This is a genomic window from Actinoallomurus sp. NPDC052274 (assembly GCF_040679475.1).
In the GTDB taxonomy this organism is placed as follows: Bacteria; Actinomycetota; Actinomycetes; order Streptosporangiales; family Streptosporangiaceae; genus Actinoallomurus; species Actinoallomurus liliacearum.
This window is the reverse complement of record NZ_JBFAUT010000012.1, coordinates 1-112,299: the sequence shown is the minus strand read 5'-3', so window position 1 is coordinate 112,299 and position 112,299 is coordinate 1. Positions and strand designations below refer to the sequence as shown.

At 71.2% G+C, this 112,299-nt stretch carries 104 protein-coding genes and 1 pseudogene (1 of these 105 only partly in view); 56 read left to right on the top strand and 49 right to left on the bottom strand.

All coding sequences use genetic code 11. The features are described from left to right. From AB0K82_RS13590 to AB0K82_RS13565, 6 genes are all read right to left on the bottom strand, one after another. On the bottom strand, positions 1 to 562 hold the 5' portion of the coding sequence (locus tag AB0K82_RS13590; RefSeq protein WP_364396222.1) for a cytochrome c oxidase assembly protein. It extends 437 nt beyond the left edge of the window; the window shows 562 of its 999 coding nt (coding positions 1-562); the start codon lies at positions 560 to 562; its stop codon lies beyond the left edge, outside the window. Between the two features lie 11 nt (positions 563 to 573). Continuing rightward, complete coding sequence (locus AB0K82_RS13585; RefSeq protein ID WP_364396220.1) at positions 574 to 726, bottom strand: hypothetical protein; 153 nt, start codon at positions 724 to 726, stop codon at positions 574 to 576. Next, positions 723 to 2,408 carry a copper resistance protein CopC gene (locus tag AB0K82_RS13580; RefSeq protein ID WP_364396216.1) on the bottom strand — a complete coding sequence of 562 codons (1,686 nt, stop codon included), beginning with the start codon at positions 2,406 to 2,408 and terminating at the stop codon, positions 723 to 725. The genes AB0K82_RS13585 and AB0K82_RS13580 overlap by 4 nt, the downstream gene beginning before the upstream one ends. Next, on the bottom strand, positions 2,405 to 3,079 hold the full coding sequence (locus AB0K82_RS13575; protein ID WP_364396214.1) for an SCO family protein: 675 nt from the start codon (positions 3,077 to 3,079) through the stop codon (positions 2,405 to 2,407). Before AB0K82_RS13575 ends, AB0K82_RS13580 begins: the two co-directional genes overlap by 4 nt. Beyond that, on the bottom strand, positions 3,076 to 3,465 hold the full coding sequence (locus AB0K82_RS13570) for a DUF1775 domain-containing protein (RefSeq protein ID WP_364396212.1): 390 nt from the start codon (positions 3,463 to 3,465) through the stop codon (positions 3,076 to 3,078). Before AB0K82_RS13570 ends, AB0K82_RS13575 begins: the two co-directional genes overlap by 4 nt. Before the next feature lie 163 nt (positions 3,466 to 3,628). Next, complete coding sequence (locus AB0K82_RS13565) at positions 3,629 to 4,291, bottom strand: hypothetical protein (protein WP_364396210.1); 663 nt, start codon at positions 4,289 to 4,291, stop codon at positions 3,629 to 3,631. 108 nt (positions 4,292 to 4,399) lie between these two features. Here AB0K82_RS13565 and AB0K82_RS13560 point away from each other — a divergent pair, with 108 nt between their 5' ends. Further along, complete coding sequence (locus AB0K82_RS13560; RefSeq protein WP_364396209.1) at positions 4,400 to 4,525, top strand: hypothetical protein; 126 nt, start codon at positions 4,400 to 4,402, stop codon at positions 4,523 to 4,525. Between the two features lie 56 nt (positions 4,526 to 4,581). On the opposite strand, the gene AB0K82_RS13555 is transcribed toward AB0K82_RS13560, so the two are convergent. Both AB0K82_RS13555 and AB0K82_RS13550 read right to left on the bottom strand, forming a co-directional pair. Next, positions 4,582 to 4,968 carry an SCO5389 family protein gene (locus AB0K82_RS13555; protein WP_364396207.1) on the bottom strand — a complete coding sequence of 129 codons (387 nt, stop codon included), beginning with the start codon at positions 4,966 to 4,968 and terminating at the stop codon, positions 4,582 to 4,584. 58 nt (positions 4,969 to 5,026) lie between these two features. After that, on the bottom strand, positions 5,027 to 5,368 hold the full coding sequence (locus AB0K82_RS13550; protein ID WP_364396206.1) for a hypothetical protein: 342 nt from the start codon (positions 5,366 to 5,368) through the stop codon (positions 5,027 to 5,029). Positions 5,369 to 5,547: 179 nt separating this feature from the next. On the opposite strand from AB0K82_RS13550, the gene AB0K82_RS13545 reads away from it, so the two are divergent. The 4 genes from AB0K82_RS13545 (at position 5,548) to AB0K82_RS13530 (ending at position 8,220) form a co-directional block, all read left to right on the top strand. Beyond that, complete coding sequence (locus AB0K82_RS13545; RefSeq protein WP_364396205.1) at positions 5,548 to 5,868, top strand: hypothetical protein; 321 nt, start codon at positions 5,548 to 5,550, stop codon at positions 5,866 to 5,868. A gap of 162 nt (positions 5,869 to 6,030) precedes the next feature. Continuing rightward, complete coding sequence (locus AB0K82_RS13540) at positions 6,031 to 6,264, top strand: threonine dehydratase (protein ID WP_364396203.1); 234 nt, start codon at positions 6,031 to 6,033, stop codon at positions 6,262 to 6,264. A 72-nt stretch (positions 6,265 to 6,336) separates the two neighbouring features. Continuing rightward, complete coding sequence (locus AB0K82_RS13535) at positions 6,337 to 7,347, top strand: LLM class flavin-dependent oxidoreductase (RefSeq protein ID WP_364396201.1); 1,011 nt, start codon at positions 6,337 to 6,339, stop codon at positions 7,345 to 7,347. A gap of 84 nt (positions 7,348 to 7,431) precedes the next feature. After that, positions 7,432 to 8,220 (top strand): polysaccharide deacetylase family protein, encoded by a 789-nt coding sequence (locus AB0K82_RS13530; RefSeq protein ID WP_364396199.1) that lies wholly within the window; start codon positions 7,432 to 7,434, stop codon positions 8,218 to 8,220. Positions 8,221 to 8,830: 610 nt separating this feature from the next. Here AB0K82_RS13530 and AB0K82_RS13525 read toward each other — a convergent pair. Beyond that, positions 8,831 to 9,994 carry an epoxide hydrolase family protein gene (locus AB0K82_RS13525; RefSeq protein ID WP_364396197.1) on the bottom strand — a complete coding sequence of 388 codons (1,164 nt, stop codon included), beginning with the start codon at positions 9,992 to 9,994 and terminating at the stop codon, positions 8,831 to 8,833. Between the two features lie 111 nt (positions 9,995 to 10,105). Here AB0K82_RS13525 and AB0K82_RS13520 point away from each other — a divergent pair, with 111 nt between their 5' ends. Beyond that, positions 10,106 to 10,711 (top strand): TetR/AcrR family transcriptional regulator, encoded by a 606-nt coding sequence (locus AB0K82_RS13520; RefSeq protein ID WP_364396195.1) that lies wholly within the window; start codon positions 10,106 to 10,108, stop codon positions 10,709 to 10,711. Here the strand turns inward: AB0K82_RS13520 and AB0K82_RS13515 are convergent. Continuing rightward, positions 10,644 to 11,726 (bottom strand): LysR family transcriptional regulator, encoded by a 1,083-nt coding sequence (locus AB0K82_RS13515; RefSeq protein WP_364396193.1) that lies wholly within the window; start codon positions 11,724 to 11,726, stop codon positions 10,644 to 10,646. The two genes, AB0K82_RS13520 and AB0K82_RS13515, sit on opposite strands and share 68 nt — an antisense overlap. A gap of 399 nt (positions 11,727 to 12,125) precedes the next feature. Continuing rightward, positions 12,126 to 13,355: an acyl-CoA dehydrogenase family protein gene (locus tag AB0K82_RS13510; RefSeq protein ID WP_364396191.1), complete on the bottom strand. Its 1,230-nt coding sequence runs from the start codon at positions 13,353 to 13,355 to the stop codon at positions 12,126 to 12,128. A gap of 252 nt (positions 13,356 to 13,607) precedes the next feature. On the opposite strand from AB0K82_RS13510, the gene AB0K82_RS13505 reads away from it, so the two are divergent. From AB0K82_RS13505 to AB0K82_RS13495, 3 genes are all read left to right on the top strand, one after another. Then, positions 13,608 to 14,888 carry an MCE family protein gene (locus tag AB0K82_RS13505; protein ID WP_364396189.1) on the top strand — a complete coding sequence of 427 codons (1,281 nt, stop codon included), beginning with the start codon at positions 13,608 to 13,610 and terminating at the stop codon, positions 14,886 to 14,888. Positions 14,889 to 15,170: 282 nt separating this feature from the next. Next, entirely contained in the window at positions 15,171 to 16,190 is a 1,020-nt protein-coding gene (locus tag AB0K82_RS13500; RefSeq protein WP_364396187.1) for a Gfo/Idh/MocA family oxidoreductase, read from the top strand. Positions 16,191 to 16,260: 70 nt separating this feature from the next. After that, on the top strand, positions 16,261 to 17,286 hold the full coding sequence (locus tag AB0K82_RS13495; RefSeq protein ID WP_364396185.1) for an NAD-dependent epimerase/dehydratase family protein: 1,026 nt from the start codon (positions 16,261 to 16,263) through the stop codon (positions 17,284 to 17,286). Positions 17,287 to 17,347: 61 nt separating this feature from the next. Here AB0K82_RS13495 and AB0K82_RS13490 read toward each other — a convergent pair whose 3' ends face one another. Both AB0K82_RS13490 and AB0K82_RS13485 read right to left on the bottom strand, forming a co-directional pair. Further along, positions 17,348 to 18,313 carry a glucosyl-3-phosphoglycerate synthase gene (locus AB0K82_RS13490; protein ID WP_364396183.1) on the bottom strand — a complete coding sequence of 322 codons (966 nt, stop codon included), beginning with the start codon at positions 18,311 to 18,313 and terminating at the stop codon, positions 17,348 to 17,350. Positions 18,314 to 18,420: 107 nt separating this feature from the next. Beyond that, entirely contained in the window at positions 18,421 to 19,857 is a 1,437-nt protein-coding gene (locus AB0K82_RS13485; protein ID WP_364396181.1) for a helix-turn-helix domain-containing protein, read from the bottom strand. 151 nt (positions 19,858 to 20,008) lie between these two features. On the opposite strand from AB0K82_RS13485, the gene aceA reads away from it, so the two are divergent. The 4 genes from aceA to AB0K82_RS13465 all read left to right on the top strand — a co-directional run bounded on the left by aceA (position 20,009) and on the right by AB0K82_RS13465 (position 25,337). Further along, positions 20,009 to 21,304 (top strand): isocitrate lyase, encoded by a 1,296-nt coding sequence (gene aceA / locus AB0K82_RS13480; protein WP_364396179.1) that lies wholly within the window; start codon positions 20,009 to 20,011, stop codon positions 21,302 to 21,304. 190 nt (positions 21,305 to 21,494) lie between these two features. Continuing rightward, positions 21,495 to 22,940: a M1 family metallopeptidase gene (locus AB0K82_RS13475; RefSeq protein WP_364396177.1), complete on the top strand. Its 1,446-nt coding sequence runs from the start codon at positions 21,495 to 21,497 to the stop codon at positions 22,938 to 22,940. Between the two features lie 243 nt (positions 22,941 to 23,183). Then, positions 23,184 to 24,155 (top strand): hypothetical protein, encoded by a 972-nt coding sequence (locus AB0K82_RS13470; RefSeq protein ID WP_364396176.1) that lies wholly within the window; start codon positions 23,184 to 23,186, stop codon positions 24,153 to 24,155. Between the two features lie 168 nt (positions 24,156 to 24,323). Beyond that, the gene (locus tag AB0K82_RS13465) at positions 24,324 to 25,337 is read left to right on the top strand and encodes an NAD-dependent epimerase/dehydratase family protein (protein ID WP_364396174.1); all 1,014 of its coding nucleotides are present in this window, start codon (positions 24,324 to 24,326) and stop codon (positions 25,335 to 25,337) included. A 115-nt stretch (positions 25,338 to 25,452) separates the two neighbouring features. Here the strand turns inward: AB0K82_RS13465 and AB0K82_RS13460 are convergent, their stop codons facing one another. Together AB0K82_RS13460 and asnB are read right to left on the bottom strand one after the other, a co-directional pair. Continuing rightward, complete coding sequence (locus tag AB0K82_RS13460) at positions 25,453 to 26,748, bottom strand: polysaccharide biosynthesis C-terminal domain-containing protein (protein WP_364396172.1); 1,296 nt, start codon at positions 26,746 to 26,748, stop codon at positions 25,453 to 25,455. A 70-nt stretch (positions 26,749 to 26,818) separates the two neighbouring features. Further along, the gene (asnB, locus tag AB0K82_RS13455; RefSeq protein ID WP_364396171.1) at positions 26,819 to 28,726 is read right to left on the bottom strand and encodes an asparagine synthase (glutamine-hydrolyzing); all 1,908 of its coding nucleotides are present in this window, start codon (positions 28,724 to 28,726) and stop codon (positions 26,819 to 26,821) included. A 283-nt stretch (positions 28,727 to 29,009) separates the two neighbouring features. On the opposite strand from asnB, the gene AB0K82_RS13450 reads away from it, so the two are divergent. From AB0K82_RS13450 to AB0K82_RS13420, 7 genes are all read left to right on the top strand, one after another. Then, the gene (locus AB0K82_RS13450; RefSeq protein WP_364396169.1) at positions 29,010 to 29,747 is read left to right on the top strand and encodes a sugar transferase; all 738 of its coding nucleotides are present in this window, start codon (positions 29,010 to 29,012) and stop codon (positions 29,745 to 29,747) included. A 4-nt stretch (positions 29,748 to 29,751) separates the two neighbouring features. After that, positions 29,752 to 30,960, top strand: coding sequence for a glycosyltransferase (locus AB0K82_RS13445; RefSeq protein WP_364396167.1), 1,209 nt, complete (start codon positions 29,752 to 29,754; stop codon positions 30,958 to 30,960). After that, complete coding sequence (locus tag AB0K82_RS13440) at positions 30,957 to 32,051, top strand: glycosyltransferase family 1 protein (RefSeq protein WP_364396166.1); 1,095 nt, start codon at positions 30,957 to 30,959, stop codon at positions 32,049 to 32,051. The genes AB0K82_RS13445 and AB0K82_RS13440 overlap by 4 nt, the downstream gene beginning before the upstream one ends. A gap of 88 nt (positions 32,052 to 32,139) precedes the next feature. Continuing rightward, positions 32,140 to 33,573, top strand: coding sequence for a polysaccharide biosynthesis tyrosine autokinase (locus AB0K82_RS13435; protein ID WP_364396164.1), 1,434 nt, complete (start codon positions 32,140 to 32,142; stop codon positions 33,571 to 33,573). Continuing rightward, the gene (locus tag AB0K82_RS13430) at positions 33,573 to 34,946 is read left to right on the top strand and encodes an O-antigen polymerase (protein WP_364396162.1); all 1,374 of its coding nucleotides are present in this window, start codon (positions 33,573 to 33,575) and stop codon (positions 34,944 to 34,946) included. Before AB0K82_RS13435 ends, AB0K82_RS13430 begins: the two co-directional genes overlap by 1 nt. A 13-nt stretch (positions 34,947 to 34,959) precedes the next feature. Next, entirely contained in the window at positions 34,960 to 36,120 is a 1,161-nt protein-coding gene (gene rffA, locus AB0K82_RS13425; RefSeq protein WP_364396160.1) for a dTDP-4-amino-4,6-dideoxygalactose transaminase, read from the top strand. Between the two features lie 9 nt (positions 36,121 to 36,129). After that, entirely contained in the window at positions 36,130 to 38,415 is a 2,286-nt protein-coding gene (locus AB0K82_RS13420; protein ID WP_364396158.1) for a hypothetical protein, read from the top strand. Here the strand turns inward: AB0K82_RS13420 and rfbB are convergent. Both rfbB and AB0K82_RS13410 read right to left on the bottom strand, forming a co-directional pair. Continuing rightward, a complete protein-coding gene (gene rfbB, locus AB0K82_RS13415) occupies positions 38,403 to 39,395 on the bottom strand; it encodes a dTDP-glucose 4,6-dehydratase (RefSeq protein WP_364396156.1) in 993 nt (330 codons plus the stop codon). The genes AB0K82_RS13420 and rfbB overlap by 13 nt on opposite strands. Next, on the bottom strand, positions 39,392 to 40,459 hold the full coding sequence (locus AB0K82_RS13410) for a glucose-1-phosphate thymidylyltransferase (protein WP_364396154.1): 1,068 nt from the start codon (positions 40,457 to 40,459) through the stop codon (positions 39,392 to 39,394). The genes rfbB and AB0K82_RS13410 overlap by 4 nt, the downstream gene beginning before the upstream one ends. 239 nt (positions 40,460 to 40,698) lie before the next feature. Between AB0K82_RS13410 and AB0K82_RS13405 the strand changes: the two genes are divergently transcribed. The 6 genes from AB0K82_RS13405 to AB0K82_RS13380 all read left to right on the top strand — a co-directional run bounded on the left by AB0K82_RS13405 (position 40,699) and on the right by AB0K82_RS13380 (position 45,529). Further along, a complete protein-coding gene (locus AB0K82_RS13405) occupies positions 40,699 to 41,316 on the top strand; it encodes a class I SAM-dependent methyltransferase (protein ID WP_364396152.1) in 618 nt (205 codons plus the stop codon). Positions 41,317 to 41,358: 42 nt separating this feature from the next. Beyond that, on the top strand, positions 41,359 to 42,351 hold the full coding sequence (locus AB0K82_RS13400; RefSeq protein ID WP_364396150.1) for a glycosyltransferase family 2 protein: 993 nt from the start codon (positions 41,359 to 41,361) through the stop codon (positions 42,349 to 42,351). Next, complete coding sequence (locus AB0K82_RS13395; RefSeq protein ID WP_364396148.1) at positions 42,348 to 43,055, top strand: WbqC family protein; 708 nt, start codon at positions 42,348 to 42,350, stop codon at positions 43,053 to 43,055. Before AB0K82_RS13400 ends, AB0K82_RS13395 begins: the two co-directional genes overlap by 4 nt. A gap of 23 nt (positions 43,056 to 43,078) precedes the next feature. Continuing rightward, positions 43,079 to 43,537, top strand: a complete 459-nt coding sequence (locus tag AB0K82_RS13390; protein WP_364396146.1) for a GtrA family protein — start codon at positions 43,079 to 43,081, stop codon at positions 43,535 to 43,537. 1 nt (position 43,538) lies between these two features. Beyond that, positions 43,539 to 44,501: a glycosyltransferase gene (locus tag AB0K82_RS13385; RefSeq protein WP_364396144.1), complete on the top strand. Its 963-nt coding sequence runs from the start codon at positions 43,539 to 43,541 to the stop codon at positions 44,499 to 44,501. Between the two features lie 74 nt (positions 44,502 to 44,575). Further along, positions 44,576 to 45,529: a glycosyltransferase family A protein gene (locus AB0K82_RS13380; RefSeq protein WP_364396142.1), complete on the top strand. Its 954-nt coding sequence runs from the start codon at positions 44,576 to 44,578 to the stop codon at positions 45,527 to 45,529. On the opposite strand, the gene AB0K82_RS13375 is transcribed toward AB0K82_RS13380, so the two are convergent. Next, positions 45,478 to 46,752: a hypothetical protein gene (locus AB0K82_RS13375; RefSeq protein ID WP_364396140.1), complete on the bottom strand. Its 1,275-nt coding sequence runs from the start codon at positions 46,750 to 46,752 to the stop codon at positions 45,478 to 45,480. The two genes, AB0K82_RS13380 and AB0K82_RS13375, sit on opposite strands and share 52 nt — an antisense overlap. Positions 46,753 to 46,947: 195 nt before the next feature. Here AB0K82_RS13375 and AB0K82_RS13370 point away from each other — a divergent pair, with 195 nt between their 5' ends. Next, a complete protein-coding gene (locus AB0K82_RS13370; protein WP_364396138.1) occupies positions 46,948 to 48,186 on the top strand; it encodes a glycosyltransferase in 1,239 nt (412 codons plus the stop codon). A gap of 38 nt (positions 48,187 to 48,224) precedes the next feature. Here AB0K82_RS13370 and AB0K82_RS13365 read toward each other — a convergent pair whose 3' ends face one another. Continuing rightward, positions 48,225 to 49,061 carry a class I SAM-dependent methyltransferase gene (locus tag AB0K82_RS13365; protein WP_364396136.1) on the bottom strand — a complete coding sequence of 279 codons (837 nt, stop codon included), beginning with the start codon at positions 49,059 to 49,061 and terminating at the stop codon, positions 48,225 to 48,227. After that, positions 49,048 to 50,448 carry an O-antigen ligase family protein gene (locus AB0K82_RS13360; protein WP_364396134.1) on the bottom strand — a complete coding sequence of 467 codons (1,401 nt, stop codon included), beginning with the start codon at positions 50,446 to 50,448 and terminating at the stop codon, positions 49,048 to 49,050. Before AB0K82_RS13360 ends, AB0K82_RS13365 begins: the two co-directional genes overlap by 14 nt. Positions 50,449 to 50,577: 129 nt before the next feature. On the opposite strand from AB0K82_RS13360, the gene AB0K82_RS13355 reads away from it, so the two are divergent. The 5 genes from AB0K82_RS13355 (at position 50,578) to AB0K82_RS13335 (ending at position 55,687) form a co-directional block, all read left to right on the top strand. After that, positions 50,578 to 51,663: an LCP family protein gene (locus AB0K82_RS13355; RefSeq protein WP_364396132.1), complete on the top strand. Its 1,086-nt coding sequence runs from the start codon at positions 50,578 to 50,580 to the stop codon at positions 51,661 to 51,663. A gap of 129 nt (positions 51,664 to 51,792) precedes the next feature. Next, positions 51,793 to 52,794: an endonuclease/exonuclease/phosphatase family protein gene (locus AB0K82_RS13350; RefSeq protein WP_364396130.1), complete on the top strand. Its 1,002-nt coding sequence runs from the start codon at positions 51,793 to 51,795 to the stop codon at positions 52,792 to 52,794. Beyond that, complete coding sequence (locus tag AB0K82_RS13345) at positions 52,791 to 53,402, top strand: hypothetical protein (protein ID WP_364396128.1); 612 nt, start codon at positions 52,791 to 52,793, stop codon at positions 53,400 to 53,402. The genes AB0K82_RS13350 and AB0K82_RS13345 overlap by 4 nt, the downstream gene beginning before the upstream one ends. 150 nt (positions 53,403 to 53,552) lie before the next feature. Next, complete coding sequence (locus AB0K82_RS13340; protein ID WP_364396126.1) at positions 53,553 to 54,734, top strand: glycosyltransferase; 1,182 nt, start codon at positions 53,553 to 53,555, stop codon at positions 54,732 to 54,734. Further along, the gene (locus AB0K82_RS13335; protein ID WP_364396124.1) at positions 54,731 to 55,687 is read left to right on the top strand and encodes an NAD-dependent epimerase/dehydratase family protein; all 957 of its coding nucleotides are present in this window, start codon (positions 54,731 to 54,733) and stop codon (positions 55,685 to 55,687) included. The genes AB0K82_RS13340 and AB0K82_RS13335 overlap by 4 nt, the downstream gene beginning before the upstream one ends. A gap of 116 nt (positions 55,688 to 55,803) precedes the next feature. On the opposite strand, the gene AB0K82_RS13330 is transcribed toward AB0K82_RS13335, so the two are convergent. Further along, on the bottom strand, positions 55,804 to 56,772 hold the full coding sequence (locus AB0K82_RS13330) for a ribonuclease Z (RefSeq protein WP_364396122.1): 969 nt from the start codon (positions 56,770 to 56,772) through the stop codon (positions 55,804 to 55,806). A 160-nt stretch (positions 56,773 to 56,932) separates the two neighbouring features. Here AB0K82_RS13330 and AB0K82_RS13325 point away from each other — a divergent pair, with 160 nt between their 5' ends. Next, positions 56,933 to 58,219, top strand: a complete 1,287-nt coding sequence (locus AB0K82_RS13325) for a nucleotide sugar dehydrogenase (protein ID WP_364396120.1) — start codon at positions 56,933 to 56,935, stop codon at positions 58,217 to 58,219. Between the two features lie 155 nt (positions 58,220 to 58,374). On the opposite strand, the gene AB0K82_RS13320 is transcribed toward AB0K82_RS13325, so the two are convergent. The 3 genes from AB0K82_RS13320 to AB0K82_RS13310 form a co-directional block, all read right to left on the bottom strand. Further along, positions 58,375 to 59,133 (bottom strand): hypothetical protein, encoded by a 759-nt coding sequence (locus AB0K82_RS13320; RefSeq protein ID WP_364396118.1) that lies wholly within the window; start codon positions 59,131 to 59,133, stop codon positions 58,375 to 58,377. A gap of 252 nt (positions 59,134 to 59,385) precedes the next feature. After that, positions 59,386 to 60,045 (bottom strand): response regulator, encoded by a 660-nt coding sequence (locus AB0K82_RS13315; protein ID WP_364396116.1) that lies wholly within the window; start codon positions 60,043 to 60,045, stop codon positions 59,386 to 59,388. Next, on the bottom strand, positions 60,042 to 61,637 hold the full coding sequence (locus tag AB0K82_RS13310; protein WP_364396114.1) for a sensor histidine kinase: 1,596 nt from the start codon (positions 61,635 to 61,637) through the stop codon (positions 60,042 to 60,044). The genes AB0K82_RS13315 and AB0K82_RS13310 overlap by 4 nt, the downstream gene beginning before the upstream one ends. A gap of 157 nt (positions 61,638 to 61,794) precedes the next feature. On the opposite strand from AB0K82_RS13310, the gene AB0K82_RS13305 reads away from it, so the two are divergent. From AB0K82_RS13305 to AB0K82_RS13295, 3 genes are all read left to right on the top strand, one after another. After that, a complete protein-coding gene (locus AB0K82_RS13305; RefSeq protein WP_364396112.1) occupies positions 61,795 to 62,640 on the top strand; it encodes an ABC transporter ATP-binding protein in 846 nt (281 codons plus the stop codon). Next, positions 62,630 to 63,478: an ABC transporter permease gene (locus AB0K82_RS13300; RefSeq protein ID WP_364396110.1), complete on the top strand. Its 849-nt coding sequence runs from the start codon at positions 62,630 to 62,632 to the stop codon at positions 63,476 to 63,478. Before AB0K82_RS13305 ends, AB0K82_RS13300 begins: the two co-directional genes overlap by 11 nt. Before the next feature lie 79 nt (positions 63,479 to 63,557). Further along, positions 63,558 to 64,613: an ABC transporter substrate-binding protein gene (locus AB0K82_RS13295; RefSeq protein ID WP_364396108.1), complete on the top strand. Its 1,056-nt coding sequence runs from the start codon at positions 63,558 to 63,560 to the stop codon at positions 64,611 to 64,613. Positions 64,614 to 64,662: 49 nt separating this feature from the next. Here AB0K82_RS13295 and AB0K82_RS13290 read toward each other — a convergent pair whose 3' ends face one another. Next, positions 64,663 to 66,084, bottom strand: a complete 1,422-nt coding sequence (locus AB0K82_RS13290; RefSeq protein WP_364396106.1) for an NAD-dependent succinate-semialdehyde dehydrogenase — start codon at positions 66,082 to 66,084, stop codon at positions 64,663 to 64,665. Between the two features lie 242 nt (positions 66,085 to 66,326). Here AB0K82_RS13290 and AB0K82_RS13285 point away from each other — a divergent pair, with 242 nt between their 5' ends. The 3 genes from AB0K82_RS13285 (at position 66,327) to AB0K82_RS13275 (ending at position 68,982) form a co-directional block, all read left to right on the top strand. Further along, positions 66,327 to 67,229, top strand: a complete 903-nt coding sequence (locus tag AB0K82_RS13285) for a CDP-alcohol phosphatidyltransferase family protein (protein ID WP_364396104.1) — start codon at positions 66,327 to 66,329, stop codon at positions 67,227 to 67,229. A gap of 143 nt (positions 67,230 to 67,372) precedes the next feature. Continuing rightward, a complete protein-coding gene (locus tag AB0K82_RS13280; RefSeq protein WP_364396103.1) occupies positions 67,373 to 68,146 on the top strand; it encodes a hypothetical protein in 774 nt (257 codons plus the stop codon). Continuing rightward, positions 68,143 to 68,982, top strand: coding sequence for a hypothetical protein (locus AB0K82_RS13275; protein WP_364396102.1), 840 nt, complete (start codon positions 68,143 to 68,145; stop codon positions 68,980 to 68,982). The genes AB0K82_RS13280 and AB0K82_RS13275 overlap by 4 nt, the downstream gene beginning before the upstream one ends. A 92-nt stretch (positions 68,983 to 69,074) precedes the next feature. On the opposite strand, the gene AB0K82_RS13270 is transcribed toward AB0K82_RS13275, so the two are convergent. Together AB0K82_RS13270 and AB0K82_RS13265 are read right to left on the bottom strand one after the other, a co-directional pair. Next, positions 69,075 to 70,145 carry an alpha/beta hydrolase-fold protein gene (locus tag AB0K82_RS13270; RefSeq protein WP_364396100.1) on the bottom strand — a complete coding sequence of 357 codons (1,071 nt, stop codon included), beginning with the start codon at positions 70,143 to 70,145 and terminating at the stop codon, positions 69,075 to 69,077. A 226-nt stretch (positions 70,146 to 70,371) separates the two neighbouring features. After that, positions 70,372 to 71,835, bottom strand: a complete 1,464-nt coding sequence (locus AB0K82_RS13265) for an alpha/beta fold hydrolase (RefSeq protein WP_364396098.1) — start codon at positions 71,833 to 71,835, stop codon at positions 70,372 to 70,374. Positions 71,836 to 72,105: 270 nt separating this feature from the next. On the opposite strand from AB0K82_RS13265, the gene AB0K82_RS13260 reads away from it, so the two are divergent. From AB0K82_RS13260 to AB0K82_RS13250, 3 genes are all read left to right on the top strand, one after another. Beyond that, positions 72,106 to 72,942 (top strand): NEW3 domain-containing protein, encoded by an 837-nt coding sequence (locus AB0K82_RS13260; RefSeq protein ID WP_364396096.1) that lies wholly within the window; start codon positions 72,106 to 72,108, stop codon positions 72,940 to 72,942. A 69-nt stretch (positions 72,943 to 73,011) separates the two neighbouring features. After that, a complete protein-coding gene (locus AB0K82_RS13255; RefSeq protein WP_364396094.1) occupies positions 73,012 to 74,421 on the top strand; it encodes an aldehyde dehydrogenase family protein in 1,410 nt (469 codons plus the stop codon). A gap of 189 nt (positions 74,422 to 74,610) precedes the next feature. Further along, positions 74,611 to 75,363: a LysE family translocator gene (locus AB0K82_RS13250; protein ID WP_364396092.1), complete on the top strand. Its 753-nt coding sequence runs from the start codon at positions 74,611 to 74,613 to the stop codon at positions 75,361 to 75,363. A gap of 88 nt (positions 75,364 to 75,451) precedes the next feature. On the opposite strand, the gene AB0K82_RS13245 is transcribed toward AB0K82_RS13250, so the two are convergent. Then, a complete protein-coding gene (locus tag AB0K82_RS13245; RefSeq protein WP_364396090.1) occupies positions 75,452 to 76,534 on the bottom strand; it encodes a helix-turn-helix domain-containing protein in 1,083 nt (360 codons plus the stop codon). Between the two features lie 108 nt (positions 76,535 to 76,642). Here AB0K82_RS13245 and AB0K82_RS13240 point away from each other — a divergent pair, with 108 nt between their 5' ends. Continuing rightward, the gene (locus AB0K82_RS13240) at positions 76,643 to 77,434 is read left to right on the top strand and encodes a class II aldolase/adducin family protein (RefSeq protein WP_345350609.1); all 792 of its coding nucleotides are present in this window, start codon (positions 76,643 to 76,645) and stop codon (positions 77,432 to 77,434) included. Positions 77,435 to 77,682: 248 nt separating this feature from the next. Here the strand turns inward: AB0K82_RS13240 and AB0K82_RS13235 are convergent, their stop codons facing one another. From AB0K82_RS13235 to AB0K82_RS13225, 3 genes are all read right to left on the bottom strand, one after another. Next, the gene (locus tag AB0K82_RS13235) at positions 77,683 to 78,120 is read right to left on the bottom strand and encodes an HNH endonuclease (RefSeq protein WP_364396088.1); all 438 of its coding nucleotides are present in this window, start codon (positions 78,118 to 78,120) and stop codon (positions 77,683 to 77,685) included. 69 nt (positions 78,121 to 78,189) lie between these two features. Beyond that, a complete protein-coding gene (locus tag AB0K82_RS13230) occupies positions 78,190 to 78,375 on the bottom strand; it encodes a hypothetical protein (RefSeq protein WP_364396086.1) in 186 nt (61 codons plus the stop codon). Positions 78,376 to 78,640: 265 nt separating this feature from the next. After that, complete coding sequence (locus AB0K82_RS13225; RefSeq protein ID WP_364396084.1) at positions 78,641 to 79,609, bottom strand: LLM class F420-dependent oxidoreductase; 969 nt, start codon at positions 79,607 to 79,609, stop codon at positions 78,641 to 78,643. A 138-nt stretch (positions 79,610 to 79,747) separates the two neighbouring features. Here AB0K82_RS13225 and murA point away from each other — a divergent pair, with 138 nt between their 5' ends. Further along, positions 79,748 to 81,055: a UDP-N-acetylglucosamine 1-carboxyvinyltransferase gene (murA, locus tag AB0K82_RS13220; protein ID WP_345357847.1), complete on the top strand. Its 1,308-nt coding sequence runs from the start codon at positions 79,748 to 79,750 to the stop codon at positions 81,053 to 81,055. 214 nt (positions 81,056 to 81,269) lie between these two features. Here the strand turns inward: murA and AB0K82_RS13215 are convergent, their stop codons facing one another. The 5 genes from AB0K82_RS13215 to AB0K82_RS13195 form a co-directional block, all read right to left on the bottom strand. Further along, positions 81,270 to 81,716: a hypothetical protein gene (locus AB0K82_RS13215; protein WP_364396082.1), complete on the bottom strand. Its 447-nt coding sequence runs from the start codon at positions 81,714 to 81,716 to the stop codon at positions 81,270 to 81,272. A gap of 62 nt (positions 81,717 to 81,778) precedes the next feature. Beyond that, the gene (locus AB0K82_RS13210) at positions 81,779 to 83,290 is read right to left on the bottom strand and encodes a glycosyltransferase family 2 protein (RefSeq protein WP_364396080.1); all 1,512 of its coding nucleotides are present in this window, start codon (positions 83,288 to 83,290) and stop codon (positions 81,779 to 81,781) included. Further along, complete coding sequence (locus AB0K82_RS13205) at positions 83,287 to 83,661, bottom strand: NUDIX domain-containing protein (protein ID WP_345357838.1); 375 nt, start codon at positions 83,659 to 83,661, stop codon at positions 83,287 to 83,289. The genes AB0K82_RS13210 and AB0K82_RS13205 overlap by 4 nt, the downstream gene beginning before the upstream one ends. A gap of 57 nt (positions 83,662 to 83,718) precedes the next feature. Then, the gene (locus tag AB0K82_RS13200) at positions 83,719 to 84,870 is read right to left on the bottom strand and encodes an Ig-like domain-containing protein (protein WP_364396078.1); all 1,152 of its coding nucleotides are present in this window, start codon (positions 84,868 to 84,870) and stop codon (positions 83,719 to 83,721) included. Positions 84,871 to 84,999: 129 nt separating this feature from the next. Beyond that, on the bottom strand, positions 85,000 to 85,632 hold the full coding sequence (locus AB0K82_RS13195; RefSeq protein ID WP_364396076.1) for a VC0807 family protein: 633 nt from the start codon (positions 85,630 to 85,632) through the stop codon (positions 85,000 to 85,002). Positions 85,633 to 85,864: 232 nt separating this feature from the next. On the opposite strand from AB0K82_RS13195, the gene AB0K82_RS13190 reads away from it, so the two are divergent. The 3 genes from AB0K82_RS13190 to AB0K82_RS13180 all read left to right on the top strand — a co-directional run bounded on the left by AB0K82_RS13190 (position 85,865) and on the right by AB0K82_RS13180 (position 89,675). Continuing rightward, positions 85,865 to 86,134, top strand: a complete 270-nt coding sequence (locus AB0K82_RS13190) for a DUF1876 domain-containing protein (RefSeq protein WP_364396074.1) — start codon at positions 85,865 to 85,867, stop codon at positions 86,132 to 86,134. An 86-nt stretch (positions 86,135 to 86,220) separates the two neighbouring features. Next, entirely contained in the window at positions 86,221 to 87,711 is a 1,491-nt protein-coding gene (locus AB0K82_RS13185; protein ID WP_364396072.1) for a M1 family metallopeptidase, read from the top strand. A 221-nt stretch (positions 87,712 to 87,932) separates the two neighbouring features. Continuing rightward, positions 87,933 to 89,675 (top strand): S53 family peptidase, encoded by a 1,743-nt coding sequence (locus AB0K82_RS13180; RefSeq protein ID WP_364396070.1) that lies wholly within the window; start codon positions 87,933 to 87,935, stop codon positions 89,673 to 89,675. 50 nt (positions 89,676 to 89,725) lie between these two features. On the opposite strand, the gene AB0K82_RS13175 is transcribed toward AB0K82_RS13180, so the two are convergent. Continuing rightward, positions 89,726 to 90,352, bottom strand: coding sequence for a PaaI family thioesterase (locus AB0K82_RS13175; protein ID WP_364396068.1), 627 nt, complete (start codon positions 90,350 to 90,352; stop codon positions 89,726 to 89,728). An 8-nt stretch (positions 90,353 to 90,360) separates the two neighbouring features. Beyond that, complete coding sequence (locus tag AB0K82_RS13170; protein ID WP_364396066.1) at positions 90,361 to 92,082, bottom strand: Na+/H+ antiporter; 1,722 nt, start codon at positions 92,080 to 92,082, stop codon at positions 90,361 to 90,363. Between the two features lie 159 nt (positions 92,083 to 92,241). Here AB0K82_RS13170 and AB0K82_RS13165 point away from each other — a divergent pair, with 159 nt between their 5' ends. Beyond that, complete coding sequence (locus tag AB0K82_RS13165; protein WP_364396062.1) at positions 92,242 to 92,805, top strand: CGNR zinc finger domain-containing protein; 564 nt, start codon at positions 92,242 to 92,244, stop codon at positions 92,803 to 92,805. On the opposite strand, the gene folP is transcribed toward AB0K82_RS13165, so the two are convergent. Then, positions 92,781 to 93,842 carry a dihydropteroate synthase gene (gene folP / locus AB0K82_RS13160; protein WP_364396061.1) on the bottom strand — a complete coding sequence of 354 codons (1,062 nt, stop codon included), beginning with the start codon at positions 93,840 to 93,842 and terminating at the stop codon, positions 92,781 to 92,783. The genes AB0K82_RS13165 and folP overlap by 25 nt on opposite strands. Positions 93,843 to 93,945: 103 nt before the next feature. Here folP and gmd point away from each other — a divergent pair, with 103 nt between their 5' ends. From gmd to AB0K82_RS13145, 3 genes are all read left to right on the top strand, one after another. Then, positions 93,946 to 94,980 carry a GDP-mannose 4,6-dehydratase gene (gene gmd / locus AB0K82_RS13155; RefSeq protein ID WP_364396334.1) on the top strand — a complete coding sequence of 345 codons (1,035 nt, stop codon included), beginning with the start codon at positions 93,946 to 93,948 and terminating at the stop codon, positions 94,978 to 94,980. A gap of 91 nt (positions 94,981 to 95,071) precedes the next feature. Then, entirely contained in the window at positions 95,072 to 95,341 is a 270-nt protein-coding gene (locus AB0K82_RS13150) for a UBP-type zinc finger domain-containing protein (protein ID WP_364396059.1), read from the top strand. After that, positions 95,338 to 96,876: an MFS transporter gene (locus tag AB0K82_RS13145; protein WP_364396057.1), complete on the top strand. Its 1,539-nt coding sequence runs from the start codon at positions 95,338 to 95,340 to the stop codon at positions 96,874 to 96,876. The genes AB0K82_RS13150 and AB0K82_RS13145 overlap by 4 nt, the downstream gene beginning before the upstream one ends. Positions 96,877 to 96,909: 33 nt before the next feature. On the opposite strand, the gene AB0K82_RS13140 is transcribed toward AB0K82_RS13145, so the two are convergent. The 3 genes from AB0K82_RS13140 to AB0K82_RS13130 form a co-directional block, all read right to left on the bottom strand. Next, positions 96,910 to 98,178 (bottom strand): lipase family protein, encoded by a 1,269-nt coding sequence (locus AB0K82_RS13140; protein ID WP_364396056.1) that lies wholly within the window; start codon positions 98,176 to 98,178, stop codon positions 96,910 to 96,912. 149 nt (positions 98,179 to 98,327) lie between these two features. Next, positions 98,328 to 99,200 (bottom strand): LysR family transcriptional regulator, encoded by an 873-nt coding sequence (locus AB0K82_RS13135; protein ID WP_364396054.1) that lies wholly within the window; start codon positions 99,198 to 99,200, stop codon positions 98,328 to 98,330. Positions 99,201 to 99,333: 133 nt separating this feature from the next. Then, complete coding sequence (locus AB0K82_RS13130) at positions 99,334 to 100,224, bottom strand: Lrp/AsnC family transcriptional regulator (RefSeq protein ID WP_364396052.1); 891 nt, start codon at positions 100,222 to 100,224, stop codon at positions 99,334 to 99,336. A gap of 565 nt (positions 100,225 to 100,789) precedes the next feature. Between AB0K82_RS13130 and AB0K82_RS13125 the strand changes: the two genes are divergently transcribed. From AB0K82_RS13125 to AB0K82_RS13115, 3 genes are all read left to right on the top strand, one after another. Further along, positions 100,790 to 101,059 (top strand): hypothetical protein, encoded by a 270-nt coding sequence (locus tag AB0K82_RS13125; RefSeq protein ID WP_364396050.1) that lies wholly within the window; start codon positions 100,790 to 100,792, stop codon positions 101,057 to 101,059. Between the two features lie 159 nt (positions 101,060 to 101,218). Further along, on the top strand, positions 101,219 to 102,655 hold the full coding sequence (locus AB0K82_RS13120; RefSeq protein ID WP_364396048.1) for a GuaB1 family IMP dehydrogenase-related protein: 1,437 nt from the start codon (positions 101,219 to 101,221) through the stop codon (positions 102,653 to 102,655). A gap of 101 nt (positions 102,656 to 102,756) precedes the next feature. Further along, positions 102,757 to 103,800, top strand: coding sequence for an enolase C-terminal domain-like protein (locus AB0K82_RS13115; RefSeq protein WP_364396047.1), 1,044 nt, complete (start codon positions 102,757 to 102,759; stop codon positions 103,798 to 103,800). Positions 103,801 to 103,913: 113 nt separating this feature from the next. On the opposite strand, the gene AB0K82_RS13110 is transcribed toward AB0K82_RS13115, so the two are convergent. From AB0K82_RS13110 to AB0K82_RS13095, 4 genes are all read right to left on the bottom strand, one after another. Beyond that, complete coding sequence (locus AB0K82_RS13110) at positions 103,914 to 104,666, bottom strand: amino acid ABC transporter ATP-binding protein (protein ID WP_364396045.1); 753 nt, start codon at positions 104,664 to 104,666, stop codon at positions 103,914 to 103,916. Further along, positions 104,663 to 105,454 carry an amino acid ABC transporter permease gene (locus AB0K82_RS13105; RefSeq protein WP_364396043.1) on the bottom strand — a complete coding sequence of 264 codons (792 nt, stop codon included), beginning with the start codon at positions 105,452 to 105,454 and terminating at the stop codon, positions 104,663 to 104,665. Before AB0K82_RS13105 ends, AB0K82_RS13110 begins: the two co-directional genes overlap by 4 nt. Positions 105,455 to 105,500: 46 nt before the next feature. Next, a complete protein-coding gene (locus AB0K82_RS13100) occupies positions 105,501 to 106,370 on the bottom strand; it encodes an ABC transporter substrate-binding protein (RefSeq protein WP_364396041.1) in 870 nt (289 codons plus the stop codon). Between the two features lie 139 nt (positions 106,371 to 106,509). Then, positions 106,510 to 106,605 carry a putative leader peptide gene (locus tag AB0K82_RS13095; protein WP_364396039.1) on the bottom strand — a complete coding sequence of 32 codons (96 nt, stop codon included), beginning with the start codon at positions 106,603 to 106,605 and terminating at the stop codon, positions 106,510 to 106,512. 154 nt (positions 106,606 to 106,759) lie between these two features. Here AB0K82_RS13095 and AB0K82_RS13090 point away from each other — a divergent pair, with 154 nt between their 5' ends. After that, positions 106,760 to 108,379: an AMP-binding protein gene (locus AB0K82_RS13090; protein ID WP_364396037.1), complete on the top strand. Its 1,620-nt coding sequence runs from the start codon at positions 106,760 to 106,762 to the stop codon at positions 108,377 to 108,379. Positions 108,380 to 108,545: 166 nt separating this feature from the next. Here AB0K82_RS13090 and AB0K82_RS13085 read toward each other — a convergent pair whose 3' ends face one another. The 3 genes and pseudogenes from AB0K82_RS13085 to clpX all read right to left on the bottom strand — a co-directional run bounded on the left by AB0K82_RS13085 (position 108,546) and on the right by clpX (position 111,200). Beyond that, positions 108,546 to 109,004 carry a dihydrofolate reductase gene (locus AB0K82_RS13085; RefSeq protein WP_364396035.1) on the bottom strand — a complete coding sequence of 153 codons (459 nt, stop codon included), beginning with the start codon at positions 109,002 to 109,004 and terminating at the stop codon, positions 108,546 to 108,548. Then, a complete protein-coding gene (locus AB0K82_RS13080; protein ID WP_364396033.1) occupies positions 109,001 to 109,798 on the bottom strand; it encodes a thymidylate synthase in 798 nt (265 codons plus the stop codon). The genes AB0K82_RS13085 and AB0K82_RS13080 overlap by 4 nt, the downstream gene beginning before the upstream one ends. 125 nt (positions 109,799 to 109,923) lie before the next feature. Beyond that, positions 109,924 to 111,200 (bottom strand): annotated as a pseudogene (clpX, locus tag AB0K82_RS13075) (ATP-dependent Clp protease ATP-binding subunit ClpX). A 117-nt stretch (positions 111,201 to 111,317) separates the two neighbouring features. On the opposite strand from clpX, the gene AB0K82_RS13070 reads away from it, so the two are divergent. After that, a partial coding sequence (locus tag AB0K82_RS13070) for a TetR/AcrR family transcriptional regulator (RefSeq protein ID WP_364396031.1) occupies positions 111,318 to 112,299 on the top strand: 982 nt, incomplete at its 3' end.

The following is a 112,299-nucleotide window of genomic DNA, read 5'->3' as shown; positions in this document are numbered from 1 at the left end:
GTGGCCGGGCAGGGGAGTCGACCGTGAGGATCGCGGAGAAGTACAGGTATCCCGCGCCGAGGTACAGCACGTGCTCCAGGACCATCAGCGCCGGTGAGCCCATCATCGCGTCCATGAATGAGGACAGGTGCACACCGAACAGCACCGCCATGTACAGGGCCAGGCCGGTGATCGGCGAGCACACCATGGCGGCCGCCGGCGACCGCAGGATCGCCTGTACGCGGTCATGCGCGATGCCGTCGGTGGCGCGCAGCAGCAGCGTGACGGGGTGGCCGTAGCACAGCAGCCAGGGCGCGATCATGATCAGCATGAGGTGCTGGATCATGTGCACCCAGAACAGGCCGCCGTCGCCGTACACGCCGGGGCTGCCCATGACGGCGGCGGCCACGATCCCCAGTCCGGCCGTGAAGGAGGCCGTACGGGCCACGGGCCACCTCCGGACGGCGAGGACGCCGGCCAGATACAGCAGCAGCGCCGCGATGAGCAGTGCGGTGGTGACCGGCGCGAACCGCCAGGTGGTGACCGCTCGCGTCCAGGTGAGCGGGGCCAACGCCCCGTGCATGGACATGTCCATCACAGGCCCCCAGCCAGGTCCTGGCCCAGGTGGCGACCGGGGCGGCAGCCGCCCGGGACGGCGAAGGGCGCGCTGGACTCGTGGCGGCTGAAGCGGCGGCGTCCCACCTCCGGGGGAGCGCCGTCACTCATCTGGTTCGTTCGTCTGTTCATCGGATCGCCTGGGTCAAGGTCACGGTGGTCTCGTCGATGTCGCCGGTGCGGACGGTGACCGCGACGGTCCACCGGCCGGGGACGGTGAGCGGGGCTGTCACGGCCACGTACCGGCCCACCCCGGCCGGGGTGACCTTTGCGGTGATCGGGCCGATGTCCCGCCGGGGCAGCGACCAGGCCACGCCGAGGGCGGCCACGCCGCGGGGGTGTCCGGCGGCGTCGCGGACCACGACGGTGGCGGTGGTGAGCCCTCGGACCCGGCTGGGCAGGCGGAGGGAGAGCGTCCCCGTTCCGCCGGCGCCGCCGGTGTCGTATCGGGTGATGAGCGTGACCGGCTTGGCGGCCAGCGCCTTACCGGCCGGTTCCATTGCGACCAGCACCGCGGTCACGACCAAGACCGCCACCACCCCGGCCGTCTCGATCGTGACCAGCCGCACCAGCCGGTCCGGTACCGGGCCGCCCAGGCGGGTCCGCAGCGTACGGCGGGAGAAGAACGCGACCGACAGCACCGCGCACACCAGCGCCGTCTTCAGCACCAGCGTGACGCCGTACGCGGTCTGCAGCAGCGCCTGGGGCGTTTGCACGCGGAGCCAGCCCTGGTACAGGCCCGTGCCGGCCAGAAGCGCCACACTCCCGGCGGCCACGGTGGAGAATCGCCGCACGCCGGTTCCGACCCGCGGATCGGTCCGCCGGGCCCGGGTGGTGACCGTCACGGCGGCGAGCCCGCCGACCCACAGCGCCATCGCGCACAGGTGCGCGGTGTCCGCCGCGACCGCCGTCAGCGGCTGGGCACCGGCCGCGGCGTGGCCGCCGAACGGCCAGGTCACCGCGATCGCCACGGCCGCCATCGCCACCGCCGCGCCGAAGACCACACGCCCGGTCCGGGAGTCGCCCTCCAGCCGGGTCCGGCAGCCGGCGATGAGGAACGGCAGGAGCCCCAGCATCAGCAGCCGCGCCGTCACCGCCGTGCCGTAGGTGGTCGCGAGCGTCTGATGGATCAGGTCCGGCCGCGCCATCGCCTCCGCTCCGGTGCCGGCCGCGTACGGGCCTTCCAGCACCAGCGCCCCGAGTGTTCCGGCCGCGAGCGCGGCCCAGCCGAAGGTGATCAGCTGCCGGACACCTCGAATCGCCACCGCGCCGCGCATTCCGTAGCAGCAGAACGCAAGCGCCCCGAACAGCACTGCGAAACCCGCGAACCCCACGAAACGCGCGCCGGTGAACAGCACAGCGACAACGGTGTCCGTCCGTGCGGGCCGCACGGACGCCGGTGTGCTGGGATGCCCGACGGAGAACGTGATCGCGCCGCCGACCGGATGTGAGTCCGCCGAAATGACCCGCCAGGTAAGCGCGTAGGTCCCTTGCGCGCCGTCCGGACGCAGCCTGATCCTCACCTGGGCTCCGTCCGCGGCGATCACACCGGTCACGCCGTGGCCGGCCGGGTCGACCACCTGAATGTCGGCGGCGACGGGGCGTACCGGCTCATCGAACCGCAAGGTCAGCGCCGGGGGGAGGGCGGGCAGGACGGCGCCGTCGGCGGGCGATGACCAGGCCAAGGTGGCGTGCGCCGACGCGGGCGTCGCCGCAACCACTTCGATCACCATTGCGGCGCCCACCACCACGCCGAGCCACGCCACCCTGCGCGGCGCCCGGAGGGCCTGGCTCATCCGCCGTCCTCCGCTCATCCGCCGTCCTCCGCGAGCAGCTTCGGCAGGTCGGCCGCGAACTCCTTCGCGGAGACCCCGGCGGTGTAGATCACGTGCGCCTGGTGGTCGCCACCGAAGGGCAGCACCTGCGCGCCGTGGGTCACCTCGTAGTCCCCCGACGTCGAGGAGGGGCGTTCCAGCGCGATGCCGAGCGACTTGGCCGCCGCCTGGATCTTGGTGTAGTCGCCGGTCAGGCCAATGAACGAGGGGTCGAACGAGGCGAGCCACGCCTTGATGACCTTCGTGGTATCGCGCCACGGGTCGCTGGTGATGAACACGACCGCGATCCGGTTCCGCTGCGCCGGCGTGAGCAGCCGCAGCGCCCCGGCCAGGTCGGCCATCGTCGTCGGGCACACATCCGGACAGTGGGTGTAGCCGAAGTAGACCAGGGCCAGCCTGCCCTGCGTGGCCTTGATCAGGTTGACGGGCCGTCCCGATGTTCCGGTCAGGGTCAGATCCGGTTCGCGCAGCGGCGTACCGATCCGGGTGCCGTGCAGATCGGAGGCGGGTGCCGAGATCTTCACCGGCGGCCGACCATCCCCGCCGCCGCCACAGGCGGCGAGCAGGAACGGCAGCAGAGACACGAGCACGAGCATGCGGGAACGCCGCCCGGCGGTCCTGGCGGCCGGGCGGAGGTGAACGGTCCTCATGCGCCGACGGACCTGCCGGATCGGCGCAACGCGGCGATCGCGATGCCCAGAGCGAGCAGCCCGGCCACCAGGCCGGCCACGCCCAACAGAGTTCCCGTGCCGTTCCTGCTCTTCTTCACCACTGGTGCCGCCTGCGGTGCGCTTGCCTTGGCCAGGGTGAGCGATGGCGCGGGGTGCTCCGGCTCGGCGCCACCGCTGGGCATGTCGATCCAGCGCACCACGCTGGTCTTGCCGCTGTGGTCGGTGTAGGTCTGCAGGGCCTTGAAGTACAGCTTGGCGGTGTCGATGGTGACATGCGCCGCAGCCGGCAGGGCCAGCGCCATCACGGTGGCGGTGACGATACCGGCGCCTGTCAGCAGGCGCTTGGCGGCATGCGGAAAAGACATGATGCTCCTCGGGAAAGGGCGTGCGAATGAAAGGGGACGGCGACTGCGGCCCACACCTCATCCCGGGGGAATCGCGAACGCCCGGCCGTGTAGCTATACGAAACCGGGTGAAGGCGCACCAAGGACCTACGAACGTCTTACGGCGCGCCGGAGGGGCCGTCAATCACATGCAGGCGCCGCAAACAGCGCCGGTGTGCCGAGGAGGGCCGCGCCGCACCACGACATGCCGCAACACGGTCACGGGCGGCAGGGCATCGTCCTCAACCGGCCAATGCCGGGTGTCGGCCGGACGCCGCGTCGCCGCCGACCTCGCGTACGCCAACAGAACGAAGACGCGCAGAGCGCGCCCGAGCACCGCCTCGCCGAGCACCTCCAGCACACGCCAGGCGGCCCGCTCCCCCACATGCAGCCACAGCGCGGCCAACGCTCCGGCCAGAGCATGCATCCCGAGCATGCCCAATCCGGACGCCCCGGAGCCATGGCCCATGGGCATGGCCATACCGGGACTCACGACGGGGTGCATGCCGTCATGCATCGTCATGGCCATGTGCTGAGCCGCCGGCCCGGAACCGGCCGGGGTGGTCCAGGCGAACCATTCGTGCAGGCATACCTGGGCGACCTCGACCGCCAGCGTGATCCACCACGCCGACCGCCGCCGGTCGGCCAGGCAGTACCCGACCGCGGTCACCCCCGCCAGAGCGGCCCAGCCCGCCCACACCGGTGCCGGATGAGAAGCCATCAGGTCATGTCCGGCCAGGGACAGCACGACGCACACCACGGCGAACACCGCGGCGCGTATCAAGCGGAACCACCCGGGCGGACGCATGACCTCACCAACAACTACAGCATGTAGTACACCGGAGACTACACCGCGCCTCTCCGACACCTTCCTCTGGCTCGTCGCTGATGCGCCGAGCACCGGCACGCACGCACCATGAGGATCAGGTGGCGGATGCCGGTGCGCTCCACCGTCGTGGCCATGGTCTGCACGCAGTCTTCGGCGGTGCCGACCGGGTGGATGCGGCACAGCAGTTCGAACGGCGGCTACGTCGTGCGTTGACCTGGGAGGGTGTGGGCCGTCCGCGGAACGGCGGGCCGACCCACACACCTTGGGCCTCAGCAGTCGACCAGTTCGGGTTCTTGGTTGAGGATCTGGGCGCGGGCGGTGATGAACTGCCGGTAGGCGCGGTCGGCGCCGGGGCGGAAGACGGCGACGCGGTGGCAGTTCTGGAACGCCAGTCGTACGCCGAAGTGGTTCTCCAGAGCGGCGCGCATGGCGTCGCTGGCCATCATGCGCAGGAGTTGGCCGCGGGCGGTCTCGTCCGGCGGCGGGGTCTTGTTGTCGGCGAACTCCCCGTCACTGTCCCGCAGTTCTTCGACGAGGCCGGTGACGACCTGCCAGCCGTAGGGCAGGGAGGTGCGGATGCAGTCGACGAACGCGGCGTCGTCGACGTCGCCGCGCTGGGCGTCCTGGAGGAGTTGCGGGGAAACGGTCAGCGACATTGGTTCTCCTATCGGATCGATGGGTCGCCTGGGACGGTAGATCGGTTGGGCGGGACGGTCAGGTAGCGGTGACGTCACAGCCCCGTTGCCGGGCCGGCGTGCTGCGAGTGGTGAGGGTGCTGATGGTGGCTGCCAGGGCGAACGGGGTGCCGCAGATGACGGCGGTGCCGGCGGCGGTCGCGATGCGGTAGTGCAGGGAAATGGCCAGGCCGGCGGCCCCGGCCGCTGCGGCGATGTCGCCGGTCCCGGCGGTGAGGGGGGAGCCGACGAGGGCGGCGGTGAGGTCCTTGCTGGAGCCGGGCCGGGCGGAGATGAGCACGACGCCGAGGGCGAGCGCGCCGCTGACCATGACGCCCGCATGCTGGTGGTGCCCCCGGGTCGCGAGGCCGCTTCGGGCCATCACCGCGGCCGCACCGGCTGCCGCCAGTCCCGCACCGACCTTGACGTCGGTGCCGCGATTACCTCAACTATGTCGGTCCCGGTTTCCGGATCCCGCTGATCGCCGCCGGAGTCGTAGGCCCCACCACCGGCCGGACACAACCTGGCCGCACTGCCGGCCAATGGTCCCGCCGGAGCTCGTTGACCGAATTCACCGCTCGCGCGTTCCAGGCCAAGGCCGGGCACGACGCCTTGACCGGACGCCAGGCCACCTTGACCGGCTTCGCCCGCCCGGCAGGCCCCAACCGATGGCAGTTGATCCGCCTGCGCATGACCTGCTGTGCGGCCGATGCCGTGCCGATGCGCATCGTGATCAAGAAAGTACCCGCGCCGCGCGCCGGCACCTGGGTGCAGGTGACCGGTACGTGGTCACCGGCCTGGGCGCACATCAACGGCATCGCCCTGCCCAGCCGATCGCGATCGATCAGCGGCGCATCACCGAACCCGCCGCCCCCTACGTAACGCGGCAGTTCCACGACGGGTGATGCCGCTGCCAGGTTGCCACTGTTCACGGGCGCGTTCGCCGGGCAGAAGGAGACCGAGGGGGGTTCACCGATGACAGCGATGACACAGCACCGCCAGCATGCCGCTCACGATCATGCTCACGGGCCGGGATGCGGCCACGTGGCCGTGCCGCACGGCGACCACGTCGATTACGCCCACGATGGGCACCTGCACCGGCCGCATGACGGACACGTCGACGAATGCGAGGCCACCGGCCACACGCGGCACAACGACCACCCGCACCGGCACGGCGCGGGCTGCGGCCACGTCAGCGTTCCGCATGGCGACCACGTCGACTACGTCCACGACGGATGCCGGCACGCCGCCCACGAGGATCACTGGGACGAGCACTGAACACCCCACGCCACCACATCGGCGACCGCTAAGTAATGCCCGTACTGTCCCGGTCTCAGGCAGAGTGGGCGCATGCGGGTGGGGGTGTTCTTGCTGGCGGCGCGGTTCCCCGGGCAGAGCGACGGTGAGGTGCTGTCCGCCACCGTCGAGACGGCCGTCACCGCCGAGCAGGCCGGGTTCGACGACGTGTGGTTCGCCGAGCACCACTTCATGTCGTACGGAATCTGCCCGTCGGCGGCCACGCTGGCCGCCTATGTCCTGGGCCGTACGCGGCGGATCGCGGTGGGCACCGCGGTGAGCGTGTTGTCCACCGCCCACCCGGTCGCGCTCGCCGAACAGGCGGCGCTGTTGGACCAGGTCTCCGGCGGTCGGTTCCGGCTCGGGGTCGGGCGGGGCGGCCCCTGGGTCGACCTGGAGGTGTTCGGCACGGGCCTCGCTCGATACGAGTGCGGTTTCGCCGAGAGCCTCGATCTGCTGCTGGCCGGGCTGAGTCGTTCCCGGCTGTCGGCGAGCGGGCCGACCTTCACCTTCCGTGAGGTGCCGATGGTGCCGCGCCCGCGCACCCGCCCGTACCCCCCGGTCGTGGTCGCCTGCACCTCGGCCGGCACCGCCGCGCTCGCCGCCGAACGCGGCCTGCCGATGCTGCTCGGCCTGCACATCGACGACGAGGGCAGGCGGCGGATGGTCGACGCGTACACCGCCACGGCCCCGAACACGCGTGCGCAGCACGTTGCCGCCGTCATGGCCTACGTCGCCGACACCCGGGCCGAGGCACAGGGACTGCTGCGCGCGGAACTGCCACGCTGGCTACGGCCTGGGCTCGCCGGATACATGCCGGTCGACGGTCGGCCCTACACCCCACGCGACCCGGACGCCTACGCGGAGCTGCTGTGCCGCCTCCACCCGATCGGCACCGCCGAAGACTGCCTGGACACCATGGCCACAACGGTCGAACGCACCGGCATCCGCCACCTGATCCTCATGGTCGAAGGCACCGGATCCCCGAACCGGACCCGAGAGAACATCACACGACTCGGCACCGAGGTCCTCCCTCACCTCCGCGCACGCTTTAGAGACCGATGACCGGGAACCAGGATCCGAACTTCTCGATGAACCCGAGAGTCCTAGCTGATAAATCGACGGTCGTATCGGCGGGTGGGGATCGATATGAGGAAGCTGGACCGGCGTCAGGCGCTGTGGACGATCGGCGCTGCCGGTGCCGGCCTCGCGGCCGGCGCGGCACCGGAATTCCTCCGTGGCACCGGTACGCCGAGGACCCGGCACCACCTACGTACGGTCGCCCACACCGCCCGAACCGATCCCGGCTATGCCCACGGCCGGCCGCTACAGGCGCTGCGCCGGCCGATCCACAGCCTGCACGATCTCCAACCGGCGGCGCCGCCCAACGCGGTGGCACTGACCATCGACGACGGCCCGCACCCGGTGTGGACACCGAAGATGCTCGAGCTGCTGGCGGAGCTGGGCGTCCCAGCGACGTTCTCGCTCATCGGCGTCCAGGTCACCGAATACCCGCAGCTCGTCCGGCGGATCGTGGACAGCGGGCACCAGGTCTCCGACCACACCGTGACGCACCCGCTGAACCTCCCCGCGCTCGCCGACGCCAAAATCCGTGAGGAGATCGGCGGTGCGCACGACCGCATCGCACAGATCTCCGGAGTCGCTCCGAAGTTCTTCCGCTCCCCGGGCGGCGCCTGGTCACAGCGGATCCTCGACATCGCCACCGAACACGACATGATCTGCATCGACTGGCAGGTCGACCCACGCGACTGGGCCCGCCCCGGCACCACCACCATCACCGACCGGCTCCTGCGCGCACAAGCGGGCGACATCCTGCTCTGCCACGACGGCGGCGGCGATCGTTCCGAGACCATACGGGCGCTGCGGACGGTAATCCCCGCGCTGAAGGGCCGCGGTCTCACCTTCGTCGCCCTCTGACCCGCAGCGACTCGATGGGGAGGACCACGCGCGGCCACCCTCCGCACCACGCAGATCCGGGCCGCGTCCCCGGCCGCGACCGACGATCAGGTGGACCCGTCTCTTCCCTGCTGACCGGTCTGGCCTTCGACCATCTGACCCTGGACGTACGTGCCGCGCGCGGACGGCAGTGCCCGATGCTGCGGCGGGGACATGGAAGCTGGTACTATGCCCTGGACATCCCCGCCGGGCTGAGCACCGACCGTCGCCGCATCCGGCGAGGCGGCTTCCCCACCCGCGCAGCGGCCACTCAGGCGCTGCAGCAGCTGACCGCGCCGGGATCAGGTGATCCGCGTGGACGGTTGCTGACGACCGGGCAGTGGTTGCACATTTGGTTGATCAGCCGGATCTCACTGCGGCCGTCGACGCTGCGCGGGTACGCCAGCCACATCAACGACTACCTGTATCCCCACCTCGGGGTCATCCCGCTCCAAGACTTGGACGAAACTCGGCCCCCCGGAAACGTGATGGACCTCATGCCTTTGGTAAGGCATGCGGCACCCGCAGCGCCTTCGGCCGATTCAGTGAAGCCCGAGTAATACGTGTGCGCTCCTGAGCTCGCGCGTTGGCGTCAGGAACGAAGGGTGCGCAGGCCGGTGCGGATTTCGCTGACCAGGATCTCGGGCTGTTCCAAGGCCGCGAAGTGCCCGCCCTTGTCGGCCTCGCCGTAGTGGATCAGATTGCTGTAGGTGTCTTCGATCCAGCTTCGTGGCAGGCGTGGGATGTCCCTCGGGAAGACGGTCACCGCGACCGGAAGCGTCAGCTTCGGGCCGGCGAGAGTGGCCGATTTATTCTCCCAGTAGATGCGGCCGGACGACGCTGCGCTGTTGGTGAACCAGTAGAGGGATATCGCGTCGAGCATGTCGTCGATGCTGAGGGCGTCCTCGGCGAGCCCGTGGTTGTCGGTCTTGGACTGGAACTTCTCGTAGATCCAGGCTGCCTGACCAGCGGGAGAGTCCGCCAGGGCGAATCCGACAGTCTCCGGCTTCGTGCCCTGAAGGTGGTTCGACCCACCGAGATCGCCGGTGTAGAGGGCGAGGGTCTCCACGGCGTAGTGCTGTTCGGGCGACAAGGTGTCGGGTATCTGTGTGGGAAAGGCGTACTGGGTGTTCAGATGAATTCCGAGAAGCCCCTCAGGTTGCATGGCCCCGAGGGCGGTGGTGACGACGGCACCCCAATCGCCGCCTTGCGCGGCCCATCTCGTGTAGCCGAGACGCTTCATCAGCTCCACCCACGCGCTTGCGATGCGCGATACGGTCCACCCGGTCTCCGTGGGCTTCTGGGAGAACCCGAACCCGGGCAGTGACGGGACGACGACGTCGAATGAATCGGCGGCGTCTCCTCCGAACGAAACCGGATCGGTCAGCGGGCCGATCAGCTTCAGGAACTCGAGGATCGAGCCCGGCCATCCGTGCGTGAGTATCAGCGGCATCGCGTTGGGATTCTTGGACCTGACGTGGATGAAGTGGATGTCCAGCCCATCAATCTCGGTCAGGAATTGGGGGAAGCGATTGAGCTCGGACTCGAAGCGCCGCCAGTCGTAGCCGTGCTCCCAGTAGTCGACCAGAGATCTGGCGTTCTCTACGCGAACCCCTTGCGACCAGTCGCCCACCGTCTCCGGATCCGGCCATCGCGTTCCGGCCAGTCGCCGCTTCAGGTCATCGATCTCTGAATCCGGGATCGAGACGGTGAACGGGCGCACGAGGGTCGAGGTCGGCGGCGTCGGTGCGGTCATGGCCTTCTCCTGAGCTTCGAAACGCGGCGCAACTCTCCGTTGCACACAGGTGTGCACTGCACACTGATGTGCAGTCTAATTAGCTGCACACTGGTGTGCAACAATGGTGTCGTGCCCACCGAGTCCACCCGTGTGCGCTCGATGAACGAGACACGTGATCGCATCCTCGATGTCGCCCTCGATGTGCTGGGAGACAACCCCGACGCCGGGATGGGCGAGATCGCCGCCGCCGCCGGCGTCGTCCGTCGCACCGTCTACGGCCATTTCCCCTCGCGCGCCGACCTGGTTCGGACACTGACGGAACGGGCCGTGGCCGAGATGGCAGCCGTGCTCACCGAGGTCAACGCCGCCGGCGCGGAAGCGGACGCGGCGTGGGTCGAATTCATCGCCCGCCTCTGGCCGGTGACACACCGATACCGAGTGCTGTTGGCGCTGCGCCGTGGCGAGTACGGCGAGGCGATCCACGGCCTGCTCGGGCCGGTCGACGAACTCCTCGCCGACCTCGTGAAACGGGGCCAGGACAGCGCCGTGTTCGCACAGCACCTGCCGGCGGGCATCCTGAGCCAGGTTGCCTACGGCGCAGTGTTCGCCATCGCGGACAGCGACCGGTCAAACGGGACCGGCGCCCTCGGCGCCCGCGCGGCGACGATCACGAGCCTGCTGATGCTGGGAGTCCCCGAGACGCGCGCCATCGCTCTCCTGGGCGACCAGCTCTGACCCGCAGCACTCGTCGAGCGTCGCTGCGGATCGTCCAGTTCTGGGCACGACATCGTCGCCGCACCCTGCCATGAATCCGGTGAGAACAGGGTGATCGCGACGATGTCGGCGGGTCTCTAGTCGAGGGTGCTGAGGGTGCGGCGGATGGTCTCGCGGAGCCAGGTTGCGCGGGGTCGGCGTCGAGGCGGGCGTGCCAGCACAGGCGCACGTCTGGTTCCGGCAGCGGCGCGGGGATGGGGAACCACTGCAGCGCCATGGTCGCGCCGCTCTGGTCGGCCAGTCGCTGCGGGATGAGTCCTACATAATCGCTTGAGGCGACTACGAGCGCGGCGTCGGCGAAGGTGGGCACGACTGCGGCGACGTGACGCTGAAGACCTGCCGTCTCGAGCGCTTCGTCGAGCGGGCCACGGGCGTGTCCGCGCCGGGAGGCGGAGATGTGCGGATGCTCGCACAGCTGGGCGAGTGTGGGCCCGGGCTGGTGGCGCGCGAGGGGGTGTCCGCTGCGCGCCACGCCGACGAGCCGCTCGTGGTAGAGCACGGACGTGTGGATGTCGGGAGCGTTGACCTCGCCGGCGCCGATGTCGAGGTCGACCGAGCCGTCGCGCAGGGCCGCGACGCTCTCGTTGCCCTCCGCGACGAAGCGCAGCGTCATCCGAGGAGCGGCCGCGGCGACGCCGTTGATCAAGGCCGTCGCGAGCGTCGCGACGATGCCGTCGTTGATGCGGATCGTGAAGGTGCGGGCGATTTCGGCGGGCACGATCTCGCGGTCGGCGCTGATCAGGGCGGCCGCCTCGTCCAGCAGTGAGCGCACGCGCGGGGCGGTGCGCAGTGCGAACGGCGTGGGGACCATGCCGCGGCCGGCGCGCACGAGGATCGGATCGCCCATGGCCCGGCGCAGCCGTCCCAAGGCGCGGCTGGTCGCGGGGATGGACAGGTGCAGGCGCTCCGCCGCTGCGGTGACGCTTCCCTCGTGCAGCAGCGCGTCGAACGCGCGCAGCAGGTTGAGATTGCTCAACAGACAGCCGCCGATGACCGGCAGGTGATCGATTCCAGAAGCGGCCGTCGGCGGAGGGGGTGGACCGCGGTCTCCACCCCCGCCCGCGTATCTCAACCCGGTGACCGTTCCGGGGGGCCGATGGCAGGGCGTCGCGGCGAGGCTGGATGCATGACAGCGAACATCGGGTCGTGAAGTGAGGACGGCCATCGCGTAGATCCCTTCGAAGTCGACCAGGACACGAAGGAGAGTGGTTACGCGATGGCGTCTGGATGGACGCCCTGACCCAGAAGGTCCGTGAAGGCGGCCGCACCGTCAACGTTTCCCAAATTATGCAGGTCAGCCGCCTCTACGCCAGGTGGACAGGCTCCCCTAGCAGTCATTACACCGCTCATGACGCCCCCCTGACCTGCGGAAATGCTAGCGGACGGGCAATCCTGTGATCGTGCGGCCGATGACGAGGCGCTGGATCTCCGACGTGCCCTCGAAGATGGTGAAGATCTTGCTATCGCGGTGCCAGCGCTCGACCGGATAGTCGCGGGTGTAGCCGTTGCCGCCCAGGATCTGGATGGCGTCCTCGGTGACGCGCACCGCGGTCTCGCCGGCGTGCAGCTTGGCCATCGAGCCCTCGGCGCTGGAGAACTCCTTGCCGTTGCGGGCCATCCAGGCGGCGCGCCAGACCAGGAGGCGGGAGGCGTCGACCTGGGTCTTCATGTCGGCCAGTTTGAAGGCGATGGCCTGGAAGTCACCGATCTTCTTGCCGAACTGCTCGCGCTCGCGGGCGTACTCGAGGGCGTACTCGTACGCGGCGCGGGCGATGCCGACGGCCATGGCGCCGACGGTGGGGCGGGACGCCTCGAAGGTGCGCAGGGCGGCCTGGCCCGCGGCGCGCTTGCCCTCCCGGACGCGGGCGAGCCGCTCGTCGAGCTTCTCCTTGCCGCCGACGAGGCAGGAGCCGGGGACGCGGACGTCGTCGAGGATGACCTCGGCGGTGTGGGAGGCGCGGATGCCGTGCTTCTTGAACTTCTGGCCCTGGGACAGGCCGGGGGTGCCGGGCGGCACGATGAAGCTGGCCTGGCCGCGGGTGCCGAGCTCGGGGTCGACGGAGGCCACGACCACGTGGACGTTGGCGATGCCGCCGTTCGTCGCCCAGGTCTTGGTGCCGTTGACCACCCACTCGTCCTTGGCCTCGTCGTACTCCGCGCGGGTGCGGATGGAGCCGACGTCGGACCCGGCGTCGGGCTCGGAGGCGCAGAAGGCGCCGAGCTTGATGTCGTCGGCGGTGCCGAACATCTGCGGCACCCACTCGCCGATCTGCTCGTGGGTGCCGGTCGCGGCCACGGAGACGGCCGCCAGGCCGGAGCCGACGAGCGACAGACCGATGCCGGCGTCACCCCAGAACAGCTCCTCGAACGCCACGGGGATGCCGAGCCCGGACGGCTCCATCCACTGGCCGGCGAAGAAGTCGAGGGAGTACAGCCCGATCTTGGCGGCCTCCTGGAGGATCGGCCACGGCGTCTCCTCCCGCTCGTCCCATTCGTGGCCGGCGGGGCGAATGACGTCCTTGGCGAACTCGTGGACCCACTCCTGCACCGCCCGAACGTCCTCGTTGAGCTCGAGCGAGAAGGCCGGGGCGCCGTCCTCCGACATGTTTCCTCCGTTCACGGCCGGCCACGGGCGGCGGGCGCGCTATTGGACCCGTTGTCGACTTTCACCCTAGCGGGCGAGGTGCTACCGCCGGTAACAGGGTGGTGAGTGTCACAATACGGCCGGAAGAAAGTTGACTTGATGCGATGGGAGTCACGAGGCTGTAACGAGCGGTGCGCCCCCTGCGAGGTAAGAGGTAACTTATTAGGCAATCCGCGCCCGTGTCCCTGGTCGCCCGGAAGAACGGGAGTTCGTGTGGGTTCGCCCGGTTCCCCCCGCCGTCGGGATTCCCGCCCCACCCGCGTGCTGGCGTACGGCGCGGCCGTCCTGACCGTCGTCCTGGTCGCCGCCCTCGTCGCCGTCTTCTGGCCCAGTGGCGAGCAGACGCACGTCACCGCGTACTTCGAACGCGCGACCGGCGTCTACCCCGGCACCGAGGTCCGCATCCTCGGTGTGAAGGTCGGCAAGGTCACCCGCGTGACCCCCAAGGGCAACATGGTCGAGGTCGGCCTGGCGTTCGACGCCAAGCACAAGGTCCCGGCGAACGCCCAGGCGGTCATCATCGTCCCCTCGCTGGTCGCCGACCGCTACATCCAGTTCACGCCGGTGTACCGCGGCGGGGCCGCGCTCCGGAACGGCGCCACCCTGTCGCTGTCCAGCACCGCGGTGCCGGTCGAGCTGGATGACGCGAACCAGTCGGTCAACGATCTGGCCAAGGCCCTCGGGCCGCAGGGCGCCAACGCCCAGGGCGCGCTGTCCCGGCTGCTGAAGTCCAGCGCGCAGACCCTCGACGGACAGGGCGAGAACTTCAAGCAGACCCTTCAGGACCTGTCCGAGGTCAGCCGGATCCTCGCCGACAACCGCGGTGACGCCAGCCAGACCGTACGCAACCTCGCGAAGATCACGCAAGCGATGGCAGCGAGCGACCGGCAGATCCGGGCGTTCTCCGAGAACCTCGCGACCGTCTCCGGCACGCTCAACGGGGAACGAGCCGAGCTCACGGCGGCGTTGAAGAGCCTGACGATCGCGCTGCAGGAGGTCTCGGCGTTCGTCAAGGAGAACAAGTCGCAGATCGCCGCGAACGTCCAGGGACTCGCCCAGGTGACCGGCATCCTCGTCAAGGAGAAGCAGGCCCTGCAGGCCTTCCTGGACAAGGCTCCGGTGGCGGCCACCAACGCCATGTCGGTCTACGACTACCAGGACGGCACACTGCACTCGCGGCTGAACCTCATGCAGTCGCAGAACATCGCGATGTGGCTGTGCTCGCTGGCCTACTCCCTCGGCGCTCCGCCCAAGCAGTGCGAGACGCTGCTCAAGCCGTTGAACGCGCTGGGCGCCCCGCTCAGCAAGATCGGGCTGGACCTGTCCGGGCTGACCCAGGCCACGACGCACTTCGACGTCGTGCCACCGCCGGCGGACGCGTACGGCAGCGGCTCCGCCCGTACGACGGCGAAGACCGAGCAGACCGGCGCGTCGGCGAGCGCGAATCCGGACCCGACCTTCGGCGGGATCCTGGCGCCCCCCTCCCCTGGCTGAGCCCCGTCTCAAGCACGCGCACCCCTTTCCGCCCGGCGTTCCGCCGAGGAGCGCGGGGGCCTCCGTCCGTCAGCCGACAGCCTGGCCGGCGGTTGGGGTGCACGGTGCTCCGTGGCGCGAACGCGGTACTGTGAGCGGCCGAGCCGCTCACCCGGCAGGTCCCGTACGGTGGCGGTGGCGCAACCGGGCGCGCCACAGATCGTCCCCCTCGTATTCGACAGGAGTTCCATGTCGCCGACCCTCCCGGCTCACGGACGCGAGCGTGACGCATCCCCTGAAGGAGTGCTGCCCGCGCCGCGGACGCCGTCTCCCAGCGACGCTCCGGGCCTGAACTGGGGCGTGATCGCTCCGGGGGGCATCGCGGCGTCCTTTGCGCAGGCACTGCACACGCATACCGAGCAGCGGGTGGTGGCGGTCGGATCGCGCGACGCGCAGCGGGCCCGGGCGTTCGCCGCCGAATTCGGGGTACCGGCGTCGTACGGCAGTTACGCCGAGCTGCTCGACGACAGGCGCGTCGACATCGTCTACGTGGCGTCACCGCACTCGGCTCACTTCTCGCTCGCCATGCAGGCGATCGCGGCCGGTCGGCACGTGCTCGTCGAAAAGGCGTTCACCCGCAACGCCCACGAGGCCGAGCAGCTGATCGAGGCCGCCCGGGAACGGGGCGTGTTCCTCATGGAAGCGATGTGGACGCGTTTCCTGCCCCATACCGACGTCGTCCGTCAGGCCCTCGCCTCCGGACTGCTCGGGGAGGTGCAGACGGTCACCGCCGACCACGGCCAGTTCATGGTGCCGGACGCGGCGCACCGCCTGTACGCCCCCGAGCTGGCGGGCGGGGCGCTTTTGGACCTCGGTGTCTACCCGGTGTCGTTCGCGTCGATGGTGCTCGGTCCTTTCGCATCGATCACCGCCGTCGGCACCAAAGCCTTCACCGGCGTCGACGGACAGGCGTCGGTCGTCGTCACCAACGAGGCAGGGGCGCACGGCGTATTGAACACCACGCTGTTCGCCCGCACCCCGACGACGGCCTCGATCTCCGGAACGCTGGCCCGCCTGGAGATCGAGGGCGCGTTCTACGCGCCCTCGACGGTCCGCCTGATCAGCCGGGAACACGGGCTGCTGGACACCTTCGTCCCAGCACAGCGCGAGGGCGGGCTCTGCTACGAGGCCGCCGAAGCGGCACGGTGCGTCGCCGCCGGACGCCTGGAGTCTGAATTGATGCCGCTCGCCGAGACGTTGCGGATCATGCGGGCCCTCGACGAGATCCGCCGCGACCTGGACGTCGTCTTCCCCGGCGAATGACAGGCTCCCTCAACTCGTCGGCCCCGCCGACCTATTCCGACAGGCCCCACCCGAGGAGTACGAAACCCGCATGACCATGAGCGATCTCAAGGGGCTCAAGGCCCTGTTCATCGGGGGCACCGGCGTGATCAGCTCGGCCTGTTCCCGGCGGGCCGTCGAGCTCGGCGCCGACCTGCACCTGCTGAACCGGAACGTATCCTCGACACGGCCCATCCCTGACGAGGCAACGGTCATCACCGCAGACGTCCGCGACGCCGACCAGACGCGCGCGGCGCTGAAGGACCAGGAGTTCGACGTCGTCGTCAACTTCTTGAACTTCACGCCCGAGCACGTCGCCCGCGACATCGACCTGTTCACCGGACGGACCCGCCAGTACGTCTTCATCAGCTCGGCGGCCACCTACCAGAGGCCGCCCGGCCACCTGCCCTTGGTGGAGTCCGCCCCACTGGGCAACCCTCACTCCGCGTACGGCCGCGACAAGATCGCCTGTGAGGAGTTGCTCGGCCGGGCTCATCACGAGGAACGGTTCCCCGTCACCATCGTGCGGCCGTCGCACACCTACGACCGGACCGCCGTGCCCTTCGACGGGGGCTGGACGGCGGTGGACCGCATGCGCCGGGGCAAGGAGGTGCTGGTACACGGCGACGGGACCTCGCTGTGGACCCTCACCCACCACACCGACTTCGCCCGAGCCTTCACCGGGCTCCTGGGGAACCCGGCGGCCGTCGGCGAGACGTTCCACATCACCAGCGACGAGGTACTGAGCTGGGACCAGATCTACCTGATCGTCGCCGAGGCCGTCGGTGTGGAGCCGCGGCTGGTCCACGTGCCCTCGGACGCCGTCGCCGCCGCCGATCCGCGGTGGGGCGAGGAACTGCTCGGCGACAAGGCACATTCGATGGTGTTCGACAACAGCAAGATCCGTCGGATCGTACCCGGATTCACGGCGGAGATCCCGTTCTCTGAGGGGGCCCGGGAGATCGTCGCCTGGTACGACGCAGATCCCGGCAGGCGCGTGGTCGACGCGCGCCTGAACGCGCTCATGGACCGTCTCATCGACGCGCATCGGCCGGGCACCCCTCCTCCCGTCGGGTGACCGGCCGGTCGTCGCGCGAGTGCCGCCCCGCTTCCGGGCGGGACTTGGAGGCGGGCCCTGGCTAGGCGGCCGAGTTGCTGTAGGCGCGGGCCTCGGCCATCGGCGGGCGCTCGCCGACCGAGACGTCCCGGATCCGTACCTGGTGGCCGTCGCCGTCCCGGCGGAACTGCGTCAACACGGTCGACGGCGGTTCGAGCGGCACGATCCGGCCCTGCCGGTCGAGCCGGGACCACGCGGTCTGCATGATCTGGCCCGCCATGCCGCCGAGTGCCTCGGACGACTGGTGGCTGTGCTCGCGGGTGCCGAGGTCGACCTGGGCCATCGCGTCCAGGCCGGCGGCCTCCAGCACGTCGATGAGCAGGCCGAGTTCCACGCCGTAGCCGGTGACGAACGGGACCCGTTCGAGGAGGGTCCGCCGCCCGGCGTACTCGCCGCCCAGCGGCTGGACGAACCCGGCGAGCAGCGGCCAGTGCATGTTGATCAGTGGGCGGGCGACCAGCTCGGTCACCCGGCCGCCACCGCTGGGGACGGACACGCCGCCGGTGTTCAGCGGGCGGTCGTAGCAGGCCTTGACGTACGCCACGGACGGGTCCGTGAGCAGCGGGCCGAGCAGCCCGGTGACGAAAGAGGACGAGAAGTTCCGCAGGTCGGCGTCGACGAACACCAGGACGTCGCCGCGGGCCGCGTGCAGTGACTTCCACAGCGCCTCGCCCTTGCCGGACAGCGGCGGCAGGTCGGGCAGCACGGCGTCCTGGGCGACGACGCGGGCGCCCGCGGCCGCCGCGACCTCGGCGGTGTCATCGATGGACCGGGAGTCGATGACGAGGATCTCGTCGACGAGCGGGGCGCGCTCGACGAGGTCCCGTCGTATCGTCGTGACGATCTCGCCGACCGTCGCGCGTTCGTTCCGGGCGGGCAGCACGACGCTCACCGCGGTCTCGCCCTTGGCGGCCAGGAGCCGGTCCACCGGCCAGTCCGCCGCGGAGCTCATGCGGTTGCGCAGCCACGCCTGTACCTGGGGCAGCACCTGATCGTCCCCTCTCCTGCGTCAGCACTCCGGGCCCATTGACACCTGCCAGCGTTTCACCCTCGTTTCGTCGGCATCACAGCGAGGGGAAACCTGGCGGCTCAGGCTCAGGTCTCGGCGTGCTGCTCCAGGAACGCGTAGACGTCCGCCTCGTCCACTCCGGGGAACGCGCCCGGCGGCAGTACGGCGAGGACGTGCGAGTGGGCGCGCGCCGACGGCCAGGCGTGCCCCTGCCAGCGGCGGGCCAGCTCGGCCGGAGGCCGCTGGCAGCAGTCGCCGTCCGGGCAGGCCGATTTGACCCGGCGGTTGGTGTCCCGGCCGCGGAACCAGCGAGAATGCTCGAACGGCACGCCGAGCGTGATGGCGAAGTCCCGCTCGTGGCTCGGGTCGATGTGCGACAGGCACCAGTACGTGCCGGTCGGAGTGTCGGTGTACTGGTAGTAGACGGAGAACCGGTCGTCGGCGCCGAACACCCGCCGCCCGGCCCACTGGCGGCACATCCGCTGGCCCTCGATCGCGCCGTGCTCGTCGGCGGGGAAGATCAGGCCGTCGTTGGCGTACGCCTTGTAGATCGTGCCGCTCTCGTCGTTCTTCGTGAAGTGCACCGGCAGGTCGAGGTGGTGGGTCGCCAGGTTGGTGAACCGGTGCGCGGCCATCTCGTACGAGACGGAGAACACGTCGCACAGGTCCTCGATCGATAGCTCCCGGTCGGCCTTGGCCTCTTGCAGGTACGGCACGACCGTCCGCTCGGGCAGGAGGGTGGCGGCGGCGTAGTAGTTGGCCTCCACCCGCTGCCGGAGGAAGTCGGCGAAGTCCCTGGGCACGGCGTGCTCGAGCGCGATGTGGCCGAGCGTCTGCAGCAGGATCGTGCGCGGCGTGTGCATGCCGAGCTGCTCGCGCTCCAGGTAGATGCGGCGGTTCCGGAGGTCGGTGACGGACCGGACCGAACGCGGCAGGTCCTGGACGTACCGCAGGGTGAAGCCGAAGTGGGTGACGAGCGACAGCAGCATGCCCTGGGACAGTGCGCCGCCCCGGTAGCCGGCGGCCTCCAGTGACTTGGCCGCGACCTGCTCGATCTCGCCGAAGTAGTTGCCGCGCTCGTGCATCTGGCGGCGCAGCTCGGCGTTGGCCTTGCGGGCGTCCTCCGGACTGGCGGTCGGTTTCGTACGGCCCCGCTTCACCTCTTCGTACAGCGCGAGCAGGTGTTCGAGAACGTCGTTGGGCACCCGCTTGCCGACCTTCAGGTGCGGCAGGCCGAGGGCCTGGTAGACGGGGTCGCGCTGGGCCTCCTCGAGCGCGATCTCCAGCTGGGCGCGCCGGTTGGGCGGCTGCTTGCGGAGCAGTTCCTCGATGGGGACCTCGAGCGCCGAGGCGAGCGCCTGCAGCAGGGACAGCTTGGGTTCGCGGCGGCCGTTCTCCAGAAGGGAGAGCTGGGACGGGGCACGCCCGACGCGTTCTCCCAGCTCAGAGAGGGTGTAGCCACGTGCGCGCCGGAGGTGGCGAAGCCGCTGGCCGAACGTCACGAGGTCTAGACCATTCGTCAAGTTCGGCGCTTCTTCTTTTTGAAAGGCCGTCACAGGTTCATAATAGCGAAAATTATGCGGTTCTTCTTGTTACTGACCGGTTCACTACCCGCTCCCGAGGCCAGAGAGTAGGACACAAGCACCCAGGGGACGACAGAGGAGGGCAGTATCCATGAGCGACCGTCGCCTCGAGGGAGCAGCCGAAGAGCTGCAGCGTCAGTGGAAGACCGACCCGCGGTGGGCCGGCCTCGAGCGGACCTACACCGCCGAGGACGTCATCCGCCTGCGCGGCTCGGTGCAGGAGGAGCACACGCTCGCCCGCCTCGGCGCGGAGCGCCTGTGGAAGCTGCTCCACGAGCAGGAGTACATCAACGCGCTCGGCGCGCTGACCGGGAACCAGGCCGTCCAGCAGGTGCGGGCGGGCCTCAAGGCGATCTACCTGTCCGGCTGGCAGGTGGCGGCGGACGCGAACCTCAGCGGGCACACTTACCCCGACCAGAGCCTCTACCCGGCCAACTCCGTCCCGGCCGTCGTGCGCCGTATCAACAACGCGCTGCTGCGCGCCGACCAGATCACCTGGGCCGAGGGCGACGAGTCCGCCCCGCACTGGCTGGCGCCGATCGTCGCCGACGCCGAGGCGGGCTTCGGCGGGGTGCTGAACGCCTACGAGCTGATGAAGGCCATGATCGCCGCCGGTGCCGCGGGGGTGCACTGGGAGGACCAGCTCGCCTCGGAGAAGAAGTGCGGTCACCTCGGCGGGAAGGTGCTCATCCCGACCGGCCAGCACATCAAGACGCTGAACGCCGCCCGCCTCGCCGCCGACGTCGCCGGCGTCCCGTCACTGATCATCGCGCGGACCGACGCCCAGGCCGCGACGCTGCTGACGAGCGACGTGGACGAGCGTGACCAGCGGTTCGTCACCGGTGAGCGCACCGCCGAGGGCTTCTACCGGGTGCGCAACGGCCTGGAGGCGTGCATCGCCCGCGGCCTGGCCTACTCGCCGCACTCCGACCTGCTGTGGATGGAGACCGGCACGCCGGACCTGGACGTGGCGCGGCGCTTCGCCGAGGCGATCAAGGCGGAGTACCCCGACCAGATGCTGGCCTACAACTGCTCGCCGTCGTTCAACTGGAAGAAGCACCTGGACGACTCCACGATCGCCAAGTTCCAGCGCGAGCTCGGGCACATGGGGTACACCTTCCAGTTCATCACCCTGGCCGGCTTCCACTCGCTCAACTACTCGATGTTCCACCTCGCCAAGGGCTACGCGCAGGACGGCATGACGTCCTACGTCGAGCTGCAGGAGGCGGAGTTCGGGGCGGAGCGGGACGGCTACACGGCCACGAAGCACCAGCGCGAGGTCGGCACCGGTTACTTCGACCTGGTCAGCACGGCGATCTCGCCGGACTCCTCCACGGTGGCGCTGAAGGGATCCACCGAAGAGGAGCAGTTCGTCAGCGCCCACTGAGAACTGCCCCCAGGTCGGCATGGTGGCCCCCGGCGACGCCGGGGGCCACCATGCGCCCTTATCCGGCTTGGGCGACTTGTCCGAATCAGGACCGAAGGCCACTTTCGGTGCTGGAAGTCTGGACAATCCCCCGGCACGTAGGCCAGAGTCGCAAGGTCCACTTGATCTTCTGCCCGAGGAAACCCCCCACATGCGCAGAACATCCCGGCTGGTGGCGATCGGCGCGACGCTCGCCTCCGTCGCGGCCATCTCCCCCGCCGCGTCGGCCGCGGCACGGCCTCACTTCACCCCCGGCGCCCCCGGCATCGGTGACCCCTACTTCCCGCTGGAGGGCAACGGCGGGTACGACGCCCTGCACTACGGGCTCGACCTGAAGTACGACCCCTCGACCAAGCGCCTCGACGGCGTCGTCACAATGACCGCGCGGGCCACCCAGGACCTGTCCCGGTTCGACCTGGACCTGCAGCAGCTGACGGTCTCCAAGGTCACGGTGAACAAGCACGAGGCGAAGTTCACCCGCGACGGCCAGGAACTGATCATCACGCCCAAGAGCGGCCTGCGGAAGAACCGGCACTTCACCGTCAGCGTGACGTACGGCGGCGTGCCGCAGACGATCGTGGGCTCGCCGATCGTGTTCGGCTCCCCGTACGGCTTCGTCCACACCGACGACGGCGCGTTCATGGGCGACGAGCCGAACGCCGCGTCGACGTGGTTCCCGAGCAACGACCACCCGGGCGACAAGGCCGCCTTCACCTTCAAGGTGACGGTGCCCAAGAACCTCGGCGTGATCGCGAACGGGCGGCTCGTGTCCCAGCGCACGAAGGGCGGTCAGAGCACCTTCGTCTGGGACGAGAAGAACCCGATGGCGACCTACCTCGCCACCGCCGACATCGGCCAGTGGAACTTCAAGAGCGGCAAGACGCCCTCGGGCATCCCCGAGACGATCGCCGTCGACCCGAAGCTCGTGGGCCGCGACCCGAACCACCCGGACCCGACGGCGTTCTTCTGGGACACCACCGCCGAGGCCACGGACCTGTGGGACAAGCTGTACGGGAAGTTCCCGTTCGACTCGACCGGCGCGATCGCCGACCTGGCGACGTACAACGGGCAGGCGATCGGCTTCTCGCTGGAGACCCAGACCCGGCCGCTGTACTCCGACGTGCGCAGCACGAACACGATCGCGCACGAGCTGGCGCACCAGTGGTTCGGCGACAGCGTCTCGGTGAAGACCTGGAACAACATCTGGCTGAACGAGAGCTTCGCGACGTTCTCGCAGTGGTACTGGGCCGAGAAGCACGGCGGCCGGACGGTGCACGACCAGGCCCTGGCCACCTACAACGGCCACGCGGCGACCGACAGCTGGTGGAACGTCGTGATCGCCGACCCGAAGCGGGACACCATGTTCCACGACCGGGTCTACAGCGGCGGCGGCATGGTGCTGGAGTTCCTCCGGGAGAAGATCGGTGACGACGCCTTCTTCACCCTGCTGCGCACCTGGGCGGCCCAGCACCGGCACGCCAACGCCACCACCGACCAGTTCACCGCCCTCGCCCAGAAGATCTCCGGGCAGGACCTGAGCGGGTTCTTCAAGACCTGGCTCTGGTCCCCCGGCAAGCCCGCCCTTCCGCAGGGCTGACCCTTTCCGCCGGGGATCCTCCGGGGTCCCCGGCGGAACACCACCCGAGTCTCCCCCGGCTACCGCACGCATATTCCGCAGCTCATACTCCGGGAAGCCGAATGACAGGTCACTCAAGAAGTGGTCAACGGCGGCAAAGAACCGGAAATCTCCGACGCACGGATGCGGTGCGGTGGCCTGCGCGATGTTTCTCTATCCGATGTCGGCGGTGCCGCGAGGACAATTCATCACCGACAAAGGGAAATGTCCACTCTGTTCGGGGGGAGCCTCATGGGTTCATTCGCTAGAACGGCGGGCAGCGTAGCGGCTGCCGCGCTGATGGGGGCGGGAGTAGCGGCGGCATCGCCGCCCTCGGCCTACGCACAGCCCGTCGTGACGGTGCCGTGCAGCGGACCTACGGGCGGGGCGTCCGGACTGGTCACGGCGATCCAGAACGCCAACGCGGCCGGTCATGGCACGATTCGGCTGGCCGCGAACTGCAACTACGACTTCACCGCCCCGACGGACACTTCGGGCACACGCGGCGGGGACGCGCTGCCCATCATCAGAGGCGACATCACCATCGTGGGCGGGCCGTCCACGCACATCCGGCGTACCGGAGGCCCGGCATTCCGCCTGTTCGAGGTCTTCACCGGCGCCCGGCTCAGGATCGAGGGAATCTTCATCGAGGGCGGGGACTCCGGAGCCAATACCGGCGGAGGCATCCTCAGCGCACGCGGCACCCTCAATCTGTTCCGGGTCACCCTGCGGAACAACACGGCGGACAACGGCGCCGGGCTGAGCAACGACAGCGGCACGGCGCTGCTCTCTTACACCCTGGTCACCAACAATACGACCATTCACCCGAATGGGTCCGGCGGCGGCGGCGGCGGAATCTACAGCGACGGTCGGCTCGAAGTGAACTTCAGCCAGATCAGCTCCAACAGCGCCAACAGCAGCGGCGGCGGCGTCTACAGCGAGTTGGGCGGGACCGCGACCTTCTTCCGGACGACGCTCGACAAGAACACCGCCAAGATCCACGGGGGCGGGCTACTGAACGGCGTCGGCGGGCGGGCCACGCTGGTCCTCACCCTCGTCCAGGCCAACCGCGCGAGCGACGGTGGCGGGATCTTCCGCGACCCCGGTTCCGGTCCGGTCACGCTCACGGACAGCGTGGTGACCGCGAACACTCCCAACAACTGCAGGCCGGTCGGCAGCGTGCCGGGCTGCTCCTGACGCGAGTGCTCGACCGTCTTCCGCAGCGGTGACAGCACACGACGATCGGCCGGCATGGGGTGGCGGGAAGTCGGTTCCCGCCACCCCATGCCGTTCGCGGGTCGGCTGATCCGATCCGCAGCGACGATCACGGAGCCCGGGAGGCGCGGCATGCCGGAAGGCGGCAGGATGACATACCTGGTGACGGGCGGGGCGGGGTTCATCGGGTCGCACCTCGTCGAGGCGCTGCTGGCCCGCGGCGACTCCGTCATCGCCCTCGACAACCTCTCGACGGGCAGCCCCGCCAATCTGAGCGAGGCGGCGAAGAACGCGGGCTTCCGCTTCGTCCACGGCTCGGTGCTCGACGACCTGATGGTCGACGAGCTCATGCGCCAGTGCGACGCCGTGGTCCACATGGCCGCGGCCGTCGGCGTACGGCTGGTGGTGGAGGAGCCGCTGCGGTCGCTGATCACCAACATCCGCGGATCGCAGATCGTGATCGAGGCGGCGCACCGTTACCGCCGCAAGGTCCTGATGACCAGCACGTCGGACATCTACGGGAAGAACTCCGCGGGGCCCCTGCGGGAGACCGCGGACCGGGTCCTCGGGCCTCCGTCGATCGTGCGCTGGGCGTACAGCACGGCGAAGGCCGTCGACGAGATCCTCGCCAACTGCTATCACCGGGAACGCGACCTGGCGACGATCGTGGTCCGGCTCTTCAACACGGTCGGCCCTCGGCAGAGCCCCGCGTACGGCATGGTCGTTCCGCGGCTGGTCCGGCAGGCCGTACGGGGCGAGCCGCTGACCGTGTACGGGGACGGGCGGCAGACACGCTGCTTCACCCACGTCAGCGACGTCGTCGACGCGCTGCTCCGGCTTCTTGACGAGCCCGCCGCCGTCGGGCAGACCTACAACGTCGGTTCCTCCCGTGAGATCAGCATCCGGGAGCTCGCCGAGACGATCATCGCGCGCACCGGCAGCGCGTCCGGGATCCAGGTCATCCCGTACGACCAGGCGTACGAGTCGGGGTTCGAGGACATGCAGCGGAAGGTCCCCGACACCACGAAGCTGCGGGTGCTCACCGGCTGGCTGCCACGCCGTTCCCTCGATGACATCCTCGGCGACGCCATCGCCCACGCGAGACGGGAACGGGCGGGATTTCCCGGACCGCCGCCACCACGTGCCATCCCGATACGGACGTGAGCGCGGGGCCGTACCGTCGCCGCCGCGCGCGGTCGCGGTACGGACGCGCGCGGTGCGTACGTACGCGCTGCGCACGTGCGCCTTACGGACGTGCGCGGCGTCTGCCTGCACCGCGTCAGTCGGCACTCCAGGACGGGGTGCGGCGCACCGTCCCCCACAGGTAGCGGAGGTCGGCGCCCCGAGGGAGCAGGTCACGCCAGGGGTGCCGGGTGACCCGCAGGAACCACTGGACCTGGAGTGCCGCGAAGACGCTGTAACCGACGCTGGAGGCGACCGCGGCGCCGACGGCGCCGTACGACGGGATCAGCGCGAGGTTCAGGGCGACGTTGGCCGTGAGGGCCGCGACCGCCGTCACCGAGTTCCGCAGCGGGCGGTCGAGCCGGAGCAGGAAGGCGCCGACCGGTCTGCTCGCGCCGATCGCCCACAGGCCCGGCGCCAGTGCGAGGAGCGGGCCGACGGCCCCGGTGAACGCCGGCCCGTACACCGCCGGAACCACGAACGGCGCGCTGGCGCAGAGGAATCCCACGGAGCCGGCGGCGACCAGCGCGGCGATCCTCGTGGACCGCACGGTGCACACGGTCGCCGCCCGCTCGTCGTCCTCGAGCTGCCGGGGCATGGCGAGGTTCGCGACGACGTCGGAAGGGACGCGACCCAACTCCATCAGCGTCACCGCCACGGCGTACAGCCCCACCTCGGCCGTCGTCGTCATCGCGCCCAGGATCAAGACGTCCACCCGCAGCAGCAGGAACATCGAGACGAGACCGGTGTGGTAGCGCAGCCCCAGGCGAAGCGTCCGGCGCGCCACCCCGAGGTCGCAGTGCCGCAGCCTCGGACGGGCGGCGGGCAGGAGGACCACCAGGGGCAGCGCGGCGGACATGGTCCACAGCGCGACCACCCACCACAGTGTCACCTTGCCCAGCGCGGCGAGCAGGACCAGCGACGCGCAGTGGACGCCCACACTGAGCAGGCCACCGCGGTTGTTGACGTCGATGCGCGCCCTCAGGACCATGAGACGGGCGAGCAGCTTCTCGGTCATCGCGCAGGGGATCCAGACCAGCGCCACGGCCAGCAGACCGGGATCCGGCACCGGGACGACGCCGGGTCCCAGCCCCACCACGACCACGGCGGCGGCGATCGCGCAGACACCTCCGAGCGCCGCGCCGAACAGCACGCTGTTGGCGGTGACGACGGCGGTGTCGCGGACCCGGGACCAGAGCGCGACGTGCGACTCCTCCACCGACAGGTGCCCGAGGTGCAGCGCGACCGTCCCGACGGCTATCAGCACCGCGTAGGCGCCTCGCCCCTCGGGTCCGAGCGACCGGTTCACGACCACGCTCATCAGCGCGCCCAGAACGAACCTGGCGGCGTAGGCGCCCAGGGTACGGGCGGCCTGCCCGGCCGCCGCGTTCACCGCGCCGGCCGGCGGCCCGGATGGCGGTCGCCGCGGTGATGCTCGACCCGATGGCGGTCGCCGCGATGGTTCACGGGCGGGCGGTGGGGCCGTGGTCGATCCCCGGCACCGGTGGGTCGAGGAAGGCCCGGCACCACAGTTCGAACTGCAGCAGCGCCCAGATCCGGCTGCCGTGGTCGTGGCCGTTCGCGTGCCGTCGCAGCAGCTCCCGCACCGCCTCGGGCCGGAACAGCCCTCGGGATCTCGCCGTGTGGTCCGTCAGGACGTCCCACGAGAGGTCGGCCAGTTCGGTGCGGAGCCACCGCGCGAGCGGGACGCCGAAGCCCATCTTCGGCCGGGTCAGGAGCTCGGGCGGCAACCACGGCGCGACCGCCTTCTTCAGCAGGTACTTCGTCGTTCCCGCGCGGACCTTCAGCCCCGGCGGGAGCCCGGCGGCCCACTCCATGAGGTGATGGTCCAGGAAGGGGGAACGCGCCTCCAGCGAGTTGGCCATCGTGGCGGTGTCCATCTTCACCAGGAGATCGCCGGGGAGGTACGTGTTGATGTCGACGTCCATGACGCGGCCCAGGACGGAGTCGGCGCGGGAGGCGGCGAACGCGTCGTCGAGCAGGTCATGGCTGTCGACCTTCGCCAGGCGGGCGCGCAGCGGGTCGGAGTACAGCGCCGTCTTCTCCGCGGAGGTGAAGTACGACATCAGCCGCGCGTGGCGGCGCGGTGCCGGGTGCCCCAGAAGTCCGAGCGCCCGGCCCGCTCGCTGCAGCCCCGAGCGCGGGGCGCCGCGCGCGGCGAGCGCCGACCCGACCCGGTCGAGCGGCCCCCGCAGGAACGGGAAGGCGGGGATCCGGCCGGCGCGCGCCATGAGCAGATAGCGCAGGTAGCCGCCGAACAGCTCGTCGCCGCCGTCCCCGTTGAGGACGACCGTCACCTGCGCACCGCTCATCCGCGCGACGAAGAAGGTGGGGATCGACGATGAGTCCGCGAACGGCTCGTCGTAGTGCCGGGACAGCGCGGGCAGCATCTCGAGGGCCGAAGAGGTGACGACCATCTCGTGATGGTCGGTCGCGTAGTGCCGGGCCAGCATCCGCGCGTAGCGCCGTTCGTCCAGGCTCTCCTCGTCGAAGCCGATGCTGAACGTCTTGACGGGGCCGGTGGAGTACCGGGCCATCGCGGCGACGACCGCGGAGGAGTCGATCCCGCCGGACAGCAGGGCGCCGAGCGGCCGCTCACCGACCATGCGGACGCGCGTCGCGTCGAGCAGCCGGCCGCGGAGCTCCTCGGCGGCCTCCTCCTCGGACGTGACCTCGCGCGGGGTGCAGTCGATGCGCCAGTAGCGTCGTGTCACGGCGACGCCGTCCTGCCAGGAGAGCAGGTGGCCGGGCGCCAGTTTGCGCACGCCCCGGAGGATCGACCAGGGGGCCGGCACGTACTGATAGGTCAGGTAGTGGTGCAGCGCCACCAGGTCGACCTCGCGACGGGCCGTGGGGTCCCGCGTGAGCGCCTTGAGCTCGGAGGCGAACCACAGGGTCCCGCCGTCGGAACGCCAGTACAGCGGCTTCTTGCCCACCCGGTCCCGGGCGAGGAGGAGCCGGCGCCGCCTGCCGTCCCAGATCGCGAACGCGAACATGCCCCGGAGCCGGTGGACCAGATCGTCCCCGAAGTCCTCGTACAGGTGGACCAGGCACTCCGTGTCGCCGTTCGTGGCGAGACGGTGGCCTCGGTCGCGGAGTTCGCGCCGTAGCGCGGGGAAGTTGTAGATCTCCCCGTTGAAGATCGCCACCACGGTCCGGTCCTCGTTGTAGACCGGCTGACCGCCACCCGGCACGTCGACGATGGCGAGCCGACGCATGCCGAGCGCGGCGTGCGCGTCCTCGTGGAAGCCCGCCCCGTCCGGCCCCCGGTGGGCGAGCGCGTCGCACATACGGCGGACGAGGGATGGATCGGGGCGACCCGTCGTCACCACGCCCGCTATGCCGCACATATACACCCCCACCCTTTAAAAAGGCTGATTTTGAATCACGACGCGTGCTGCACGCACATTAACACTCCCCCGCCGACCGAGACCCGTCCGCCGCGAGATGCCGGGTTTCCAGCATTTCACCGACCGAGCCACACGGCGGCAAGTCGCCGAAGCCGCCTCGATGAACAATTTCCGTACGACTGACCAACTGTTGATCTTGGAGATGGGGCGACCATTCACAAGGCGGTGATATACCTGGGGCCAGGGAGTGGGGATCTCTTCAACTCGACGCCGGGGAACAATAATGTCCATTTTCGCACCGGGCGCGCAGTCGGGTGAGCTCGCGTCGACAGACCAGCTCAACCATCACGTTGTGGATTTCGACGCGCCTTCGCCTCCGACTCGCCATCCACCTGGAAAACGCCTGATGGGCGGGCATGGAGCACGTCGCGTCAAGCATGCCGCCGATCGAGCGCTGGCGGTTCTGCTGCTCCTTGCCCTCGCCCCGCTACTGCTGGCCATCGCCATTGCCGTCCTATTGAGCAGTCCAGGTCCCATATTCTTCGGACACGAGCGAATCGGCACTGACGGCAAGCCATTCCGAATGTGGAAGTTCCGCTCCATGAAAGCGAATGCCGCAGAACAACTCGCGGATCTGCTGCACATTCACAACCGGGGCGATGAGCCGCTGTTCAAGATCCCCGACGATCCGCGCATCACACGACTCGGCAAGTGGTTGCGTCGCTGGTCCCTCGACGAACTGCCCCAGTTGTGGAACGTGGCGCTCGGCGAGATGTCGCTGGTCGGCCCGCGTCCGCAGATCGACGCCGAAGTGCTGCTCTACACCCCGGACGACTACGGCAGGCTCAGCGTACGGCCGGGCATCACCGGCCTCTGGCAGGTCAGCGGCAGGTCGCGGCTGTCCTGGAAGGAGGCGATCCACCTCGATCTGCACTACGTGAACAACTGGTCGCTCCTGCTCGACGCACGGATCCTGGCTCGCACCGTCAGCGCGGTGCTGGGCGGCCGCGGAGCGGGGTGAACCGATGACACGAGTGGAAGTCGAAGCGCCATCGGACGAGCGGCCGGACATCGGGGCGATCCCCGTTCCCCGCACAGGGAGCGAGGGAGGCGGCCTCAAGGTCGCGCTCGTCCACGACTGGCTCACGAACCAGGGCGGAGCCGAGCGCGTCCTGTGGAGCCTGCACAAGGCGTTCCCGGACGCGCCGATCTACACGTCGGTCTTCGCACCTCATGCGCTGCCGCAGTTCACGCGCGCCCAGGTACGGACATCTTTTCTGCAGAGGTGGCCCTTCGCCGCCACCCGTCACCAGCTTTATCCGGTTCTCCGGACATTCGCCTTCGAATCATTTGATTTCAGCTCGTACGACGTCGTCATCTCGAGTTGTTCCGCCGAGGCGAAAGGGATCGTGACACGCCCCGAGACACCGCACATCTGCTATCTGCACACGCCCACTCGCTACTATTGGAGCGACCACTACCGCTATGCAAAGAATCCAGGTTTCGGCCCCTTGAACCCAGTCATCCGATTGGCCATGCCCGCCTTCATCCGGCACATGAGGATGTGGGACCTGGCGGCAACGGCCCGAGTGGATGCCTTCATCGCCAATTCGGCGTTCGTCGCGCAGCGGGTGGAGAAGTACTACCGGCGGGACGCCGTCGTGATCCATCCGCCCATCCAGACGCATCAGTTCTCCATCAAAGAGGACGGGCCGGACGATTTCTTCCTCATAGCCGGGCGGTTGGTCCCCTACAAGCACGTGGACCTCGCCGTACGGGCCTGCCGGGACCTGGATCTGCCGCTCGTCGTCGCGGGAACGGGAAGCGAGTTGCCCCGGCTGCGGGCGCTGGCCGGTCCGAGGACCCGCTTCACCGGCCGGGTCAGCGACGAGGAGCTGGCCGGTTACTACCGCCGGGCCAGGGCTCTCATCCACTGCGCCGAAGAGGACTTCGGGCTGATACCGCTCGAGAGCATGGCGAGCGGGCGGCCGGTGATCGCCTTCAACGGCGGCGGTCTGCAGGAGACCGTGGTCGAGGGGCACACGGGGACGTTCTTCGACCGGCAGACCGTCGACTCCCTCAAAGACGCGCTGCGCCGCTTCGACGGGATGCGGTTCGAGCCGGAGGCCCTCCGGCACCACGCCGCGCGCTTCGACGAAGCGGTCTTCATCGAAAAGATCACGGCCTTCGTCACCGCGCTGCGCCGGAGGCCGGCGGAGGTGCCGAAGGCATGAGAGGCGCACGGCCCCTCCGCGTCGCGTTGACCGGCAAGGTCCTGAGTCGCAACGTCGGCGGCAACACGACCTACACCGAACGGCTCTATCACCACCTGGCCGACGTGGGAGTGACGGCCGACGTGCTGCTGCCGCCGGGCGACGGCCGTTCAGGCGTCGCCCGCGCGCTGGCCTACGCCGCCGCGGAGGGCGTCGTCTGGCCGCGTACGGTGGACGACCGGCACGCCGACCTCCTGCACTATCCCGGGGACACCGGCGCACTGGTCCGGGCGAGGGTGCCCGTCGTGGCCACCGTCCACGGCGTTCCGTCGGTCCGTGTCCCGGGTCTCCGGCGCGCCGTGTGGGAGCGGACGTGGCGGCTGCGCGTGGCCCGGCTCACCGAGGTCGCGGCCGCCGTCATCACCGTCTCGGCGAACTCCGCGCGCGAGATCGGACGCGAGTTCGGCGTTCCGGAGGAGCGCCTGCACGTCGTCCCACACGGCATCGACACCGGGCGCTTCCACCCGGACCGCCGCGCGGACGCCCCGCTGCTGGCCCCCCTCCGGCTGCCGGAGCGCTTCGTCCTCCACCTCGGCAATCTCGATCCCCGCAAGAACATCCCGGCCCTGGTCGAGGCCGTCGGCCGGCCGGAGATCAGCCGGCTGGGAGTGCGACTCGTCGTCGCCGGCGGCCCCTTCCGAGGGTCGGAGCCCATCGAACGGCTGCTGGCGGTCACCCCGCACGTGCGGTACCTCGGACAGGTCCCGGCGGAGCTCGTCGCGCCCTTGATGCGAGCCGCGAGCGTCTTCGCGCTGCCATCGAGCCACGAGGGATTCGGACTTCCGGTCGTCGAGGCGATGGCCTGCGGTACACCCGTCGTGACGTCCGACCGGGGCGCACTGCCCGAGGTGACCGGTGGCGCGGCGCACGTCGTCACCGATCTCGGCCCGGCCTCGATCGCCGCGGCGTTGCGCGAGGTCCTCACGGACGACGGACTCACCGCGCGGCTGCGTGCGCGGGGAGAGGCCAACGCGCGCCGGTACGCCTGGACGGAATGCGCCCGGCGGCATCTGGAGATCTTCTCCGGCCTCGTCTCGGGATCGGCGACTTGATCGGCCGCGGAGGTTCCCGCCGGGCCACGTCGGCGCCTCCTCGAAACAGCGGCCTGATCTGCAACGGAGACAACGAGTAGGAGATCGCGTGACGATCAGTGAATTCGTACGTGGGCTTCGCCGGCACCTGGTGTTGCTGGCGATCGCGCCTCTGCTGGGGGCCGCCGTCGCTCAGCTCATCACCATGCTGCAACCCCGATCCTACGAGTCAAAGGCATCGGTCTTCTTCTCGCTCTCCCAGACGACGGACCGGCTCGACCAGGCGTACCAGGGGACCCTGTTCAGCCAGCAGAAGGTGCGGTCCTATGCCGACATCGTCACCACCCCGAAGGTCACCCAGCCCGTCATCGGCGAGCTGGGCCTGCGCGTACGGCCGGACACGCTCGCCAAACGGCTGACCGTCGAGGTGCCCCTCGACACGACCCTGTTGAACATCAGCGTGCGCTACTCCGACCCGGTGATGGCCGCGCGGATCGTGAACAGCGTGACGAGCCATCTGTCCAAAGCGGTGTCGGACCTGGAGCCGCCTCAGCCGGGCCGGCCGTTGCCCATCCAGATCCACGTCGTCCGTCCGGGCACGGTCCCGCTCAAGCCCAGCAGTCCGCGACCGCTGCTGAACGTCGCCATCGGTATCGTCCTGGGGACCATCGCCGGCATCGGGGCCGGGGCGCTCAAGGACGCCCTCGACACCCGGATCGGCCGGGCCGCGGACGTGACCCGGGTCAGCGGTCTCCCGGTGCTCGGCGAGGTTCCGCACGAGGCGGCCGCCCGCAAGCACGTCCTCGTCGACGACACCGACCGGTTCGGCCGGCGGGCGGAGGCCTACCGCAAGCTCCGCACCAACCTGCGGTTCATCGGTGTCGACGACCCGCCGCGGACGATCGTCGTGTCCAGCCCGCACCGCGGCGACGGCAAGTCGAGCACCGCGATGAACGTGGCCTTCTCCCTCGCCGATGACGGCGCGCGTGTCGTCCTCGTCGACGCGGACCTCCGCCGCCCGTCCGTCGCCTCCGCCTTGGGCCTGGTCGAAGGATCCGGCCTCACGAGCGTGCTGGCCGGCCAGGCCAGGGTCTCCGACGTGATGCAGCAGGCCAAGAGACGATCCACGATCAACGTGATCGCCAGCGGGCTCGTTCCGCCCAACCCGAGCGAGCTGCTCGGCACCCGGAAGATGCAGCAGATCCTGGCGGAGCTCCGGGAGGACGCGGACTACGTGATCGTCGACTCGCCCCCGCTCCTTCCCGTCGCCGACGCCGCGGTGATCGCCTCGGGCTGCGACGGGGTCATCCTCGTGGCGCGGGCCGGGAGGACCAAGCACGACGAACTCCGCTCCGCCGCCGAGAGCCTCTCCGCCGTCAACGCCGAGACCCTGGGCGTGGTCGTCAACATGACGAAGTCCACCGCCAACGATCGCTACTACGTCTACACGGGAAGAACCTCGGCGAGCGGCGGCTCCGAGGCGCCGTCGTCTCCCCGGCGCCGCGACGAGGAGGACCCGGTGCCGAGCGCGAGCGTCCGGTGATGAGAACCCTCGGCACGGTGAGCCGCCCGGCCGCGCCCGGCCGGGACGTGCCCACCGGGAAGTCCCTGTGGATCCGCCACGGCACTTGGTGGCTGCATCCCGCCTGGACGGGCGTTCTCGTGGCTCTCCCGTGTCTCGCCGTCACCTGGTACATCCCCGACAAGGACTACCGTCTCTGGTGGCGCACGCCGAAGTACTTCGACTCGGCGGCCTGCCTGACCACGCTGCTCCTGATCGGTGCCTTCGTGGTCGGCGCCATCGCGCCGTCGCTGGCCCGCAGGCGCTCCATCGTCCGGAATTCGCTGGTGACTCCCACGGCGGCGCAGCAGCGGATCCTCGGGCAGGCCGGTCGCGTCTTCGTCGTACTGACGCTGATCGGATACGCCGCCTGGGCCCTCCTCGCCATATCGCGCGGCTACGGCGGCGACCAGCTGGGCAGCGCGCTTCTTCTCGACCGAGACACCCTGATCGCGTCGAAGGAGGAGTACTTCTCGACGGCTCCCGGGGTGACGACGCTGACGCAGTTCGGCCCCCTCGCCATCGTGTGCCTGCTCCTCGACCGCCGCGTCAGCGGCCACCACCACCGTTGGCCCCTGACCGTCCTCGCGGCCCTCGTCCTGGCCAGGGTTTTAATCAACGCGGAACGCCTCGCCCTCTTCGAGACGGTCGTCCCCGTCATCGTGGTGGCCGCGGCCCTGCGATCGGGTCACACCGCCCGGCCACGGCACCGGGTGCGGTGGGCCCTGCTGCCGATGGTCGCCCCGCTGCTCCTGGTGGCCGTCTTCGGGCTCTTCGAGTACACGCGCAGCTGGAGCGACCGCTACCAGCACGAACACATCGGACTCGGCGAGTTCGTCATGCTCCGGCTCGGTGGGTACTACGCGACGGCCTCCAATAACTCGGCGGTGCTCCTCACGCACCTGGCGCCGTACGCGAAACTGCCGTGCTTCACCGTCCCGGTGATCTGGAACTTCCCGATACTCAAGTCGCTGTTCGACGCCCATGGCGGCCTCGACGCGGGCCCGCACCACTGGATGCTGGTGCTGGCGCAATACGGGAATCCGGAGTTCAACAACCAGGGGGCCGTCCTTCCGGCGGTCGCGGACTACGGCCCGGTCGGCGCGCTGGCGTGGTGGGCCGCCATCGGGCTGATGCTGGGCACCTGTTACCGCGCTCTGCGGGCGGGCGAACTGCACGGTCTCGTGCTGTACTCGGTCCTCTACGTGGGGCTGCTCGAGATGGGGCGCATCTTCTACTGGGGGCTCGGTCGCGCCTTCCCGGTCATCGCCGGCGGCATCCTCCTCGCGGTCCTCCTGCGTCGCGCGGGGCCGCGGACGGCGGACGGCGGGCGAGGCAACCTGATCGGCCGATGAAGAGAGGATCCTCATGCCGCTGACCGAAGCGCCGATCGTCCCTTTCAACCGCGCCTACATCACGGGCGTGGAACAGCAGTACATGACGACGGCCATCATGAACGGGCTCCTGGAAGGTGACGGCCCGTTCACGAGACGGGCCAACGCCCTGGTCGCCGAGATCGTCGGTGCGTCCGCCGCGTTGCTGACGACCTCCTGCACCCACGCCCTGGAGATGAGCGCGTTGCTGCTCGACCTCGTTCCCGGTGACGAGGTCATCGTGCCGTCGTTCACCTTCGTGTCGACGGCCACGGCGATCGCCCTGCGCGGCGCGGTCCCGGTCTTCGTCGACTGTCGGCCGGACACCCTGAACCTGGACGAGCGCCGGATCGAGGCGGCGGTCACTCCCCGGACCCGCGCGATCGTCGTCGTGCACTACGCGGGCGTGGCATGCGAGATGGACGCCGTCATGGCGATCGCCGGCCGATACGGCCTCGCGGTGGTCGAGGACAACGCGCACGGGCTCGGCGGCCGTTACAAGGGCCGCCCCCTCGGGTCGTTCGGCACCCTGGCCGCACAGAGCTTCCACGCGACGAAGAACGTCCAGTGCGGCGAGGGCGGAGCGCTGGTCGTCAACGACGCGACCCTCATCGAACGCGCCGAGATCATCCGCGAGAAGGGGACGAACCGGAGTCAGTTCTTCCGCGGCATGACGGACAAGTACCGGTGGGTGGAGAACGGCTCCAGCTATCTGCCCTCGGACATCCTGGCCGCCTTCCTGGTCGCGCAGTTGGAGGCGATCGACGACATCCAGCGTCGTCGCCATCGCATCTGGAACGCCTACGACGAGCGGCTCGCGGACTGGGCCGGAGACAGAGGCGTCGGGCGGCCCACCGTCCCCGACGGCTGCGCGCACCCCGCGCACCTGTACTACCTGCTCCTGCCCGATCTGCCGAGCCGCCAGTCCCTCCTCCGGCACCTGGCGGAACGAGGCGTGCGCGCGGCCTTCCACTACCAGCCCCTGCACACCGCGCCAGGTGGACTCCGTTACGGGCGAGTCGCTCCCGGAGGCTGTCCGGTCACCGAGGACGTCGCCGACCGGATCATCCGGCTCCCCCTGTTCGCGGAGATGAGCGACACCGAACTGGACCTGGTCGTCGAGAGCATCACGTCGTTCAGCGGACCGACCCCTTAAGGAGTGGCAGTGGCACCGGGGACAACGGTCCAGATGTCGAGGCGGGTCGGGAACGAGACCTCGAAGTCCCGCGAGGTCCTCCGATCAGGCTGGATTCCGGCCGCGCTCACACTCGCACTCGCCGTCGCGGTTTCGTACCACTATGGCGTCGCCGCTCGGCAGACGGTCGCGTTCGGCGCGTTCGCCGTTCTCGGCGTGGCGGTGCCGGGGACCCTCCTCGCCCGCGCCCTTCGCGGTCACGCGGCCGGTCTCGCCGAGGACGTGGCGCTCGGCACCGCACTCGGGCACGGGATGACCGTTCTCGCCTACGTCCCCGCCCGGTGGGCCGGGCTGCCGCTGCTGGTGCTCGCCTGGCCGGTCGCGACGATCGTCGCCTTCGTCATGGTGCCGGCGCTTCGTCCGTACTGGAGAGGGGCGGACCGCGCCGACCGGGCCCCGATCGCGTTCTCGTGGGGTCTGGCCACGTTCGTCGCACTGACCGTGGTCGCGAGCGCCACCTCCTTCTTCAGGGCGCACCGGCTGGCCTGGTCCGGGCACGCGCGGCCCTACGTGGACATGCTCTTCCACCTCAGCGTGGTGGGCGAGCTCAAGCACCACGTCCCGCCGACCTCACCGTTCGTGCTCGGCGAACCGCTTCAGTATCACTGGTTCGTGTACGCCGACATGGCGGCGACGAGTTGGGTGACGGGGATCGAGTCCGAGACCCTGTTGTACCGCCTCTTCCTGCTCCCGGTCCTGGCGGCCACGGTCCTGCTGTTCGCGGCGATCGCGCGCCGGCTCACCGGCCGCTGGTGGCCGGCGCTCGTGGCCCCCGGACTCGCGCTGTTCGCGCTGTGCCCGAACCCGTGCGCGTGGGCACCGGGCCTGGGGGCCGACTTCGTGCTGCGGTACAGCGTCCCCTGGTGCAGCCCCACCCAGACGTTCGGCGTGATGCTGTTCGCCTCCGTGGTCCTCCTCCTCGTCACGATCCTCCGGCAGTCGAGGTCCGGGAAGGGTCCCTGGACGATGTTCGCCATCCTGATCACGGCGACGTCGGGGGCGAAGTCGGTCTTCCTGCCGATGCTCTTCGCCGGCCTGATCGTCGTGTCGGCCGTGACCCTGCTCGCACGACGGCGGCTGCACCGGCCCGCCGTCATCGCCGTCCTCATGGTCACGGCGGCCCTGGTCTTCGCGCAGATCGTGATCTACGGTGGGGCCTCCGACGGGCTGGTCGTCCACCCTCTCTCGGTCTTCAGCACGCTCGCCGCGGACATCGGCTCGACGGCCGAGCCCTCTCTTACGCTGAAGCTCGCGGTCGTCGTGGCCTGCGTGTTCGGACTGGGCTGCTTCTGGATCGGGGTGTTCCTGCTCGGGCTACGGCCCAGGACGCTGCTCGACGCGCCGGTTCTGTTGCTCCTCGGAATCGGGGCGGCCGGGTTCGCGGCAGGCGTGGTCCTCCGCTTTCCGGGCAGCTCCCAGCGTTACTTCCTGTACGGCGCGACGCCGTACCTGTGTCTCGCCGCGGTCCACGGACTGGCGGCCGTGCTCCCCCGCCCGGACATCGCCCGGTCGCGTTCGGTACCGGCCCTGGTGGGCGCGCTGGCCGGTGGGATCGCCGTCATCCTGACCGTCCGCCGGCTGGACGGAACGGCCAGGCCCGAGGCCGACGAGATGGTGCGACGGATCGTCGGCCCCGTCACCGTGCTCGTGCTCCTCATCGCCACCCTCGCGGTGACGCTGCTCGTGGCCGGACGCCGGCGCCTCGCGCTGCGGGCGATGTCGCCGGGGGTGGTCGCCGCGTTCGTCATGGGCCTGGCGGTGCCCGCCAGCGTCGCCCACGTGAAGGAGACGTGGCACAACGTCTCCGCCGGGTCGCCGACGACCGTCGTACCACCGGGGACCGTCGAAGCGGGGCGCTGGCTCCGTGACCACTCACGCCCGGACGACGTCGTCGCGACGAACGCGATCTGCACCGCGTCCGACGCCCGCGTCTGCGACCTGAACCACTTCTCGGTGGCCGCCTACACCGAGCGACGCCTCCTCGTGGAGACCTGGATCTACGAGATGAGGACGCAGGACAGGGCGGCGAAGGAGCACGTCGACGACGCCTCCGTACCGTTCTGGGACGGCCGGCGGCTGGCGGACGACGACGCCGCCTTCCATCACCCGTCGCCCGGCACGGTGCGACGGCTGCGCGACCGGTACGGCGTGCGCTGGCTGTTCGTCGACCGGCGGGAGGACCCGCCGGCACCCGGGCTCGACCGGGTCGCGCGCCTGCGGTACGCGGCGGGTGACTGGGCCGTCTACGAGATCTGAGCCCGCCCGGCGCGCGAGGTGAGGGGCCGCCACCACGCCTCGTTCTCGGCGTACCAGCGCACGACCTCGGCGAGCCCCTCGTCGAAGTCGACCTCGGGCCGGTAGCCGAGCCCGCGGATCTTCGTCGTGTCGACGGAGTAGCGAAGGTCATGGCCCGGCCGGTCGGGCACGTACTCGACCATCTCCCAGCCCGCCCCGTGCGCCGCGAGCAGCCGCCGGGCGAGGTCGGCGTTGGTCAGCTCGACACCGCCGCCGATGTTGTACGTCTCCCCCGGCGACCCCTTCTGGAGCACGAGCTGGATGCCGCGACAGTGGTCGGCGACGTGCAGCCACTCCCGTACGTTGCGCCCGTCGCCGTACAGCGGGACCCTCCGTCCGTCGAGCAGGTTCGTCACGAAGAGAGGGATGATCTTCTCCGGGAACTGCCGCGGGCCGTAGTTGTTCGAACAGCGGGTGGCCCGGACGTCGAGGCCGTACGTCTGGTGGTACGCGCGGCAGAGCAGGTCCGCGCCGGCCTTCGACGCGGAGTAGGGAGAGTTGGGCAGGAGGGGATCCGTCTCCACCCAGGACCCTTCGTCGATCGACCCGTACACCTCGTCGGTGGAGACCTGGACGAACGTCTGGACCCCTGACTCTAGGGCCGCCTGGAGGAGCCGTTGCGTGCCGAGCACGTTCGTGTGGACGAAGTCCGCGGCGGCGCCGATCGATCGGTCGACGTGGGTTTCCGCGGCGAAGTTGACGATGAAGTCGTGGCCGGGGACCAGCCGCTCCAGCAGGTCACCGTCCGCGATGTCGCCGCGTACGAAGGTGAGCTCCGGATGCCCCGCCAGCGCCGACAGGTTCTCCGGCCGGCCGGCGTAGGTGAGCTTGTCCAGAACGGTGACCTTGGCGTCCTCGAAGCCCGGATAGGCACCGCGCAGCAGCGCGCGAACATAACTCGATCCGATGAAACCGGCCCCGCCGGTGACGAGAAACCTCATGCCCGTAGCTGCACCTTACTGTGATCGCCCACCATGAGCCGGTGGGCGTTGGGGACGCGCGACGCGCCCGTCACCTCGACGTCCCGTCCGATCAGCGAGTGCTCGATGCGTGGCACGCTCCGGATGGTGGAGCTCCCGAGGACGATGGAGTACTCGATCTCCGCGTCCTCGATCACGCAGTCCTCCGCGATGGAGGTGAACGGCCCGATGTAGGAGCGGACCACCTTGGTCCCGGACCCGATGACGATCGGTCCGCGCAGGACGGAGTCCTCGACGACGGCGCCCGGATGGACGACGACCCGTCCCTCGATCTCCGAACGCCCTCCGATGGTGCCGTCCGTACGAGCCTCGACCCGCTCCAGCAGGATACGGTTGCACTCGAGGATGTCCCGCAGCCGGCCGGTGTCCTTCCAGTACCCGCTGACCAGATACGAATGCACCTTGTGGTCGCGGTTGATCAACCACTGGATCGCATCGGTTATCTCCAGTTCTCCGCGCGCCGACGGGGTGATGGCCCGCACCGCCTCGTGCACGACCGGCGAGAACATGTACACCCCGACGATGGCGAGGTCGCTCCGCGGCGCATCCGGTTTCTCCTGGAGGCTGAGGATGGCCCCGTCGGCGTCGAGTTCGGCGACACCGTAGAACTGCGGCTCCGGGACCCTGCTGAGCAGGAGCTGTGCCGCGTAGGCGCTCGACTGGAAGGCGGCCACCAGATCCGCTATCCCGCCGATGAGGAGGTTGTCGCCGAGATACATCACGAAGTCGTCATCACCGAGGAATTCCCGCGCGATGACGACACAATGCGCGAGTCCCAGCGGCGCTTCCTGCTGAATGTAGGACACTTTCAGCCCGAAGTCCGATCCGTCACCGACCGCGGCTCGGACCTCGTCACCGGTGTCCCCGATGACGATGGCGGTCTCCGTGATCCCCGCTTCGCGGATCGCGTCCAGACCGTAGAAGAGCACCGGCCGGTTCGCCACCGGCACGAGTTGCTTCGCCGAGGTATGGGTGAGCGGACGTAGGCGGGTGCCTCGCCCTCCGGCCAAGACCAATGCCTTCATGAAGCCGGCTCCCCCCGGTTCGGCGCGGTGGCGATACCACGATCGCACGCGCTTCTCATCCGCAGCATCATGGTGGCGGCGTCTTTGCCGATCACTGCCCGAGATCGAATGACCTATTTGCGCACCAGGCGATAGGACACGCCGGTCGCCGCGAATCCATTGCTTAGGATATCTACATCGGCGGATCCGGCCGCTCTGATTGCGAGCAACTCATCGATAACTCGGACAAAAGGAGCGAGATGCAGGAACTACTGCGGGATGTCGAGGCCTACTTCGAGGACAAGATAAAGACGCACGGTGCGACCCATTACGGCGTGGATTTCACTACTCCGAGCGCACAGACGACCCGCTTCGAGCAACTCGTCAAGGTCGTCGACGGCGACACGGCGTTCTCCATCAACGATTACGGTAGCGGATACGGCGCACTGGTGGAGTTCCTGGCGACCCGCTGGACCGACTTCGCCTACTGCGGATTCGATATATCGAAAGCGATGCGGACCGTAGGTGAATCACTTTACGCGAGCGACACGCGGATACGTTTCACCGGTGACTACGGCGAGCTCGACGTGGCCGACTACACCGTGGCCAGCGGTATCTTCAACATCAAACTCGACTGCGACTCCGACACCTGGGAGCGGTACGTCATCGAGGAGGTCGGGCGCATGGCGGCGGTGAGCAAGAAAGGCTTCGCCTTCAACATGCTCACGTCGTACTCCGATCCGGAGCACATGCGGGACGATCTCTATTACGGGGACCCGCTGCTGTACTTCGACCACTGCAAGCGCAACTTCTCGCGCAACGTCGCACTCCTCCACGACTACAACGGATTCGACTTCACGATCATAGTGCGCCTTTAGCGCGCCCCTCAGGCTCCCGAACGGTAATCCTGCGAGGTAACGGTGTTCGTTTCCGTAGTCGTTCCGTGCTATCGATCAGCCCGGACCCTGCCGTCGCTCGTCGGTCGGCTCGCCACCGTCCTGCCGGCGGCTGCCATCGGATACGAGGTCGTGCTGGTGGTCGACGGCAGCCCGGATGACACGTGGGAGGTCGCGGCGGAACTCGCGCGGGACCACCCGGAGGTCCGCGCCATCCGGCTGGCGCGCAACTACGGCCAGCACAACGCCACCATCGCCGGAGTACGCGCCGCCGTGCATGACGTCATCGTGACCATGGACGACGACCTGCAGCACCCGCCGGAGGAGATTCCGCGCCTGCTGGCCGCGCTCACCGACGAGGTCGATCTCGTGTACGGGCACCCGCGTGAGGAGGAGCACGGCATTCTGCGCAATCTCTCCTCCCAGTTGTTCAAGCTCGGGCTCTCCGGACCGCTCGGCGCGCGAGACGCCAGGTCGCTGAGCGCGTTTCGCGCGTTCCGCGCGTTCCTGCGGAGCGGGCTGGACGACGTGACCGGTCCGTTCGTCTGCGTCGACGTCGTCCTGTCCTGGTGCACGAGGAGGGTCCAGGACGTCGAGGTGCGCATGGAGCAGCGCAGCGAAGGAAGGTCCGGCTACACGCTGCGTACGCTACTGCGCCAGGCCGTCAACGTGGTCGTCGCGTACAGTTCGACGCCGCTGCGAATCGTGAGCTACCTCGGGCTGCTCGCGGGCGGATTCGGAGCCTGTCTGTTCGGCCTCGTCCTGTGGAGTTACTTCGCCGGCCACACGAGCGTCGCCGGGTTCACCAGTATCGCCTCGATGATCGCGCTGTTCTCGAGCGCGCAGATGCTCGGCATCGGGGTCCTCGGCGAGTATCTGGGCCGGCTCCACTCCGGCGGCATGGGCCGGCCCACGTATGTGGTGCGAACAGAGGTCGGCGCGACCGGCGCGAGCACGGGTCAGATGCGGGTCCCCGAAGTCGTGTCCCAGCGGTCACAAGAGGGGTGGATGGCGTGAAACGCGTCGCGATAGTGCAGTCGAACTACGTCCCGTGGAAAGGCTACTTCGATCTGATCGCCGCGGTCGATGAGTTCATCCTGCTCGACAACGTGCAGTTCACGACCGGTAGCTGGCGCAATCGCAACCGCGTGAAGACGGCGACCGGCGTCCGATGGCTCTCGATCCCGATCGTCCGCGGCCCACTGAACCGGCCGATCAACGAGGTGGTGGCCGGCGACCCGGACTGGCGTCTCAAGCACTGGCGGGTCCTCACCGACGCCTATCGCAAGGCCCCGTACTGGGCGGACACGGCACCGGTCCTGGAACGACTGTACGAGAGCTGCGAGAGCCTTCGGCTGTCCGCGATCAACCGGCACTTCCTCGAAGGCGTCTGCGACATTCTCGGGATCCGGGCCGGGTTCACCCGGGCCGAGGACTACCACCCGACGGGGTCCAGGACCGAGCGCGTGGTGGATCTGTGCCGGAAGGCCGGTGCCGACGAGTACGTGACGGGCCCGGCGGCCCGCGCCTATCTCGACGAGAGCCTCTTCCACGACGCCGGGATCGGCGTCCACTGGTTCGACTATTCCGGGTACCCGGAGTATCCCCAGATCCACCCGCCGTTCGACCACCAGGTGAGCGTTCTCGACCTCATCGTCAACACCGGACCGGCCGCCGCCCGGTACCTCAAATCGGCCGCCCCGTCGTCCACCCGTTCGTGAGCCACACCCGGAGTGAGCGTGCCATGTCGCGATCGAACGGCCGGACCCCGCTGAGAACCCGTGCCGCGCGCTGGGCCTGGATCTCAGAACTCTTCGGCGAGCGCGTCACCTATCTGCTGGCGGGCGGGGTCACCGCCGTCGTGTACTACGCGATTCTCTGCGTCGGGCTGCTGGCCGTCCGTGACGAGGTGCCCTACCTGTTCGTGGTGGTCGCCAGCCACTTCGTCACCGCCCTGATCGTCTATCCGATGTACCGGCTGGCGATCTTCAAGATCTCCGATGACGACTGGCTGCCCGGCTTCATGCGGTTCTACGCGGTCGGGCTCGGCTTCCTCGCGGCGTCCGTCATCGGCCTGCCGATCCTGGTGGAGTTCGGCGGGGTTCCCCTGTTGGTGGCGCAGGCGCTGATCATCCTGATGAGCCCGCCCCTGAGTTACGCGATAAATCGGACCTGGACCTTCCGGAAGCGAGGCGATGCCTGACATGTCCGCACAGCCACGGATCGCCTGTGTGGTCGCCACGGTCGGCCGGCCGGTCCACCTGGACACGCTCCTGCGGTCACTGGCCGACCAGACCCTGCCACCCAGCCACGTCATCGTCGTCGACCAGAGCACCGACACCAGAACCGCCGACGTCATCGACACCTGGCGCGACCGCCTCCCCCTGCGCCGCCTCACCTCCGCCCGCGGCCTCTCGCTCGGACGCAACACCGGCCTGGCCGCCCTCGACGACGACTACGACATCGCCACCTTCCCCGACGACGACGTCCGCCTCGCCCCCGACGCCCTCGCGAACGCCGCCGCCGCCTTCGCCACCGGCCACCAGATCGGCGCCGTATCCGGCGCTCTGATCACCCCGTCCGGCCGCCTCGACCGGCAAAAGGCCCCGGCCCGTCCGACGCCGCTCACCGAGAGAACGGTCTGGGTCGCCGCCGAAGGCGCCACCAGCGTACGGTCGGCGTTCCTGCGATCCGTCGGCGGATTCGACGAGACGCTCGGCGTCGGCAACCCCACCCCCTGGCAGTCCGGGGAAGGGACGGATCTGCTGCTGCGCGGCCTGCGAGCCGGCTGGACGATCCTCTTCGACCCGGCGATCGCGGTGCATGAGACGTGCGATGAGGACGGACCGGCCGAGCCGAGGTGCCGGGCGAAGGCGCGCCACTACGCGCGCGGCACCGGGCGGGTCCACCGCCGGCACCACGGGATTCGCCGTCAGCTCACCAGCGTGCTCCGCCCGCTCGGCGGCCTCCTGCTGTGCTCGGTCACGGGGCGCGGCGCCGAGGCCCGCTGGCACTGGCAGCGGGCACTGGGCCGGGCCGAGGGGCTGACGGGTCACGTCCTTCCCTACTCCGCCATGCCCGAGCCGCTCGAACAACGCCGTTTCCGCGACGGCGCTCCGGCTCACGGGCCGGACGGGGCGGTGAAGGACCGGGCAATGAAGCGGTAACCTCCGCCGCAAAAGAGGGTCCGCCGCCGCCGGGGCGGCGGCCGGTCCCCCGCCCACCCGCCGATCATCGAGACATGTCCTCACAGCCACGGATGGCATGCGTGGTCGCCACGGTCGGCCGGCCGGTCCACCTGGACACGCTCCTGCGGTCACTGGCCGACCAGACCCTGCCACCCAGCCACGTCATCGTCGTCGACCAGAGCACCGACACCAGAACCGCCGACGTCATCGACACCTGGCGCGACCGCCTCCCCCTGCGCCGCCTCACCTCCGCCCGCGGCGCCTCGCTCGGACGCAACACCGGCCTGGCCGCCCTCGACGACGACTACGACATCGCCACCTTCCCCGACGACGACGTCCGCCTCGCCCCCGACGCCCTCGCGAACGCCGCCGCCGCCTTCGCCACCGGCGACCACATCGGCGTCGTATCCGGCGCGGTGAACTTTCCCGGCGGCCATCGCAGCCACCGGATCTGCGGCGACCGGCGGACCGTCCTGACGAAGGCGACGGTCCGCACCAACACGATCGAGGCGGGATGCTTCTTCCGCGCGGGGTTCCTGCGCGGCGTCGGCGGATTCGACGAGACGCTCGGCGTCGGCAATCCGACCCCCTGGCAGTCGACGGCCGGCCTCGATCTGCTGCTGCGCGGCCTGCGGGCCGGCTGGACGATCCTCTTCGACCCTGCGATCGCCGTCTACGAGACCGGCTACAACGGCACTCCTGAGGACCTCCTCTACCGGGTGAAATGCCGGCACTACGCGCGAGGAGCCGGGCGGGTCTACCGTCGTCACTACGGGCCCCGCCTGATCGCCCCCATCCTGGTCCGCGAGATGGGAGGCGTCGTCTTCTTCCTGGCGACGGGGCGTCGTCGCCGCGCCGCCTGGTGCCTGCAGCAGGTCATCGGCATCCTCGAGGGCCTCACCGGGCGGGTCTTCAGCCAGGTCCGCGCTCCGGAGCCGCTCGAGGCGCGGCGCTTCTACGACACCTCGGCCTGTTCGGTGACCGGGACCGGAGAGCCCGGTGAGTGAGGCTTCTCCGCCCGGCGCCGGGCCAGGATACGGACGAAGACGAGGAAGGTCAGGACGCACCCGAGCGCGTTGAGCGTGGCCAGGCCGACCGCGGCGCCGAACGCGCCGTGCCAGGCCGCGCCGATCGTCGGGCCGAGGAACGCCAGTGCCCCGCCCAGGATCCGCAGGGTGAACTGCTGGCGGACCGCTTCGAGGGCCCGCATCGCACCGCCCATCGTCATGACGATGGTGCTGACGAACTGGACGGCGACGAGCGGCGGCAGCACGACACGCGCGGTGGTCCAGGAACTCCCCACCAACCGGTCGCCCAGGCTCGGCGGCAGCGACAGAATGATGAGCCCCCAGCAGACGGCCACCGTGGCCAGACTTCCGCCGATCACCAGCATCGTCGGCACGAGCCGGCTCGGCGAGTGGGTGATCGCCCGGCGGCATTCCGAGATCGCGATGGTGCGTCCGGCGGCGCAGACCAGACCGACCGGTCCCAGCAGCGTGTTCCCGGCCCGCAGGGCGCCCACGGCCGCGACGCCCGCCACCACGCTGACGGCGAGCGTGCCCGCGTAGGCGGCGGTCGCGATGACGGCGACCTCGACCGCGTACGGGCGGGACAGCCTCCCGTAGTCGCGCCACCATCCACGTACGGCGGTGCAGCGCGGCACGACGCCGGCCTGGGCCATGCCGAGCACGGCCGCCGCCAGCCCGGCGCCCGCCCACATCGTCAGCGCCCACACCAGCCCGGCGCCGGCGGTGAACAGCAGGACCAGCGCCACGGCCTGCGACGCGCCCCAGAACAGGTCGTTCGCCAGAGACTTCGCGCCCTGTCCGAGCGCGATGAACCCCACGCGCAGCGCGTCCTGGACCAACAGGCCGGGCAGCGCCAGCGCCAGGATCACGGCCGCGGGGTCCAGGCCGCCGCGCACCATGAGGGACAGCGGGATGAGGACCGTCGCGGCCACGGCGCCGAAGACCGCCGCGGCACCGGCGCTGTCGGCCAGATGCCGTCTGTCGTGCGACGCGCCGGAGACGCGGACCAGCAGCGGTTCGCTGAAGGTCGCCCGCGACAACTCGACGACGAGGACGTAATAGCCGTACAGCACGGCGAACACGCCGAACTCGGCGCGCGTGACATTTCGCGCCACCATGACGGTCAGCAGCATGTTGGTCGCGGCGGAGACCCCGTAATCGGCCAGGACCCAACCACTGCGCCGCAAGGGTGCTTTGATCATCAATACCGCGCCTTTTTCGTCGTTGGCCACCAGGGATTCCGCGCCGACGTCATCTGTGTATCAGGCTGCGAATGGCGGGCGATCAGGTCGCGATCAACGCTTCTGAAATGGTTCGACAAATACCTTCTCAACAGTTCTGGCGACACGCGGGGCCGGACGGCGGAAAGCCGCCGCGTCGCGGAGAATCCGGAGGAGATGAAGCCGCGCGCCGACGATCCGATCTCGGTCCCGGCCGAGCCCCGCGGCGCGGCCGCGGCCCGGCTCGGGCGGGTCTTCCTGCTGATCGGCCAGCTCGGTCTCGGCGGCACCGAGAAGCAGGTGGTCCTCCTCGCGGACGGGCTGCGCGCCCGGGGCGTCGACGCGCGCGTGCTGGTGATGTTCGAGGGCGGCCCTCGGGAGGACGAGCTCCGTGCCCGCGGTGTCCCCGTCGAGCATCTCGGCTTCCGGCGCAGGCCGGCGGGCCCGCGGATGCTCGCCGGAAACGTCGCCGCCTTCGTGCGGCTGGTCGGCCACCTGCGCCGCACCCGCCCACAGGCGCTGCACGCGTTCCTCTTCCACAGTTACGTGACCGCCGCGCCGGCCGCTCGGCTGGCCGGGACGCCGGTGCTCGTGGCGGGGCGCCGCGGTCTGGCCGGCTTCGTCCGGACCCGCCCGCTGCTGCGGGTCGTCGAGGCGGTGGCGACGCGGATGACGGATCACCTGGTGGCGAACGCCCGCCTCGTCGCCGAGGACGCGCTCCGCGACGGATGGGTCCGCCGCTCCAAGATCACCGTGGTCCGCAACGGGCTGCCCGCCTCGGCGTTCGATCCCGTGGCCCCGGCGGCCGTCCCGGCTCCGTCGCCCGTCGTCCTGTGCGTGGGCAACCTCATCGCGTACAAGGGTCACCGGTACCTCCTGGACGCCGTCGCACGACTGCGGTCGCGCGGCTCGGCCTGCACCCTCGTCCTCGTCGGCGACGGGCCCGAGCGACCCGCGCTGGAGGGCCAGGCCGCACGGCTGGGCATCGACGTCCGCTTCCTCGGCGTCCGCACCGACGTCGGGCCGTTGCTGGCGCGGGCCGACGTCGTGGCCCTGGCCTCGCTCGAGGAGGGCATGAGCAACGCCGTCATGGAGGCGATGGCGGCCGGCCGTCCGGTCGTCGCGACGGATGTCGGCGGCACCGGCGAGCTTCTCGACGGCCGTGGCCTGCTCGTGCCTCCGGCCGACCCGGAGGCGCTGGCCGACGGCGTCGAACGGCTGCTGAGCGATCCCGGTCTCGCGGCCGACCTGGCGGCGAGGGCCCGCGCGTGGAGTCGCGCCCACCTGAGCGCCGATGCCATGGTCGAGCAGCACGTCCGTCTCTACGCCGACCTCGTCGGGCGGGCGCGGCGCCCGACGGCGTTCCGGCCGGCTCGCCGACGCCGGGCGCCGAGGACCCGCCGCGACATCCCCTGACCGGACGCGCAGCGCCGCCGGTCCCGCGAGCTGCGGCCTCAGCCCTCGTGGGAGCGTTCGAAGACGAACTCGTTGCACCCGAGACCGCCTCCGCAGGTCGTCATGCGGCGCAGCGCGAAACCGCGGGACCGCAGGAAGTCGAACACCTCCTCGGGCCTGGCCACCTCGAACGGGAACCCCCCGACCCAGTCGAGGAGGTCATGCCAGGCGGACATGCCACGCGCCCGGACCCGCCCGGCCGGTAGGCGGGCGGCCGGGAGGAAGAGTCGTTCGAGCAGGCGCAGCGGCAGGCGCCGGGCGAGGTAGGCGGCGCTGCCGGCCAGGAGCAGGCGACGCGTCAGCGGACCGGACCTGTTGTAGCGGCGCTTGACCCGCCACCACCTCCGGCTGCGCGGCCCCTGGTCGTTGTACACGGAGACGTAGAGCAGGCCGCCCGGCGCCACCAGGCGGGACGTCGCGTCCATCGCACCCCACAGGTCCCCGGTGTGGTGCAGGACCCCCCACGCGTAGACGATCTCGTACGTGCCGAGCGCCTCGGCGAATCCCGCGTCGAGGATCGACCCCTGTTCGATGCGCCAGTCGCTCCCCGGCGCGAACCGGTCCCGCAGTCCGGCCGCCGTCGCGACGGAGTCGGGGTCGAAGTCGAACGAGCGGACGCGGGCCCCGAGCCGGTGGGCGGCGAGGGAGAACAGCCCACTGCCGCACCCGACATCGAGGAAGGTACAGCCTGCGAGGTCGGTTCGTTCCAGCGGTCCGAGCAGCGAATCGCCGGCGGCCTCGATCCTCGCGTCGTCGACCAGCGCCGCGAACGAGCGCCAGTTCCTGCCGAACGCGAACCGGTCGGCCCGGCGGCCATCCGTTTCAGTGCGGAGCATGCGATCCGGTCCCTTCCCGCGATGCGATCGACCCGGGCGCCGGCGGACGGCCATGCCCATGGCCGGACGATCCGCGGAGGCGAGACGCGATCGAGGGCCGCGCCGAACCGGGGGCCCGGCGAGGCCGCCACGCCAGCAGGCACCCGAGCGCTCCCCAGAACGGCGCGCTGACGACGGGGTTCGCCAGCGGATTGGCGAACATGAGCAGCACCCCGAAGGTCAGCATGACGGCCTGCTGCACCGCCAGTTCGCCGGGGCGCCGGTGGCAGATCCCGAGGCCGAACAGGACGAGGAAGACGAGGAGCGTGGGCACGCCCGCCTCGGCCGCCAGCCGCAGGTAGTCGTTGTGGGTGCCGAGATAGACGGCGAACCCGGGAGACCGCTGCGCGTAGGCGGGGAACATCGAATACCCGATCCCCCGGAACGGGTGGTCCGCGATGACGCGCGCGGCGAGCTCCGCCACCTGCGCGCGCTGTCCGTTGCTGGCGCTGAGATCCGTGGCCGTCCGGTTGACCGCCCCGAGGTTCGCCACGTGCCGTGACAGCCGGCCGAGCATCCCGGTCGCCGCCGCCACGCCCGCCCCCGCGCCGAGCCCGGCGGCGAAGAGGGCATGGGCGTGCCACGACCGGTCGAGGAGGAGTACGCAGGCGACGCCGACGGCCGCCGCCAGGAACGCGCTCCGGGAGTGGGTCTGGACCAGCGCGAGGGCGCAGATCGCCGCGGGCAGGAGCCACCTCACGTTGCGGGCGTACCGCAGCAGCCCCACGGCGGCGACCAGCGGAGCCGCGAGCAGGCAGCCGAGATAGTTCGGATTGCAGCCGAGCCCCGCGAGGCGCGCGTGGACGAACTCGCCGCGGACGAGCACGTACGCGGCCGCGGCGGCGCCGGACAGGACGATGACGCGGGCGACCTGCCGAGGGTGCGGCCTCGACGCGATGAGGAGGCTCGACAGCGCCAGGCCGGACAGCAGCCCCACCAGATCCGCGAGACGACTGAGCTGGAGCGGGGCCGCTCCGCCGAGGATGTGCAGGTGGTCGGCGAACCGGGGGCGCACCGGCGGCGGCGCCACCCGGGTCGTCATCGCGGGGCGGAAGAAGCTCACGAGGAGCAGGCCGGCGAACAGCGCGATCCACAGGTAGCACAGCCGGAACGGCAGGACGCCCGTCGCGAGCAGGGCGGCGACCACCGGTGTGAGCACGGCGGTCCCGGCCACCGCGGCGAACCGGCCGTCGGCCGACGTCCCGCCGAGCACGCTCACGGGCACGAGCAGCAGCACGACCGTCGCCGGTCGCCACAGGTCTCGGAAGCCCGCGGCCGCCGGGCGTGCTGAGCCGGGCGACGCGCCGTCCCGGGAGCCTTCGCCACGGTCGCGGCGGAACACCCCCACGCCGGTCCCTCCTGTCCGAGGCGGCGGGAACATCCGGAAGGCCGTGGCCGTCCCGCACGGTGCGAACGGATATAACTACGGAGCGTAGCAGTCGACGTACCGGCCGGACGGCCGACATCCGGGGGTGCCATGGAAGACGAATCCCAGGACGCGTCCCGGGCGCGCGGAGACGTACCGCCGAGTCCCCGGTGGACGCGGTGGTCTCCGTACGGCCGCGGGCGGTGGCCGTTCGCCGTGCTCGACGTCCTCATCGTGTTACTGATCGGCTGCTGCGCCTTCGCCGAGACGGCACCGCGCCGGGTGGACGCGATCGGGGGCTACTACCCCGGCAGGCCCACGTGGGGGCTCGGGCAGGACTGGCTGCTCGTCCTCTACGACGAGCCCCACGCCGATCGGCTCCGGCACGACGGGCCCCGCCACGACGAGCGTCGCGCGGCCGCGACGCGAGGGATCGGCACGGGGCGGCGTGAGGTCGACACCATCATGCTGCTCCACCTGCCCTCCAACGGCAGGAGGCCCACGCTGATCGACCTGCCGCCCGACGCCTACGCCCCGGTGGTGGCCGGGCACGGCGCCGGCTCTCTCCGGGCCGCGTTCGCGTGGGGCGGCCCCCAACTGCTCGTACGGACGGCCGAGTCCGTCACGCATGTCGGCGTCGAACGGTACCTGCAGATCGGCCTGACCGGCCTCGCGAGACTCGTCGGCCTGGTCGGCGGCGTGCGGATCTGCGCGCGCCCGACCGGCGCGGCCACGGCCGGGGCTCCGCCGTCCGGCACCGTGAGAAGTGCCAGGGCGTCCGGCCCGCCGACGGCCTGCCCCCGGCTCTCCGGGCGCCAGGCGCTCGCGTACCTGCGCACCGCCGCGCACGCGCGCGGCGACCTGGACCACGCCGAACATCAACGCAGGCTGGTCACGGCGCTGGCCCGCGCGATGGCCGGATCCGGCGTGGCCCTCAACCCGGTACGCGCTCTCTCGCTCATGGCGCACGGCACCGGAGCCGTCACGACCGACGAGGGCGCCCATCTGTACGACCTCATTCGCCTGGCGCTCACCCTGCGCGAGACGGGCGACCTCCCGCCCACCGTGATCTCCACCGTCGGCCACGGATCGGTGCCCGGCGTCGGCCGGGTCGTGACGCTGAACCCGGCGGAGGTCAGCGAGATCGCCAGGGCCCTGGTGACCGACTGCCCGAAACCGGGCTGTCCGGATCGGTGACCCGGCTCGATGCGCCGCGGCGCGCGGCCATGCGGGTGACGGCGACCAAGTGTCTGCTACTCTCCGCGACGGAACGACAGCACCGCGTCGCGGAGAGGGTGCGACCGGAGTCGGAAGAGGTGGGATTCCTTGAGAACGGCGACGGCGGCCCCGACCGGCACGACGCCGCGGACGCGCACGCGCGAGGTGACACGCGTGCTGGTGCGGTGGACGGTCGTCATCCTGGCGGTCTGGGCGCTGGCGCGCCTGACCGGGAGCGACCGGATCTCCTTCCTCACCGGGGTACTGGTCCCGGTGCTGGCCTTCACGCCGTACGCCGCCGCGTTGTCGACCGTGTTCATCGGCTACGCCCTGGTGCTCCGGCGCTGGCGGGCGCTGGGGGTGACGGTCGCGGTCGCGGCGGCCTTCGCGATCGCGGTGGTGCCGCGGGCGGTCGGCGACTCCGGGCCCGCGGCCGACGGGCCGTCCCTGCGGGTGCTCACGGCGAACCTCCGTCTCGGCCTGGCGGATCCACACGCGATCGTCGGCCTCGTGCGCCGGACCGGCGCGGACGTGCTGAGCGTGCAGGAGTTCACCGCCCGGGCCGACGCCGGTCTCGACCGGGCCGGGCTGACGAGGCTGTTGCCGTACAAGGTCGCCATGCCGATGGCGGGCGCCCAGGGGACGGCTCTGTACGCGCGTCATCCGCTGCGCGCGCTGCCGACCTTCCCGGTGAGCGAGATCGGGCTCGCGATGCCGCGCGCGGAGATGAGGCTGCCCGGCGGTCGCCGGGTGGAGCTGTTCGGCGTGCATCTGGCCCGGCCGATGAGCCCGTCCGGAGTAGGGCAGTGGCGTCGCGCGCTCGTGCTGCTCCCCGGCGCTCGGCACGGCGTCGTACGGATCCTGGCCGGTGACTTCAACGCCACGCTGGACCACGCTCCCCTGCGCGGCCTGCTCGGCGAGGGGTACGCCGACGCGGCCGACAGGGCCGGCAAGGGACTGGTCACGACCTTCCGGAAGGCCTGGTGGGTACCCCCGATCACGCTGGACCACATCCTGGTCGACGCGCGCTGCGCGGTCCGGCGGGCCGACGTGTACGCCCTGCCCCGCAGCGACCACCGCGCCGTGTTCGCACGGGTGCGGTTGCCGTGACGAGCCCGGCACCCGCCGCCCCTGAGCGGTTCCACCTGCTGTTCGTCTGCACCGCGAACATCTGCCGGTCGCCGATCGCGGCCGAACTGACCCGGCTGAGGATCCGCGCGGCCGGAGGGTCCGACGGGCCGCGCCTCACCGTGAGCAGCGCCGGCACGCTCGGACGCGACGGGGCCGCGATGGATCCGCGGGCCGACGTGCTGCTGCGCTCCCTCGGCGGGCACACGGCCGAGTTCGCCGCCCGGGCCGTCACCGCCGCCGTGGTGGCAACGGCCGACCTGGTCCTCGCCGCGGAGCGCCGGCACCTGGAGGCGGTGGTCGCGTGCCGGCCGGCGTCTCATTCCAGCGTGTTCACGATCCTGGAGTTCGCGCGACTCGTCGATCGTCTCGACGTGGGACGGCTCAGCGGCGCGTGCGTCGTCTCCCGGGCCGTGTCGCTGGTACGGGAGGCCGCCCGCATGCGCGGCATGACCCCGCCCGGCGCGACCGGCGCCGATGACATCCCCGACCCCTATGGGCGCTCGGACGGGGAGTACCGCGCCTGCGTCACGGCGATCGACCGGGCTCTCGAGCGGCCGCTCCGGTACATCCTGTCCGAGCCGGCGTGATCTCTCGGTGTTACGCGGGCGATATCCCGCGCCGTCCGATTCATCGGACGGCGCCCCGCGTCCATTCCGCTTTCTTTAGCGAAGCCGGATCGTTCGTAAAGCGAGCAACGGACATGTACGTAAGTGATCACTTTAGGTGCCGGGGGGCGCATGGTGGCGGACGATCGGATCAGAGTGATGCGGGTCATGACCCGGATGAACGTCGGCGGCCCGGCTCTCCAGGCGGTTGAGCTGATGCGCGGCCTCGACCCCGGGCTCTTCGACCAGCGTCTCTACGCGGGGACCGTCGAACCGGGCGAGGCGGACCATCTCGACCTTCGCGGCGTCGGCATCACCCCGAACCGGATACCGGCCCTCGGACGTACGGTACGGCCGGGCGACGACGCCCGCGCCATCGCGGCGCTGGTCGCCGAGATGCGCCGGTTCCGGCCGCACATCGTGCACACCCATACCGCCAAGGCCGGCCTGCTGGGCCGGGCCGCCGCCGTGCTGACGCGCGTGCCCGCGCGCGTGCACACCTACCACGGCCACCTGCTGCACGGTTATTTCTCGCCCGCCAAGACCCGGCTCGTGGTGACGGCCGAGCGTGCCGCGGCCGCCAGGACGGACCGGCTCGTCGCGGTCGGCGCCCGCGTCCGCGACGAGCTCATCGCCGCCGGGATCGGCGGTCCCGAGCGGTATGCCGTGGTGCCGCCGGGCACCTCGCTCGGCCCGCTCCCCGACCGCGCCGAGGCCCGGCTCGAGCTGGGAATCCCCGACGACGGCCCGGTCGTGGCGTACGTCGGCCGGCTGACGAGGATCAAACGGCCGGACCGGATGGTGGCGGTGGCACGCCAGGTGCGCCGTTCCCACCCCGAGGTGCGCTTCGTCATCGCCGGCGGTGGTGACGCCATGCCGGCGACGGAGGCCGCCGCCCGGACCTTCGGCGGCATGTGCACCATGCTGGGCTGGCGCGCCGACGTCGAGACCGTCTACGCGGCGGCCGACCTGGTGATCCTCACGTCCGACAACGAGGGCATGCCGGTCTCGCTCATCGAGGCCGGGATGGCCGGGCTGCCCTGCGTCGCGACGCAGGTGGGCAGCGTCGCGGAGGTGGTGCGGGACGGGGAGACCGGGCTGCTCGCCCGATGCGACACGCATGAGCTCGCCCGGAACATCGTGCGGCTGCTCGAGGACGAGCCGCTGCGCCGCAAGATGGGCGACGAGGCGCGGGCGTGGACGACGACGCGGTTCGGCCCGGAGCGGCTGGTGTCGGACATCGCCGAGATCTACGCGTCGATCGCCGAGGCGTGGGGCCGGCCACCGGCGCGGACAGAGGAGGCCGCCCGGTGAAGGTCGTGGTCACCGGCGGCGCCGGCTTCATCGGCGCCAATCTGTGCCGGGAGCTCATGGCCCGGCCGGGCATCGACGGGGTCGTCGCCCTCGACGACCTCAGCACCGGCCGGGTGGACAACCTGGAGGGCTCCGGCGCGGACCTCGTCGAGGGCAGCATCCTTGACCAGGGGCTCGTCTCGGACGTCCTGGCCGACGCGGACGCGGTCGTGCACCTCGCCGCGCGCCCGTCGATCCCGCGTTCGCTGGCGGCTCCGGTGGCGAGTCACGCCGCCAACGCCACCGGCACGCTCCTGCTGCTCGAGGCGTGCCGCCGACGCTCCGTCCACGTCGTCGCCGCCTCGTCCTCCTCGGTCTACGGCGGAGTACCGGACCTGCCCAAGCACGAGGACCTGCCCACGCGTCCGCTCAGCCCCTACGGAGCGAGCAAGCTCGCCGCCGAGGCGTACGTCCTGGCGTACCGCGCCAGCTTCGGCCTTCCGGTCCTGGCTCTCCGCTTCTTCAACGTGTACGGCCCCCTGCAGCCCGCGGACCACGCGTACGCGGCCGTGGTCCCGGCCTTCATCGACGGCGCATTACGCGGCGAGGCGCTGACCGTGCACGGCGACGGGCTGCAGACCCGTGACTTCACCTATGTCGGCACCGTCGTGGCGGTGCTCGCCGACGCGGTCCTTCGCGGGGTGACCAGCGCGCGGCCGGTCAACCTGGCGTTCGGCACGCGCGTGTCGATCCTCGAACTGACACGGCGGCTGTCCGCCGTGCTGGGACGGCCGGTGGAGGTGACGCACGTTCCGTCGCGCCCGGGAGACGTCCGCGACTCACAGGCCGCCGACGGCCGGCTGCGCCGCCTCTTCCCCGGCATCGAGGCGGTACCGCTGGAGACGGGACTCGAGCGGACGGTCGCGTGGTTCCGCGACCGGCCGGCCCACCTCCAGAACCCCGCGGCCCGCTGACGTGCCGGGTCGATGAACGCGTCCTCGGGACGCGCGGCGATCGGCGGGAGCGGTCCACCTCCAGAGCGGCGCGGCCCGGCGGCGCGGCGGACCGTACGCGTGGAGCGGTACGACGATCAGTCGGAGCCGGTCCCCGCGGCGGACACCGGTGCGAGCCGGCGGCGGGGCGGCACGGGCACCCGGTCGAGGTCGCGCGCGACGACGATGTCGCCGTCGAACGCGGCGGCCGCCTGCTCGGCGAACCTCGGCTGCTCCGCCGCGGGATACCGCTCGGAGAAGTGCGTCAGGACGAGACGGCGGACCCCCGCCGCGGCCGCGATCGCGCCCGCCTGCGCCGCGGTCAGGTGCCCGTACTCGTCCGCCAGGCGGGCGTCCGCGTCGAGGAACGTGGACTCGATCACCAGGAGGTCGGCGCCCGCGGCGAGCGGTGCGATCGCGTCGCAGACACGGGTGTCCATCACGAACGCCGCCTTCTGCCCGGGACGCGGGACGGCGCACTCCTCGATCGTGACCGTACGGCCGCTCGGCGCCGTCACCGACCCCTCGCGCTGCAGGGTCCCGACGAGCGGTCCGGTCACGCCGTGGGCGGCCAGCCGCTCCGGCAGCATGGTGACGCCGTCCGGCTCCTCGATCCGGTAGCCGTACGACTCGACGCCGTGCGACAGGCGACGCGCGGTGAGCGTGAACGGCGCCCCGGGCAGGTCGATCCGGACCTCACCGCCGGCGATCGGCTCCTCGTCGATGACCTCGGTGTCGGCGAAGACCGCCGCGTGCCGGAGTCGTCGCCAGTACTCCGCGCCGCTCGCGGGGAAGACCGCGCGAACGCGGTGAGCGACGCCGTCCCGGGCGATGCGCTGGACGACGCCGGGAACGCCGAGGCAGTGGTCGCCGTGGAAGTGGGTGAGGCACAGGCAGGTGATGTCGTTCGCGCTCACGCCGGCGTGCAGCATCTGCCGCTGGGTGCCCTCCCCCGGGTCGAAGAGGATGCCGTGTCCGTCCCAGCGCAGCAGGTAGCCGTTGTGGTTCCGGGCCCGGGTCGGCACGGCGCTGGCCGTGCCGAGAACGACGAGATCGCGCGTTGACATGGTCCCATCATGCTCCCGACGAGGGGGCGCATCGCTGGACGGCGACCGGTGGGACCGGTCGGCCCCCACGAGGGCGGGGAGCGTGTCGATCACCGGCCCGACCGATCATCACGCTTAGCATTCGAACGTTGACCATGGGCGACGACCGCGGTGAGGTGCGATGGACCAGCCACGAGACGATCGAGCGGTCGAATGGGACCTCGCCGTGATCGGACTCGGCTACGTGGGGATGCCGATCGTCCGCGAGGTGTCGCGCGGTGGAATGCGCGTGGTCGGAGTGGACGTCGACCGGCGTCGCGTCGACGGCCTGAACGCGGGCGTCTCCCACGTCGACGACGTCTCCGACGAGGAGGTCGCGGGCCTGCTCGCCCGGGGATTCCACGCGACGACCGATCCGCGGGTGCTGGCCGGGGCGAACACGGTGATCATCTGTGTGCCCACGCCGCTCGACGGCGACCGGCGTCCCGATCTCGGCGCCGTCACCGGCGCGGCCGAGATGGTGGCCGGGCGGCTGCGGCCCGGCGCCCTGGTCGTCCTGGAGTCGACCACCTGGCCGGGGACGACGGAGGAGGTCGTCCGGCCGCTGCTGGAGAAGAGCGGGCTGAGCGCGGGCATCGACTTCCACCTCGCCTACTCACCGGAGCGCATCGACCCGGGCAACCCGGTCTTCGGCCTGCGCAACACCCCGAAGGTCGTCGGCGGGCTGACGCCCGCCTGCCTCGACCGTGCCGTGTCGTTCTACGGCAAGTTCGTCGAGCAGGTCGTGCCCGTCCGCAGCACCCGCGAGGCCGAGATGGCCAAGCTGCTGGAGAACACCTACCGCCAGGTCAACATCGGCCTGGTCAACGAGATCGCGATGTTCTGCGACGAACTCGGCGTCGACGTCTGGGAGACGATCTCGGCGGCGGCCACGAAACCGTTCGGCTACGAGGCGTTCCGGCCGGGCCCCGGCGTCGGCGGGCACTGCATCCCGATCGACCCGAGCTACCTGTCGCACCGGGTGCGGCGGCTCGGATACCAGTTCCAGTTCGCCGAGCTCGCGCAGCAGATCAACGATCGAATGCCCGCGTACGTCGCCGAACGCGCCGCTCGGCTGCTGCACCGTTACCACCACTGCGTCAACGGGGCGACGATCGTGCTGCTCGGCGTCACCTACAAGCCCGACGTCGCCGACGACCGGGAGTCACCGGCCCGGCCGCTCGCCCGGCGGCTGCACGTCTCCGGGGCGAAGGTCCACTACGTCGATCCGCTGGTCGACGACTGGACGGTCGAGGGCGTCGAGGTCGTACGGTGGCACGACCTCGAGACGGCGCTGGAGGCGGCCGACCTCGCCATCCTGCTCCAGCCCCATCGCGCCTTCGACCTCGACCTGGTCGCCGCCCGGGCCCGCCTGCTGCTGGACACCCGCGGCGTGCTGCCGGTCTCGGACCACGTGGAGCGGCTCTGACCGGCCGTCGAACCCCCCGGACGGCCGAGGCGGCCAGGGTGACCCACGGGAACGCGGCGGGTGCCGCGCCGGACGCCGGCACCCGCCGGTGATGTCGCCACCGCAGCGGTCGTCGGTTACGCCTGAGGCGGCGAGACCGGACGCCGCGCACCGCGTTAACGCCGAGTGATGCTCATGCGGATCACGGGACGCTGCGATTTCTGCGGCTTGTTGCGGACGTTTCGCGTGCCCTCGCCGCGGTGCGGGCTCTGGGCGAGTTGGTCGCCCTCACCGCGCTGCGCGGCCTCGCCCCGGTACGGGTTCTGGCCGAGTTGGTCGCTCTCGCCCTGTCGCGCGCCCTCACCCCGGCGCGGTTCCTGCGCGAGCTGCTCGCCCTCGCCCTGTCGCGCGCCCTCACCCCGGCGCGGTTCCTGCGCGAGCTGGTCACCCTCACCCCGGCGCGAGCCCTGCGCGGATTGCGCGCCCTCGGTCCCTCGCGGACGGTGACCGGCCTGCCGTCCCTGGTGGGCCTCGCCCGCGCCGGCCCGCCGACCGTGGCGGCGCCGTGGGCTCCTCGACTCGTCCCTGGACTCGCGGACGTCCCGGTCCCGAATGACGTGCGGGTGGTTATCCACGTTCACGTCATCCGGCCCGGCTTTGTCATCGTCGGCGGACTGGCTGTCGGGCGGAAGGAACCGGTCGACGCTCTCCGTGCAGTCGCTCGCGTATTCGCGAGGCATGCCCTCGCAGTAGGTGGCGGCAGCGGTCAATCCCCGGTTGTTCACCTGTGCCCCGCGCGCCGCCTCCGCCGGCGCCGCCGCGGCCACGGCGACCGCGAGACCGCTGAACGTCATGACGGCGGCCAGAGCCAGCGGGCGCAGTCTGATGGCTGCTTCAGCCGGTCGCTTTTTGCTGCAGTACGTCAATTTCGACACCTTCATCCTGTCGGGTATCTGACTTTCACACCGCAATGCGGCGGACGATATATGGATACCCGTCTCACTGTCCACCGGGACATATGCCGGGTTAATGATCGAGCAATACCGCCTTCGCCTCTCGCAGAATAAACGGCATTTCCGGAAGCCCGCCTTGTATCCGGCCGCGAGGCACTTTTCGGTGTCACGCAATCGCTGAGAGGGCGTCCCACCCGAGTGCGGTCTTCGCGCGGGTACGGCCCGCGCCGAAAGTCAGCGGGCTCGCCAGGTGTACTGGTGTTCGGGACGGCCGGTGCTGCCGTACCGCAGCGTGACCCGGACCCGTCCGGACTGGGCGAGCGATGCCAGGTAGCGCTGCGCGGTGGCGCGGGAGATGCCCACCTCGTCGGAGATCTCGGCGGCCGACCGCGGCACGCCGGCACGCCGCAGCGCCTCGGCGACGAGGCGGGCGGTGACCGACGACTGGCCCTTGACCGCCCGGCCCTCGGCGCGCGGCACCGTGTGCAGGGCGCGGACGGCGCGGTCCACGTCGGCCTGGCCGAGTTCACCGGCCGCCGCCAGGTGTTCCCGGTAGCGGGCGTAGGCCTGCAGCCGCTGTCCCAGCTCCTCCGCGGTGAACGGTTTGATGAGGTAGTGCAGCGCGCCGCGGGAGAAAGCCGTCCGCGCGGAGTGCGGGTCGGTCGCCGCGGTGGCCATGATGACGTCGGCCTCGAGCTCCGGCAGCAGGGACAGCCCCGACTCGTCCGGCAGGTAGACGTCGAGGAGCACCAGGTCGACCCCTGCCGCGCCGGCGCGGGCGTCGGCGGCGGTGTGCGCCCGCCCGGCGACGCGGAAGCCGGGGACCAGTTCGACGAACCCGGCGTGGATCTGCGCCACCCGGAAGTCGTCGTCGACGACCAGCACCTCGATCACTGCAACACCTCCGGGAGGCTCGCCACGAAGACGGCGCCCTGACCGCCGGGATCCGGGTCGGCGATGCCAACGTCGCCGCCCCGCGCGCGGGCCGCCTGCCGGGCGAGGGCGAGGCCGAGCCCGCGCGGCCGGCCGTCCTCGGATCGGCGGGTGGACACGCCCTCGCGGAAGACGGCCTCTCTGAGCTCCTCCCGTACGCCCTCGCCGGAGTCCGCGACGGTGACGTGGAGGTCGGTGCCGTCGCCGAGCAGTTCGACCTCCACCCGTGCCGGGCGGCACGTGCCGAGCCGCGCAGCCTCGATGGCGTTCTCGACGAGGTTGCCGAGCACGGTGGTCACGTCCAGTGGGTCGACGACCCGGCCGGGCACCCAGCTCGTCTCGGCGATCTCCAGGGCGACGCCCTTCTCCGTCGCGACGGCCGCCTTGGCGGCGAGGAACGCCCGGAGGTAGGGGTCGGGAAGGTTGTCCGGCGGCGCCTCGCGGGCCTCCGGCACCTCGGCGAGGGCCTGGATATAGCCGGCCGCCTCCTCGTAGTGCCCGAGCCGGAGGAGTCCGGAAAGCGTGTGCATGCGGTTGGCGTACTCGTGCCGCTGCGCGCGCAGCGCGTCGAACAGCGCGCGCACCGCGTCGAGTTCCCGGGCGAGGGACTCGACGTCCGTACGGTCCCGCAATGTGATCACCGTGCCGAGCAGGCGCCCGTCGTGCCGGACCTCTCGCCGGTTGACGACCAGGACGCGCTCTCCGGCGACGACGAACAGGTTGTGCGCCTCCTCCTTGCCGTCGAGCACCGACCTCAGCCGGCCGCGTACGGGCAGTTCGGTGACCGGCTCGCCGCGGGCCGGGGTGACGCCCAGCAGCCTCGCCGCCTCGGCGTTGCAGGCGGTGACCCGGTTGGCCGCGTCCACCGCGAGCACCCCCTCATTGATGCCGTGCAGGACCGCCGCGCGTTCCTGCACCAGCTCGGCCAGCTCGTACGGCTCGAGACCCAGGGTCTGGCGTTTGAGCCGCCGCCCGATCGCGAACGAGGCGACGACGCCCAGCGCGACGGCGGCCGCGGCGAACAGGGCGGCGACGGCCATCGTGCGGTGCACCCGCCGGTCGATCTCCCCCGCGTCGATGCCCACGCTCACCTCGCCGACGAGGTCGCCCCGCTGGTCGTACAGCGGGACCTTCCCGCGTGCGGACAGGCCGAGGGTGCCGCGCTCGATCACCCTCACCTCCCGGCCGGACAGCGGGGCCGAGGGGTCGGTGCTGACCCGTTTGCCGATGAGCGCGCGGTTCGGATGGGAGAGGCGGATGCCGTTCCGGTCGGTGACGACGACGAACAGCGCGCCGGTGGCCCGCCGGACCCGCTCGGCCCGGCTCTGCACGACGCCGTTCGGGTCGCCGCCGGTCGCCACCGCGTCGCCGATCACCGGATCGGCCGCGACCGAACGGGCCACGGTGAGGGCCCGCCAGGCGTACTGGTTGCGCAGCTCGTCGCGCTGCATCCACGCGGCCAGGGCGTACCCGGTCAGGGCGACGAGCACCACGACGCTGATCTGCAGGATCAGGACTTGGTGCGCGAAGCGGATCCGGATACGGGAGGACATCAACGTGCACCGTAGCCCAAAGCAGGCCCACTTCCGCCGAATCGGGTGAGCACAATGCGATAAACGCTGCAAAGATCGCTAATTGCCGGAAACACGACTTGCGATTACATCGAGAGCAAGGCTTAACGGCCCGGAAACGCACTCGTAACCTCCCGGCATGCCAACGCAAGCAGAGCCTGACGGCCCCGCGATCGAGCTCCGCGACGCGACCAAGCGCTTCCGCTCCTCGTCGGGTGGAGTGCACACCGCCGTCCGCGACCTCGACCTGACGGTGCGCGCCGGCGAGTTCGTCGCCGTGGTCGGCCCCACCGGATGCGGCAAGTCGACCACCCTGTCCCTCGTCTCCGGCCTGGAGCCTCCGTCGGCCGGCGAGGTCCTCGTGCACGGGCGGCCGGTCGAGGGCATCCCCGACGGGGTCGGGTACATGTTCCAGACCGACGCCGTGCTGCCCTGGCGCACGGTGCTCGACAACGTCGCCGCCGGTCCCCGGTACCGCGGCGCCGCCAAACGGCAGGCGCGCGAGCAGGCTCGCGACTGGGTCCGCCGGGTGGGTCTCGGCGGCTTCGAGTCGTACTACCCGCACCAGCTCTCGGGCGGCATGCGCAAGCGCGTCGCCCTGGCCCAGACGCTCGTCAACGAGCCGTCCATCCTGCTCATGGACGAGCCGTTCTCCGCCCTGGACGTGCAGACCCGCGGGCTGATGCAGGACGAGCTGCTCCGTCTGTGGGCCGGCGACGACCCTCTCGGAAAGGGCGGCGGCGCGGCCGTCGTCTTCGTCACGCACGACCTGGAAGAGGCCGTCGTGCTCGGCGACCGGGTCGTGGTGATGACCGCGAGCCCCGCCACCGTCAAGGCGTCGTTCGACGTGCCGCTGAAGCGGCCGCGCGACGCCGAGGAGATCCGGCTCACCCCCGAGTTCCTCGAGATCTACCGCGAGGTGTGGGAGTCGCTGCGCGAAGAGGTCCAGATCACCCGGGAGAGGGGTACCGGCAATGCTGCTTGAGCTGGACGACCACGCGACCGCGGTCGCCCAGGCCCGTGCCGCGGGCCGCCGCCGGGCGTTCTCCGTGAACGCCGTCCGGGTCCTGCTGGTCGTCGCCGTGCTGGGCTCGTGGGAGCTGGCGGCGACGTACTGGATCGACCCCTTCTACTATTCCAAGCCCAGTGCGATCTGGCACCGGCTCGTCGACTGGTTCACGAACGGCACGTCGCAGGGGTCGATCTGGACACAGATCGCCTACACGCTGGAAGAGGCCCTGATCGGGTTCGTGCTGGGCAGCGTCGGCGGCGTGGTGCTGGGCATCATCCTGGGCCGCAGCCGGTTCCTGTCCGACGTGTGCGCGCCGTTCATCAAGGCCGCCAACGCGATCCCCCGCATCATCCTGGCGTCGCTGTTCGTCATCTGGTTCGGCCTGGGCATGTCGTCGAAGATCGCGACCGCGTTCATCCTGGTGTTCTTCGCGGTGTTCTTCAACGCCTTCCAGGGCGCCCGCGAGGTCGACCGCAACCTGGTGAACAACGCGCGGATCCTCGGCGCGGGCCGTACCGCCGTGCTGCGCACGATCGTCGTGCCCAGCGCCACCTCCTGGATCCTCGCGTCCCTGCACTCGGCGTTCGGGTTCGCCATCATCGGCGCGATCGTCGGCGAGTACAGCGGCGCGGACAAGGGTCTCGGCCTGCTGATCAACCACGCCCAGGGCACCTTCGACTCGGCCGGCATCTACGCCGGGATGATCGTCATCACGGTGATCGCGCTGCTCGCCGAGTGGCTCCTGACCCTCCTCGAACGCCGGCTGCTGCGGTGGCGCCCGCCCGTCGCCGGCAACGAGGCGCGGATCTGACCCCCTCCCCCGGAACCTCACCCTCCCCCGTCCGCCGTCCGCACCGTCGCGGATGGACGCGTACCCAAGGAGAGCTCAAATGCGCACCACCACCCGTATCGCCGCGGCGGCGCTCGCCGCCACGACCGCCCTGTCCCTCGCCGCCTGCCGCGACTCGCGCACCTCGTCCGGCGGGAGCGGCGGGGGCAAGCAGGGCGGCACTGTCAAGATCATGGTCGGCGGCATCGACAAGGTCATCTACCTGCCGGCCAAGCTGACCGAGCAGCTCGGCTACTTCAAGGAGCAGGGCCTCGACGTGCAGTTGCTGACCGAGCCGGCGGGCGCGCAGGCCGAGAACGTCCTCATCTCGGGCGACGTCCAGGGCGTCGTCGGGTTCTACGACCACACGATCGACCTGCAGACCAAGGGCAAGTGCATCGAGAGCGTCGTCCAGTTCGCCGACGTGCCGGGCGAGGTGGAGGTCGTGGCGGCCGGGAAGGCCGGCCAGATCAAGTCCCCGGCCGACTTCAAGGGCAAGAAGCTCGGCGTCACCAGCCCCGGCTCCTCCACCGACTTCCTGACACAGTACCTGGCGACCAAGAACGGCGTGCCGACCTCCGGGTACACGACCGTCAAGGCGGGCGCCGGCCAGACGTTCATCGCCACGCTGAACAACGGCGGCATCGACGCGGGCATGACCACCGACCCGACGGTCGCCAAGCTCGTCAGCACCGGCAAGGGGAAGGTCATGCTCGACATGCGGACGGAGGCGGGCACCAAGGCGGCGCTCGGCGGCCTGTACCCGTCCAGCTCCCTCTACATGAACTGCGACTACGTCAAGAACAACGCGGCGACCGTGCAGAAGCTGGCCAACGCGTTCGTCAAGACGCTCGGCTGGATCAAGGCGCACAAGCCGGCGGAGATCGCCGCGAAGATGCCGGCGGACTACGCCGGCGGGGACCCCAAGCTGTACGAGCAGGCGGTCACCGACACCATCGGCATGTTCACCGCGGACGGCGTCATGCCCGCCGACGGGGCGAAGAACGTCCTGAACGTGCTCGCCCAGTTCTCGCCGAACGTGAAGGGCAGGCAGGACACCGTCGACCTGTCCAAGACCTACACGACCGAGTACGTCTCCAAGGCGCCGAAGCAGTGACCGGACGTACGGCCCCGGGAACGCGTTCCCGGGGCCGTACGCGTCGTCGTCACATGTCGACGGCGAGGTACTTCAGCTCGACGTAGTCGTCGATGCCCTCGAAGCCGCCCTCGCGGCCGATCCCGGACTCCTTCACCCCGCCGAACGGCGCCGCCGGGTTGGAGACGAGCCCGCGGTTGAGCCCGACCATCCCGGTCTCGAGCGCCTCCCCGACCCGCAGCGCACGCTTCAGGTCGCGGGTGTAGGCGTAGGCGACCAGGCCCGCCTCGGTGTCGTTGGCCGCCGCGATCATGGACTCCTCGTCCGGGAAGGCGGCGATCGGCGCGACCGGAGCGAAGATCTCCTCGCGCATCACCCGGGCGTCCACCGGCACGTCGCCGAGCACGGTCGGCGGGTAGAACCACCCCGGGCCGTCCGGCACCTTGCCGCCCGTGCGAAGGGTCGCGCCGCGTTCGAGGGCGTCGGCCACCAGACCGGCGACGCGGTCGCGCGCCCGCTCGTCGATCAGCGGGCCGACCTCCGTCTCCGGGTCGAGTCCGGGACCGAGCCGCAGGGCGCCGAGCCGCTCCGCGAGACCCGCCGCGAACTCCTCGGCGACGGCCTCGTGAACGATGAACCGGTTCGCCGCGACGCACGACTCTCCGGTGTTGCGCATCTTGGCCACCACCGCGCCGTTCAGCGCGGCGTCCAGGTCCGCGTCGTCGAAGACGAGGAAGGGGGCGTTCCCGCCCAGTTCCATCGTCGTCCTCAGCACCTTGCCCGCGGCCTGCTCCATGAGCTTCTTGCCGACGGGCGTCGAACCGGTGAACGAGAGCAGCCGCAGCCGCCCGTCCGCGATCAGGGCGTTCGTCACCGCGGGGGCGCGGTTCGTCGGCAGCACGCTGAGAACGCCCTCCGGCACACCGGCGTCGGTGAGCAGCCGGCCCAGAGCCAGCGCGGACAGGGGCGTGGCCTCGGCCGGCTTGATGATCATCGCGCAGCCCGCGGCGATCGCCGGGCCGACCTTCCGCGTGACCATCGACAGCGGGAAGTTCCACGGCGTGACCAGATAGGCCGGGCCGACCGGCTGCCTGGTGGTCAGGATCCGGTAGTCGCCGCCCGGCGCGACCCGGTACTCGCCGCCGACGCGGACGGCCTCCTCGGCGAACCAGCGCAGGAACTCGGCGGCGTAGGCGACCTCCCCCAGCGACTCGGCCATCGGCCGTCCCATCTCCCGGGTGGTGAGCCGGGCCAGCTCCTCGGCACGCTCGTGCATCAGCTCATGCGCCCGGCGCAGGATCTCCGAGCGCTCGCGCGGGGCGGTCGCGGCCCAGGACGCCTGAGCGGCCGCCGCGGCGTCGAGCGCGCGCACGGCGGCGTCCGCGTCGGCGTCCGCGACCGAGGCGAACACCTCGCCGGTCGACGGATCGATGACGTCGAAGGTCCCCTTCGCCGCCGTCCACGTGCCGCCGATGTAAAGCCGGTTCTCCATGCCGATCGCCTCCCAGAGCCTCTCGCACCGCACGTTACCCACCAGGTCGGAGGCGACCCCTCTCAGGTCGACCCTGGTGCGGTCGGCACCGTACTCATCCTCGGAGCGACCGAAATCCAAAATCCACGTAAACAAGTGGTAAACCACGCAATCCGCCGGGGCGTCTCACGGAGTACCAACCAACATCCCCCGGGCTCGGTGAGTTCCGGGCCAACCCTCATATGACCAAGGGGCCAAACCGTATGAAGTTCACGCTCGAAGAGGTGAAGTCCCAGACCTTCAAGGCTCGGGACGCCTGGTGGACGGTGTTCCTCGTGGACCCCCTGGCCGGCCGACTCGTCGTCGGAACCGCGAACAGGACCTCCATCACGCCGAACCAGATCACCTGGGGCGCGCTCTTCCTCGGCCTCGGCTCGGCCGGCTGCTTCCTCATGGCGGACTGGAAGTGGCTGGTGCTGGGCGCCGTGCTCTACCACCTGAGCTTCGTCCTGGACTGCATGGACGGCAAGATCGCCCGGCTCAAGGGAACCGGCACCGTGCTCGGCGGCTGGCTCGACTACGTCTTCGACCGCATCCGCGTCCTCACCTGCACCCTCGCGCTGATGTGGGGGCAGTACCGCGCCACCGACAAGGAGATCTACCTCCTCCTGGGCGTCGCGGTCGTCTTCCTCGACATGCTCCGCTACGTCGACGCCCTGCAGGTGGCGAAGGTCCGGCGGCAGATGCGCGGCGAGCTGACCAAGGCCATCGCCGAGTCGGCCGCCACCCAGACGCCCGTCTTCGCCGAGGACCTGCTGCGTGAGGACCCCGACCTGGACCCGGACGAGATCAAGACCCGCACCGTCGAGGTGATCGACCTGCAGCAGGAGTTCCGCTCCCGCTTCGCGTGGTACATCCGGGTCCGTGACTGGCTGCGCGACCACCGCGTCCGTACGCACCTGGTGAGCGGCATCGAGTTCCAGATGGCCGTGTTCATCATCGCTCCGCTGGTGAACCAGGTCATCCCCGTCACCATCGGCGCGGCGGCGCTGCTGCTCGTGTTCGAGTTCGCGATCATGTACAAGCTGTGGCTGTCCTCCCGTGACTTCACCCGCGCCCTCGCGGAGATCCGGGCCGACGATTCCCAGCCCGCGCGGGTCGGGTGATCGGTCCTCCCGGCCTCCCGTAGTCCGAGCACCACGCCCGGGTCGCGGCCGCCCTCTCGGCGGCCCGCGATCCGGGCGATGTGTTTTGACCGGTTTTTTACGGGCACGTGGCGTCCATCACAGCCCACCCACCGGAGGCAATCATGTCGACCGCCACAGTGGCCGTCATCGTGATCGTCGCGGTTCTGGTCGTAGCGGCCCTGGGCCTCTTCGCCTGGCGGCAGCAGCAGCGCCGCCGGCTGCGCGAGAGGTTCGGGCCCGAATACGACCGCACCGTGGAACGTCATAACAGCGCCCGCGAAGCCGAGCAGGAACTGCGCGCCCGCGAGCAGCGTCACCGGGAACTGCGGATCCGCGACCTCGACCCGACGGTACGCGACCGGTACCGCGCGGACTGGCAGCGGGTGCAGGAGCGCTTCGTGGACTCCCCCCAGAGCGCCGTCGCCGAGGCGGACAACCTCCTCGTCCGGGTCATGAAGGACCGCGGTTACCCGACCGAGGACTACGAGCAGCAGGTCGCCGACCTGTCCGTCGAGCACGCCGGCACGATCGACCGGTACCGCACGGCCCACGACATCCGGGGCCGCGCCGACGCGGGCCGGGCGAGCACCGAGGATCTCCGCCAGGCGATGGTCCACTACCGCGCCCTGTTCGCCGAGCTGCTCGGCGACGGCGAGTCGCTCACCGGCACCTCTCGTACGGGCGTCTCCGATACGGACGGCTCCCGTACGGACTCAGCCCGGACGGCGGCCACGGGACAGGCGCGGGAGGCCCGGTCCGATGGGCCCGTCGTGTCGACCGAGCGGGCCGCGTCGCGGCGGGACGCCGACCCCGGCGAATCGGCCGACGCGCGGCGGGCCGACGAGCCGGCCGAGTCGCGGAGGGACGCGGAGATCACGGAGGGACGGAGACGATGAAGGACTACCAGGACCGGACGAACGAGCGCACTCGTCCCATGCCCGGCGACCGGCCCGTCGCGGGCATGCCGATGACCGGCGCCGACGAGGGGCGCGGTCGGACGCCCGACCGCACCGAGGACTACGACACGGAACCGGACAAGATCATCCTGTCGAGCCGTACGGAGGACGAGGCCCGGGAGACCGCCGAGTCCGGACGCGACGACACCCGCGAGTCCCGGATCGAGCCGGGCAGCCCGGCCGACCCGCTGGGCGAGCGTACGGCCGGGCCCACGGCCACCGCCCGGTCGTACGCTCCTGGCGGCTCATCGTCCGGGTCGACGGGCTCCCTGCCGCCGGACGCCGGAACCACCACCGACCCTGACGACGAGACCGGCCCGGCGCCCTGGACGGCCCCGGCCCGTGCCGACGGCGAGCTGCCGTCGGCCGACTCCCCCGGCGTGGCCGTCGCGGCGGATGGCCCCGACCCCGCCACCGTCGCCGACGGGTCCGGCACCTCCCTGCCGGCCGGGTCCGGCGCGGACACCGTGGCGGACGGGACCGCTCCGGACATCCCGGCCGGCGAGACGGCCGCCGAGCGGTTCTTCGGCCGGGACGACGCCGACCGGTTCGATTCGCGGTGGCGTGAGGTCAAGGCCGGCTTCGTCGACGATCCCCGCTCCTCGGTCGAGCAGGCCGGCGCCCTGTGCGAAGAGGCCGTGACCGCGCTGACCACCGCGCTGGAGGAGCAGCAGCGGGGCCTGCGGGAGCGATGGAACGGCGACGCCGACACCGAACGCCTGCGCACGGCGCTGCGCGCGTACGGTGACCTCCTCGGGCGTCTCACCTCCCTCTGACGCCGACGACCAGGCCGTCGAAGCGGCGGGTGCCCTCGGGCGCCCGCCGCTTCCGTTCGTTGGGGCGGCTCGTGGGGTGACGGTCCCGCTCGTCAGGCCGGGCGCGGAGCGGACAGGCGGCCGCTCAGCCAGGCGTACGCCTGGGGCAGCATCGAGTTCCAGACCGAGGCGTTGTGGCCGCCCTTGGGCAGGACGTACAGGAAGGCCGCCGTCGGCGGCTTCACGAGCGGCATGATCTGGTTGATCGCCTGGTCGGAGTTGCGGTCCTGCCGGGTGCCGGCCAGCAGCAGGCTGACCGGCGGGCGGTGCGCGCGCAGCAGGTCGAGCACCGAGTTCCGCGCGAACAGCGCGTGGTCCCGGCGGACCTCCGGAGTCTGCGGAACGGCGTCCCCCTGCATGGTGACGGCCGCGCTGAACAGGTCCGGTCGGCGGATCGCCATCTTCGCCGCGCAGTAACCGCCGGTGGAGAACCCCATGAGCCCCCAGCCGCCCCGATCCGGCTGGGCGCGGAACGCCCTGGTCACCGCCTGGCGCACGTCGTCGGTGAGCCAGGTCTCGACGCGCGGCCCGCCGGGGAAGTCGACGCACTCGGTGTCGCGGCCGTGCACGACCGTCGTCACCGGAGCGACGAGGATGAAGGGGTGCGCGCGGCCGGTGGTGATGGCCTCCTTGAGGGCGACGGCGCCGTGCACGGCGTGGAACCAGGTCGAGGGGGTCCCGGGGTAGCCGGGCAGGAGTTCGACGACGGGATAGGTCTGGTGGGCGTTGGCCGGCGAACCGTATCCGGGCGGCACCCAGACGAGGATTCGCGAGCGCACCCCGGAGTGTTCGCCGGTGATCGTCGCGGTGTAGACGTCCGGGTCCAGCTTCGGCGTGCGCTCGAAGCGCACCGGCCCGCCGCCCACGCCTCCCGCGCCGACCTGCTCGATCGGGGTTCCCTCGCCCTTGCCGCCGCCGAACAGGTCGCTCCAGGAGGCGTAGAACTCGAAGTAGTGGTTGAGGCTGACGCCGCCGACGAGCAGCGCGAAGACCTGGCACATCACGATCATGAACAGCCGGACCGCGACGGCGAGCCGTCCCTTCACGCGGTTCCACAGGTACAGGCAGGCCACCGGCCCCCCGATGGCGAGCAGGACGGCCGCGATGAGAAGCGGCCAGCCCATCAGTCCCATGTCGTCCCCCGAAGAACCGTTGATGCGAGCAGGCCGAGGCTAAGTGGCGGCTCGCGGCCCCGGCTCCTGATTCATCCGCTTTTCGAGCGATGTTCACCCGGGAATCCGCTCGGCTCCGGCCGCGAGAGGAGCGCCGGGGACCCGTCGTGTCCCCCATCCGTATGCCCGAGGGGCCGGGCGGGTGAACCGCCCGGCCCCGGCCGGTCGCCGTGCGCGGTCAGCGGGCGAGGAACGCGATCACCGCGTCCCGTCCGGCGTGCCCGCGCTCGCGGTTCTGGATCGAGTGCGAGGCGCCCTTCACGACGACGACCTTGCCGTTCGGCGCGTGCGTCGCCTCCTCGTACGCCCACTCGAGCGGCGTGGACAGGTCGTGGTCACCGTTCAGCAGCAGCACCGGGACGTTCGGCAGGCGGGCCGGCGGCTCCGCGGCCGGGCGCGAGGACCAGCGCAGGCACTCCTGGGTGAATCCGCTGCCCGCCGACGTCGCGAGCGTGTACGGCCACACACGGCGCGGGTCGGTGTGCCGCAGCGTCCGGTCCAGCTTCGCCTGCCGGCCGCCCAGGGGCGCGTCGGACCGGCCCCACGGGAAGGCGCCGTCGGAGCAGAACGCGTCGATGTGCAGCCCGGAACTGTAGGAAGCGACGGGATCCCCGCCCGGCGCCATGTCGGCGATGATCGTGTCGAGCCGGGCCGGATCGCCCTGCCGGGCGGCGTGCAGCGCGCCGACGAGGTCGCCGTGCCCGGCGGGAAGGCCGGGCGGGTTCGGGTCGCGGTAGGTCGGGTCGAGGAACTCGTAGGAGACGATGGCGTCGAAGATCTTGACGCCGTCCGCGGCCGTACGGTGGCGGACCACCCAGGCCAGGTCCTCGGCCGGGTCGGACGCGCAGGCGGGCCCGGTCGCGCACGCGTCGCGCAGGACCCGGGCCTGGGCGTGCAGGCCGACGAAGTACAGGCCGTCGTCGGCCTGCGGGTCGACGTGCGGCAGCACCGAGTCGAGGACGACCTTGCGGACGTGGGTCGGATGGACGGCGGCGTAGCGCGCGGCGGTGAACGAGCCGTACGAGACGCCGTCGACGACCATCGTGGGCACGCCGAGCGCCTGGCGGAGCGCGTCGTAGTCGGCGACCGTCTGCTCGGTGCTGTAGAGGCCACGCCGGTCGCCGAGGATGTCGGAGCACTCCTCGATGGCGGCGGGGGTGGGCGCGGCGATGTCGGAGCTGCCGACCTGGGCCTGCAGCCGCGGACAGTCGATCGCGCCGAACTCCCCGGTGCCGCGCTGGTCCAGCATGACGAACCGGTAGTCCTTGGCGAGCTCCGGCAGCCGCTGCGTGGCGATCCGGGTGATGAACGGCACGCCGGGCTGCCCCGGCCCGCCGGTGAGGAACAGCAGGACGCCCTTCGGCGCGCCGGCGTTGTCCGCGGTGGCGACCTGGAGGTCGAGCGTGCCGGGCACCTTGCCGCGGTGGTCGAGGGGTACTCGCAGGGTGGAGCAGGTGAAGCCGGGCTGGTCCGGGCACGGGTGCGGGTCGGCCAGCCGTGGCCGGCCCGGGGCGGCCGGAGCTCCGGCGGGTCGTGGAGCGCTGCCGGTCGTCGGCGACGGGGTGCCGTCCGCGGCGGCCGGGCCGCCGACCGCGGCCACGGCGGTGGCGACGACCGCGGTGACGAGGAGTCGTGATCGCATGTGCGGATTCTGACGATCGACGGCACCGAGCAACATCCCTGACTCGCCGGTCGGTGCTTCCTTGACCTCTGGTGGCCACTCGGTACGCCGTACCGCCGCTCCGGGCGTCCGGGACGCGTGCGGCGGCCTCCGGCGGGCGCGAGCGGTCCGGGGCCGATGTCAATCGAGGATCGCGACCAGGCCAGGACTGGGCCAAGTCACGCGCGGTCGGCACGCCGCCCGGGGCGGGTCCGGCTAGCGTCTGCGCTGATCACCATCAGGGGGGACGTCATGCGCTCATACGCGATCACCGCACTCATCGGGACCGGCCTGCTCGGCCTCGCGCCGCAGGCCCAGGCCGCGTCGCACGCCCGGCCGGCGCACCCGCAGCCGGAGCGGCCCGGCGCTCAGAACGCCGCGCACGCCCGGCCCGCGGACCCACAGCCTGAGCCGGCCCGGCCCGCCGTCCAGACCGCCGTCCACACGCAGCCGCAGCACGCCCGGCAGCTGACCCAGTCCCAGTCCCAGTCCGCCGGCCACGCGCAGGCGCAGCAGAACCGGCCGCCGGCCGAGGCCGCTCACGCGCAGGCACAGCAGCCGGCGCACACCGCCGTCCAGGCGAGGCGGGCCGAACCGCGGCCCGACCGGCCCGGTGAGCAGAACACGAACGTCCGGTCGGGGAATGCGCAGCAGGTCCGGCCTGTCGCCGAGCACCCGGTGCGAATCGTGCCCGCCGACCCGCAGCCGATGCCGGTCCGACCGGCCTACGCCATGCACATGACCGGTCAGGCCACCCACTGGGAGGTCTCGCCCGGCGAGCTGCAGACCGTGCGCTGGACGCTCACCAACACGGGCAACCGGCCGCTCGAGCACGTGCAGCTGGTGGCCGCGATCCCGGCCGGCTGGTCGGTGCGTGAGGGGCAGGGCTGCGCCCGCCACGGCGAGTACCTCGGCTGTGACCTCGGCGGGCTCGAGCCGGGGCGGAGCTCGGCCGTCCTCGTTCCGATGGTCGTGCAGGGGCAGCCCGGAGCGGTGCGGCTGGCCGCCTGGTCGCGGGCGACGGCGGGTTCGCTGACCATCCCGGGTCCGACGACGTCGTTCCGTGTCGTGGTCACCGGTCGTCGATAGGTTCTGGCCAAGACGGACCTCCTGGGGCCAAACTGAACGTTATTCGGTTTGGCTTCCCAGGAGGTACCGGTGCCCGAGTTCACCATGACGATCGGCGGCGCGGCCGTGGAGACGACGGCCGTGTTCGACGTGATCAATCCGGCGACCGGGTCGCCGCACGCCGCCGCGCCGGACTGCTCGCGAGCCCAGCTCGACGCGGCCTTCGACGCGGCGGCGACGGCGTACCCGGCGTGGCGGTCCGATGAGGCCGCCCGGCGCACGGCGCTGAAGGCCGCGGCCGACGTGCTGATGGCGGCGGCCGGCGGCGACCTGGCCGAGACTCTGACGGCGGAGCAGGGCAAGCCCCTCCAGGACGCCCGGTTCGAGGTCATGGGCGCCGCCATCTGGCTCCAGTACTTCGCCGACCTGGAGATCCCCCGCGAGGTCATCCAGGACGACGACCGGGCGAAGGTCGAGGTCGTACGCCGCCCGCTCGGGGTCGTCGCGGCGATCACGCCGTGGAACTTCCCACTCGTCCTCGCCGCGTGGAAGATCGCCCCGGCGCTGCTGGCCGGGAACACCCTCGTCCTCAAGCCGTCCCCGTACACGCCGCTCGCGACGCTGAAGGTCGGCGAGCTGCTGCGCGACGTTCTCCCGCCGGGCGTGCTGAACGTCGTCAGCGGCGGCGACGATTTGGGCGCGTGGATGACCTCACACCCGGTCCCCCGCAAGATCAGCTTCACCGGGTCGATCGAGACGGGGAAGAAGGTCGCCGCCGCGGCGGCCCCGGACCTCAAGCGGACCACACTGGAGCTCGGCGGCAACGACCCGGCGATCGTGCTCGACGACGCCGATCCCGCGGTGGTCGCCAACAAGGTCTTCGACCAGGCCTTCGCCAACAACGGCCAGGTCTGCTCGGCCATCAAGCGGGTGTACGTCCCGGAACGGCTCTACGACGACGTCGTCGAGGCGCTCGCCGCGAAGGCGCGGTCCGTGAAGGTCGGGAACGGTCTGGAGGAGGGCGTCCAGTACGGCCCGATCAACAACCGGCCGCAGTACGAGCGGGTCCAGGAGCTGGTGGCCGACGCGCTCGCGAACGGGGGGCGGGCGGCGGCGGGCGGGGCGCCGATCGACGGTCCCGGCTACTTCTTCGCGCCGACCATCCTGACGGACGTCGCCGAAGGGGTGCGGATCGTCGATGAGGAGCAGTTCGGCCCGGCCCTGCCCGTGCTCCGGTACACCGACGTCGAGGACGCGGTCGCCCGCGCGAACGCCACCGACTTCGGCCTGTCCGGCTCCGTCTGGGGAACCGACGCCGACCGTGCCGCCGAGGTCGCCGAGCGCCTGGAGTGCGGCACCGCATGGGTGAACACACACCTGGCCCTCGCGCCGCACCAGCCGTTCGGCGGGTTCAAGTGGAGCGGCATCGGCGTCGAGAACGGCACGTGGGGCCTCGTCGGCTTCACCGAGACCCAGGTCGTGCACCGCGCCAAGCGCTGACCGCGCCCCAGGAAGTCCGCCGAACAACGCGCGAGTTCTCCCGGCCGGGCGGTGGCCCGGCCGGGAGGAATTTCCGCGGGGTCGCCGAGGTGAGACGGGCGTCGTCGGGTCATTTCGGATTCGTCAAGTTCGCCGCAAAGCCGGGGAATGTGCCGGGTCAGGGCCGACCCGACGGCCTACGATGAGCGCGTGCCCGAACTGCTGTTCCCCTTTCTGGGCGTCGTCGCGCTCCTCACCGTGACCCCCGGCCCGGACATGCTCCTCGTCGTACGCAACGGCCTGAGCGCCGGCAGCCGTGCGGCCTGGCTGACCGGGCTGGGCTGCTGCCTGGGCATTTCGGTCCACGCGACCGCGGCGGTGCTCGGGCTGTCCGCGATCCTCGCCGCGTCCGCGACCGCGTACACCGTGGTCAAGCTGGTCGGCGCGGCCTATCTGGCCTATCTGGGCATCCGGATGTTGATCTCGGCCATCATGTCCGTCGACCCGGCCGCGGAGGCGGAGGCCGGCATCGCTTCGGCGGCGGCCGCCCTGCCGGAGGCGGCGGTTCCCGGGCCGGCCGGCGCGGCGCGGCCGGCCGCGGCGGGGCCCGCTCCGGCCGCCACGCCGGGCACGGCGGACGGCGCACGATCCGCGCCCCTCACCGGCGGGGCGATGTTCCGGCAGGGCCTCTTCACCAACCTCCTCAACCCGAAGATCGCGCTGCTCTTCCTGACGCTGCTGCCGCAGTTCGTGGCGCACGACGAACCGCGCCTGCGCACCACCGCGACGCTCGCCGTGATCTTCCTCGCGATCGCGGTCGTGTGGTGGCGGACGTTCTCGCTGGCGATCGGCCCGATCTCCCGGGTGCTGCGCGGCGGCACCGCCCGCCGGGTCCTCGACGGCCTGGCCGGCTCGGCCCTGCTCGCCATCAGCGCCGCGGTGGCCCTCGACGGCGACCGCTAGCAGCCGCCCCGGACCCCTTTACTGTTAAGACCGCCGGGAGACGCGCCGGCGTCTCCCGGCGGGGCGGCCTCTCCGGCCGGAGGGCGCGTCAACGCGCCAGCCAGGTTCGCAGCGCCCACCACCAGTGCGCGGAGTGGGCGACCGCCGCTCCGGTCGGCGGCACCAGGGACCGGCCGGTGATGTCGGCGAACCGCCGTACGCGGTACTTCACGGTGTTCGGGTGGACGTGCAGGGCGCCGGCCGTGGGCTCGATCCGTTTGTCGTTGTCCAGGTAGGCCAAGGCGGTCTCGGCGAGCTGCCGGTGGAAGTCGTCGGCCGGGTCCAAGCGGTCCAGGAGGGTGTCGGCCAGTAGCCGCCCGAGGTCCGGCGCGCCCGCGGCCGCCACCGCGAGAGCCAGGTCGGGCAGCCGGTGCAGGCCGCCCTCGCCCGCGACCGCCCGCAGCGCCGCCCGGCAGAGCGCGTACATCGAGGGAACGTCGGCCAAGGGCACCGCCGGAGACGCGACGAACAGCGCACCGGCCGGCAGGTCCGGCACCAGCGGCACGAGCGCGGCGAGGCGGCCATCGACGAGCGCGCACAGCCCGCCGGTCAGCCGCCGCTCCAGAGACGCGGCCGTTCGCGGGTCGCTGACGTCGCTGACCAGGCAGTGATAGGGGCGCGCGGGGTCGAGCGGCGCGGGGTCATCGCTCTCGCCGTGCAGGACCCGCCGCAGCACCTGGGCGTGCGCGTCACGGGTCGTCCGCGCCATCTCCAGCTCGGCGATCCGGTGCGCGTGGACCATGCGGTGCTCCAGCGCCGTCGCGACCGCGTCGATCCTGATCATTCCCTCGAGGAGGTCGTCGGCGGGCAGGCCGGCGGCGCGACCGCGCTCCACGACCGTGCGCACGATCAGTGCCCGCCCGGCCTGGAAACCGTCGAGCAGCGCCGCGACCGGCACTCCCTGGCGGGCGCGGTCGGCGCCGAGCCGCCCGGCGGCCCGCAGGTCCGCCTCGGCCAGCTCTCCTCCCGCCGTGATCGCGCCGATCGCGGCCTGGACCACCGCCCGCACGTGCCGGCGGACCTCGTCCTCCGGGAGGGCCGCGACCGGCGGCGAGTGCACCCGCGCGGCCCGTACGGCCGCGTCCGCGATCGCGCCGTCGTCGTCTCTCAACAGCTCGCTGAAGCGGTTCATTGGCTCTTTCGGATAATCACCCTCCGCGTCCTTGGCGCCGGTGCGGCTAGGCGAAACGTCGTGCGATCAGGTTTGGTATTAGGAGACGAACATCGGAGGAGTCAACCCATGGCAGACGAGTTCCTGGACAAACTGCCCCCGCAAGAGCTGATCTTCAACCTCCCCCCGACCTTCGAGACGGTCGAGGAGGAGCGGCGGCATCGCAAGGAGCGGCTCGCGGCGGCGCTGCGGCTGTTCGGCAAGTTCGGCTTCGAGGAGGGCGTCGCCGGGCACATCACCGCGCGCGATCCCGAGCTCACCGACCACTTCTGGGTGAACCCGTTCGGGATGTCGTTCAAGCACATCCGGGTGAGCGACCTCATCCTCGTCAACCATGAGGGCAAGGTCGTCCAGGGCCGGTACCCGGTGAACGAGGCGGCGTTCGCCATCCACTCCCAGATCCACCAGGCGCGGCCCGACGTCGTGGCGGCCGCCCACAGCCACTCCGTGCACGGCCGGGCGATCTCGGCCCTCGGCGAGCTGCTGGAGCCGATCACGCAGGACGTGTGCGCGTTCTACGAGGACCACGCCCTGTTCGACGACTACACCGGCGTGGTGACGGACCTGGAGGAGGGCCGGCGCATCGCCACCGCCCTCGGCGACCGCAAGGCCGTCATCCTGCGCAACCACGGCCTGCTCACGGTCGGTGACTCGGTCGACGCCGCCGCCTGGTGGTTCATCACGATGGAGCGCTCCTGCCAGGTCCAGCTGCTGGCCAAGGCCGCCGGCCGGGTCGTGCACATCTCCGAGGAGAACGCCAAGCTCACCCACGACCAGCTCGGCAACGACCTGGTGGCGTGGATCAACTACCAGCCGCTGTACGACCAGATCGTCCGTGAGCAGCCCGACCTGTTCGAGTGACGGCGGACCCGCCGGGCGGAAGCCCACCCCGCGGCGCTGACGCCGGTTGCAAATTACCGTCAGGCCCGTCGCCCTTCCGGGACCGCGGGCCGGGCGCTAAGTTGCCTCTGCCCTGGTCGTACGGCCGGTGTCCTTCCAGTGATCCCCTTGCGATCCGGCCCCGCGGCCACGGCGTGCCGGGGAGGGGCGGCGATCCACGCGATCGCCGCCCCTCCCTGCGGCATGTCACCCGTCCGCACGGACGCTCGTCACGGCAGGAGCTCGCTCCACAGCGGGATCCGCGGCTCGATCAGCAGCCGCATTCCCGCCTCTTCGGGAGTACGGTCCCGCTTGCGGTTGTTGCAGGGACCGCACGCCAGGACGGTGTTCTCCCAGGTCGACCCGCCGCCACGCGACTGGGGGAAGATGTGGTCGACGGTGTTCCCCCGCCCACCGCAGTAGGCGCACAACCCCGCGTCCCGGCGCCGGAGCCCCCGCTTGCCCCACGTCGGCCGGTGGCCGTGCCGCCACCGCATGGCCACGTAGCGGACGAGCCGCAGCACCCGCGGTAACGGGAAGTGCCCGATCCGCCGACCCTCCACCGCCTCCTCGACCACCGCGACGCCGCGTACGAGCATCCGCACCGCGTGCCGCACGTCGACCTTGTGCAGCGGCTCGTACGACGCGTTCAGAACGAGTACGTTCACCGAAATCCCCTATCGAATGAAAAGGGCCGCTCCCGGAGGTCCGGAGGCGGCCGACGTCGTACCAGGGCGTCAATCGCCCTGGCGATGGTCTCCGTCGGCTATTCGATCGTGTCTCCGGTGCTCGTCCGGACCGTACTCGGCCGGGTCACCGCAGGCCAGAACCTCGGTGGACATGCGTGAACGCCGCCCCGGCGGGGTGTGCGCGGCCGGCGCGTCGCTCGGCGTCTCGTCCGCCGACTCGATGTGGTCGTACACCCTCTCCCCCTTTCTTCCCCGAAACCGGGAATAGCATGATTCAACGGCCGCACCGCGGGCAACGCCTTTTTCGGAATATCCCACGGGATGCGGTCCACGGCAATGGGCATATCGGTCACATCCTCACGCGACCCCCACGCCGACGGCCGGTGCGGCCGCCCGCCGCTGGGCCGCACGGCCGCACCCGCCGGTCGTCCGGCGCCGCGCGTGCCGCCCAGCGGCCTCGGCCACCGCGCCGGGCGACGGCTCGGTGAAACGTGTCCGGCTACCGGGTGAGGCGCCGGATCGCGGTGAGCGTGCGCTCGCCCCCGGGGTCGCCGCCCGTCGCCGGGACCACCGCGACCTCGTCCACGCCGGCGTCGGCGTACTCCCGCAGGCGCGCCCGCACCTCGTCCGCGGCGCCGACCAGTCCGACCCGGCCCGCGACGTCGAAGGGCAGGGCGGTCAGCAGTTCCTTCGGCTGGGCTCCATCCTGTGCCATGGCCACCGCGTCGCCCAGGCCGGCGCCGGTGAACGCCTCGGCGTACCCGGGCAGCGCGAGGTAGGGGACGATGCTCCACATCAACTGCGCGTACGACTCAGGCGTCGGATCGACGGCCGCGGGCAGCCACGCGACCAGCCGGGGCGCGCGGCGCCCGGCCTTGCCCGCCGCCGCGTCCAGCTTCGCCCGCAGGTCGGCGGCGACCCCCGGCGACACCATGTCGATCAGCATTCGGTCCGCGTGCTCGGCCGCCGTCCGCACCTCCCGGTCACCGAAGGCCGCCACGCTGAGCGGGCCGCCGGGTGGGGCCAGCCTGAGCCGGAAGCCGTGCGTCCGCACGACCTCGCCGTCCAGGTCGACCCGCTCGCCGGTCAGCAGCCCCCGGACGGCCCGCGCACTCTCTTCGAGGGCGGTCGCCGAGCGCTCCGGCGACCGGCCATGCCACCGCTCTACCACCCGCGGGCTCGACGTGCCGAGCGCGACCCCGATCCGCCTGCGCGTGAGAGCGGCGACCGACGCGGCCCCCATCGCGATCATCATCGGGTCGCGGACGGTCACGGGCAACGGGCCGACCGTCATCTCGATCTGGTCGGTGGCCAGGCCGATCGCGGACGCCAGGGCGAACGCGTCCCACGTGTCGGTCTCCCCGATCCAGAGTTCCCCGAACCGCAACCGATCGGCGATCGCCGCCGTGTGCAGGGCCTCCTCCGGCGGGCGGTCGGGCCAGTTTCCGATAACGACGCTCGTATCCATGGCGGTTATCGAAGCAGACCCGGAGACCTCGCTCGCGTCGTCGCAGGCGACGGGCGCCCGCATTTTAGTGGCGACACGGCGCGGCCCCGGTGGGTGGGCGGCACGGATGCGACGCGGTCGCACCGTACAGTGGTCGCCGTGGCTGAAGAGGCATGGAAGGTAGAACCCTCCGGACCGCTGCGCGGCGACATCCACGTGCGCGGTTCGAAGAACGCCGTCACCAAGCACATGGTCGCGGCGATGCTCGGCGAGGGCGAGAGCACGATCCGCAACGCCCCCGAGGTGGGCGACGTGGAGATCACCGGCGCGATGCTGGAGGCCCTCGGGCACACCGTCGAACGCACCGGTCCCGACATCACGGTCTCGCCCGGAGCGGTGACCGAGCCGCGCGTGCCCAGGGCGTTCACCGGACTCAACCGCATTCCCATCCTCATGGTCGGCCCGCTGCTCCACCTCACCGGGGAGGCGTTCGTCCCCCTGGTCGGCGGCGACCCGATCGGCCGCCGGCCCGTCGACTTCCACGTCGACGCCCTTCGCGCGATGGGCGCGGAGGTCGAGGTGGGCGACACCGGCATCGCCGCCCGCGCGAGCCGCCTGTACGGCGCGCGGATCGACCTGCCGTACCCCAGCGTCGGCGCCACCGAGACCGTGCTGATGACCGCGGTGCTGGCCGAGGGCAAGACGGTGCTGCGCGGCGCCGCGATGGAGCCCGAGGTCGTCGAGCTGGCGCTGTTCCTGCAGCGCATGGGCGCGCACATCGAGCTGAGCCCCGACCGCCGCATCGTCATCGAGGGCGTCGACAGGCTGAAGGGCGCGTCGACGCGGCTCGCCGGGGACCGCCTGGAGGCGTTCTCCTATCTCGTCGCGGGGCTCATCACCCGCGGGGAGGTCCGCGTGCACGGCTGCGCGCAGGACCGTCTCGTCACCGCGATCACCACGCTGGCCCGGATGGGCGCCCGCTTCGAGATCACCGACGAGTGGATCACCGCGTCCGCGCCGGACGGGCTACGCCCGGCCGCCGTGCACACCGACACGCACCCGGGCTACATGACCGACTGGCAGCAGCCCCTCATGGTGCTGTTCACCCAGGCCGAGGGCATGTCCGTGCTGCACGAGACGGTGTTCGAGAACCGCCTGGTGTACGTCCCCGCGCTGAAGAAGATGGGCTGTGAGATCGAGGTCTTCAATGCCTGCCTCGGCGGCCCCGCGTGCCGGTTCCACGACAGCAACTCGGTGCACTCGGCGGTCGTCCGCGGGGTGTCCAAGCTGACCGGCGCCGACGTGACCATGCCCGACGTGCGCGCCGGGTTCTCGGCCGTCCTGGCGGCGTCCGTGGCCGACGGCACGTCCACCCTGCGCGGCGTGCACCACATCGAGCGGGGCTACCACCGGCCGGCGGAGCAGTTCGCGTCCCTGGGCCTCAAGCTGGAGACCGTCGCCGTCTGAGCCCCGGCCGTCGGCGGCCGGCGCGACCAACCGCCCCGCGGCGGGCGGTGGCTGGATCACCGGACCGTCCCCGCGCTGGGTGGGGCGTCGTTTCTGGTGATGTCTACTCAGCGGAGACCATTCTCCGCTGAGTGGACGCCGGTGGAAGAGGCCGGGCGACCCGGGCGTGCGATCCGTGGAGATCGCCGCTGCCACAAGATTTACGGGACAGGTCTTAGGGGTGGTAGACCTCGGCGACCTTGGTGACGGTGCTGCCCTTCATCGTCAGGTAGGCGTCGATCTGCGCGCCGTCCTTGATGGCGGCTTCGAGCTGCTGCAGCGTGCAGGGCTTGACGCCGACGCCGGTCTTCTCGTCGACGGTCGCGTCCTCGCCGGAGCAGATGTTGACCGCGCTGAGCACGGTGGCGTCCTTCGCGACGGTGGCGGTCCGCACGGGCCCGGTCGGCTCGATCGCCTCGTCGGGTTCCTGCACCTTCTGCGTGCCCTGGTACTCCAGGGCGCCCGATCCGGCGTCGTACTTCTTCAGCAGGACGACCTGGGTCGTGACGACCTTCCCGGAGTCCGCCGCGGCGGCCTTGGGCTTGCCGCCTGAACACGCCCCGCTCAGCAGCAGGGCGGCCATCGCCCCGGCCGCTGCGAACGCTCGCACCGATCTCGTCATGATCACGAGACCCTACAACAGGGCGGGGGTCCGTGCCCGCCGAGCGGCGGAATCGCTCCAGATCAGGCGCGCAGGCGGCGTACGGCCCGCCGGGCGCCGGGGATCTTCTTGATCGCGCGCCGCAGCAGCGGGCCCCGCGAACCGTCGCGTTCGGTCTCGGACGCCAGGACGCGGACGCTCAGCCTGCCGTTCTCCGTTCGGTACGGCGCCAGGCGCCCTCGGCGGGCGCTCCGCTCGCCGCCCTCCAGGCGACGCTCGACGGTCCATCCGCCGGTGTCCAACCGCGCGACGAAGTCCCAGACGCCGGGCGTGAGCACCGGGTCGGCGGCGGGGTCGACCACAGCCGTGCCGGACATGGTGAACGCGTCCGACGACTCGGCCGTCACCGGCAGGAGATGGTCCGCCGAATCCTTGCGGCGCCGGATGTAGAGGTCGAGACGGCGCCCCTCGCCGGCGGCGTCGAGCACGTCGGCGGGGACCGGCAGCGGCACGGGCGGCCGCCACCGGCCGTCGCGTACGGCGAACGGCGTGCCGTCGGCGTGGACGAGACGGGCGGTGAAACGCACGACGAGCCGGTCCTCGTCCCAGCCCAGATCGTCCACGGTGGTGGCGAGGGTGACGCCGCGTTCGGCCTCGACCAGGCCGAACAGGTCGTCGTAGGCGTCGGCGCGCAGGAGGGCGGCGCGGACGCGCATCCGGAGCGGCAGCGAGCGGTCGATGCCCTCACCGAACCGCTCGACGACCAGCCGCCGGGCCTCGTCGTAGACGGCGCGGCGGTAGTCCGGCGGGGCCTCCAGGAAGCTCTTCTCCCCGAGCCGTTTGAGGATCTTCCCGCGGTACCAGTGGGTGTAGTACCGCTCCCGGTCGGGACCGGGCTCGACGTGCTCGTCGACGATGTCGAGGACCTCGCGCAGCGCGCCGTAGTAGTGCGCGGGGTCCGGCCGGCTGCGCGAGTAGCTGCCGGGGCGCCGCACCCAGTGGCAGCACGGATAGTCGGCGAGCACCGAGATGACGCCGGCCCGGAAGTAGGCCTTGAGGACGAACCGGTGGTCCTCCAGCCGTACCGGTCCCTCCGGGAACCGGATCCGGTGCGCGTCGAGGAACGACCGGCGGAACAGCTTGTGCGGCGTGAGGATGCCGTACAACGCGTCCTTGAGCACGTCGGCGCGGTCCCGGGACTGCCGGAACATCGCGCGGGGCACCGCGCGGCCGTGACCGACCATCTTGCCGATCACGATGTCGGCGTCGTTGCGGACCGCCATGGCGTGCATGCGCTCGAGCGCCTCGGGGCCGAGCCAGTCGTCGTCATCGAGGAAGTAGACGTAGTCGCCGCGGGCCGCGTCGATGCCGGCGTTGCGCGGGCCGCCGGGCCCGCCGCTGGGCGGGAGATGGATGACCCGGACGCGGTCGTGCTCGGCGGCCAGCCCGTCGAGGCGCTTCTCGGTGCCGTCGTCCGAACCGTCGTCGGCGAAGATCACCTCATAGTCGTCGAGCGTCTGGCCGAGGACGGACTCGACGCACCGGGAGAGGTCCTCGCCGGTGTTGTACACCGGCACGACCACGCTCACCTTCACCGCGTCAGCTCCAGCGCGGCGCGCACCGCCGGGGCGAGGAGGTGCTCGTCGTCGGGGTCGACGTAGAGCCACTCGTCGACCTCTCCGGTGGCGGCCAGATCCCCCTCGTAGTCGGCGGTGTAGCAGGCCATCCGGACGCGGGTGCCCGGCGGCTGGTCGTGCGCGGGCGCCTCGACCACCCCGATCGACCGGAAGGTGCCCCGGTCGAGCCGGACGCCGAGCTCCTCACGCACCTCGCGGGACAGCGCGGTCCAGTCGTCCTCCCCCGGCTCGCGCTTGCCGCCGGGCAGGTAGAGCCGGTCGCGCTGCCGGGCACGGACGGCCAGCAGCCGTCCCTGCGACATGTGAACCCATCCCACGACATCGAGCACGGGCCCATCCTGCCAGGTGGGACCCGTGCCCGCTCGTCACCACGCGATCCGCGGGAGTCAGCGCAGGGCGCTGCCCTTGACCCAGTCGGCCCAGGAGAGCTGCCAGTAGCCGTAGCCGTTGTCGGGCTCGAGCTCCCGGTCGGTGCCGGTGACCTTGACGATGTCCCCGCGGTTCGACAGGTCGTAGAACCACTTGGCGAAGGAGGGCGGCGCGTTGACGCAGCCGTGGCTGACGTTCTCCCGGCCCTGCGAGCCGACCGACCAGGGCGCGGAGTGGACGTACTCGCCGCTGGAGGAGATCTGCACGGCCTGGTAGACGGTCAGGCTGTAGTAGTTCGGGTTGCTCGTGTCCGTGACGCCCATCCAGCCGGACGTCATCGTGACCGGGCTCTGCTTGCCCATGACGGCGTGGACGCCGTTCGTGGTCGTGTACTTGCGCTCGCCGCCCTTGCCCGCGCTGATCGCGGCGGTCTTGACGGTCCGGCCGTCGACCGTGACGGTCATCTGGTGCGTCTTCACGTCGACGGTGCTGATGTGGGAGTCGCCGATCGTGAAGGAGCGGCTGTAGTCCTTGGTCCCGTAGGTGTCCTGGGCGCCCCGGACCCCGGCCAGGTGCGCGGTGAACGTCACGGTCTGATGGGGTTGCCAGTAGTCCTTGGTCCGGTAGACGGCCTCCTGGTTCCCGAACCAGTGCCAGGCGCCCTCGGCGTGTTTGGAGGAGGTGACGCTCAGGGCGCGTTCGACGTTCGCCTTGTTGTAGACCGGGTCGCTGAACTTGACGATGAGCGGCATGCCGACGCCGACCGTCTCGCCCGGCATGGGGGTGATGTCGGCGACGCCGAACGTCTGCTTCGGGGTCAGCGTCTGGAAGGCGCTGTTCGCCGTGGTGGTCTTGCCGCCGGAGTTCTTCGCGGTCGCGGTGACGGTGTACTTCGTCGCCGGCTTGAGCGTCCCGGCCGACGTCCACTGGACGTGTCCCTTGTCGAACGTTCCGGTGACCTGCCCGCCGGCGTCCCGTACGGTCACGTCGCGCAGCGTGCCCTTCGCGGCCTTGACGACGATGGGCTGGTCGGGGCGGCTGTCGGCCGCGCCGTTGGCCGGCGTGATCGTGACCGTGGCCGGCGACGACGATGAGCCGTCCAGTCCGCATCCCGTGGCCGACAACAGCAGCGTCGCTCCGGTCACCGCGAGCATCACTCGGCGCTTCACCGTGAACCTCTCCTCGGACGGACGATCAGGTCTTCGGGGCCAGATGCCCTCATATTGAGAGATGTCACGTGTCTTGGGATTGTTCGCCGGAATCCCCGGGGCGTCGGCGCTCTTCCGCGCTGACGCCGGTCAGGCGGGGACTGCGGTGACGCGGTTCACGCAGCGCTTGAAACCCCACACCGAGATGAGTACCGCGGTCGCGCCCAGGGCGGCCACCGCCGCGGTCCGCACCCACAGGAAGGTGCCGATCGACTGGCTGAACAGCAGCCAGAGGCTGATGGCGGTGTTGAGCGTGAAGGTCAGGGACCACAGCAGCGAGATCCGCAGGAAGAAGCGGCGGACACGGGCGTGCGCGAGGAACGCCTCGGGCAACGGCACCAGGTCGGTGGCGACCTTGGCGGCGAGGGGACGACCGAGCGGGACCGAGGCCAGGAAGGAGACCGCGACGAGCATCGTGCCCAGGGTCGGCTGCAGGAAGTAGACCACGGCGCTGCCCGTGGCGGCGGCCAGCGCGGCTCGGGCGGTGACGCCGAGCGCCGCGAGCAGCAGCGTGCCGGGCACGGGCCTGCGGCGAACGACGCGGACGACGATCCCGCCGTAGACCCAGGCGACCGCGGTCACCAGCGCGCCGTTCAGCCCGAGGACGGCGAGGCCCGCGTAGAACACGACGACGGGGGCGATCATGCCTTCGACGACCCTGGGCAGCGCGTGCAGGAGGAGAGCGGTCAGGCGGGGAATCTCGAACCGGTGCGGTGACTCCATGTGCCGGGCGACTCCCGATCGATCGACTTCAGGAGGACTTCAGGAAGACCCGGCCCACGGTACGCCACGACCGCCACCGCTTCGGACGGTTCGCGATATGTCACCACATCTGGTCTGAATAGCACGTCGCGCCGTATATGGGGCAGCGAGGGACCTTCGCCCCTGCCCTCGCCGTCGTCCCGGGTGAAGCCTCGTGAGTAGAAGGCAGTTGCGTTGAAAAGGGGAGGCAGAGATGCGAACGGAGGACCGCTGGTCCGTCGAGGTCGTCCTCGACGAGGAGGACGGTCAGACCTACGCGGAGGCGCGGCTGATCACCCGGGAGACCGAGAGGGTACGCGGGCAGGGGCGGGCCCGCTGCAACCCCGCCGACTGGGACGTCCCCGAGATCGGCGCGGAGCTCGCGGCGTCGCGGGCGCTGTCCGACCTCGCCCACCGGTTGCTGGACCTGGCGGCCGCGGACATCGAGGCGGTGACACACGAACACGTCCGGCTGACCCACTGATCGAATTCGGTCACTGCTGCGCCTTCCACTCACCCGAAAGATCTCTATTATCCGAGTGGGTTGACTCGGAGAAATCGGGAGAGTGAATGCGCAGCAGATCACTGACCGCGGTCCTGGCCGCCGCCGGCGTCCTCCTGGCGGCGACCGCCGCCCACGCCGACGCGGGGCCGGGCGCGCCGGGCATCGGCGACCCCTACTATCCGGACTACGGCAACGGCGGCTACGACGTCGCCCATTACGACCTGGACCTGAAGTACCTGCCGTCCGACGACCGTCTCGACGGGACGGCGACGATCACCGCGCGGGCCACGCAGGACCTCACCCGCTTCGACCTCGACTTCCTGCTCGACGTCTCCTCCGTCACGGTCGACGGGCGGTCCGCGCGGTTCACCACGTCCGGCGCCCACGAGCTGGTCATCACCCCGGCGGCCGTCGTACGGAAGGGGCGGCCGCTCACCGTCGTCGTCCGCTACTCCGGCGTCCCGTCGACGAAGAAGTACGGCGACTACGTCGGCTGGGCCCGTACCCCGGACGGCGCGGTGGCCGCGCAGGAGCCGGAGAGCGCGTGGTGGTGGTTCCCGAGCAACGACCACCCGCTCGACAAGGCCACGTTCGACGTCGAGATCGCCGTGCCGGAGGGCCTGCAGACGATCAGCAACGGCGAGCCGACCGGCGTCCGTACCGCGAACGGCTGGACGCGGTACGGCTGGCGCGAGACCCGGCCGCAGGCGACGTACCTGACGACGCTGGCCATCGGTAAGTTCGACGTCCACCGGTCCCGTACGAAGAACGGCCTGCCGGTCATCACCGCCTACAGCCCCGACCTGCCGGCCGACCGGGCGGCGGCGGCCCGGCAGAGCGTCGAGCGCACCGCCGAGGTCGTCGACTGGGCGAGCAAGATCTTCGGCCCCTATCCGTTCACCTCGCTCGGCGGGTACGTGCCGAACGTGACCTCCCACTTCGCCCTGGAGACGCAGACGCGGGTGTTCTACAGCCCGTACGGCTTCCGTAACGGACCCCGGCCGTACCTCGTCGTGCACGAGAACGCCCACCAGTGGTTCGGCGACAGCGTCTCGCTGTCCCGCTGGCGCGACATCTGGCTGAACGAGGGCTTCGCGACGTACGCCGAGTGGCTGTGGTCGGAGCAGCACGGCGAGGGCACGGCCGCCGAGCTCGCGCGGACGGCCTACGACTCCTATCCGGCCGACGACCCGTTCTGGCAGGTCAAGCCCGGCGATCCGGGACCCGGTGAGAACCAGTTCGCCGACGCCGTGTACGACCGTGGCGCGATGGCCCTGCAGGCGCTGCGGGCGAAGGTCGGCGACCGGGCCTTCTTCACGACCCTGCGCGCCTGGGCGTCACTGAAGAGGTACGGCAACGGGACGATCCCGGAGTTCATCGCGCTCGCCGAGCGCCTCTCCGGGCAGCGGCTCGGCGCGCTGTTCCAGACCTGGCTGTACACGCCGGGACGGCCGGCCGCCCCGCCGCAGCCGACCGCCGCGACGGCGCGGCCCGCGTCCTGGTCCCAGATCCGGCAGGCGCACGCGGCCCTGGGCACCCCGCGCCTCCGCGGCTGACCCGGCGGAGCGTTCCGGCCCCGCTCCCGGCGACCCGCCGGGAGCGGGGCCGATTGCCGACTCCCGCTGCCTGGGAGGACGGAAACCCGGCGCAACGAGTGGAACCGGCGGTATGTCGCGCTCGTCTGAGCGCTCACGCGCGTATCCACCGCGTGTGTCGACAGTCCCAGACGAGGAAACGGGGTACATCCGTGCGCAAGCGCCGGGCCGCATGTCTCAGTGTGGTGCTCGCACTGACCGTGCTGAGCGGATGCGGGGGTTCGGGAGGCTCCAGCAAACCGTCGGCATCGCCGACGGCCGCCGCCACCTGGAAATACACGACGCTCGACCTCGGGATCCCGGACAAGGTGCTGAAGGCACCGGTGACCGGCCGGGTCCCGGACGGCCAGACCCTCCACGTCGGGGTCACGCTGAAGGTCAGCGACGAGGTCTGGAAGAAGTACGGGCACGGCAAGAGCCCGTCGCAGACCGCCGGTGACGTCGGTAAGGAGCTCGGTGTCAGCGACCAGACGATCCAGAAGTTCCAGGCCTACCTGAACAGCGCCCACATCCAGGCCAAGACCAGCAAGACGCGGACGAGCGTGACCTTCGACGTGAAGGCCGGGCAGGCCGCCCAGCTGCTGCGGACGTCCTTCGTCACCCACCGGCTGAACGGCCGGACGTACTTCACGCCCGACCCCAACCACCCGCCGCAGATCCCCGAGGCGCTCAAGCCGTACATCCTGGCCGTCACCGGCCTGGAGAGCTACAGCATGGCGCCCAAGGCCCGCGGACCGCTCGGCGCCGCGGTGCCCGGGCGGGCCCTCCCGGCGCGGGCGGCCCGCTGCATCCAGCGGTTCCCGCAGCGGTTCGCCTCCCACGACCGGGTCGCCGCCGCGTACGGCTACAACCAGCTGTGGAACCAGGGCTGGCACGGCGAGAACATGACGGTCAACCTCGTCGAGATGGACGGGTACGACCGGGACGACGTCGCCAACTATGTCGCGTGCACCGGCTCGCACATCCAGCTGAGCAACGTGAATCTCGGCGCCACCGAGCCGGCGGTCGGCGCCGAGGCCACCCTCGACATCCAGATGCTGGCCGGCCTGGCCCCCAACCTGCGCATCGTGGACTACCAGGAGGACCCGGCGCTGCTGAACACCGGCAACGGCGCCGACTCGTGGGCCGCGCTGAACAACGCGCTGCAGCGCATCATCGACGACAACTACGACCTGTCGAAGAACCCCGCGGGCAGCATCGTCAGCATCAGCATGGGCGGCCCGGAGGGCTACCTGTCCCCGTCCATCATGCAGTCGATCGACCAGAACCTGCGCATCCTCACCGTGGCCGAGAGGATGACGGTGTTCATCTCCAGCGGTGACTGCGGGGCGTTCGGCGACCGGACCTACGGCTCGCTCGACGTGTCCTTCCCCTCGACCTCGCCCTACGTGGTCGCGGTCGGCGGCACCCGCCTGGGCTTCGCGCCGAACGGTACCCGTACGCAGGAGACCGTCTGGTCCGACCGGTCGAACCTGTCCAAGTGCGAGAACCAGTGGGGCAGCGGCGGCGGCGTGAGCAAGTTCTTCCAGCGGACGTCCTTCCAGCAGGCGCCCGGCGTGGACAGCCGGTACTCCACCACCGGCGGCCGCCAGGTGCCCGACGTCTCCGCGGTCGCGATCGACCTGCCGATCTACTACCGGGGCCGGTGGGTGTCCTCCGGCGGCACGAGCGCGGCGGCGCCCATCTGGGCGGCCGGAATGGCGCTGGTGAACCAGGGCCTGCTCGCGCGCAATCACGTGTACTGCTACGGCCCGGACACCTTCTACCACGCGCTGAGCGCCGCCGGGGCCAACAAGCCGTACACCGACGTCGTCGCGGGCAACAACCTGTACTACCCGGCGACGGCCGGCTTCGACCTCTCGACGGGCCTGGGCAGCCCCAACCTGCCGGCCTTCTTCAGCACGCTGGCCGCCAACCCGGGCTGACCGGGGCCGCGGCGGCCCGGCGCGCGATCGCGCGTGCCGGGCCGCCGAGGTCACAGGTCCGGGTCGGTGTCCTTGGCGCTCGCGACGGGCCGCAGCGGCTTGCGCAACGGAACGATCATCATGCTGAAGTCCGCCGCCGCGATGACGCGATTCTCGACGTCGGTGACCCGGCACTCGACGACGATGAGCTGGCGGCCCGCCTTCAGCACCTGGGCGCGCGCGTACACCTGGTCACCGTGCGGGCGGCCGAGGTACCGGACGTGCAGGTCGGCCGTTACGAGACTCTGCCGGCCCGGCTCGAATCCGCTCCCCCGTGCCGCCGCCGTGCCCGCCGCCACGTCGATCAGCGTGGCGATCGCACCGCCGTGCAGGTTGCCGGTGCTGTTGAACGCCTGCGGCCGGATCGGCATGGACAGCACCGCGTGGTCCTCCCCGATCTCGACCATCTCCAGCCCGAGCAGGTCGTGCAACGGCGTGTCGTGCCGCAGGGCCGTCCGCAGGGACTTCTGGTCCGACTCCGGCAGGTCGACGATGCGGACCGTGCCCCCGGGCCCCTCCGGCCGCCCCGGCACCGGCTCGGAGGCCGCCGATCGCCCGGCCGGGTCGGCCCGCCCGATGCTCTGTGGTTGCTCCTGCGTCGCCGGCCGTTCCTGCGGCAACTCCGCTTGCTCGGCCATCTGACTCCTTAGACTCGCACCTGATCCGCCGTACCGAGTTTACGGACAGTCACACGTTCTCGGCGTGATCGCCGCCCCGATCTCGCCTTTATCGGCGGCATCACCGGCGCGACGCCGACTTTGCCGCGATTACGGAGAGTGATGCGAGACGTGCGGGATAAGCCGACGTCGCGGCGCAGATCCGGGTCGTCCAGGTCGAGGCGACGGCGCACCGCCCGCAGCGCGTCCGCGTTGATCTTCCCCTTGCGGTACAGCCCGTCGAGCCGCTCCCGCTGTGCCCGGATCAGGTCGCGCCGCAGCGCGATCGGGTCGACCTGTCCCTCCTCCTCCACGTCCCCGTCCAACTCGGCCCGGACACGCCGGAGCCGGTCCTCGTACAGCTGCCGGTAGGTCTGCGCGGCGCGCTCGTCCACCTCGTCGTTCTCGACGAGCGTGTCCAGCCGGTCCAGGGCCGCCTCCAGCACCGCCCGCCGGGCGGCCATCTGCTCGATGCGCTGCCGGTCGGATTCGGCCAGCCCGAACCTTCGCAGGACCACCGGCAGCGTCATCGCCTGGCCGACCAGGGTGACGAAGACGATCGCGGCGGTGAGGAAGACCACCTCCTGGCGGCCGGGCAGCGGCGAGCCGAGGACGGCCACCGGCATGGACAGCACGATCGCCAGCGAGATGGCGCCGCGCATGCCGCTCCAGCCGATCGCGAAGCGCTCGCCCGCGTTCAGGTGGCCCACCTCGAGGTGCCGCCCCGGCAGATATCGGCCGAGTGGGAAGACCCACAGCGACCAGGCCAGGCGTACGGCGATGATGATGGCCGCCACCACCAGGACGCCCATGACGAGCCGGGACGGCGAGTGGCCGGCGATCTCCCGCAGCACCGGCCGGAGCTGCAGGCCGAGCAGCACGAACAGCGCCGACTCGAGGAGGTAGACGAGCACCCGCCAGAACATCTGCCCGACCAGGCGCGACGCGGGCTGCAGCATGCCCTCGCCGCGCGTGCCGAGGAAGAACCCGGCCGTGACCGTCGCGAGGATCCCCGAGAAGCCGAGTTCGTCGGCCGGTACGAACGCGAGGTAGGGCGTCAGCAGGGAGACGACGATCTGGCTGCCCGGATCGCGGATCCGCCGCCGCAGCCGGGAGATGACGAAACCGACGAAGAGGCCGTACGCGACGCCGCCGACGACCACCTCGGCGAGCCGTGCCGCGCCGTGCCCGTACGTGTAGGAGTGCGACAGCGCCTCGACGGCGAGGCTGAACACCGTGAGGGCCACACCGTCGTTGATGAGGCTCTCGCCCTCGAGGATCGTCACGGCCCGGCGCGGCGCGCCGAGGCGTTGCAGAATGGAGGTCGCCGAGACGGCGTCGGTCGGCGCGACCGCCGCGCCGAAGGCGATGGCCGCCGCCCAGCCCAGCCCGGTCACGACCGTGTGCGCGGCCGCCGCCGCCGCGAACGTCGTCACGACGGTGAGCGCGACCGCCAGCGTGATGATCGGGACCGCGTCCGCCTTGGCCTCGCGGGGCGCGGTGAAGAACGCCGCGTGGTACACGATGGGGGGCAGGAAACCGATCAGGACGACGTCCGGCGGGAGGTGGACCTGTGGGATGCCGGGGATGAAGCCCATCACCGCGGCGAGCACGACGAGGAGGGTCGCCTCCGGTAGCCCCAGCCGGCCGGCCAGGCTGCGGGCGAGCAGCACCACTACGGCGAAGGCCAGCCCGCCCAGGAAAAGCGACATCGAGCCCATGCCGCCCACTCTTCCCCAAATCTCTGCGCTCGTTCACACAGGGGTCGTGCGGGGCGTCACAATGTGAAGACGCGGACCGATAGCAACGTAAGTAGCGTAAGCTCATGCGCTACTTACACCAAGGACCGTGACGCCCGAACGGGAGTCGAAGTGCTTTTCAGCCATGACACCGAGCACGCCCTCCAGATCGTCGTCGATCTGGTCAACAGCGGGCCGCCGGCCACCACGACCGAGCAGTTGCCCGACCTGACGAGCCTTCAGCGGTTCGTCGACCTCAACCACCTGAGCGACGCCCGCGACCTGGACGCCGACGACCTCAGTGCCACCCACCGCCTCCGCGACCGGTTGCACGAGGTCTTCCGCGCGGCGGACGACAAGGAGTCGGCCATCCGGCTGATCAACGCGGTCATCGCCGAGGCGCGCATCTCCCCCCGCCTGACCGACCACGACGAGTACGACTGGCACCTGCACTTCTTCGCGCCGGGCGCGCGCCTGGCCGAACACCTCGGCGCCGAGGGCGGCATCGCCCTCGCGTACGTGATCGCCGCCGACGAGCTCGACCGCCTGCGCGTGTGCGAGGCCCCGGACTGCTCCCGCGTGCTCGTCGACCTGTCCCGGAACCGCTGCCGGCGCTACTGCGACAGCCGCACGTGCGGCAACCGCATGCACGTCGCCGCCTACCGGGCTCGTCAGCGGGAGTCCGCGCCCCGCTGATCCCCCGCCGCGGCCGCGCTCCGGACGGCGTGATCGCGGTCGAACACGGGGTCGTCCACGCCGGCCGACGCGGAACCGCCCGGCCCCGGCTGCGCGGGGCCGCCCCGGTCCGGCGCGGCGAGGTCCCGGCGCAGCGCGGCCACCGCGTCGAGCGCCCGCCGGGCGCCGGCGGCGTCGTGCACCCGGAAGACCCGGGCGCCCAGCCACGCCGAGACCCCCAGCACCGCCATCGTTCCGACGCCCCGTTTGTCGACCGGCCGGCCCAGCGTCTCCCCGATGAAGTCCTTGTTCGACACGGCCACCAGGACGGGCCAGCCGGTGGCGGTCAGCTCGCCCAGCCGACGGGTGATCTCGAGGGAGTGGCGGGTGTTCTTCCCGAAGTCGTGGGCGGGATCGATGAGGATCGCGTCGCGGCGCACCCCCAGGGCGACGGCCCGCTCGGCTTCGGCGGTGACGTACCGGACGACGTCCGCGACCACGTCGTCGTAGGCGATCCGGTGCGGCCGGGTGCGCGGGCGCAACCTCCCGGCGTGCGCGCAGACCAGCCCGATGTCGTACGCCGCCGCCACCTCGGCCAGCCGCGGATCCGGGCCGCCCCAGGTGTCGTTGAGCAGGTGGGCCCCGGCCTCCGCCACCGCCTCGCCGACCTCGGCCCGCCAGGTGTCGACGCTGACGAGAACGCCCGGATACCGCTCGCGCACCGCCGCGACCAGGTCCACGACCCGCCGGAGCTCCTCGGCGACCCCGACCTCCTCGCCGGGCCCGGCCTTGACGCCGCCGATGTCGACGATGTCGGCGCCCGCCTCGGCCGCCGCCCCGACGGCCGCCAGCGCGGCGTCGAAGGCGTATGTCGCGCCCCGGTCGAAGAAGGAGTCGGGGGTCCGGTTGACCACGGCCATCACCGCGAGACGGTCGAGCGTCCGCCCGCCGAGCCGCAGCGGAGCGGGGCCCCGGCCCGTCGTCGCCGCGCCGGCCCCCGCGGACTCGGGCTCCGGCGTCTCCGCCCGGCGGAGACGCTCCCCTCCCTCATCGCGCACCACGACATCCTACGCGCGCGGGCCGCTATCGCCATCGCCGGTGGTCCGGCTAACCTCTGGGATCACACGAAACGGGCAAAGCCCCGTGAGCTTGGAGGTTCCGCTGACCACGCGAGCGCTCATCACCGGGATCACCGGTCAGGACGGCTCGTACCTCGCCGAGCATCTGCTCGGGCAGGGTTACGAGGTGTGGGGCCTGGTCCGAGGACAGGCGAACCCGCACGTGTCCAGGCTGCGCAAGCACATCGGCGACGTGCGGCTGGTGTACGGCGACCTCCTGGACCAGGGCAGCCTGATCTCCGCCGTGGAGAAGGTCCGACCCGACGAGGTCTACAACCTCGGCGCCATCTCCTTCGTGCCGATGTCCTGGCAGCAGGCGGAGATCACCGCCGAGGTCACCGGCATGGGCGTCCTCCGCATGCTCGAGGCGATCCGGGTGGTGAGCGGCATCAGCGGCTCCCGCACGCCCGGCGGCGGCCAGATCCGCTTCTACCAGGCGTCGTCGTCGGAGATGTTCGGCCAGGTGCGCGAGACGCCGCAGAACGAGCGGACGCCGTTCCACCCGCGCAGCCCCTACGGCGTCGCCAAGACCTACGGTCACTTCATCACCCAGAACTACCGCGAGTCGTACGGGATGTTCGCGGTCAGCGGCATCCTGTTCAACCACGAGTCGCCGCGCCGGGGCGCGGAGTTCGTCACCCGGAAGATCTCCCTCGGCGTGGCGCGGATCAAGCTCGGCCTGGCCCGCGAGCTCCGGCTGGGCAATCTGGAGGCGCGGCGCGACTGGGGGTACGCCGGCGACTACGTCCAGGCGATGCGGCTGATGCTCGCCCAGGACACCCCGGAGGACTACGTCATCGGCACCGGCCGCACCCAGTCGGTGCGCGAACTCGTCGAACTGGCGTTCAGCACGGCGGGCCTGGACTGGCGGGACCACGTGGTCGCCGATCCGGGCCTGACCCGGCCGGCCGAGGTCGACCTGCTCTGCGGTGACCCGAAGAAGGCCCGCGACCAGCTCGGCTGGGAGCCGAGCGTGTCCTTCGAGGAACTCGTCGCGATGATGGTCGAGTCGGACCTGGCGCTGCTGTCGCGTTCGGACCGTCCCGAGGACGAGCCGCTCAGCTTCGACCACTGGTGACCGACCCGGTACGGACCGCCCGGTGGTGGCGAACGCGCCGGCCGTGACCGCGGTGTTCGCGTGCCCTGGCGAGCGTGCGAGTATGCGCTCTATGACGACTTCGACCTGTGCTCACGTCTCCACGTTGCCGGATCCCGCGCCGCAGGCGCGGACGCCGGAGGGTTGTGAGGACTGCCTGCGCTCCGGCGGCCGCTGGGTGCACCTGCGTCAGTGCCTGACCTGCGGACACGTCGGCTGTTGCGACTCCTCGCCCGCCAAGCACGCGACGGCGCACCACCATGAGACCTCCCACCCGATCGTGCGCTCCTTCGAGCCGGGTGAGGACTGGCGCTGGTGCTACGACGACGAAGTGATCGTTTGAACCTCCGGCTGTCGGAGGCCCGTGGCCGCTGGGTGCTGGCCGCCACGGTCCTGGGCTCCAGCCTGGCGATGCTCGACTCCACGATCGTCAACGTCGCGCTGCCGCGCATCGGCGCGGACTTCCACGCCTCCGTGGCGGGTCTGCAGTGGACGGTCAACGCCTACACCCTCGCGCTCGCCGGGCTCATCCTCCTCGGCGGGTCGCTCGGCGACCGGTACGGCCGCCGCAAGGTCTTCTCGATCGGCGTCGCGTGGTTCGCCGTCGCCTCCGCCCTGTGCGGGCTCGCGCCGAACGTCGGCGTGCTCGTCGCCGCCCGCGCCCTGCAGGGCGTCGGCGGCGCGCTGCTGGCGCCGGGCTCACTGGCGATCATCCAGGCGTCGTTCTCACAGGAGGACCGGTCGCGGGCGGTCGGGGCCTGGTCCGGTCTCGGCGGCGTCGCGGGGGCGGTCGGCCCGTTCCTCGGCGGCTGGCTCATCGCGGCGGCCGGCTGGCGCTGGGCCTTCCTGCTGAACCTCCCGCTCGCCGCCGCCGTGCTCCTCGTCGCCGCCCGGCACGTCCCGGAGAGCCGCGACGAGACCGAGCACCACGGCTTCGACGTCCTCGGCGCGGCGCTCGCGGCCCTCGCGCTCGCCGGCGTGACGTACGCCCTGACCGAGGCGCCGGAGAAGGGGGTGTCCCCGGCCGCCGTCGCCCTCGCGGCCGTCGTCGGCGTGGCGGCGGGAGCGGCGTTCGTCGTGGTCGAGCGGCGCAGGTCGGCCGGGCGCGGGCCGGACGCGATGCTGCCGCTCGGGATCTTCCGGTCCCGCCAGTTCACCGCCGTGAACGTGGTCACCTTCATCATGTACGGCGGCATGGGGGTGCAGTTCTTCCTGCTCGTCGTCGAGCTGCAGGTCGTCGCCGGGTACTCCCCGATGGCAGCGGGCACGGCGCTGCTGCCGGTGACCGTGCTGATGCTGCTGCTGTCCTCCCGGGCGGGCGCCCTCGCCCAGCGCGTCGGGCCCCGGGTCCCGATGACGGTCGGGCTGGTGCTGGCCGCCGCGGGAATGCTGCTGACCCTGCGCATCGGCCGGCACGCGTCGTACGTCACGGACGTGCTCCCCGCGGCCGTGGTCTTCGGCCTGGGCCTGTCGGCGGCGGTCGCTCCGCTGACCGCGACCGTGCTGGCGAGCGCCGACGTACGGCACGCCGGCGTGGCCAGCGGCGTCAACAACGCGGTCGCCCGCGCGGCCGGTCTCCTCGCCGTCGCGGGCGTCCCGCCCGCCGTCGGCCTCATCGGGAACGCCTACGCGGACCCGCGCGTCTTCGACCACGGATTCCACACCGCCATGACGTTCGCGGCCGCCCTCCTGGCCGCCGGCGCGGTCCTGACGCTCGTCACGGTCCGGAACGACGCCCTCCGGGCCGACCGGGCCACCGCCCGCCCCGAGTGCGACGTCAACTGCCCCGTCGGCGCGCCGCCCCTCGAACCCGGCACCCCCGCCCCCGGCACCCCGACCCCCGGGCCCACCGGCACCGCCGCCACCGAGCCCGCCTGAGCGCGGGCCGGGCGGCGGCGGGGCCGCGCCGGGTCAGCAGTTGCCGAGCGTGGGCCAGCCGGCGATCCGGTCGGCGAAGAAGCTCATCACGTCGTTGATCGCCTGGTTGTCGGCGGTCAGGTGGTCACCGGCGTAGGTGTTCCACTGCGTGGTGACGCCGGCCGAGCAGTACGCCTTGTGGGTGCCGTCCTCCGTCGCCGCCGGGATGACCTCGTCGGCCAGACCGCGGTACTGCATGACCGGGAAGCCGATCCGGTACTGCGCGCCCGACCAGGCGGGTCCGACGCCCACGCCGAGCTTCTGCGCGTCGATGAGGTCGCTCCAGGTCCCGTCGGGTCCGCTCAGCGCGTAGATCTGGTCGAGCGTGAGGGCGTCCTTCGTGTAGTTCTTGATGTTCGCGAGCGCGAACGCGGTCACCGTGCCGACCAGGCACAGGGTCTTGCCCTGCGCGACGGCGCTCCGTCCCGCGTCGTTGAGCAGTGAGTCGAACGGCATCGACGGGTAGGCGGTATGCAGGCCGAGCACGGCGGCGAGCAGGAACCCGGCGAACGGCCCGCCGTTCAGGCCCGCCGCCGTGATCTTCAGGTCGCCGGGGACGCCTCCGGCCGCGTCGCCGACGACGCGCAGCTCGGGGGCGTACGAGGAGGCGAGCTGCGCCGCCCACAGCGAGGCCTGGCCGCCCTCGGAGTAGCCCCACACGCCGACCTTCGCGTCCGCGCTCAGGCCGCCGCCGGGCACCTGGAAGGCGGTCCGCACGGCGTCGAGCAGGGCGTGGCCGGCGTTCCGGCCGACGACGTAGGTGTGCGTCTGGCCGTTCAGGTATCCGACGCCGTCGGTCGCGGCGACGGCGTAGCCGGCCTTGAGGATCGCCGCGATCTGGTCGCCCTCGTACTCGTCCTGGTAGGCCCCGGCCAGCTGCTTGGAGAAGGCGCACTGGGGGCCGAGGCCGAGCGTTCCAGGGTTGAAGCCGATGACGGGCCGGGGACCGCCGCGGGTCCAGGCGGCGGTCGGCACGGCGACGGTGCCCGAGACGGCGATCGGTGTGCCGCGGAGGTCGGTGGAGGCGTACTGCACCTTCCACGCCTTCATCGGGATGCTCCCGGGGACCTTCGGCAGCGTCACCGCCTCGCAGGCGAGGAGGGTTCCCGGAGTCGCGGACACGGCGGCGGGCGGGGTGTAGATCGCGGCGTCGGAGGCATCGCACGCGGCCGGAGCGGCGACGGCCTGCGTTTCCTCGACGGCGGTGAGCGCCGCGCCCGCCATCAGGAGGCCCACCAGCGATCCGAGCAGCCTGTACTTCATGAGTCAGCTCCCTGCGGTCGACTGGCGGGTATTACACGCCCGGCCGCGGCGGATCGTTACTCCCGTGCTCAACGAGCATCCGGCGGATGTCTTGGCTTTCTCACAAGACGAGCCGCGCTTGTGGTGCCGGGCTGCAAAAGGGGGACGGCTCAGCCGCGTGACTTGGCGAAGGCGAGGAAGTCGCGGGCGACCGGGGTGAGCGGGCGGCGGGCGTGGACCAGGCCGATGGTCGCCGTGATGGGCGGCATGAAGGAGCGCACCGTGACGCCGTCCGCGGCCTCGACCTGGTTGCGGTACCACAGGAGGGAGCCGCGGCCGGCGCGTACCGACGGCAGCCACGAGCCGCGGTCGTCGGACTCCACCGCCGCGACGGGCGCGACGCCGAGACGGGCCAGCAGCGCGTCCAGCTCGGCCCGCCGCGCGCCGCCGCGCGCGGGCAGGACCAGGCGCATGCCGTCCAGGGCGGCCACCGGCACCGGCTCGCGGATCTGCAGGGCGGGCGGGCAGATCAGCACGATCTCCCGCTGTTCGAGCGGGTGCGCGGCGAGGTCGCCCGGCACGGGCAGGTCGGTCAGGGCCAGATCGGCCCGGCCGTCCCGGATCACCGCGCCGACCGCGTCGCGGCCCTCGCAGCGGATCACCCGGACCCGTACGGCCTGCTGGTCGCGGGCGAACTCCGGGAGGAGGCGGGCGGTCAGCTCCGGCTCGAGCGTCAGGGTCGAGGCGACCCGCAGCTCCGCCGTCCGCCCGCCCGGGCGGCCGCCGGGCGGGGCGGAGGAGACCGCGGTGATGGCGTCGACGGCCCGCAGGGCGTCGCGGGCGTAGCGCACGATCTGCTCGCCGGTGTCCGTCAGCGCGACCCCGCGGCCGGCGCGCGCGAACACCTCGACGCCGAGCTCTCGCTCCAGGTCCCGGATGGCCCGCGACAGCGCGGGCTGCGCGACGAACAGGGCCTGGGCCGCCGCGGTCATCGTCCCGTGGTCGGCGGTCGCGACGACATAGCGCAGCTGCCGCAGATTCATGCCACGACGGTATGACAACGCGCCGGATTGGTCGTTGACATAGCCGGAATTGGCCTGGACATCCGGGGTTGCCGATGTTTTCTGCGGCCGGTCAGACGAACGTGTAAAAGACGGGCGGATTTGCCCTCGGCCGTCACGGCAGCTCGGCGCCGTAGACGCGCTTGACGACGTCGAGGTGCTGCCAGGTCTCCCCGACCCACACGCCGGGGACCGCCCGGACCGCCTCCAGCGTGCTCAGGAGTACGTCCCGCGAGGTCGCGTCGATCCCGCAGAGAAGGTCGTGGCGGCCGAATCCGGTCACCACGTAGTTGACGCCGGGCAGCGCCGCGATCCGCGATGCCGCCGCGCCGATGTCGGAGGAGACCCGGACGCCCAGCCCGGCGAGTTCGCCGGAGCCGAGGGCCTGGGAGTCGACGATGCCCGTCACGTGGATGATCCCGGAGCGCATCAGGCGTACGGCGCGCGCCCGCGTCGCCGCCTGCGAGAGCCCCACGACCTCGGCCAGCCTCGTGTACGGGGTGCGGCCGTCATGGGTCAGCTCCCGCAGCAGCCGCCAGTCGATCTCGTCCAGCGACACGTCGGGCAGCTCGGTGACGACCGAGTGCGCGTCCTTGACCACGGTCGTCACGCGGAACACTTCGATGCCCCGGACGCCGGGCAGCGCGCGCACCGCGTCGACCTCCTGGACGAGCGCCGCGTCGTCGCGTACGCGCAGCTCCGCGACCACGGGGTGCGCCCCCGCGGCCAGGGACGCGAACCACGCGGCGGCGCGCCGGGAGACGGCCTCGGCGACCTGTCGCGCCGGACCGTCGACGTCGATGGCCAGGTGGCCGATCGCGCCGGTCCCGACCACCGACGCGTGCACGATTCCCACCACACGCACGATCCCCGAATCGAGGAGGTGCTGTACGCGCGTGCGCACGGCCGTGCGGGACAGCCCTACACGGTCGGCGAGCGCCTGGAAGGTGGCCCTCCCATCCCGCTGCAGCTCGCGTACGAGCACGGCGTCGACCGCATCGAGCACGGGGTTCCTCCTGGGGATGTATGGTCCTGCAGTTGTTTGCATGATCATTTCATTAGTGACGTGTTCGTCGCGAAAACGAAGCGTTGTTCGTGTTTGTTCGCTGAAGGACCACGAATGTGTCGGTGAGGCGCGTGGTCGGTGCCGAATTCGGCGCGTGGCACGATCCGACGGCATGGCAACGTCCGGGATCATCTCGCCAGTACTCGCGTACCAGTTCCGCCGGTATTCGCGCGACGCTCGTCACACGCGCGCCGGGCGAGTGCGCTCGGCGACGCCCGGTCTCGTCATGTGCAGGGGGCGATGGAAGCGTCCACTCGTTCGCCACGGCCCGGGGCGGCGCGGCACGCAGGACTCTGAACTGCATCGATGCCTCTCAGCGGGGGGTGCAGGCCCGCGCACCCGGCCACCGGCCCGGGGACGGCGCCGGATCCGCAAAGTGCGGTGGGACAGCTCAGACGTCAAGTGTTCCATGGGTAAATGACGGATGGTCAATGCCTCTGGCAGGAAAGTTTCCGGCCGGGAACGCCGTGGAAGCCGGACGGACGGGCCACACCCATCCATTGCGTTGGAGATCTCCGGCCGAACCGCTGGTCGTCCTGGTCACCGGCTGTGGATCGGTCGGATCGGGCGGCGCGGTCCGGCCGCCGGCCGTACGGGCGACGACCCCGTCCGGGACGGCCGCGTCCGCGCCGCGCCGGAGATCCCCGCGCCGGAGACCCCCGCGCTGAAGACCCATGCCGCGCCGGAGACCCATGCCGCGCCGGAGATCATCCGTGGCCCCCGCGCCCGGAAACCGCGTCTCGTCAAGGTGTCCGAGCTCCTCGGCACCCACTGACCGGCCGAGCTCCTCGGCGCTCACCGACCGGCCGGGCTCCGCAGCACTCATTGAAACTCCTCATTACCCATTGAACCGGGCACTGCCGGGTATCCCCGACAATGGACGGCGGCCTCCCTCGTGCCGATGATCCCCGAGCTCCGGACGGTGTAGAAGAACGTGCGCCTGCTGAATGGTGAGCGACCGGCCCATGACCTGACCTACAACGACGTCTTCATGGTCCCCCGGCGCTCGGACGTCGGGTCCCGCCTCGACGTCGACCTGTCGACCGCGGACGGCAGCGGTACGACGATCCCCATCGTCGTCGCGAACATGACGGCGGTCTCCGGCCGACGCATGGCCGAGACGATCGCCCGGCGCGGCGGCCTGGCGGTCATCCCCCAGGACATCCCCCTCGACGTGGTCGCCGACGTGGTCCGCTGGGTGAAGACCCGCCACCTCATCGTCGACACCGCCATCAAGCTCGGTCCCGGCGACACGATCGGCGCCGCCCTCGGCCTGCTGCACAAGCGGGCGCACGGCGCGGTCGTGGTGGTCGAGGACGACCGCCCGGTCGGTGTCGTCACCGAGGGCGACTGCATGGGCGTCGACCGGTTCACCCAGCTCCGCGAGGTGATGTCGCGCGACGTCCTCACGCTCCCCGACGACATCGACCCGCAGAAGGCGTTCGACACGCTGCACGCCCGCGGCTACCGGCTCGCCCCGGTCGTCGACGGGCAGGGCCTGCTCGTGGGCGTGCTCACCCGAACCGGCGCGCTGCGCGCCACGCTCTACCAGCCCGCCGTCGACGCGGACGACCGGCTGCGCGTCGCCGTCGCCCTCGGTGTCAACGGCGACATCGAGGAGAAGGCCGGCGCGCTGCTCGACGCCGGCGCGGACCTGCTGGTCATCGACACGGCGCACGGGCACCAGGAGAAGATGCTCGGCGCGCTGCGGCGCGTCCGCGCGCTCGGCCCGCGGGTCCCGATCGTGGCCGGCAACGTCGTGACCGCCGAGGGCGTCCGCGACCTCGTCGAGGCGGGCGCCGACATCGTGAAGGTCGGCGTCGGCCCCGGCGCGATGTGCACCACGCGGATGATGACGGGCGTGGGACGCCCGCAGTTCTCCGCGGTCCTGGAGTGCGCCGCCGAGGCGCGCCGGCTCGGCCGGCACATCTGGGCCGACGGCGGCGTGCGCCATCCCCGCGACGTGGCCCTCGCGCTCGCCGCGGGCGCCGCGAACGTCATGATCGGCTCGTGGTTCGCCGGGACGTACGAGTCCCCCGGCGACGTCCAGCGCGCCGCCGACGGACGGCTCTACAAGGAGAGCTTCGGCATGGCCTCCGCCCGCGCCGTCCGGCTCCGCACCACCGACGACTCCCCCTTCGAACGCGCCCGCAAGGCGCTGTTCGAGGAGGGCATCTCGACGTCGCGGATGTACATCGACCCGCAGTCCCCCGGCGTCGAGGACCTGCTCGACTCGATCATCGCGGGCCTGCGCAGCGCCTGCACCTACGCGGGCGCCCGGACGCTGGAGGACCTCCACGAGTACGCCGTGGTCGGCGTGCAGAGCTCCTCGGGCTACGCGGAGGGCAAGCCGCTCCACGCCAGTTGGTGACCCACCGATCCCTTGTACGCGGCCCGGGCATCGGCCTCCGGCGTCGGGGCATGCCCGTGATGGGTGGATCATAGAGGTGATGTCTAGGCGAGGACGGTGACATGCCCCGCATCGAGGGGTTCGAGGCCTACCGCATGACGATGCCTCACGGCCGGCGGCCGGAGAGCATCATCGTGCGGGTGTGCGACCAGGACGGCGCCACCGGCTGGGGCGAGGTCGCGGGGTCCGACGCCTGCTGGGCCGACATCGAGGAGCGCGTCGGTCCGGCGCTCCTCGGCCTCGACTGGGACCTGCCGGAGGAGGTCGTGGGCGTCGGCGGCCTCGGCGGCCACGCGGCCGCCTCCGCCATCGACATCGCCTGCTGGGACCTGTGGTGCCGCCGGCAGGGCACCCCGCTGGCGCACGCCCTCGGCGGTACCCGCACCTCGATCGTGGCCGGTGCCCGGCTGACCGCCGAACCGATGCTGGACGTGCTGCTGACCCGCGTGAACCGGCTGGTCAGCGCCGGCTACGCCCGCGTCACGCTGGCCGTGCAGCCCGGCTGGGACATCGAGCCCGTCCGCGCCGTGCGCCAGGCGTTCCCCGCGCTGGCCCTCCAGGCCGACGCCGGGGAGTCCTACACCGAGGACGCGGCGCACCTGGCCGCCCTGGGGGCGCTGGACGCGTACGGGCTCCTCGCGATCGAGCGGCCGTTCGCCGGCGCCGAGCTGGCCGCCCACGCCCACCTGCAGCGCGTGATCGAGACGCCCGTGTGCCTGGACCCCGCCGACCTGGACACGGTCGACGCGGCGATCGCACTGGGCGCGGGCCGGATGCTCGGCCTGCGGATCTCACGCCTCGGCGGCCTCACCGCCGCGCGCGGCGCCCACGACCGCGCCCTGGCGTCCGGCTGGGACGCCTGGTGCGGCGGCGCGGCGGGCTTCGGCATCGGTCAGGCGGCGGCCGTCGCGCTGGCCGCGCTGCCCGGCTGCGACCTGCCCAGCGACGTCAGCGAGACCCCGTCCCAGACCGCAGTCGTCTCCCCGCCGGTCCGCGCCCACGGCGGCGTCGTCGCCGTCCCCCTCACCCAGCCGGGCCTCGGCCACGACATCGACCACGACCTGGTCACCCGCCTCTCCCGCCGAACCCTCCGTATCCCCGCCTGACCCCCGAAGCCGTCCACGTTCGCGTCCGCGTTCGCGTTCGCGTCCGCGGTGATCATTGGCGATCGCTGCTGCTACAGCGCAGCGATCGCCAGAGGAACCCGCTGAAACCGGCGTCAGAGGACGTCGCTGAGGAACTGGCGGAGTCTCGGGCTGTCCGGGGACTCGAAGATCTTGTCCGGGGGGCCCGTCTCCACCGCGACGCCCTGGTCGAGGAAGGCGACGACGTCGGAGGCCTCGCGGGCGAAGCCCATCTCGTGCGTGACGACGACCATCGTCATGCCCTGTCGCGACAGGTCGGCCATCAGGCTCAGGACGCCCTTGACCAGCTCGGGGTCGAGGGCCGAGGTCGCCTCGTCGAACAGCATCACCTGCGGTCGCATGGCCAGCGCGCGGGCGATCGCCACCCGCTGTTGCTGGCCGCCGGACAGGTGGCCCGGCCGGGAGCCGGCCTTGTCGGCGAGCCCGACGAGCTCCAGTTGGTCGCGGGCGACCTGCTCGGCCTCGTCGGCGGACAGCTTGCGGATCCGGCGCAGCGGGAGCATGAGGTTGCGCAGGACGTTCATGTGCGGGAACAGGTTGAACTGCTGGAAGACCATGCCGACCTGCTGCCGCAGCCGGTCCGGGTCGCGGTCGAGCACGCTGGTGCCGTCGAGGAGGATGTCGCCCCTGTCGGGTTCGATCAGCCGGTTGATCGTCCGCAGGAAGGTCGACTTCCCCGAGCCCGAGGGGCCGATGACGCAGACGGTCTCGCCCTTGCCGACGTCGAGGTCGACGCCGCGCAGCACCCGGTTGCTCCCGAAGGCCAGGTGGATGTCGCGGGTGGCGAGACTGACTGAGGCGAACGTCTCCTGCTGCTCTTCGGTCACTTTGCGCCCTCACTCGTCGCGGGAAGCGGGGTCTCGCCGGCCATCAGAAGCGTCTCGGCGGCGTCCGGCGGCCCGGTCCTCGTACGGCGACCCTGGCGGAGCCGGTGGTCGACGAAGTTCACGAAGTGGGTCAGCGGCACCGTGAGCACCAGATAGACGATGCCGGCCAGCAGCAGCGCCGACTCGTTGCCGGTGTTCGCGGCGGCGTCCTGCCCGATCCGGAACAGCTCGCGCTGGCCGGCCGCCAGCCCGAGGAAGTAGACCAGGCTCGAGTCCTTGATCAGCGCGATCAGCTGGTTGACCCAGGCGGGCAGCACCCGCCGGATGCCCTGCGGGATGATCACGAGCAGCAGGGCCGCCGAGTGGGAGAACCCCAGCGCGCGGGCCCCCTCTGCCTGGCCGGGGTCGACGCTCTGGATCCCGGACCGGAAGATCTCCCCGATGTAGGCGGTCGCGATGAGCGACAGGGCGAGGATGCCCAGCGGGTACGGGTTGGGCCCCCAGATCTTCATCCCGAGCTGCGACAGGCCCACGCCGATCAGCAGGATGGTGACCACGGCGGGCAGGCCGCGGAAGATGTCGGTGTAGACGCGCGCGGGCCACCGGAGCCAGCGGTGCCGGGAGATGCCGGCCATGGCCAGCAGCATCCCGAGGACCGTGCCGATCAGCGCCGAGATGGCCGAGAGGATCAGCGTGTTCGGCAGGCCCGTCTTGAGCATGTCGGGCAGCGCCTGCCGCATGGACTGCCAGTTGAAGAAGGTGTCCCACAACGTGCTCAGCTGGTCCATCGGCCCTCTCTCATCGGCCCGCGCGCGTCAGTGTTCGGTCGGCCGGTCAGGACGACGGCGACGCGGCGGGCGCGCCCGACGCCTGGACCGGCGGGAAGGTCACCGTGCCGCTGCCCGGCTTGAACTCCTGGGGCACCTGACGGCCGGGGTAGTACTCCTCCTGCAGCTTGGTCCAGGTGCCGTCCTTGATGACCTCGTCGAGACCCTTGTTGAGCGCCTCGAGCAGCTTCGGGTTGTCCTTGGCGACCGCGAACGCCATCGGCGTCGACCCGAGCTGCTTCGCGGCGGCCACGACCTTGCCGCCGCTGTCCTTGGCGGTCTTCTCGCCGATCTCGGCCGGAGCGATCCAGGCGTCGGCGGTCTTGCTCTTCAGCTGGTTGAGCGCGCCGTTGTAGTCGGGCACCCGGACCGGGTTGAGGCCCTGCTTGGTGGCGTAGTCGTCCTGGACCGTTCCCTGGACGACGACCACGCGCTTGCCCTTGAGCTGGTCGAAGCCCGTGATGGGCGAGCCGGCCGGCACGTCGAGGCCGAAGTAGCCGAAGTCGTAGCCGTTGGTGAAGGCGACGGTCTTCTTGCGGGCCTCGGTGATGGTGATCGAGGAGCTGCCGACGTCGTACTTGTGCGTGGCGACCTGCGACAGCAGGGCCGAGAAGTCGGTGCCGGCGAACTGCACCTTCAGCCCGATCTTGGCGGCGACCGCGGTCAGCAGGTCGTTGTCGTAGCCGGTGAACTTGCCGTTCTTCAGGAAGACGTTCGGCGGCGCGTCGGTCAGCGTGGCCGTGCGCAGGACGCCCGGCTGGATCAGCTTGTACGGGTTGTCGGCGGACGCCTTCGAGCCGCCTCCCCCGCACGCCGCCAGGGCGCTGGCGGCGACGACGGCGACGGCGGTGGTTGCGAGGGCTCGCAACGGACGCATGGGGGTTCTCCTCTTGGGGGTGTTATGCGCGTGTGTGCCCGCGTCGTTGGGTGCCGCGACGCGGAAGCGGCGGAAGGACGTCGGCAGGACGGCCCGACGATCGGCTCGGGTCTGGTCCCGAACCTGCGAAGGCGCCCGGTCAGCGCGTGACGGGGCGGCCGAAGCACGGCCGACAGCTCATCGACGTGACGCGGAGCAGGTCGATGTGCCTGCGCGTCACGAGGAAGCTGTTCATGCGGTTAATCCTGCCGATTCGACCGGGATAGCGTCAAATCGACGATTCGCCACGCATCGCCCCGCCGACCTGCGGCACCGCCGGAAACGGGACTCTCGGGCGCGATCGAGATCACTCTTGTGGTTCCGAGCAATCGCTTGGTACACAGGTCGGGATGGACACGTTCGCGCGTTTACTGCTCGACCGGGCCTGCGACGACCGCCCCGGACTGCTGTTCGAGGACGAGCGGCACACGTGGGCCGACGTCGTACGGCAGAGCCGCCGCCGCGCCGCGCTCGCCCACGCCCTGCTCGGAGGAGCCCGGCCGCCGCACATCGGCGTGCTGCTGGACAACGTCCCGGAGTACCTGTTCTGGCTCGGCGGGGCGGCCCTGGCCGGCGCGGTCGCCGTCGGCGTCAACCCGACCCGGCGAGGGGCGGAGCTCGCCCACGACGTCCGGCACACCGACTGCCGGTTCATCGTCACCGACACCGCCCACGCTCCGCTGCTCGACGGCCTGGACACCGGTGTGCCACCGGAGCGGGTGCTGCTCGTCGACGACCCCGCCCACGCGGAGCTGCTCGCCGCGGCGGGGCCCGCGCCGGCGGTCGAGCCCGGCGCCCGTGATCCCCTCCTCCTGCTGTTCACCTCCGGATCGACCGGCGCGCCGAAGGCGGTCGTGTGCGGTCAGGGCCGGCTCGCCGCGATCGGCCGGCAGGCCCCGGCCTTCGGCATCACGGCCGGCTCGGTGACGTACGCCGCCATGCCCATGTTCCACGGCAACACCCTCATGGCGAACATCGTGCTGGCGACCGCCGCCGGCGCGGCCATCGCGCTGCGCCGCAGGTTCTCGGCGTCCGGATTCCTGCCCGACGTGCGCCGGTTCGGGGTCACCTACTTCAACTACGTCGGCCGCGCGCTCGCGTACGTCCTGGCCACTCCGGAGCGCGACGACGACGCCGACAACCCGCTGCGGGTCGCGTTCGGCACCGAGGCGTCCGCCCGGGACATGGCGCGGTTCGCCGAGCGGTTCGGCTGCCGGCTGGTCGAGTCGTACGGTTCGAGCGAGGGCGCGATCTCCATCCGGAAGACCCCCGACAGCCCGCCGGACGCGCTCGGCCGGCCGTCCGCCGGCGCGGACGTCGCCGTCGCGGACCCGGTGACCGGCGAGGAGTGTCCCCGCGCGCGCTTCGGCCCGGACGGCCGACTGTGCAATCCCGACGAGGCGATCGGCGAGATCGTCGGCCGGGGCGTCACCTTCGAGGGCTACTACCGGAATCCCGCCGCCGAGGCCGAGCGGCTGCGCGGCGGCGTGTTCTGGAGCGGCGACCTCGGTTACCGCGACGCCGACGGGTTCTTCTACTTCGCGGGCCGGGCCGGCGACCGGCTCCGCGTGGACGGCGAGAACTTCGCGGCCGCTCCGGTGGAGCGGATCCTGTCCCGCTGGCCGTCCGTGGTGATGTGCGCGGTCTACCCGGTGCCCGATCCTCGTACGGGGGACCAGGTGATGGCGGCTCTGGAGCTGGACGTCCCGTTCGCGCCGGAGGCGTTCGCGAGGTTCCTGGCGGAGCAGCCGGACCTCGGCACGAAGTGGGCGCCGAGGTTCGTCCGGATCGTCCCGTCGATGCCGCTCACCGCCACCAACAAGGTCGACAAGCGGCCGCTGCGCCGGGAGGCGTGGCGGGCCGGCGAGGTCTGGTGGCGGCCCGGCCGGGACCTGCGGTACGAACCGCTGACCGGCGACGCCCGGCGGTCCCTCGACGAACAGGCCGCCGCCCACGGCCGCCGGCTCTGACCGACACCCGGCCGCGCGCAGACCGCTGAAGCGACTGTTGATCTTGAAAGCCGACGACCGGGGCGCACAGCGGGACCGCGTTGGCCGAGGCAGGGATCCATCGTCGAGGCCGCGGCTGTGGTTCCCGCCCGGACGGTCCGGCGGCGACCGCCGCCTGTCGCCGGCCTCAGCTCCAGGTCAGGAACCGGTAGTGCAGCCCGGTCGACGACTCTTGCCACGCCCCGACGGAGTCCGGCGGGCGCCCCACGTCGGGCGCGTGGATGTCACCGTCGAAGGACTCCCGGATCTCGGTGACCACGATCCGGTCCGCGAACGGCAACGCCGCCCGGTACACCGCCGCGCCGCCGATCATCCACACGTCCCCCGACACCGCGGCGAGCGCCTGTGGCAGGTCGGGGAACGTGTCCACGCCCTCCTGCGGCGTGCGCGACAGCACGAGATTGCGCCTGCCCGGCAGCGGCCGGAACCGCGGTGGCAGCGACTCCCAGGTGCGGCGGCCCATGAGCACGGCCGCGCCCGCCGTCAGGGAGCGGAAGTGCTTCATGTCCTCCGGCAGGTGCCACGGCAGCGTGCCGTCGCGGCCGATGACGCCGTTCGCCGACTGCGCCCAGACGAGCCCGATCACACCGCCACCGGCGCCTTGATGCCGGGGTGCGGGTCGTAGCCGTCGAGCGTGATGTGCTCGTAGGTGTAGTCGAACAGGCTGTCCGCCGGCTTCAGGCTCAGCGTGGGGAACGGCCGCGCCTCGCGCGTGAGCTGCGTGCGGACCTGGTCCTCGTGGTTGTCGTAGATGTGACAGTCGCCGCCGGTCCAGACGAAGTCACCGACGCCGAGGCCCACCTGCTCGGCGATCATGTGCGTCAGCAGCGCGTAGCTCGCGATGTTGAACGGCACACCGAGGAACAGGTCCGCGCTGCGCTGGTACAGCTGGCAGGAGAGCCGGCCGTCGGCGACGTAGAACTGGAAGAACGCGTGGCACGGCGGCAGCGCCATCCGCGGGATGTCGGCGACGTTCCACGCGGAGACGATGATCCGCCGAGAGTCGGGGTTCTCGCGCAGCGTGCGCAGCACCTCGCTGATCTGGTCGACGTGCCCGCCGTCCGGGGTCGGCCACGACCGCCACTGCACGCCGTAGACCGGGCCGAGATCACCGTCCGGCGCCGCCCACTCGTCCCAGATCGTCACGCCGTTCTCGCGCAGCCACGTGACGTTCGCGTCGCCGCGCAGGAACCACAGCAGCTCGTACGCGATCGAGCGGAAATGGACCTTCTTCGTCGTGATCAGCGGGAAGCCGTCGGCCAGCCGGTAGCGCAGCTGGTGGCCGAAGATCGACCGCGTGCCCGTTCCGGTGCGGTCCTCTTTGCGGGCACCCGTGTCGAGCACGTGGCGGAGCAGGTCTTCGTACTGCGTGTCCGGCATGCCCACGAGCCTAGACGAGACGCCTTTCGCCCGCCTCCTGGCATCCCCCCGACTTGCGCATCACTCGTCCGGGCGAAGCGACGCCCACCGGAAGGCGCCCCGTCGCCCGGCACGCCGGCGGACGGCTACGCCGACTTCTCCAGGCGCTCGGCCCCGTCGTACGGGTGCTCGCGCGGCACCAGCGTGGGGTTGACGTTCCGCAGGACCGTCTCGCGGGTGACCACGACCTTGGCGACGTCGTCCCGGCCCGGCACCTCGTACATGACGTTGAGCAGGACCTCCTCGCAGATCGCGCGCAGGGCCCGGGCGCCGGTGCGGCGCAGCAGGGCCTGGTCGGCGATCGCGTCGACGGCGTCGTCGGTGAACTCCAGCTCGACGCCGTCCATCGCGAACAGCTCGCGGTACTGCCGGAGCAGGGCGTTGCGCGGCTCGGTGAGGATGCGGACGAGCGCCGCGCGGTCCAGCGGCTCGACGGTCGACAGCACCGGGAGCCGGCCGACGAACTCCGGGATCAGCCCGAACTCCCGCAGGTCCTGCGGCATCACCCGGGCGGACGACTCCTCCCGGTCCTCGGCGCCGAACGCGGCGCCGAACCCGGCCGCCCGGTGGCCGGCCCGCCGCTCGATGATCCGCTCCAGGTCGGCGAACGCGCCACCGCAGATGAACAGCACGTCGGTCGTGTCGATCTGGACGAACTCCTGGTGAGGATGCTTGCGGCCGCCCTCCGGCGGAACGCTCGCGACCGTGCCCTCGAGGATCTTCAGCAGCGCCTGCTGGACTCCCTCCCCGGAGACGTCCCGCGTGATGGACGGGTTGTCGGCCTTGCGGGCGAGCTTGTCGATCTCGTCGATGTAGACGATCCCGGTCTCGGCCCGCCGGACGTCGTGGTCGGCGGCCCGCAACAGCGCGACCAGGATGTTCTCGACGTCCTCTCCGACGTAGCCGGCCTCGGTCAGCGAGGTCGCGTCGGCGATCGCGAACGGCACGTCGAGGATCCGGGCCAGGGTCTGGGCCAGGTGCGTCTTGCCGGAGCCGGTCGGCCCGATCAGGAGGACGTTGGACTTGCCGACCTCGACGGCGTCCCGCCGGTCCGTCCGGCGGTCGGGCCGCGCCCGCAGGCGCTTGTAGTGGTTGTACACGGCCACCGCGAGGATCTTCTTCGCCTCGTCCTGACCGACGACGTACCGATCGAGGAAGGCGTGGATCTCACGGGGCTTCGGCGGCGCGCCCGCGGCGGCGGCCGGACCGTCCTCGTCGTCCTCGACGAGCTCGTGCAGACCGCCACGCACTCGTCGCAGATGTGGACGCCCACCGGGCCCGCGATCAGCCTCCGCGCCCGCCGCTGGCTCTTGCCGCAGAACGTGCAGGTCAGCGGGTCGCCGTCGGCGTCGGTACGGGTCATCGAGAACGTCTCCTCACGGGGCCGCGCGTGCCGGATGACCAGACCATATGATCTCATCATCCGGGAGCGACGGTATCTTCTACCGCCACGTACGGCAATCCGGCGATCGGGGGGACGATGATCCGGCTCACCAGGGCGGAGGCCCAGGAGCGCAACCGCGCCCGCGTACTGGCCGCCGCCCGGGAGGAGTTCGCCGAGTGCGGATACCGCGACGCCAAGGTCGACCACATCGCCGAACGCGCGGGCCTGACGCGCGGCGCCGTCTACTCCAACTTCCCCGGCAAGCGGGCCCTGTACTTCTCGGTCCTGGCCGAGGACGCCGAGCGGGCGGCTCCGGCACCCGCTCCGGCGACGGCCGGCACGCCACGGGAGGCGCTCGCGGCGTTCGCCCGCGCCTGGGTCGACCGGCTGCCCCTCGTCACCGACGAGGAGGACGGCCGGCGGATCGGCCGGGAGGTGCTGCCGGAGATCCTCGCCGATGACACGGCCCGGGAGCCGTTCGCCCAGTTGATGAAGCTGGACGCCATCCTGCTCGGGCTGGCCCTGGAGCGGCTGCGCCCGCCCGGCACGCCGCCCGTCCGCCTCGTCCGCGTCGCGGAGGCCGCGCTCACGATCCTGCACGGCGCGAGCCAGATGAGCGCCGCCGCGCCCGGCCTGCTCGAGCCCTTCGACCTCGTGACCGTCTGCGCGAGCCTGGCCGACCTCGACCTGGGGGGTGGGTGGCCGCCCGTGCCGCCGGTCCCGCCCGCCAGGCCCGCCGACGACCCGTGGGACCCGCCCGACGCCGTCGACGCGGTGCGGGGGGCGCCCGTCCGGCCGGTCGGCGACGGCGTCGTGGCGATCCTCGGCCTGCGCCGCCTCGAGGCCGCGGAGGAGGCCGTCCGGGCCGCTCCGCCCGGCACCGGGGTCACCGCCGCCGTCGTCACCGGCGACCCCGGTGAGCTGGCGCCGCTGGCCAGGCTCGCCGTCGCCGACCTGTCCGACTGCCTCCGCCGGGCGTTCCCGCCGTCGGCGTGGCCCGGGCATGGTGCGGACCTCGCGGGCGGCGGTCCTTCGACGGGTGGTGGGTTGGGCACCACACCTCCGCACACCGGGAACC

What these genes read in the sequence shown, in the direction of transcription:
- AB0K82_RS13585 (WP_364396220.1), bottom strand. Translation starts at nt 726, where the DNA reads ATGAACAGACGAACGAACCAGATGAGTGACGGCGCTCCCCCGGAGGTG.
- AB0K82_RS13580 (WP_364396216.1), bottom strand. Translation starts at nt 2,408, where the DNA reads ATGAGCGGAGGACGGCGGATGAGCCAGGCCCTCCGGGCGCCGCGCAGG.
- AB0K82_RS13575 (WP_364396214.1), bottom strand. Translation starts at nt 3,079, where the DNA reads ATGAGGACCGTTCACCTCCGCCCGGCCGCCAGGACCGCCGGGCGGCGT.
- AB0K82_RS13570 (WP_364396212.1), bottom strand. Translation starts at nt 3,465, where the DNA reads ATGTCTTTTCCGCATGCCGCCAAGCGCCTGCTGACAGGCGCCGGTATC.
- AB0K82_RS13565 (WP_364396210.1), bottom strand. Translation starts at nt 4,291, where the DNA reads ATGCGTCCGCCCGGGTGGTTCCGCTTGATACGCGCCGCGGTGTTCGCC.
- AB0K82_RS13560 (WP_364396209.1), top strand. Translation starts at nt 4,400, where the DNA reads ATGAGGATCAGGTGGCGGATGCCGGTGCGCTCCACCGTCGTGGCCATG.
- AB0K82_RS13555 (WP_364396207.1), bottom strand. Translation starts at nt 4,968, where the DNA reads ATGTCGCTGACCGTTTCCCCGCAACTCCTCCAGGACGCCCAGCGCGGC.
- AB0K82_RS13550 (WP_364396206.1), bottom strand. Translation starts at nt 5,368, where the DNA reads ATGGCCCGAAGCGGCCTCGCGACCCGGGGGCACCACCAGCATGCGGGC.
- AB0K82_RS13535 (WP_364396201.1), top strand. Translation starts at nt 6,337, where the DNA reads ATGCGGGTGGGGGTGTTCTTGCTGGCGGCGCGGTTCCCCGGGCAGAGC.
- AB0K82_RS13530 (WP_364396199.1), top strand. Translation starts at nt 7,432, where the DNA reads ATGAGGAAGCTGGACCGGCGTCAGGCGCTGTGGACGATCGGCGCTGCC.
- AB0K82_RS13525 (WP_364396197.1), bottom strand. Translation starts at nt 9,994, where the DNA reads ATGACCGCACCGACGCCGCCGACCTCGACCCTCGTGCGCCCGTTCACC.
- AB0K82_RS13510 (WP_364396191.1), bottom strand. Translation starts at nt 13,355, where the DNA reads ATGTCGGAGGACGGCGCCCCGGCCTTCTCGCTCGAGCTCAACGAGGAC.
- AB0K82_RS13495 (WP_364396185.1), top strand. Translation starts at nt 16,261, where the DNA reads ATGACCATGAGCGATCTCAAGGGGCTCAAGGCCCTGTTCATCGGGGGC.
- aceA (WP_364396179.1), top strand. Translation starts at nt 20,009, where the DNA reads ATGAGCGACCGTCGCCTCGAGGGAGCAGCCGAAGAGCTGCAGCGTCAG.
- AB0K82_RS13475 (WP_364396177.1), top strand. Translation starts at nt 21,495, where the DNA reads ATGCGCAGAACATCCCGGCTGGTGGCGATCGGCGCGACGCTCGCCTCC.
- AB0K82_RS13470 (WP_364396176.1), top strand. Translation starts at nt 23,184, where the DNA reads ATGTCCACTCTGTTCGGGGGGAGCCTCATGGGTTCATTCGCTAGAACG.
- AB0K82_RS13465 (WP_364396174.1), top strand. Translation starts at nt 24,324, where the DNA reads ATGACATACCTGGTGACGGGCGGGGCGGGGTTCATCGGGTCGCACCTC.
- asnB (WP_364396171.1), bottom strand. Translation starts at nt 28,726, where the DNA reads ATGTGCGGCATAGCGGGCGTGGTGACGACGGGTCGCCCCGATCCATCC.
- AB0K82_RS13450 (WP_364396169.1), top strand. Translation starts at nt 29,010, where the DNA reads ATGTCCATTTTCGCACCGGGCGCGCAGTCGGGTGAGCTCGCGTCGACA.
- AB0K82_RS13445 (WP_364396167.1), top strand. Translation starts at nt 29,752, where the DNA reads ATGACACGAGTGGAAGTCGAAGCGCCATCGGACGAGCGGCCGGACATC.
- AB0K82_RS13440 (WP_364396166.1), top strand. Translation starts at nt 30,957, where the DNA reads ATGAGAGGCGCACGGCCCCTCCGCGTCGCGTTGACCGGCAAGGTCCTG.
- AB0K82_RS13430 (WP_364396162.1), top strand. Translation starts at nt 33,573, where the DNA reads ATGAGAACCCTCGGCACGGTGAGCCGCCCGGCCGCGCCCGGCCGGGAC.
- rffA (WP_364396160.1), top strand. Translation starts at nt 34,960, where the DNA reads ATGCCGCTGACCGAAGCGCCGATCGTCCCTTTCAACCGCGCCTACATC.
- rfbB (WP_364396156.1), bottom strand. Translation starts at nt 39,395, where the DNA reads ATGAGGTTTCTCGTCACCGGCGGGGCCGGTTTCATCGGATCGAGTTAT.
- AB0K82_RS13410 (WP_364396154.1), bottom strand. Translation starts at nt 40,459, where the DNA reads ATGAAGGCATTGGTCTTGGCCGGAGGGCGAGGCACCCGCCTACGTCCG.
- AB0K82_RS13405 (WP_364396152.1), top strand. Translation starts at nt 40,699, where the DNA reads ATGCAGGAACTACTGCGGGATGTCGAGGCCTACTTCGAGGACAAGATA.
- AB0K82_RS13390 (WP_364396146.1), top strand. Translation starts at nt 43,079, where the DNA reads ATGTCGCGATCGAACGGCCGGACCCCGCTGAGAACCCGTGCCGCGCGC.
- AB0K82_RS13385 (WP_364396144.1), top strand. Translation starts at nt 43,539, where the DNA reads ATGTCCGCACAGCCACGGATCGCCTGTGTGGTCGCCACGGTCGGCCGG.
- AB0K82_RS13380 (WP_364396142.1), top strand. Translation starts at nt 44,576, where the DNA reads ATGTCCTCACAGCCACGGATGGCATGCGTGGTCGCCACGGTCGGCCGG.
- AB0K82_RS13375 (WP_364396140.1), bottom strand. Translation starts at nt 46,752, where the DNA reads ATGATCAAAGCACCCTTGCGGCGCAGTGGTTGGGTCCTGGCCGATTAC.
- AB0K82_RS13370 (WP_364396138.1), top strand. Translation starts at nt 46,948, where the DNA reads ATGAAGCCGCGCGCCGACGATCCGATCTCGGTCCCGGCCGAGCCCCGC.
- AB0K82_RS13365 (WP_364396136.1), bottom strand. Translation starts at nt 49,061, where the DNA reads ATGCTCCGCACTGAAACGGATGGCCGCCGGGCCGACCGGTTCGCGTTC.
- AB0K82_RS13355 (WP_364396132.1), top strand. Translation starts at nt 50,578, where the DNA reads ATGGAAGACGAATCCCAGGACGCGTCCCGGGCGCGCGGAGACGTACCG.
- AB0K82_RS13340 (WP_364396126.1), top strand. Translation starts at nt 53,553, where the DNA reads ATGGTGGCGGACGATCGGATCAGAGTGATGCGGGTCATGACCCGGATG.
- AB0K82_RS13330 (WP_364396122.1), bottom strand. Translation starts at nt 56,772, where the DNA reads ATGTCAACGCGCGATCTCGTCGTTCTCGGCACGGCCAGCGCCGTGCCG.
- AB0K82_RS13325 (WP_364396120.1), top strand. Translation starts at nt 56,933, where the DNA reads ATGGACCAGCCACGAGACGATCGAGCGGTCGAATGGGACCTCGCCGTG.
- AB0K82_RS13310 (WP_364396114.1), bottom strand. Translation starts at nt 61,637, where the DNA reads ATGTCCTCCCGTATCCGGATCCGCTTCGCGCACCAAGTCCTGATCCTG.
- AB0K82_RS13305 (WP_364396112.1), top strand. Translation starts at nt 61,795, where the DNA reads ATGCCAACGCAAGCAGAGCCTGACGGCCCCGCGATCGAGCTCCGCGAC.
- AB0K82_RS13300 (WP_364396110.1), top strand. Translation starts at nt 62,630, where the DNA reads ATGCTGCTTGAGCTGGACGACCACGCGACCGCGGTCGCCCAGGCCCGT.
- AB0K82_RS13295 (WP_364396108.1), top strand. Translation starts at nt 63,558, where the DNA reads ATGCGCACCACCACCCGTATCGCCGCGGCGGCGCTCGCCGCCACGACC.
- AB0K82_RS13290 (WP_364396106.1), bottom strand. Translation starts at nt 66,084, where the DNA reads ATGGAGAACCGGCTTTACATCGGCGGCACGTGGACGGCGGCGAAGGGG.
- AB0K82_RS13285 (WP_364396104.1), top strand. Translation starts at nt 66,327, where the DNA reads ATGAAGTTCACGCTCGAAGAGGTGAAGTCCCAGACCTTCAAGGCTCGG.
- AB0K82_RS13280 (WP_364396103.1), top strand. Translation starts at nt 67,373, where the DNA reads ATGTCGACCGCCACAGTGGCCGTCATCGTGATCGTCGCGGTTCTGGTC.
- AB0K82_RS13275 (WP_364396102.1), top strand. Translation starts at nt 68,143, where the DNA reads ATGAAGGACTACCAGGACCGGACGAACGAGCGCACTCGTCCCATGCCC.
- AB0K82_RS13270 (WP_364396100.1), bottom strand. Translation starts at nt 70,145, where the DNA reads ATGGGCTGGCCGCTTCTCATCGCGGCCGTCCTGCTCGCCATCGGGGGG.
- AB0K82_RS13265 (WP_364396098.1), bottom strand. Translation starts at nt 71,835, where the DNA reads ATGCGATCACGACTCCTCGTCACCGCGGTCGTCGCCACCGCCGTGGCC.
- AB0K82_RS13260 (WP_364396096.1), top strand. Translation starts at nt 72,106, where the DNA reads ATGCGCTCATACGCGATCACCGCACTCATCGGGACCGGCCTGCTCGGC.
- AB0K82_RS13245 (WP_364396090.1), bottom strand. Translation starts at nt 76,534, where the DNA reads ATGAACCGCTTCAGCGAGCTGTTGAGAGACGACGACGGCGCGATCGCG.
- AB0K82_RS13240 (WP_345350609.1), top strand. Translation starts at nt 76,643, where the DNA reads ATGGCAGACGAGTTCCTGGACAAACTGCCCCCGCAAGAGCTGATCTTC.
- AB0K82_RS13225 (WP_364396084.1), bottom strand. Translation starts at nt 79,609, where the DNA reads ATGGATACGAGCGTCGTTATCGGAAACTGGCCCGACCGCCCGCCGGAG.
- AB0K82_RS13215 (WP_364396082.1), bottom strand. Translation starts at nt 81,716, where the DNA reads ATGACGAGATCGGTGCGAGCGTTCGCAGCGGCCGGGGCGATGGCCGCC.
- AB0K82_RS13195 (WP_364396076.1), bottom strand. Translation starts at nt 85,632, where the DNA reads ATGGAGTCACCGCACCGGTTCGAGATTCCCCGCCTGACCGCTCTCCTC.
- AB0K82_RS13190 (WP_364396074.1), top strand. Translation starts at nt 85,865, where the DNA reads ATGCGAACGGAGGACCGCTGGTCCGTCGAGGTCGTCCTCGACGAGGAG.
- AB0K82_RS13185 (WP_364396072.1), top strand. Translation starts at nt 86,221, where the DNA reads ATGCGCAGCAGATCACTGACCGCGGTCCTGGCCGCCGCCGGCGTCCTC.
- AB0K82_RS13175 (WP_364396068.1), bottom strand. Translation starts at nt 90,352, where the DNA reads ATGGCCGAGCAAGCGGAGTTGCCGCAGGAACGGCCGGCGACGCAGGAG.
- AB0K82_RS13170 (WP_364396066.1), bottom strand. Translation starts at nt 92,082, where the DNA reads ATGTCGCTTTTCCTGGGCGGGCTGGCCTTCGCCGTAGTGGTGCTGCTC.
- AB0K82_RS13150 (WP_364396059.1), top strand. Translation starts at nt 95,072, where the DNA reads ATGACGACTTCGACCTGTGCTCACGTCTCCACGTTGCCGGATCCCGCG.
- AB0K82_RS13140 (WP_364396056.1), bottom strand. Translation starts at nt 98,178, where the DNA reads ATGAAGTACAGGCTGCTCGGATCGCTGGTGGGCCTCCTGATGGCGGGC.
- AB0K82_RS13135 (WP_364396054.1), bottom strand. Translation starts at nt 99,200, where the DNA reads ATGAATCTGCGGCAGCTGCGCTATGTCGTCGCGACCGCCGACCACGGG.
- AB0K82_RS13115 (WP_364396047.1), top strand. Translation starts at nt 102,757, where the DNA reads ATGCCCCGCATCGAGGGGTTCGAGGCCTACCGCATGACGATGCCTCAC.
- AB0K82_RS13105 (WP_364396043.1), bottom strand. Translation starts at nt 105,454, where the DNA reads ATGGACCAGCTGAGCACGTTGTGGGACACCTTCTTCAACTGGCAGTCC.
- AB0K82_RS13100 (WP_364396041.1), bottom strand. Translation starts at nt 106,370, where the DNA reads ATGCGTCCGTTGCGAGCCCTCGCAACCACCGCCGTCGCCGTCGTCGCC.
- AB0K82_RS13095 (WP_364396039.1), bottom strand. Translation starts at nt 106,605, where the DNA reads ATGAACAGCTTCCTCGTGACGCGCAGGCACATCGACCTGCTCCGCGTC.
- AB0K82_RS13090 (WP_364396037.1), top strand. Translation starts at nt 106,760, where the DNA reads ATGGACACGTTCGCGCGTTTACTGCTCGACCGGGCCTGCGACGACCGC.
- AB0K82_RS13080 (WP_364396033.1), bottom strand. Translation starts at nt 109,798, where the DNA reads ATGCCGGACACGCAGTACGAAGACCTGCTCCGCCACGTGCTCGACACG.